80 protein-coding genes (1 of these 80 running past the window's edge) are annotated in these 115343 nt (G+C 47.8%); 37 read left to right on the top strand and 43 right to left on the bottom strand.

Annotated elements, in window-relative coordinates; translation table 11 throughout:
- The 10 genes from HB364_RS30760 to HB364_RS30715 form a co-directional block, all read right to left on the bottom strand.
- Window positions 1-369 carry the 5' portion of an RNA polymerase sigma factor gene (locus tag HB364_RS30760; RefSeq protein WP_167292284.1) on the bottom strand. Its footprint begins 204 nt before the window's first position, so the window shows 369 of its 573 coding nt (coding positions 1-369); it begins with the start codon at window positions 367-369; its stop codon lies beyond the left edge, outside the window.
- Between the two features lie 213 nt (window positions 370-582).
- Window positions 583-3897, bottom strand: coding sequence for a glycosyltransferase family 117 protein (locus HB364_RS30755; protein WP_167292283.1), 3315 nt, complete (start codon window positions 3895-3897; stop codon window positions 583-585).
- A 377-nt stretch (window positions 3898-4274) separates the two neighbouring features.
- Window positions 4275-5090 carry an SAM hydrolase/SAM-dependent halogenase family protein gene (locus HB364_RS30750; RefSeq protein WP_167292282.1) on the bottom strand — a complete coding sequence of 272 codons (816 nt, stop codon included), beginning with the start codon at window positions 5088-5090 and terminating at the stop codon, window positions 4275-4277.
- 51 nt (window positions 5091-5141) lie between these two features.
- Window positions 5142-5546, bottom strand: a complete 405-nt coding sequence (locus HB364_RS30745) for a four helix bundle protein (RefSeq protein WP_167292281.1) — start codon at window positions 5544-5546, stop codon at window positions 5142-5144.
- Window positions 5547-5687: 141 nt separating this feature from the next.
- Window positions 5688-6494: an SDR family oxidoreductase gene (locus HB364_RS30740; protein WP_167292280.1), complete on the bottom strand. Its 807-nt coding sequence runs from the start codon at window positions 6492-6494 to the stop codon at window positions 5688-5690.
- 166 nt (window positions 6495-6660) lie between these two features.
- Window positions 6661-9867 carry an ELWxxDGT repeat protein gene (locus tag HB364_RS30735; RefSeq protein WP_167292279.1) on the bottom strand — a complete coding sequence of 1069 codons (3207 nt, stop codon included), beginning with the start codon at window positions 9865-9867 and terminating at the stop codon, window positions 6661-6663.
- Window positions 9868-9983: 116 nt separating this feature from the next.
- Window positions 9984-10580 (bottom strand): response regulator transcription factor, encoded by a 597-nt coding sequence (locus tag HB364_RS30730; RefSeq protein ID WP_167292278.1) that lies wholly within the window; start codon window positions 10578-10580, stop codon window positions 9984-9986.
- Between the two features lie 13 nt (window positions 10581-10593).
- Complete coding sequence (locus HB364_RS30725; RefSeq protein WP_167292277.1) at window positions 10594-12738, bottom strand: tetratricopeptide repeat protein; 2145 nt, start codon at window positions 12736-12738, stop codon at window positions 10594-10596.
- A 104-nt stretch (window positions 12739-12842) separates the two neighbouring features.
- On the bottom strand, window positions 12843-13532 hold the full coding sequence (locus tag HB364_RS30720) for a hypothetical protein (RefSeq protein ID WP_167292276.1): 690 nt from the start codon (window positions 13530-13532) through the stop codon (window positions 12843-12845).
- Window positions 13533-14116: 584 nt separating this feature from the next.
- Window positions 14117-14953, bottom strand: a complete 837-nt coding sequence (locus HB364_RS30715) for a DUF5995 family protein (protein WP_167292275.1) — start codon at window positions 14951-14953, stop codon at window positions 14117-14119.
- A gap of 133 nt (window positions 14954-15086) precedes the next feature.
- Here HB364_RS30715 and HB364_RS30710 point away from each other — a divergent pair, with 133 nt between their 5' ends.
- The 3 genes from HB364_RS30710 to HB364_RS30700 are packed head-to-tail and all read left to right on the top strand — an operon-like array spanning window position 15087 to window position 17478.
- Window positions 15087-16259, top strand: a complete 1173-nt coding sequence (locus HB364_RS30710) for an AAA family ATPase (protein ID WP_167292274.1) — start codon at window positions 15087-15089, stop codon at window positions 16257-16259.
- A complete protein-coding gene (locus tag HB364_RS30705; RefSeq protein ID WP_167292273.1) occupies window positions 16259-16900 on the top strand; it encodes a hypothetical protein in 642 nt (213 codons plus the stop codon). Before HB364_RS30710 ends, HB364_RS30705 begins: the two co-directional genes overlap by 1 nt.
- Window positions 16897-17478 (top strand): hypothetical protein, encoded by a 582-nt coding sequence (locus HB364_RS30700; RefSeq protein ID WP_167292272.1) that lies wholly within the window; start codon window positions 16897-16899, stop codon window positions 17476-17478. Before HB364_RS30705 ends, HB364_RS30700 begins: the two co-directional genes overlap by 4 nt.
- 136 nt (window positions 17479-17614) lie before the next feature.
- Here the strand turns inward: HB364_RS30700 and HB364_RS30695 are convergent, their stop codons facing one another.
- Both HB364_RS30695 and HB364_RS30690 read right to left on the bottom strand, forming a co-directional pair.
- On the bottom strand, window positions 17615-18808 hold the full coding sequence (locus HB364_RS30695) for a winged helix-turn-helix domain-containing protein (RefSeq protein WP_167292271.1): 1194 nt from the start codon (window positions 18806-18808) through the stop codon (window positions 17615-17617).
- A gap of 59 nt (window positions 18809-18867) precedes the next feature.
- Entirely contained in the window at window positions 18868-22599 is a 3732-nt protein-coding gene (locus HB364_RS30690) for an FG-GAP-like repeat-containing protein (protein WP_167292270.1), read from the bottom strand.
- 316 nt (window positions 22600-22915) lie between these two features.
- On the opposite strand from HB364_RS30690, the gene HB364_RS30685 reads away from it, so the two are divergent.
- From HB364_RS30685 to HB364_RS30675, 3 genes are all read left to right on the top strand, one after another.
- Window positions 22916-23608 (top strand): GNAT family N-acetyltransferase, encoded by a 693-nt coding sequence (locus HB364_RS30685; RefSeq protein ID WP_167292269.1) that lies wholly within the window; start codon window positions 22916-22918, stop codon window positions 23606-23608.
- A 107-nt stretch (window positions 23609-23715) separates the two neighbouring features.
- A complete protein-coding gene (locus HB364_RS30680) occupies window positions 23716-24288 on the top strand; it encodes a dihydrofolate reductase family protein (protein ID WP_167292268.1) in 573 nt (190 codons plus the stop codon).
- Between the two features lie 421 nt (window positions 24289-24709).
- Window positions 24710-25195: a hypothetical protein gene (locus tag HB364_RS30675; RefSeq protein ID WP_167292267.1), complete on the top strand. Its 486-nt coding sequence runs from the start codon at window positions 24710-24712 to the stop codon at window positions 25193-25195.
- A gap of 84 nt (window positions 25196-25279) precedes the next feature.
- Here the strand turns inward: HB364_RS30675 and HB364_RS30670 are convergent, their stop codons facing one another.
- The 6 genes from HB364_RS30670 to HB364_RS30645 form a co-directional block, all read right to left on the bottom strand.
- Window positions 25280-26647: an alpha-L-fucosidase gene (locus HB364_RS30670; RefSeq protein WP_246228667.1), complete on the bottom strand. Its 1368-nt coding sequence runs from the start codon at window positions 26645-26647 to the stop codon at window positions 25280-25282.
- Between the two features lie 135 nt (window positions 26648-26782).
- The gene (locus tag HB364_RS30665) at window positions 26783-27979 is read right to left on the bottom strand and encodes a DUF4998 domain-containing protein (protein ID WP_167292265.1); all 1197 of its coding nucleotides are present in this window, start codon (window positions 27977-27979) and stop codon (window positions 26783-26785) included.
- 98 nt (window positions 27980-28077) lie between these two features.
- Window positions 28078-29250: a DUF5000 domain-containing lipoprotein gene (locus HB364_RS30660; protein WP_167292264.1), complete on the bottom strand. Its 1173-nt coding sequence runs from the start codon at window positions 29248-29250 to the stop codon at window positions 28078-28080.
- Between the two features lie 126 nt (window positions 29251-29376).
- Complete coding sequence (locus HB364_RS30655) at window positions 29377-31263, bottom strand: RagB/SusD family nutrient uptake outer membrane protein (RefSeq protein ID WP_208420158.1); 1887 nt, start codon at window positions 31261-31263, stop codon at window positions 29377-29379.
- Between the two features lie 17 nt (window positions 31264-31280).
- Window positions 31281-34418 (bottom strand): SusC/RagA family TonB-linked outer membrane protein, encoded by a 3138-nt coding sequence (locus tag HB364_RS30650; protein WP_246228666.1) that lies wholly within the window; start codon window positions 34416-34418, stop codon window positions 31281-31283.
- A gap of 32 nt (window positions 34419-34450) precedes the next feature.
- The gene (locus HB364_RS30645; RefSeq protein WP_167292263.1) at window positions 34451-36190 is read right to left on the bottom strand and encodes an alpha-L-fucosidase; all 1740 of its coding nucleotides are present in this window, start codon (window positions 36188-36190) and stop codon (window positions 34451-34453) included.
- 270 nt (window positions 36191-36460) lie between these two features.
- On the opposite strand from HB364_RS30645, the gene HB364_RS30640 reads away from it, so the two are divergent.
- From HB364_RS30640 to HB364_RS30630, 3 genes are all read left to right on the top strand, one after another.
- A complete protein-coding gene (locus HB364_RS30640) occupies window positions 36461-37888 on the top strand; it encodes a sensor histidine kinase (protein WP_167292262.1) in 1428 nt (475 codons plus the stop codon).
- Window positions 37889-37975: 87 nt separating this feature from the next.
- Window positions 37976-38683, top strand: a complete 708-nt coding sequence (locus HB364_RS30635) for a response regulator transcription factor (protein ID WP_167292261.1) — start codon at window positions 37976-37978, stop codon at window positions 38681-38683.
- Between the two features lie 222 nt (window positions 38684-38905).
- Complete coding sequence (locus tag HB364_RS30630) at window positions 38906-39253, top strand: hypothetical protein (protein WP_167292260.1); 348 nt, start codon at window positions 38906-38908, stop codon at window positions 39251-39253.
- A 131-nt stretch (window positions 39254-39384) separates the two neighbouring features.
- Here HB364_RS30630 and HB364_RS30625 read toward each other — a convergent pair whose 3' ends face one another.
- From HB364_RS30625 to HB364_RS30605, 5 genes are all read right to left on the bottom strand, one after another.
- A complete protein-coding gene (locus HB364_RS30625) occupies window positions 39385-40206 on the bottom strand; it encodes a DUF4249 domain-containing protein (protein ID WP_167292259.1) in 822 nt (273 codons plus the stop codon).
- A 17-nt stretch (window positions 40207-40223) separates the two neighbouring features.
- Entirely contained in the window at window positions 40224-42599 is a 2376-nt protein-coding gene (locus tag HB364_RS30620) for a TonB-dependent receptor (RefSeq protein WP_167292258.1), read from the bottom strand.
- Window positions 42600-42744: 145 nt separating this feature from the next.
- Window positions 42745-43437 (bottom strand): LytR/AlgR family response regulator transcription factor, encoded by a 693-nt coding sequence (locus HB364_RS30615; protein WP_167292257.1) that lies wholly within the window; start codon window positions 43435-43437, stop codon window positions 42745-42747.
- On the bottom strand, window positions 43434-44465 hold the full coding sequence (locus HB364_RS30610; RefSeq protein WP_167292256.1) for a sensor histidine kinase: 1032 nt from the start codon (window positions 44463-44465) through the stop codon (window positions 43434-43436). The genes HB364_RS30615 and HB364_RS30610 overlap by 4 nt, the downstream gene beginning before the upstream one ends.
- 160 nt (window positions 44466-44625) lie before the next feature.
- Complete coding sequence (locus tag HB364_RS30605) at window positions 44626-45516, bottom strand: helix-turn-helix domain-containing protein (protein ID WP_167292255.1); 891 nt, start codon at window positions 45514-45516, stop codon at window positions 44626-44628.
- Window positions 45517-45749: 233 nt separating this feature from the next.
- Between HB364_RS30605 and HB364_RS30600 the strand changes: the two genes are divergently transcribed.
- The 7 genes from HB364_RS30600 to HB364_RS30570 all read left to right on the top strand — a co-directional run bounded on the left by HB364_RS30600 (window position 45750) and on the right by HB364_RS30570 (window position 57311).
- Entirely contained in the window at window positions 45750-48926 is a 3177-nt protein-coding gene (locus tag HB364_RS30600; RefSeq protein ID WP_167292254.1) for a SusC/RagA family TonB-linked outer membrane protein, read from the top strand.
- Window positions 48927-49000: 74 nt separating this feature from the next.
- Window positions 49001-50584 (top strand): RagB/SusD family nutrient uptake outer membrane protein, encoded by a 1584-nt coding sequence (locus tag HB364_RS30595; RefSeq protein ID WP_167292253.1) that lies wholly within the window; start codon window positions 49001-49003, stop codon window positions 50582-50584.
- A 26-nt stretch (window positions 50585-50610) separates the two neighbouring features.
- Complete coding sequence (locus HB364_RS30590; RefSeq protein ID WP_167292252.1) at window positions 50611-51633, top strand: IPT/TIG domain-containing protein; 1023 nt, start codon at window positions 50611-50613, stop codon at window positions 51631-51633.
- Entirely contained in the window at window positions 51634-52773 is a 1140-nt protein-coding gene (locus HB364_RS30585) for a glycoside hydrolase family 26 protein (protein ID WP_246228665.1), read from the top strand.
- Window positions 52754-54580 carry a sodium:solute symporter family protein gene (locus tag HB364_RS30580; RefSeq protein ID WP_167292251.1) on the top strand — a complete coding sequence of 609 codons (1827 nt, stop codon included), beginning with the start codon at window positions 52754-52756 and terminating at the stop codon, window positions 54578-54580. Before HB364_RS30585 ends, HB364_RS30580 begins: the two co-directional genes overlap by 20 nt.
- A 110-nt stretch (window positions 54581-54690) precedes the next feature.
- Entirely contained in the window at window positions 54691-55914 is a 1224-nt protein-coding gene (locus tag HB364_RS30575) for a glycoside hydrolase family 130 protein (RefSeq protein ID WP_167292250.1), read from the top strand.
- Between the two features lie 146 nt (window positions 55915-56060).
- Window positions 56061-57311 carry an AGE family epimerase/isomerase gene (locus HB364_RS30570; protein WP_167292249.1) on the top strand — a complete coding sequence of 417 codons (1251 nt, stop codon included), beginning with the start codon at window positions 56061-56063 and terminating at the stop codon, window positions 57309-57311.
- A 20-nt stretch (window positions 57312-57331) separates the two neighbouring features.
- On the opposite strand, the gene HB364_RS30565 is transcribed toward HB364_RS30570, so the two are convergent.
- The 5 genes from HB364_RS30565 to HB364_RS30545 all read right to left on the bottom strand — a co-directional run bounded on the left by HB364_RS30565 (window position 57332) and on the right by HB364_RS30545 (window position 61967).
- On the bottom strand, window positions 57332-57841 hold the full coding sequence (locus HB364_RS30565) for a hypothetical protein (RefSeq protein WP_167292248.1): 510 nt from the start codon (window positions 57839-57841) through the stop codon (window positions 57332-57334).
- Window positions 57842-57931: 90 nt separating this feature from the next.
- Window positions 57932-60376 carry a T9SS type A sorting domain-containing protein gene (locus HB364_RS30560; protein ID WP_167292247.1) on the bottom strand — a complete coding sequence of 815 codons (2445 nt, stop codon included), beginning with the start codon at window positions 60374-60376 and terminating at the stop codon, window positions 57932-57934.
- Between the two features lie 161 nt (window positions 60377-60537).
- On the bottom strand, window positions 60538-60879 hold the full coding sequence (locus tag HB364_RS30555) for a DUF4339 domain-containing protein (RefSeq protein ID WP_167292246.1): 342 nt from the start codon (window positions 60877-60879) through the stop codon (window positions 60538-60540).
- A gap of 326 nt (window positions 60880-61205) precedes the next feature.
- The gene (locus HB364_RS30550; RefSeq protein WP_167292245.1) at window positions 61206-61604 is read right to left on the bottom strand and encodes a hypothetical protein; all 399 of its coding nucleotides are present in this window, start codon (window positions 61602-61604) and stop codon (window positions 61206-61208) included.
- A 3-nt stretch (window positions 61605-61607) separates the two neighbouring features.
- Window positions 61608-61967, bottom strand: a complete 360-nt coding sequence (locus tag HB364_RS30545) for a hypothetical protein (RefSeq protein ID WP_167292244.1) — start codon at window positions 61965-61967, stop codon at window positions 61608-61610.
- 258 nt (window positions 61968-62225) lie between these two features.
- Here HB364_RS30545 and HB364_RS30540 point away from each other — a divergent pair, with 258 nt between their 5' ends.
- Complete coding sequence (locus tag HB364_RS30540) at window positions 62226-62825, top strand: dihydrofolate reductase family protein (protein ID WP_167292243.1); 600 nt, start codon at window positions 62226-62228, stop codon at window positions 62823-62825.
- 35 nt (window positions 62826-62860) lie between these two features.
- Window positions 62861-63832: an NAD(P)H-quinone oxidoreductase gene (locus HB364_RS30535; protein ID WP_167292242.1), complete on the top strand. Its 972-nt coding sequence runs from the start codon at window positions 62861-62863 to the stop codon at window positions 63830-63832.
- Window positions 63833-63894: 62 nt separating this feature from the next.
- On the opposite strand, the gene HB364_RS30530 is transcribed toward HB364_RS30535, so the two are convergent.
- Window positions 63895-64695: a 3-keto-disaccharide hydrolase gene (locus tag HB364_RS30530; protein WP_167292241.1), complete on the bottom strand. Its 801-nt coding sequence runs from the start codon at window positions 64693-64695 to the stop codon at window positions 63895-63897.
- Window positions 64696-64869: 174 nt separating this feature from the next.
- On the opposite strand from HB364_RS30530, the gene HB364_RS30525 reads away from it, so the two are divergent.
- Both HB364_RS30525 and HB364_RS30520 read left to right on the top strand, forming a co-directional pair.
- Window positions 64870-66600: an autotransporter outer membrane beta-barrel domain-containing protein gene (locus tag HB364_RS30525; RefSeq protein ID WP_167292240.1), complete on the top strand. Its 1731-nt coding sequence runs from the start codon at window positions 64870-64872 to the stop codon at window positions 66598-66600.
- 3 nt (window positions 66601-66603) lie between these two features.
- Window positions 66604-67128 carry a T9SS type A sorting domain-containing protein gene (locus HB364_RS30520; RefSeq protein ID WP_167292239.1) on the top strand — a complete coding sequence of 175 codons (525 nt, stop codon included), beginning with the start codon at window positions 66604-66606 and terminating at the stop codon, window positions 67126-67128.
- Here the strand turns inward: HB364_RS30520 and HB364_RS30515 are convergent, their stop codons facing one another.
- The 3 genes from HB364_RS30515 to HB364_RS30505 are packed head-to-tail and all read right to left on the bottom strand — an operon-like array spanning window position 67129 to window position 70419.
- Window positions 67129-67740 (bottom strand): hypothetical protein, encoded by a 612-nt coding sequence (locus tag HB364_RS30515; RefSeq protein ID WP_167292238.1) that lies wholly within the window; start codon window positions 67738-67740, stop codon window positions 67129-67131.
- Between the two features lie 25 nt (window positions 67741-67765).
- Window positions 67766-69952, bottom strand: coding sequence for a xanthine dehydrogenase family protein molybdopterin-binding subunit (locus tag HB364_RS30510; RefSeq protein WP_167292237.1), 2187 nt, complete (start codon window positions 69950-69952; stop codon window positions 67766-67768).
- Window positions 69949-70419 (bottom strand): (2Fe-2S)-binding protein, encoded by a 471-nt coding sequence (locus HB364_RS30505; RefSeq protein WP_167292236.1) that lies wholly within the window; start codon window positions 70417-70419, stop codon window positions 69949-69951. Before HB364_RS30505 ends, HB364_RS30510 begins: the two co-directional genes overlap by 4 nt.
- Before the next feature lie 324 nt (window positions 70420-70743).
- On the opposite strand from HB364_RS30505, the gene HB364_RS30500 reads away from it, so the two are divergent.
- Window positions 70744-71178 carry a DoxX family protein gene (locus HB364_RS30500; protein ID WP_167292235.1) on the top strand — a complete coding sequence of 145 codons (435 nt, stop codon included), beginning with the start codon at window positions 70744-70746 and terminating at the stop codon, window positions 71176-71178.
- Here HB364_RS30500 and HB364_RS30495 read toward each other — a convergent pair.
- Window positions 71118-71699, bottom strand: a complete 582-nt coding sequence (locus HB364_RS30495; protein ID WP_167292234.1) for a hypothetical protein — start codon at window positions 71697-71699, stop codon at window positions 71118-71120. The genes HB364_RS30500 and HB364_RS30495 overlap by 61 nt on opposite strands.
- 259 nt (window positions 71700-71958) lie before the next feature.
- A complete protein-coding gene (locus tag HB364_RS30490) occupies window positions 71959-72309 on the bottom strand; it encodes a hypothetical protein (RefSeq protein ID WP_167292233.1) in 351 nt (116 codons plus the stop codon).
- 263 nt (window positions 72310-72572) lie between these two features.
- Here HB364_RS30490 and HB364_RS30485 point away from each other — a divergent pair, with 263 nt between their 5' ends.
- Window positions 72573-75068: a carboxylesterase family protein gene (locus HB364_RS30485; protein WP_167292232.1), complete on the top strand. Its 2496-nt coding sequence runs from the start codon at window positions 72573-72575 to the stop codon at window positions 75066-75068.
- Between the two features lie 12 nt (window positions 75069-75080).
- Here the strand turns inward: HB364_RS30485 and HB364_RS30480 are convergent, their stop codons facing one another.
- Window positions 75081-76034, bottom strand: coding sequence for an NAD(P)-dependent alcohol dehydrogenase (locus tag HB364_RS30480; protein WP_167292231.1), 954 nt, complete (start codon window positions 76032-76034; stop codon window positions 75081-75083).
- A 122-nt stretch (window positions 76035-76156) separates the two neighbouring features.
- On the opposite strand from HB364_RS30480, the gene HB364_RS30475 reads away from it, so the two are divergent.
- The 4 genes from HB364_RS30475 (at window position 76157) to HB364_RS30460 (ending at window position 81784) form a co-directional block, all read left to right on the top strand.
- Window positions 76157-77596, top strand: coding sequence for an alpha-L-fucosidase (locus tag HB364_RS30475; RefSeq protein ID WP_167292230.1), 1440 nt, complete (start codon window positions 76157-76159; stop codon window positions 77594-77596).
- Between the two features lie 10 nt (window positions 77597-77606).
- The gene (locus HB364_RS30470) at window positions 77607-80249 is read left to right on the top strand and encodes a glycoside hydrolase family 2 protein (protein ID WP_167292229.1); all 2643 of its coding nucleotides are present in this window, start codon (window positions 77607-77609) and stop codon (window positions 80247-80249) included.
- A gap of 5 nt (window positions 80250-80254) precedes the next feature.
- On the top strand, window positions 80255-81301 hold the full coding sequence (locus tag HB364_RS30465; RefSeq protein WP_246228664.1) for a sialidase family protein: 1047 nt from the start codon (window positions 80255-80257) through the stop codon (window positions 81299-81301).
- 96 nt (window positions 81302-81397) lie between these two features.
- Window positions 81398-81784, top strand: coding sequence for a group III truncated hemoglobin (locus tag HB364_RS30460; RefSeq protein ID WP_167292227.1), 387 nt, complete (start codon window positions 81398-81400; stop codon window positions 81782-81784).
- 5 nt (window positions 81785-81789) lie between these two features.
- Here HB364_RS30460 and HB364_RS30455 read toward each other — a convergent pair whose 3' ends face one another.
- The 3 genes from HB364_RS30455 to HB364_RS30445 all read right to left on the bottom strand — a co-directional run bounded on the left by HB364_RS30455 (window position 81790) and on the right by HB364_RS30445 (window position 87709).
- Entirely contained in the window at window positions 81790-83022 is a 1233-nt protein-coding gene (locus tag HB364_RS30455) for a multiheme c-type cytochrome (RefSeq protein ID WP_167292226.1), read from the bottom strand.
- Between the two features lie 81 nt (window positions 83023-83103).
- Entirely contained in the window at window positions 83104-84702 is a 1599-nt protein-coding gene (locus tag HB364_RS30450) for a RagB/SusD family nutrient uptake outer membrane protein (RefSeq protein ID WP_167292225.1), read from the bottom strand.
- A gap of 22 nt (window positions 84703-84724) precedes the next feature.
- Entirely contained in the window at window positions 84725-87709 is a 2985-nt protein-coding gene (locus tag HB364_RS30445) for a SusC/RagA family TonB-linked outer membrane protein (RefSeq protein ID WP_167292224.1), read from the bottom strand.
- Between the two features lie 322 nt (window positions 87710-88031).
- On the opposite strand from HB364_RS30445, the gene HB364_RS30440 reads away from it, so the two are divergent.
- The 10 genes from HB364_RS30440 to HB364_RS30395 all read left to right on the top strand — a co-directional run bounded on the left by HB364_RS30440 (window position 88032) and on the right by HB364_RS30395 (window position 100609).
- The gene (locus tag HB364_RS30440; protein ID WP_167292223.1) at window positions 88032-90401 is read left to right on the top strand and encodes an alpha-L-rhamnosidase-related protein; all 2370 of its coding nucleotides are present in this window, start codon (window positions 88032-88034) and stop codon (window positions 90399-90401) included.
- Window positions 90402-90589: 188 nt separating this feature from the next.
- On the top strand, window positions 90590-93766 hold the full coding sequence (locus tag HB364_RS30435; protein ID WP_167292222.1) for a SusC/RagA family TonB-linked outer membrane protein: 3177 nt from the start codon (window positions 90590-90592) through the stop codon (window positions 93764-93766).
- Window positions 93767-93818: 52 nt separating this feature from the next.
- On the top strand, window positions 93819-95342 hold the full coding sequence (locus tag HB364_RS30430; RefSeq protein ID WP_167292221.1) for a SusD/RagB family nutrient-binding outer membrane lipoprotein: 1524 nt from the start codon (window positions 93819-93821) through the stop codon (window positions 95340-95342).
- A gap of 27 nt (window positions 95343-95369) precedes the next feature.
- Window positions 95370-95900, top strand: a complete 531-nt coding sequence (locus HB364_RS30425) for a hypothetical protein (RefSeq protein WP_167292220.1) — start codon at window positions 95370-95372, stop codon at window positions 95898-95900.
- A gap of 214 nt (window positions 95901-96114) precedes the next feature.
- Window positions 96115-97047 (top strand): hypothetical protein, encoded by a 933-nt coding sequence (locus HB364_RS30420; protein ID WP_246228663.1) that lies wholly within the window; start codon window positions 96115-96117, stop codon window positions 97045-97047.
- On the top strand, window positions 97047-98069 hold the full coding sequence (locus HB364_RS30415) for a sensor histidine kinase (protein WP_167292219.1): 1023 nt from the start codon (window positions 97047-97049) through the stop codon (window positions 98067-98069). The genes HB364_RS30420 and HB364_RS30415 overlap by 1 nt, the downstream gene beginning before the upstream one ends.
- Window position 98070: 1 nt before the next feature.
- Window positions 98071-98844, top strand: a complete 774-nt coding sequence (locus tag HB364_RS30410; protein ID WP_208420157.1) for a LytR/AlgR family response regulator transcription factor — start codon at window positions 98071-98073, stop codon at window positions 98842-98844.
- 117 nt (window positions 98845-98961) lie between these two features.
- The gene (locus tag HB364_RS30405) at window positions 98962-99699 is read left to right on the top strand and encodes a hypothetical protein (RefSeq protein WP_167292218.1); all 738 of its coding nucleotides are present in this window, start codon (window positions 98962-98964) and stop codon (window positions 99697-99699) included.
- Window positions 99700-99739: 40 nt separating this feature from the next.
- Complete coding sequence (locus HB364_RS30400) at window positions 99740-100111, top strand: hypothetical protein (RefSeq protein WP_167292217.1); 372 nt, start codon at window positions 99740-99742, stop codon at window positions 100109-100111.
- 126 nt (window positions 100112-100237) lie between these two features.
- Window positions 100238-100609, top strand: a complete 372-nt coding sequence (locus HB364_RS30395; RefSeq protein WP_167292216.1) for a DUF4890 domain-containing protein — start codon at window positions 100238-100240, stop codon at window positions 100607-100609.
- A gap of 37 nt (window positions 100610-100646) precedes the next feature.
- On the opposite strand, the gene HB364_RS30385 is transcribed toward HB364_RS30395, so the two are convergent.
- The 5 genes from HB364_RS30385 to HB364_RS30365 all read right to left on the bottom strand — a co-directional run bounded on the left by HB364_RS30385 (window position 100647) and on the right by HB364_RS30365 (window position 113856).
- Entirely contained in the window at window positions 100647-102011 is a 1365-nt protein-coding gene (locus HB364_RS30385; protein ID WP_167292215.1) for an IPT/TIG domain-containing protein, read from the bottom strand.
- Between the two features lie 46 nt (window positions 102012-102057).
- On the bottom strand, window positions 102058-102771 hold the full coding sequence (locus tag HB364_RS30380; RefSeq protein WP_167292214.1) for a hypothetical protein: 714 nt from the start codon (window positions 102769-102771) through the stop codon (window positions 102058-102060).
- Between the two features lie 77 nt (window positions 102772-102848).
- Window positions 102849-103487: a response regulator gene (locus HB364_RS30375; RefSeq protein ID WP_167292213.1), complete on the bottom strand. Its 639-nt coding sequence runs from the start codon at window positions 103485-103487 to the stop codon at window positions 102849-102851.
- Between the two features lie 68 nt (window positions 103488-103555).
- Entirely contained in the window at window positions 103556-106993 is a 3438-nt protein-coding gene (locus HB364_RS30370; protein WP_167292212.1) for a sensor histidine kinase, read from the bottom strand.
- A gap of 155 nt (window positions 106994-107148) precedes the next feature.
- Entirely contained in the window at window positions 107149-113856 is a 6708-nt protein-coding gene (locus HB364_RS30365; RefSeq protein WP_167292211.1) for a beta strand repeat-containing protein, read from the bottom strand.
- A gap of 434 nt (window positions 113857-114290) precedes the next feature.
- On the opposite strand from HB364_RS30365, the gene HB364_RS30360 reads away from it, so the two are divergent.
- On the top strand, window positions 114291-115184 hold the full coding sequence (locus tag HB364_RS30360; RefSeq protein WP_208420156.1) for a hypothetical protein: 894 nt from the start codon (window positions 114291-114293) through the stop codon (window positions 115182-115184).
- The last annotated feature ends 159 nt before the right edge of the window (window positions 115185-115343 follow it).

Here is a 115343-nt window from a genome sequence, read left to right as displayed (position 1 = left end):
TTCCCGGTATTCCAGTTGCTGTTGAAGATGAGGTGTCGCTTCGCCGGTGTGCTGATGTATATCGGCCAGGATAGCCTGTGCTTTTAACCGGCGATGATAATAATTGTAGATTTTATGGCGCAGTGCAGTATGCAGATAAGCGGCTACATTACAATGGGTATGCGTGGGTACAGCAGGCGCATGTTCCCAGATCCAGATAAACAGGTCCTGTACTAGGTCATCGGCCAGGTGACGGTCATTCGTTTTCTGAAACGCTGTTTGCAACAGCGACTCCACAAAACGGTAATACAGTTCATCAAATGCGGGCTGATGGCGCTGCTGAACCAGTTGCCATAATTCCTGCTCGCTATAGGCTTTCAGATCCTTCATACCCGTGCATTTGCTGGCGCAAGGTAACATACCTGCGTTAAGCGATTATTAACAGTAGCGGCAACAATGTATCAATATTTTGCCGTTCCCGGCGCACGGACGCTGGGTTTTCTGTAAGCAAACGATTGCACGGAAAGGTGAGTGGTAAAAAGGCAAGTGGCGAGTAGGATGCCCCACTCGCCACTTGCTACTTGTCACTAGCTATTATTAATGCTATGGTGTATCCTTTGGTTTAGGCGCCTGTGAATCGGTGCCAATAATCTGGGGCGGATTTTCCGTACCAGTAGCCGGTTTATCACCACCCTTATACTGCTTTTCCCAATCGGTCAGTTGCATGATCATCTGGTAAGAAGAAAGGATGTCCTGGGCAAACTGTTCCTGCCTGGGTGCAAGGCCATGTCCCCGGTTATTGAGGTAGGCCGCTGCCTGCATCGCCAGTTGTTCGTTCTGCATATCATCGCCCAGCGTACGGTAATACCGCATTTGCTGTTCCAGGTCTCTCTTCATGGAACCATTCACCTTGGCGGCCAGTGTCTGATCGCCGGCTTCATAAGCTGCCAGCAGGAACGACATAGATACCCGGTTATGGAAATTGCCACGGTTGGAGGTCATGCCATAAGGCACATTGCTTTCCAGTACATTATTATCATAACGCTGAAGCACTTTTTTAGCAGAATCCTTTTTATTGAGCTGCGCCAGGTTCAATCCCAGCAGCGCATGTGCCTGACGGATGCTGTTAATATGACGGCGGTTCTCTTCATCGAAATAAACACCACCCAGGTTGGCATTACCATAGGTGAACTTCTCCATCACATTTTTATACATTACCTCAGTGGCCACATTGTTTTGGTTCTCGATGGGCACCAGCCTGTACGACAAGCCTTCCATGCGGGTGTACTTCTCCAGTCCAAGATCAGCCAACTCCTGTGTAGACGTAAAGTAAATAGGACGCTTCCAGTTATTGGCAGCGATCAGCGCCAGCACGGCCAGATCGTTCTTGTCAATGGAATTTTTGTTCAGGTCTATCTTCAGCTCACTCACTATACTGTCATTGGGATTCAGTTGCAGGTTCTTCTTCGCTGCTTCCACATCTACCGGGATCTTGAACTTCTTCACCGGGTACACATTGGGCCTGTCTTCCTCATCGCCTTCCATGGGCGCCATCTTCGCCGGATCTTCACTGGCTATTACATCTTTGAATATTTTATACAAGTCATAATAGTCGGTCTGATTATAGCCGGGGAGCGGATAATAATAGATCCGGTCACGTTTGCCACCCTGGATCTGTTCAGGCGTCAGGATCACATCGGCAGGCGGACTATCATTCAATTTATACCGCAGTTGGTTAATATACCAGTCGGTGCCCAACAGGCTATAATTCACTACGCGCAGGTCCTTGCGTACGCCTTCCACTTCCTGTGTATACCAGAGGGGGTAAGTATCATTATCGCCAAAAGAGATCAGTATGGCATTCTTTTCACAGCTTTCCAGGTAGTCTTTACCCAGGTCGCGGGCCAGTACCTTCTTGCCGCGGTCATGGTCATCCCATTCCTGTGATGCCATCAGTACAGGCACTGCCAGCAACGTAATGCCAAAGGCGGCATAACTGGCCATACTGCCTTTGAGGTATTTGCCCAGGATATCCCTTACCCATAATACCCCCAGACCGATCCAGATGGCAAAGGCATAGAACGATCCCACATAAGCGTAGTCCCGTTCGCGGGGCTGGTAACCAGCCTGGTTAAGGTAAATAACAACGGCAAAACCCGTAAAAAAGAACAGCAACATCGTTACCAGCCAGTCGCGGCGGTTGCGGTATTGGTACACCAGACCGATCAAACCCAGGAAGAAAGGCAGGAAAAACAGTTTATTATTGGCTTTATTCTTGGAGCCGGCAGTTTCCGGTAATTGGTCCGGTGTGCTGTGGCCCATGGCTTTATCTACGAAATTGATACCGCTGTTCCAGTTACCGTCGCGGGGATTGCCAAAGCCTTGCAGGTCATTCTGTTTACCGGCAAAATTCCACATAAAATAACGCCAGTACATCCAGTTAAACTGGTAATTGGTAAAGTAAGCTATTTCTGAAGCCCTGTCAGGATCTTCATCCTGGTCCAGGTGACCGAACACGCGATACGCATTCTCCTGGTTCCTTTCATTATTGGGATCCCACATCCGGGGGAAGAAGTGTGCAGAAGACATACTGCCGTAGTCAATACCGCCATTCTTACCGGCTACTTCATACTTATCCTTTCCTTTTACATAGCGGTCGCCGGTGATCTTGAAATTCTCCTGCGAAGGCTTGTCATTAAAATAAGGACCATACAAAATGGGCCAGTCGCCATACTGCTCACGGCTCAGGTAACCTACCAGGCTCACCGGGTTGTCCACATTATACATATCCACCGATGGGTTGGCAGAAGAACGGACCAGCGTAGTGAAATAAGTAGAATAACCAAGGATCACAAATATAGCCGACCAGATACCGATCCGCAGGAAAGAGGAGATACCTGATCTATAAGCATAACAAAGTCCTATAAGACCGCCCAAACCAAGCAGCAGGAGCACAAAGGAAGCGGCTGACTTAACAAAGGGGAAACAGAACAACAGGATAATGGCAGCTAACCATACGGGAAACAGGGTGAACTTCTTGATCTGCGCCTCGCCAAAACGGAGGCCGATGATCAGTAAGACAGCCAGTAACACGAAATAAGTGCCAAAACCACTGAAGAAAGGCAGGCCAAAATCATTTACAAACAGGATATCGAAGGCGCCGGCGCCTTTGATAGACCACTGGATGATCACCACCTGTACCAGGCCGGTAATCACGCAGCCGAGCATAAAGGCGAAGAAAGTGCCCCAGGGAGTCACCTTATACCGTTTGAAATAGTATACCATCACAATGGCAGGAATCGTCAACAGGTTCAATAAGTGAACGCCGATAGACAAGCCCATCATAAAGAAGATAAATATGATCCAGCGGTCGGCGCGGGAAAACTTATGACCGTCTGTCTGGCTTTCGCGGTCCACCTCATGTTCCCATTTCAGGATGGCCCAGAATACGATGGCCGTGAATAAAGAGGAGAGGGCATACACCTCACCTTCCACAGCGCTGTACCAGAAAGAGTCGGAGAAAGTATAGGCCAGCGCGCCTACCACACCGGCTGCCATCACAGAGAAGGTCTGTTCGCCGCTCAGGGCCTGACCGGCTTTTTGCACCAGTTTGCGGGCAAAGTGGGTAATGCTCCAGAACAGGAATAATATCGTAAAGCCGCTGGCAATAGCATTCATGAAATTCACGCCCCTGGCGGCACTGGCAGGATCATCGCCAAAAAGTACAATAAAGAAACGGCCAAGCAGAACGTACAAAGGGGCTCCGGGGGGGTGGGGTATCTGTAACTTGTAGGCACTGGATACAAACTCACCGCAATCCCAGAAACTACCGGTGGGTTCCATAGTGAGAACGTACACTGTACAAGCAATCAAACAAACCAGCCAACCTACAATGTTATTGACACGGCTAAAATTCATATTGTATTGATTTTATTAAACTTGGCAAATATATAGAGTTTCGGGTTTCGTGTAATGGGTTTCGGGTTCTTTATATTCCCGGTTCAGGCACCATATATAACATTATGTTATTATCAGTTACGACGGCTATTGCCCGGACAATTACGTTCGTTCACATCAAATGGTGGGGAAAGATAAAAAGAAAAACGAAGACTTACGTAGATGCGGACTTAAGTTCCGGGTTCCGGGTTTGGAGTTTCGGGTTCTTTAGGTGTAACTGCGGTACTAATTGCATACACCCAGCCATTCGGGTAGTTTTTTAAAGATTAGCCAGCTAAAGAATATTCAGGGAAATCAAATAGCGGAGCAACCCGAAACTCGAAACTCCAAACCCGGAACTACTCAAAATGGATCCGCACTGTTTGATAAAACAGCCTGTTCTGCATATTCTGCGACTTCTCCGTAAACCCCTGCAGGCCAAACAGCCCGGCGGCATTGCCTTTATTGATGGCTATTTCCAGGTAGCCTGCCGCATTGAACAGGGCCAGTTTTTCACCCTCCGGCACGTCGGCATACGTTTCGCTGATCGTGGAAATCACCTCATTGCGTTTAAATACGATCTTAAAGCTCCTGCCTTTCCGCTGTTCTTCAAACTGGGCATGGGTAATATTCACAACGATATTCTCAAAATTGTCAATAAAAATGATCTGCCCTTCTATCCAGCTTTCACTCAGCAGTGGCCGAAGGTGGTTGGTCTCGGTAAAGGACACATCCGGTATGCCAATGTTGAGGAGACTGGCGCCCGACTGTAATTCCTGTACAGCCTGTCCCATCACCCGGGCGCAGTACAGGGTATTCTTATTGGCTGTTTTCTCCAGTGGCAGCCCGATCACCATTTCCGGCTTGCCTTCCAGGATCATCGTGAGCAGGCCATTGTCGGCGCAAAGGATATATTGTTCCTGGTGATAGGCCAGTAACAACTGTTCCGGCTTCTTTTCAAAGAGGTTTACCAGCAGCAGGTGGAACGTATAAGGCGGGAAATTATTAATGGCATTGCGGCATACATAGGCAGCCTGGGGATAATTGAATGGGGAGAGGGTATGGGAAATATCCACCAGCGTAAAAGCAGGATTGATCTGCAACAACTGGCCTTTCAATGCCCCTACCAGGTAATCCTGACTACCAATATCTGATGTTAGGGTAATTAAGGCCATTCCTTTTGTTTCGTGTTTCGAGTTTTGTGTTTCGGGTTGGCTGATGATCAATCAGGCCTGCCTGTTTTTAAACTTATTGCCTTTGTATGTGCTTTCCTTTAAATAATTAATAAATGCACCTGCTTTTTGGCCTATTTCCTTTGCCTTATTATACAAGGCATCGAAATGTTCCTGAGTAATATATTTCCTGTCCAAAGCCCGGTATAACTGGGACTGCACTTCTCCACAAGAACCTTTGGCTATAGACAAAAAATTGATAAACTCATTTCTACCTCCTCTTTCGAAGCCTTCAGCAATATTGTCCATCACTGAGCCAATAGCTCCATTAATCTGTTCTTTCAGCTTATAATCTTTCAAAAATAGCTCCGAACTATTATATGCCTGAAAAATTTCATTCGCTAATTCCCGGGCTAACTGCCATACTTCCAGGTCTTCAAAACGTGTAATAGTGGCCATAATACTGGATTTAAAATGAATTGCCACTACTCAGCGCCTGTATATATGAAATGAAACTTGAGCCTTTAGATCAGAAGTTACTTTTAGTCAGCCTTTATCAAGGGCGGCAGCAACCCGAAACTCCAAACCCCAAACCCGAAACTATTTCACCAATTCTCCATTCTTGAAGAAAAACTTATGCACCAGCTTATCAGTCCAGGCAGGAAAAAAACGGTTCATAAACACCGTTCTCTTGCCGGTAAAGGTAAGTACCATGGTACGTTTACGCTGTTCAATCGCTTTTACAATATGACGGGCCACTTCCTCGGCCGTCATCATAGCCCCTTCATCCATGGGCGACTCTCCCTGGGGATTACCATCCTTGTTCAGGGCTGCATTGCGGATATTGGAGGTAGTGAAGCCGGGGCATACCCACATTACATTGACACCTGTATTCAGCAGTTCTGTGCGCAGGGCTTCCATCCAGCCCTGTAAGGCAAACTTCGAAGCGGAATAGCCGCTGCGTCCGGGCAATCCCCGGTAACCGGCAATAGAGGAGATGCCTACAATTGTTCCCCGGCGTTCTATGATCGAGTTCAGTGCGTACTTGGTACAGTATACAGCGCCATAAAAGTTAATGTCCATTACCTTCCGGATCACTTCCACATCGGCATCGCGGAATAAAGCCCGCATGCTCACCCCGGCATTATTAACCAGGATATCAATACCGCCGAAAGTTTTGATGGTGGAATCAATAAAGCGACGGCAGTCCTGCTCCTTGCTCAGGTCGCAGGTCATCGTATGCAGCATTACGCTGGTATGTTGCAATTGGAGGGTGTACAGTTTATCATAATTCCGGGCACAGGTAGCCACCTTGGCCCCGGCATCAATAAATGCATTTACAAGAGCCTTGCCTATCCCTTCTGTTCCGCCTGTAACGACAACAACCTTATCTTTAAAAAACGACATATCTATGTATTATAATTGCAAAAATAACAAATGGGTAACGGATTTACGAAATAACCGTTACGCAATTATAATATCATATAGTATGCCTGAAATCCGGAACTATTCCGGCCGCAGGCTGTTCACCGGATTACCGGTGACAGCCTTTATTGCCTGAAAGCTTTTTTTGTTATTTCACAAAACGTACCTGTTGCCGGATAGTGCTTCCCTCAATCATGAAATAATACACGCCGGCCGGCCATGACTGTACATCTATTAACAGGTTGGTACTGCCGGCAGGTAAACGGTCATTTTGCTGTTTCATGATCCGGCCTGCATTGTCGGCGATTTTCCAGCTCACTTGTGCTGCCTTGCTTAAACTGATGAGGATATTGGCCTGTTTCATGACGGGATTGGGATACAGTAATACAGCCGCATTGCTCATTACCGGCAGGGCAATGATCTTTGATAACGTAGAACGGTCATCAATATCCTGTTGCCGGAGGCGGTAATATACAACCGGTGCGCCCAGGGTAATGATATTATGGTCGGTAAAACGGTAATGGTGATCACCTGCTGTATTGGAGGCAGTTACTGTACCTGCTGCACTATAGCGCCTGCCGTCGATGCTTCTTTCAATAATAAACTTTTTAGTGTTTACCTCATTGGTGGTTGTCCAGTTTAATACAGCATCTTCCTGGTCAAGTCGGCCGCTGAATTCCAGCAGGGTGAGGGGGAGGGCCGATGCTGCATTGGCTACCCATAGTTCAAGTCCCGATACGTCATTGGTGGCTACCATAAAGATCTTATTGCCTATCTGCAGGATCTGTTGGGGGTTACTGCCTGCATTGACAGCGATATCCTGTACCATAACTGTTCCTGCCGGCGTGCCATCGCTGCGCCATACTTCTTCACCCTGTATACCATCGTTGGCCTGGAACAATACCTGGTTATCTACCAGGGCCATGGCAACAGTTGTGCTTATGCCATTACCAGCTCCCGGCATTATTTCTTTGACCATCACCGTGCCGGCTTCCGTACCATCTGTTTTCCATAATTCATACCCGTTCGTTGCCGTCTGGGCATTAAAATATAATGTACTACCTGCTACCAACGGTTGAAGCATCGTGGAAGCAAAAGTGCCCGGATTAATATCTTTTACCAGTACCGTGCCGGCATCCGTACCATCACTTTTCCATAGTTCAGCCCCATAAGCGCCTGTATGCGCGGAGAAAAATAAAGTGCCGTTCACATTGATCAGTGTAGCGGGATTACTGCCCCATGCACCGGATTCAATGTCCTTTGCCATCACCGTACCAGCCGCCGAACCATCGCTTTTCCATAGCTCAGTCCCTGCTGCATCTGTATAGGCCGAAAAAAAGAGGGTACCGTTTACTGCAGTGAGATTCATTAAGTTGGAACCGCCCACACCAGGGTAAATATCCTTTACGATGATGGTCCCTGCCGCCGTGCCGTCACTTTTCCATAGTTCACTGCCATAGGCCGGACTTTCGGCCCTGAAAAACAAAGTACCGTTTACATTCACAAAGGAATTAGGCGTACTGTTGCCTGTTCCTGCAACGATATCTTTTACCAGTATGGTGCCACCCTCTGTGCCATCGGTCTTCCACAATTCATAACCATAGGTACTTGTATAGGCTGAAAAATATAAGGTATTATCAATAGCCAGGAAACTTAAGAAAGTGGTACTGCCGCCTGGGGTTATATCCTTTACCAGCACAGTCCCTGTACTGGTGCCATCTGTTTTCCAAAGCTCTGTCCCTGTAATGCCGTCATTGGCTGTAAAATATAAAACACCATTCATGACAGTGAGGTTGCTGACGCCTGCAGAACCCGGTCCGGGGAGAATATTTTTTACAATCATTGTGCCTGCCGTGGTACCATCACTTTTCCATAGTTCAGTACCTTCTGTATCATTATACGCGGTAAAGAACAAAGTACCGTTTAGGTTGGTAAGATTAGATGCGTTGCTGCTATTGGGTGTGCTGCTGATATCTTTTACCAGCACGGTGCCTGCATTGGTACCATCACTCTTCCATAATTCCGCGCCGGTAGTACTTTCCATGGCAGCGAACCAAAGGGTGCCATTATCCTGAAAAATAAACGTGGGGTTTCCATGACCGGTGGTATGGATATCCTTAATCAGGACAGTGCCGGCATCGGTACCGTCGGATTGCCACAACTCATTACCGTTGGTATTATTGTTGGCCCGGAAATACAGCAGGCCATTCATCACCGTAAGGTAAAGAGGATTACCATTACCCGTACCTGCATTAATATCTTTTACCTGTACGGTCCCTGCTGTAGTGCCATTGCTTTTCCAGAGCTCAACTCCGGCAGTGTTGGTGTAGGCAGTGAAAAACAACGTGCCATTTACATTGGTGAAGCTGGAAGGGGTGCTGCTGGTGGTTCCGGTCCTGATATCCTTCACCAGTACCGTGCCTGCCGTAGTACCATCAGATTTCCAGAGTTCCTCGTCGCCACTGGTACCGGATGCAGAAAAGTACAGCACACCGCTGATATAGGTAAAGTTGGCAATGGACGCCCAGGAAGGGCCGGTAATAAAATCTTTTACCATTACCGTACCGGCTGTGGTACCATTACTTTTCCAGAGCTCATATCCATAGTCGGGCGTAGTGGCTGTAAAATAGAGGATGCCGTTGGCATTATATAAACTGGTGGGAAAGCTGCCTGAAGTCCCCGGGTAAATGTCTTTTATCTGTACTGTACCCGCAGCGGTACCATCACTCTTCCACAATTCTGTGCCATAGTCGGCACTGCTGGCGCTCAGGTATAGGGTACCGTTCATGTTGATTATATTAGTAATACTGCCATAGGAACCGGCATGAATATCCTTTATTAATATGGTTCCGGCTTCTGTGCCGTCGGTCTTCCATAATTCTGGTCCATTAACGGGGTCCAGGGCTACAAAATACAAGGCGCCATTCAATTCGGTGAGTTGATTGGGGCTTGAAGCGGCAGGGCCGGGATTAATGTCTTTTACCATCACTGTGCCGGCTTCGGTACCATCTGTTTTCCACAACTCTGTACCAGACTGAGCGGTCGTTGCGATAAAGTAAAGCGTGCTACCTGCTATGGTAAACTTGTCGGGTGAACTGTTGGCCGATCCTCCGTTAATATCTTTTATCATAACAGTACCCGTACCGGTACCATCCGTTTTCCATAATTCAGTGCCGGCTGCGGTAGTGGCCTTGAAAAAGATGGTGCCATTGAAGGCTTTAAATAATAAGGGTGCGCTGCTGGTGTTTGTTTGCTGTCCGGGAAAAATATCTTTTACCAGGGTAAATGGCTGACTACGGGCAATAGAGGCAAATAATAAAAAGCATACACAGAGTAACGGGTAAAGTTTTCTCATATCAATGCAGGAATAGGGGGTGTAAAATGGTCTGCAAGGTATAATGATACTTTAGCCTGTACAATACTCCCAAAGGGTGACAAGCAACTATTCAGGTCCCGATCCCGGTACACATGCTATGATAACTGCAACAGATAAATAAGATGCGGGAAGCTGCTGATATTATTCTTGCTCAGCATCCTGCGCCGGTGTGTTTTTACTGTTTCAATACTGATAAAAAGATTGCGGGCTATCTGTTTAGAGGATAGTCCCTGCGCTACCAGCCCGGCAATTTCTTTTTCCCGGTCAGTAAGTTGTAATGTTTGCCGGCCGGCCACCAATTGACGGGCCTGGTATAATTTGTGGAAGGCCATTTGAACGGCCACCAGCAACTGGGTATCTGTATAGGGCTTTACCACATACATTACCGGTTCTGTACTAAAGGCCGCCTGTAAAGTTTTGGTATCGGAATAAGCGGTCAGGAAAATTACTTCGCAATGGTAAAGCTCTTTAAGCTGCCGGGCCAGGTCAATACCATTGGTGTTTCCCTGTATATTGATATCACATACCACTACACCGGGAGCAGCATCCGTTCCGCTACTGATACGCAGGGCCCTCGCCGCATCTTTGGCAATACCGGTTACCATGTATTCTTCCTCCTCCAATAATTCGGCAATACTGGTCGCGGTTACCAGTTCATCTTCCACTATCAGTATCGTAGCGCTCTCTTTCATCAGGCTGGATTTATTAAGCTCTTATGGTAATCGTATAGGCAGTGCCGGAACTTTGGTCCACGTTCAACTCGCCATTCACCTGTTCCACCAGGGTGAGTACCAGTTTCATGCCAAAAGAAGCAGCAGTATTGATAGCATGCCCATTGGCGCTTCCTGTACCGTTGTCGGAAACCCGTAGTTCCAGCAGGTCTTTTTTCTGTTCCAGTGATATGGCCACCGCCGGTTGGTAAGTATCCTGGAAAGCGTGTTTGAAGGCATTGGTGACCAGTTCATTCACAATGAGGCCAATGGGAATGGCCAGGTCAATATTCATCACCTGCTCAGGTAATTTAACATTAGTCTTTATATGTTGTGCATTATACCCGAAACTGGCGGCCAGTGACAGGGAAAGGTTTTGCAGGTAGTCTGTAATATCCACGGCTGCCAGGTCATTATCCATGTATAGCCGTTGGTGGATCATGGACATGGCATTGATACGGTTACGGCCTTCTTCCATTGCATCTTTGGCTATCCCTTCTTCGAGCCGGTTGCTTTGGAGCGATAGCAGGCCGCTTACCACCTGCAGGTTATTCTTCACCCGGTGGTGCAGTTCGCGCACGAGCGTTTCAATACGGTTATTTTTTTCCGTGAGCAGGGTAGCGGCTTTTTTCTTTTGCACATAGCTGCGGACAGACAGCATCAATACGGCTGCCAACAATACAATTCCGCCACCGAGGAACCAGATCGTTTTATTACGGCCGGCCAGCTCCAGTGATTTAATCTCCTTTTCTTTTTTCTCCAGCGCCAGTGCCGATTCCCGCTTTTCAATCTCATAGTCCGACTGTGCCTTTACCATATTCAGGGCTTCATTTTCATCCAGCAGGGTGTCTTTTTTACTCACGTATTTACTCTGGTAGTTGTAGGCTTCTTCAAGATTACCGGTAGCCTTATAGTGCTCGCTTAGCCGCTTATAAACGCCGGTTTCCAGGTTGCTTCCGTTGTCCTTTACCAGTGCCAGCGCCTGCAATAAATATTCTTCCGCTTCTTTATGCCGTTGTAATTTGGTAAGTGCTGCGCCTATATTATTCAGGGTAGAGGCCACTTCATATTTCGAGTTACCCTTTTTCCGGATGACCAGTGATTGCTGCAGGTATTCCAGCCCGTCTGCATAACGCTTTTCATCTATATAAAAATTACCCAGGTTATTGTATACGAGGCCCAGTCCGGGTTGTTCATTGTTTTCTTTAAACACATCAATGGCCTTTCTGAAATAATATTCTGCCGAATCTGGTTGACGGGCTTGGCTGAAGTTATTACCCAGGTTGTTGTACGTATTGCCAAGGCCCGCTTTGTCGCGTGCGGTGCCGGTCATGGCGATTATCCTGCGCAAGTAGATCAGCGCCATTGCAGGCTGACCGGAAGCCGAATATACATTGGACACATTATTATAGGATTGTATTAGCCCTCTTTCATCTTTTAGTTGCTCTTTTATGCGGATGCTCTCCAGGTGCAATTGGATAGCCTCATCATAGCGGGCCGATTCGTTCAGGGAATTGGCTTTATTCATATAGAGAATTGCCAGGAGCGGGTCCATCTTGTATTTGGTGGCTACTGTGATGCCTTCATCAAAGTATTGCAGGGAGGCTTTAAAATCAGAAAGCCGGCGGGTGATAACGCCCAGTCTGCTGTATACATCACCCGTTTCCCGCTCCATGCCGGCCTCTTTCAGGATCTGCAGGCTTTGGGTGAGCAGGCTTCTTGCCTGTTCAAGTTGGCCAAGCATCTGGATATTCCGGCCCATATTGCTAAAGGCAAGGGCTATTCCCTGTTTATAATCAGCTTTCCGGGCAATGGTAAGTGCGATGGAATCAATACTAAGGGCTGTCCCGTATTTACTCTGGATACTGTACAGGCCCGAAATACGGAGGTAGGCATCAGCCTGACCTTTCTCTTCGCCTGTTTGCTGATAAAGGGCCAGGGCCCGCTGGGCATCGCCCATGGCCTGCAAAACACTCCAGGCTGGAGGGGCCACGCGGCTGCGCAGCATCAGTAGCCGGGCTTTCTCTCTATCGCTGGTGGAATTTTCAATCAGGCGGGTCAGACTGTCTACCCTTGATGATTGGGTATAAGCTACTTGCATAGCCAGCAGCAGGCATAGGGTACTAAACAGATGTTTCATGCGTAACACGTTGGGGGTCAGGGACCGGGAAGATATGATAAAAATCAATGCAGGAACAATAAATCGCTCCCCCGGTATCAAATCTTGCGTTGAAGCAATTTTGTCTACTCCCTACTCACGCTTACCACCGCCATCCCCTTCGTCGTAGGCACATCACTGGCCTTCCCCTTCTCAGCCCCTGCAACGCCCAGGAACAAGATCCATGGCGCCGTAGTAGCCGGCATCGGCACCTCAAAATGGAAGGGCTTCAATTCGTCCTTAAAAGAAACAATGGGCGCCCGCAGGGTCTCTTTTCTGAAGCGGTCCTTCTTAAAGTCAGGGAATACTACGGTAATGCTTAATTGATACCCGTCCAGGAAACCCTGCTTCTTCCATTCCGGGTGCTGTTGTAGTTGAACGGTTACCTGCATCTTTTTCCGCTTCGTATCTGTCTTTATAGAGAATTGATGGTGCAGTATCTTATCCAGTGAATATAGCCGGCTGCATTCCAGCTTTAAAAGTCCCTTCAGACTAAAACCTTTGTCTTCTTTCAATTGTTTTCTGAATACAGCCAATAGGTCAGTCCATAAGCCGCCATCTTTGTGCTCGGTGCGTACCGCATCAAAGATCAGTTTGGCAGGTTTATTGCTGCTTAACAGTTGCTCTTTGCTTTGCTCCAGGTCAGCATTAATAGAAACGGGTGTATAAGTGCCACGCCTGGCCCGCGCATGAGGTTTGTACCGTTTACTGCGGACAATCGTTACATCATAAATAGAGCCCCGCATCTTGATAACAGAAGGTATCAGCTTTGCCATAAGACATAAACTTTTAAAAGTGAACAATAAACAGGGGATCGCTATACCCATATACGAACAGATATGAAACTTAGATTTAATAAAATATTATTTTTTAGCTGTTTTCACACCTCCTTACAGCGTACTTGCAACGACGTTTCAGCGATCTTACAGTGGCCTCATAGCGGACTTACAGCGAGCTTATAGCGGTGTTACAGCGACCTTATAGCGATATAAGTCGTAGGTAACTCCCTCCTAACTCCATACTAACTCCCCATTTCCTCCCCATCAGACGGATAGTAGCTCCCATCCGGCAGCGACCCAAAAGGCAGGTAACAGGCCATATACTTGTACCGTAATGGTAGTGGAATGCGCTGAGATAGCACTAAGACAGTATTCAGGTAGTACTCAGATAGCACTGGGAATGCTCTATACACAGTACTATCTTAGAGCACTCTCAGACCATTCCCTGACCATACTTAGACAATACCCAGAGCATTATCCCTACAGTAAGCTTACCATTCTCTTCCCCGCAGTGTCTCCCCCGGCGCGCAGGCCATTGGGAGTGCGGCGGGGGACGCTGCGGCAAAGGCTGCTGATGGTGTTCAAGCCGGTGATCCGCTGAAGGCTTCCTTATGCTCACTGACAGAAATATACTTCTTCTGGTACTTGTAAAAGGCCTTGATCACCTTTGTGGGATTCTTCCATTCAAACAAGTGGATAATAAACATCGTGATCCTGATCAGGCCCTTAGGCTTGACGAGGGAGAGGCCGAGCTTTTTAATAGTCGTATCGCGGTTAGTCATACAGAGGGGATAAGCGGGTGTATTCACCTTGCCAAAAAGATCGTCGGCAAAGATCCAGGCGCCATCGCGGGCATTGGTAATACTGAACTGGATAAGGATAGATTCATTGGTGGCATGAAAGCCGAAAAGCGAGAGCAGGGGCGACACCCGGTTGAGCTCATTCATCACTTCAAAAACCAGGCTGCCGATGATCGTGTTGATCGTATTGAAATCATTGCGGATGGTGCGTATATCCTGTGTACCTACGGTTTCTACAGCGGCAATACCCAGGTCGAAATTAATATGGGCATTCATGCCCAGCAATAAATGCTGTAATACGAGGGTGGTGCGTTTACGGGTAGCATCAAAAGCTGCTTGCCAGGAGCCGGAGGTTTTTTCTTGATTGCGGAGCTGTTGTACGGCGGCCAGGTAGCGGTTGGCAAAAATAACGTCCAGCTTTTCCATACGCGGACCATTCTCAAACTCGCCATTGGCGATCCCTTCTTTCACCCGCACGGTCACCTTATGGTACAGGGCGGCAAAATAGCCGATGCGGTCTTTCTGCTCCATGCATTCCTCAATAAGCGCTTCCAGTTGCTGGATCACTTCATCAATCGTCTGCGCCTGCGCTACAGGCCCTTTCTTTTCCAATGGCATAAGCTGCAGTAATGGTTATCCGGCTAAAATAAGTAAATTAGGCACTCAAACAGGCGGTTTCGGGTAAATAGCGCCCAAAAGCTGGTTAAGTCAAAAACACCTATTTTTGACCAATACGCAATAAAAACTATTCGTGATACAGGAAGTAAGTATAAAGAATTTTAAGTCAGTTCAGGATTTAACCCTTCCATTAAGCAGGTTCAATGTATTCATAGGGTCCAATGGTTCCGGGAAATCAAATATCCTGGAAGCGATTGCTTTTGGGGCTGCCGCAGCGGCTAATAAACTGGATAATGAGTTTTTGGGGTCAAGAGGTATCAGGACTTCAGAGGCGAGGTTGATGAAAAGTGCATTTAAGAAACAGGCATTTTTAAATGATATCGAATTAACTTTTATAACATCTGAACTTGACGTTTTGCTGAAAATTGAAGAAGAGGAGAAGCCTTTTTTGCGGTGGGTCAAAAAGGAGCCAGATTCTCTCTCGAAGGCTTTATCCGATTTAGCACAGTCAATAAGAAATAAAGAACATAAAGCTATTGACGACTCAAAATTACTACATGCTAAGTTTAAGGAAATAATGCATGACGTAATAGTGGATAAATCCGATAAATTCGATGATTTCCTTTCTGCCCTGTACTGGAGCATAATAGAAGGAGAAGATGTATCTGATTTCATTATTTATAGCCCCGAAATTACAGCATTAAGAAAGTTCGAAGAGGAAAGCCAGATCAAGCCATTGGGTATTAAAGGAGAAGGCCTTTTCCATGTTCTTCAAATATTCAATGAGAGTTATGGTGAAGAAACCCTTAACGAACTAAAAGAACTCCTGCACATCATAGAATGGTTTGATGATTTTGAAGCCATCAATGACCAGGTTTCCGGCAGGAAAAGCCTTGTTGTAAAAGATAGATATATCCCCGATGTCTCTTTGAATCAAAGCAACGTGAATGAAGGTTTTTTGTTCCTGTTGTTTTATGTTTCTTTAATTATTAGTAAAGAAACTCCCGCCTTCTTTGCGATCGACAACATTGAAGCGTCTTTCCATCCGCGCTTGTGCGAAGAACTTACCCGCCAGTTAGTGGAATTATGCAAAAAGCACAACAAGCAGGTGATTATAACCACACATAACCCTGCGGTATTGGACGGCCTTAACTTAGATGATCCTGAACAAGCTCTTTTTGTTATCCGGAGAAATGCCGATGGGGAAACCATCGCCGATAAAATAGATCAACAGCCTAAAAATGTGAGACTATCAGAAGCGTGGGAGAGGGGATACATAGGCGGTCAACCTGAAACAATAGCCTAATGCGATTTGCCATAGCCGGAGAAGGACTTACAGACTTCGCCATATTGAAAAACCTGCTCATTGGGTTTACCAATGAAAAAAATCTACCTGTAAGAAGACTGCTTCCCGAATTAAATGAGCCCTTCGGATGGAGTAATTTATTCGATCAGTTATCAAAAGACAGGTTCAGAGGCAGCTTTGAATTAAATGACTATATAATAGTCCAAATTGATTCCGGTACCTGCGAAGATTGGAAAGAAGGGTTAAAACATATTGGTGACGACGAAAGCCTGGTCGAAGGATTTGTAAATCAGATAATCCAGGTCTTAATAAAGAGAATAGGGGAGGAGTTTTACACTAAAAACAAACAGAAGATCATTTTTGCCGTTGCAGTACATGACATTGAGTGTTGGGTTTTGCCATTTATTTCAGAGAAGGCTTCCGATCAATCTAAAATGGTTAATTGCTTCAGGTCTGCAGAAAATATTGCCAACAAAAAAGGATTCTCCCTCAATCAAAAGAACTACCGGGAAGGAAAGTATTATGACGACCTCTCCAAAGGAATGACTAAACAAAAAGACCTGCTGAAATTATATAAATTGAACCCCAGTCTTAGAATCTTTGTAGATAAACTCATCCAGGTTTTTCCCGATAAACCATGAAGCCGCTCCCAAAAACATTCCTCCGCTTACTGAAAATCGGGCTTATTAGCGCCATCATTATTTACGTCGGCGTATTCCTGTACCTAAGATTCGGTTGGCGACAGTTCTATTCCAAACAAGAGGTGGATGGCATCATTGCTACAATCAGCAACGCGCCTGCATTTCCGGAGGAGTTTTATAGCTTATATGACAAGGCTTATGATAACAGGCAGGAAAGAATAACCACCAGATACTGGACACGCTTCCTGACTGATTATCCCATGCGCGACAATCCCCAGTGGGCCGCTGCCAACCGCATGGAGTATAAAGGCGACCGGTACCAATTAGGCCCCTTGACATTGGCTTTTAAGATCAATGCTACTGTACCGCCGGAAAAATGTTTCGATTACCTCATGGCCGAAGACTTCAAAGGGTACTGCAAAACGTTTAGGTTAAAAGATTCCATAGTAAATCTTAAGGAGCCGGATAAAATAATCAGTTTTATCATAGCCCACGAGAATCCCTGGTTTTATTATTCACACGCTTCTCAATTCAAAAGAGAAAAAGACTCCCTGACATTGATACTCTCAGGGAGATGACTTCCCCCTTCTTTGTCATTTCGAACCCGCCACACGCTCTTGCCTTATCAACAAGCAAAACGGGTGAGAAATCCCGCATAGAGGGACAAGTACTGCTGTCGAAGCAAAGGCAACTGATGATATTATACTATACTTGTCAGAAACCATCCCTGATAGCCTTAAGATACTGCTTGTTATTTGACTTCTTAATGATAATATCCCGGCACTGGTTGAATTTTACAAATGTTTGAATGGCATCAATGATCTTGTCGATCATGGGCTTGCTTAGCTTCAGCGGCTCGAAGTGCAGATTGTGGATGGTTAATACCTGTTGTTTTCGATCGGTCTTTGAATCCATCCGGGCGACAAAAGTATCACCCACCAATACTGGTAAGGAGAAGTATCCGTATTTCCGCTTAGCCTCGGGCACAAAACATTCTATCTGGTAGTCGAAATCAAAAAAATCCCTTAACCGATGTCTGAAGACATTCAATACATCGAATGGAGAAAGAATAAACGCATCATCAGACAACTGGATCTTTTTGTTTTTATAAGCGGGCAACATGTAGAGCGGGGAGGTTTTAAGACCTTCAATCACAACGGGGCAAACTTCACCCTCCGCTACGAGTTTTTCCAACTCCGTTTTTACTAAATGACCCTTCACGCGACGGGCACGCCAGGCCATCTCCTTTACATAAGCGATACCCAGGGATTGCAATGAACGCCGGATAATATACCTGGCAAACGCTTCTGGTGTTGGCTTCGCTGTATCAATATCATCCGGGATAATATTCATAGGCAGGTCATATACTTTCTGGAAATCTTTGCCTCTCGTCACCATCAGTCTTCCGTCCAGGTACAATCGCTCAAGCGCTATCTTAGATGGTCGCCAGTCCCACCAGCCTGAACTGGCCTCCAGGCGATCATTTTCAAAATCCTTTACCGTCAGTGGCCCTTCGCGCGCAATCCTGTCCAGTACCCTGTTCATAAGATTGATCTCGGCCTGTGTCAGGGGCTTTCTGTTGGATAAAAAGCCCTCCTTTACGGACAGTGAAAAGTGGAAGTCGTGCATGGGAATATATCCCGCATCGGAGGTAAAGAATTCAAAGATCCTTCCATCCGCCTGTAGTTCGTTCAGCCATTCCAATTTATAGTCAGGTACGCGCGATGCAATAGCATGGTGATGTGCACGCTCAACGACATAATTGGCATCGATCTGAACAAAACCAAGATGGTCGATGAGTTTGTATACCGCCTCGCGGCCCTTTCCAAAGGGCGCCCGTTGAGACAGCCCTGCCGCGTGGAGGATGATCTTTCTGGCTTGTGCTTTGGTGAGAATTAATGGCTTCATATAGGTAAGGTAAAATTAAAAGTTCTTCCTCACCGAAACAAAAGCCCTGCTAACTTCCCTCACCGCTCCAACACCACAACATTCTTCGTAATAATCTTCCCGCCCGTTCTGATGATCAGGTTATAATGCCCCGCCGCCAATCCCTGCGTCCCCATCCTGATCAACCCATTACTGGCCGCGTAATGCTGCTGCTTCACGACCCGCCCATGGCCATCTGTCAGTTGAGCGGTTAGGGCGCCGGTAGCCGCCGGCAACTGTATCGTCAATGCCTGACCTGCCCGCACCGGATTAGGATAAATAACCCAGGAGCGTGTTTCCTCAAATACCAGCACCACCGCCCTGGTATGTTTTTGATGAACGCCATCATCCACCACCAGCCGGAAATAATTCTTGCCCCACAATGGCTGCTCATCCCGCCATTGGTAATACGTGACACCCGGTTTAGCGGCTGTTGTATGCAGGGGAATATAATGACGGCCATCGGCACTGCGCTCCAGCGTATACTGCACACCAGCTTCATAGGAAGCTACCGTCCATTTTAACAATACTTCCCGGCCTTGCTTCACACCGGTAAACGTGAGGATGTCCAGCGGCAACAGGATGCCTGCCGACCGGCCAATGCCCAGCGGATACCGCCAGGGGCCATACCGCTGCCCGGTAAGTGCCGTAACAGGATCATATTCCACGCGCGCCCGCAGCAAGGTGGCCTTGCCGGTTTTAGACACCTCATTCTTTAATTCGGTGCCGGTTAATCCCAGGTTGGTGAAAGTAGCTTGTCGTCCGCTATAGCTGGTACTATTCGTAACAGGTACACCACTGAAGGCATTACCCACAGCGCGTGTTTCCCATACCAGCCTGCCTTTTTGCCTGCCCTGGGGCGATTGCACAAACAATCCTGCCCCTATATTAGGCTCTGTTATATTCAGCGCACTTAAAGGCGTAGTAAGATTGGCATTGTACAACCGCAGGTTATTACGCTGGCCGCCATATTGGTTACCATAATACAAATACACCCGGCCAATGGTATTGTATAACAAATTACCTATCAGTATATCCGAAAATCCATCGGCATTCACATCACCGGCGGTGACGGCAGCAGAACCAAAAGAACCGCTATACTGATCAATGTTGCCATCAATACTGTCCGGCACAGCTTCCAGACCGGTAGGCGAACCTTTAAACAACAATACAATCCCTCTGGTATCAAATTGCTCATCTGTCACCAGCACATCTGCATAACCATCGCTGTTCACATCACCGGCGCTGGCAACTGTATGGCCCAGGTGCGTATTCGACGGATCGTTGCCAATTAAGGTATCGGATGGGGTAGCGCTGATGCCGGAACCTGATCCCAGGTAAATAAAGGCCCTGCCGATACCCGAACCATTGTTATACTCCGGTGCATTCACCAGTACATCCGTATAGCCATCCCCATTAATATCACCGGCGCCGGCCACCACGCTGCCAAAGAAAGCATAGTCCTGGTTGGCATTATCAAGGATGGCAGCCGGCGTGGCCGACAATCCCGTGCCCGATCCCAAAAACACATAAGCCCTTCCCTCAAGGGTATTGCTGCCATCGTTGGAATAAGGAGCGCCAATCACAACATCCCCATAGCCATCGCCATTTACATCGCCCGCGCTGGCTACAGAGCGGCCAAAGCCGGCCTTATCTGTTTCATTAACGCCCTGCAGTATAAGATTGGGCGTGGGCGGTAAGCCACTTGCAGCGCCATAATACACCAACACCTTTCCCGTATCAACTGTAACAATATCATTATAAGCACTCACCAGTACATCGTCATAGCCATCTCCGTTCACATCGCCCGCACCGGCAATGGCATAGCCCAGGTAGTAATTGGGCAGTCCCGTAGAGATCGTATCAGGCGTATTGACCAATCCGGCTGCCGAACCATAATACACAAATACGCCTCCTTCCGTGTCATTATACCGGGGAGCACCTATCATCACATCGGCATAGCCATCGCCATTCACATCCCCGGCGCCCGCTACCGCCCAGCCCAGTTTGCAGTTGGGATTATTCACATCCAGCGTTACATCCGGTACCGGTGGCAAACCACTGGCCGATCCATAATACACATAAGCCCTGCCTTCATAATTCGTCATGCCTTTGATGAAATTGGGATCACCGATCACCACATCCGAATAACCGTCGCCATTAATATCGCCGGCATATTGAACAGACCTGCCAAAGCCGATCACCGTATTACCCGGACTATCGAAGGTAACAGCAGGCGGCTCGTCAATGCTATCGGGGGCACCATGATACATATAGGCCCTGCCGGCATTTGTACTGTCGCCAGCGTCGTATGCCGGCTCTCCCATAACAATATCGGCATAGCCGTCACCATTCACATCACCGGCTCCGGCCAATACCGGCACAGGCACATGGGCCGCTGTATCGATTACGTCAAAAAGGGTATCTGTCAAACCCGCTGCAGCGCCATGGTACAACAATAGCCGGCTGGCATGGGCATGGGTATTTGTATCGGCGCCGGCCACCGCAATATCTGCAAAGCCATCCCCATTCACATCACCGGCATGGCCTATAGGACCACCCAGGGCCAGACCCGGCCGACCGGTACTGTCCAGGATAACCGGACTTGCCGGAAGTCCCGTAGCCGAACCATAATAGATCAGCAGGCGGGCAATAGTATGCGTGGGATTATTGAAAGGATCGTCATAATAAAAAGGCTGGCTCAGCACCAGATCTGTATAGCCATCGCCATCCAGGTCGCCGCCACCAGCCATTGACTGACTGAAGCCTGTAGCTGCTATGGGTTGTGCATTGGTAAATAGATTGGCATAGGTAGTAGTAAGCCCGGTATCGGAACCGTGGTAGATAAACACAGCGCCATCGGCATTCGGTGCATAAACATGGTAGTTGGGCGCACTGACCGCAATATCCGAATAGCCATCCCCATTCACATCGCCTGCACCTGCCACCAGTTTGCCAAACATGCTTAAATACTGATCACCCTCTACATAATCGCTTGCCTGCAAACCGGCAGGTGATCCGTAATACACGAATACCCGACCCCTGGACCCATTGGGAAAACCAATTGTATAGCCATACTCTGAAGCACCCACGATTACATCTGAATAACCGTCGCCATTGATATCTCCTGCGCCTGCTACGGATATACCATAAAAAGCAAAAGGCATATCGCCTTTCAGGATCGTATCTGCCGTGGCAGGAATGCCGGTGGCTGAGCCATAATACACCAGGGCATGGCCAATGGCTAGTTCATAACCATCATCGCTGGCAAAAGGGGCCCCTATGATGATATCGGCATAACCATCGCCATTGATATCACCCGCGCCGGATACGGCCGATCCGAAATGTTCATGCCCGTCAGTATTGCTGTGATAAGATAAACTAAGGCTGGGAATAACCGGCAGACCGGAAGGGGTACCATAATACACATACGCACGGCCCTCTTCGGCATACAGGCTATCATACAATGGCGCGCCAATAATTACATCAGAATACCCATCACCATTTACATCACCTGCCCCGGCCACGGAAGCGCCGAAGGTCGCTTCAGCCCGCCCGGGACCTTCCAGCACACTATCGGAAGCCAGGTACACGGGCAACGGGTTATAGGTGCTTACTGTCTCGCTACGCTGCTCCTGCCGGATATGGGCTAAGGCAGCAGTATACCAGTCGTTTGGCGGTGATTGGCGGTGATAAGTAGCAACAGAGGTGGTGAAGGGCTGATACACGATTGCGATCAGCAATGAGTACATAGCAGGCAGTAGTATGCGCATGGCATAAGGTTTAAGGTCATTAAAAGCGGGGCGGGTAAAGAATCAGCTATTGGAAGTAGTTAGCCAGGGGTAGATAGCAGGATAAATGGAGACTGTAAACAATAGGGAGGGTAGTAGACTGATAGATAGTATATGCAATATAATACTTTACATAATACCCCGCAATACTACTTACAGGGTATCCAGCCCCAGAGGGGCTTCCGCTTTGTAGAAAGAAACATTACAAATGTATTTTGCCCCATAGGGGCTACCCTTTCCCTTGAATCCATACAATCCTCCCAATCCCGGTTCAGACAATTTTGAATAATATTGCACCATGAGCCATGATCCATTTGCAAAGCTGGACAATCCTGCCTGGTGGGCGCTCACCGGCGTACAGCAATCCTTTGCTATTGGCACAAAGCGTGTGAAACGCTACCAACGTGGCATCCTGCCTTTTGCTGCTTATGATCCGGCAGCTAAAGAAAGCATAATTGCATTGGATGAGTTCCTGGAAGCAGGAGAGGTCTTTTTCCTGATAGGAGAGTTACCATCTTTACCGGCTCACTGGACTTTACTCAAAGAGCTGCCCTGTGCGCAAATGATCAACCAGGCGGCTGTCTCCCCTCCGGATGGTGAAGTGTCCATAGCCCGCCTGACAGAAGTACACAGTAATGATATGTATAATCTCATTCAGAAAGTACAGCCCGGCTATTACGAGCACAATACCCGCCGCCTGGGCAGCTACTATGGTATATGGCAGCAGGACAAGCTGGTAGCTATTGCCGGTGAACGCATGCGGCTGGAAGAACTTACGGAGATCAGCGCCATCTGCACCGATCCGGAATATACCGGCCGCAAATACGCCCAACACCTCATCGCGCATCTCTGCAATACCAACCTCGACCAGGGCAATATTCCCTTCCTGCATGTACTGGAAACCAACCAGCGCGCCATCGGTCTCTATGAATACATGGGCTTCACCAAAAGAAGGACCATCAGCTTCTGGCAACTGAAAAAGACGGTGTAATAAAATTGGTTAAACTAATTGCCGCAATCAACCTCTTTAAAGTCGTACTGACACCCCCTCCCGGAAGTATTTCCTGGCTAATTTGCAGGCTATAAAAAAATATAGCCATGAAAAAGATTGTATGGTTCATGCACGTATCACTGGACGGCTTTGTGGCCGGACCAAATGATGAAATAGATTGGGTCAAGGTAGATGAGGAAATATTCGACTATGCAGGAAACCGTACCGATGAAGCAGATACCGCTTTGTACGGACGGAAAACCTTTGAGCTGATGGAGGGGTACTGGCCAACTGCTGCCGATCAGCCTAATGCCACCAAACATGATATTAAACATGCTACCTGGTACAAAAAAGTGCGCAAAGTGGTAGTGTCTACAACAATGAAAGGGCAAAACCTGCCCAATACCACCATCATCAGTGAGAACATAGAGGAGGAGATAGGCAAACTTAAACAGGGAAGCGGGAAAGAGATCGTCATCTTTGGCAGCCCTTCCATTGGCCAGTTGCTATCGGCAGCCAACCTGGTAGATGACTACTGGTTGTTTGTGAATCCCATCTTGCTGGGAAACGGTATGCCCTTATTCAAAGGGGGAAAAGACCGGAAAAACCTGAAACTGGTAACTTCCCACGCTTTCACTTCCGGCGTCATCTGCCTCCATTATGAAAAAAGCCAGGCATAAGTAATGACAGCAACAAAGAAAAACCTGCGGACAAGTGGAAGTAAAAAGGGAGAAAATAAGACGGAAGTCAGGACCAGCAATGGTTATGCGTAGAATTACGTAAGGTATAGGCAATAAAAAAGGGCCAGCATAAAAATACAGCCCCGTTTTAAAATCCAATATCCTATGAAAAACCGAGACAAAAATAAGGGAATAATGCATTCTACCAATACCCCCTTCGTGGTATTTTAAAATAAAAGGTTAAAAATAATGTAACCGGTAGGGAAGACCTCCGTACGCGGCTACTTATAAGAGTAAGTTTGCATATAATATCTTCTTAATTTCTTCTGCATTGACAGCATGCCGGTTCGGATGATTACTTTATAATCTTGCCAATTAAGTGTATATTCATATATAGGATTTTTAATTCCTTCCCAACCCCATGACCACTTACACCACAGGAAGGAAAAGCTATTGGCCGCATATACTGAAGCAATGGAGTATTGCCGCCGGTATCTTTTTCATCATTATTTTGTATGACCAGCTTTTTGGTAATGATTTTATCAATATTTCAGACACTTTTTATTGGGCCGGAGCTCTTTTGCTGGTAACCCAATATGTTGACCTGATCAGCAGAAAAAGGATCTATAAAATAGTGATTGATGAAACTTCCAAAACCATCACCCAGTATTACCGCAGTCCTATGTCAGGTGAAGGAGAAAAGATCCATTCACTTGATAAGGCGCAGCTTTATGTAAAAAGCAAAGTATCTGCTGCCGGCGGCGGAATAACCACTCAATCGCTGGAGTTGTACAAAAGCCTGCGTTTGGTGCTTGCATTAGACCCCAAAAAAGATGGCTTTTCCCCTGACACCTTACAGGAAATACGACTGGAACTGGAACGCCTGCTCGTCTCTGTAACAGGATAGTATCCGCAAACAACAAAAAAGCAGGCCGCTAAGCCTGCTTTAATATCCTGTGAATCCTTTCAATCCTATAAATCGTGGTTCAGACTATTTTTCATTAAATACACCAAACTCTGCAATCTGTGGAGGGGCATCAAAAGCATCGATCAGGATCCTTACGCGCTCCCCGGTAACGGGTTGAAAGCGGTGTACCTTAATCTTGCCGGTATTTTCGCCCGCAACGATCGGCTTCCAGGCGCCATCCGCATAATATTCCAGCCTGTACTTCTTAATGCGCGGTCTTCTTCCTGCCTCTGCAATAACAATAGCAGAAAATGGCCGGCTGTATTTAAAATCCACTTCGAACCAGGGTTGTTTTACCGTGGCATTGGATATCCAGGGCTTGCCAAAATCGTCGTCCGTGGCAAAATCCATGATCCACATATCATCACTCCAACTGGAATTGGTAGCCTGGTGTTTCGCCATATTGTGGGCAATAATAGGCGCATCAGCAGCAGGCAGCTTTTGTGTAGGCCCCTGGTGTTTCCACAGCTTGCCGATCTCCTTCAAAGCAGCTACCGCATTCTCGTCAATCAGTCCGTCGCGGTTGGGCGCTACATTCAAAATGAAATTGCAATAGGCATTATTGAAAGGGATAATATTATCGTTTACCAGTTTCGCCGGCTCTTTCACCGGTCTGGAAGGGAAAGATGTTTTCCAGAACCAGTTATCATTAATGGGCAGGCACGACAAGGCAGCCAGCTTATTGCTTTCTTTGGAAATATGCTGGCCCGCACCCTGTTCGTAGGATTTAATATCTGTATAATACAGTGCCTCGGCAGGATACTTGGCGGCGTTCAGGTCCATCACCAGGCAATTGGGCTGGATGGATTTGATCAGGGTATACATTTCCCCGAACGGAATATCATCATAGGAGATCCTTGACCAGGGAGCATCCCACCCGTCAATGATCAGCGCACTGATCTCTCCGTAATTCGTCAGCAGCTCTGTAAGCTGGGCTTTCACCATGTCAATATGCTTTTGGGTGATCTGTCCCGGACGCAACTTATGATGTGTGTCGAGGATAGAATAATACAACATCACCTTCAGCCCGTTGGCCCGGAAAGCATTCACATACTCTTTCACCACGTCTTTCTTAAAAGGGCTGTTCATTACATTATAATCAGTCGTCTTCGTATCCCAGATGGCAAAACCGCTGTGGTGCTTAGTGGTCAGACAGCCATAAGTCATATTGGCGGCCTTCGCTGCTTTGGCCCATTGGTTACAATCCAGTTTCGTGGGATTGAAAATGGCAGGGGAGGCTTCGGGATCGGCCCAGTCCTGGTCCATATACGTCGGAATATTAAAATGGATAAACATGCCGAAGCGGAGATCAACAAAAGCCTGTTGCAGGGCCGCCAGGTCCTTACCAGGTGATGGTTTGGCCGGCTGCCCTTTTACCAGGTTTGGCAACATAGTGGTACAGATAAACAGATACAGTAACGCAAGTCTTCTTGTTCTTGTGTGGCGCATAGTGTCTTTGTTAGGAATGATGAAGTTATTTATTATTTATAGGTTTATTAAAATGGAGGTCGAAACCGGTTTCGGACTTTACGGATTATACCAGAAAGAGATCTCGCTCATATGGCTGTCGGGATCATGATCAATCGTTTCCAGCACCCGGATACGGATATAGCGCACTTTGGGAATACCGGGCAGCAGGTCTACCTTATAAGGCGCCGTACCATTGTCGGGCCTGTTAATCTCCTGCAGTAATGTCCAGCCTTTGGCGATGGATTCATTTTTCCAGCCGGGATCACTGCCGGGAAGGGTAGTGGCGGCATTCGTGATATCAGCAATGCCCCATACTTCAAACTTTGTAGGGTTATGATAAGGATTGCTATTCACCCGGCCGATATTCTCAAACTTCGTAAGGTCATACAAAGCGCCCAGGTCAATCGTAAAATGATGGGGTATGCCTTCGCCGCCGGTATGGTAGATCTGGGGGTAATCAGCGCCCTTGCCATCCCAGATCCAGCTCAGGTTGGTGCCCCAGGCGTTTCCGGCCACATCATTGGGCAGGTCTACCTTTGTCCACGCAGCTTTAGGTACCGGCACGTTCTTGACTGAAATCGAATCTTTATTATTGACCGTAAACGTGTCTATCGCTTTGGCCGAGGGTTTATAGGCCGATTGGTACCAGATCTTCGTGCCCACCTTCCAGGGAATGATCGTGCTGAAAGTAGTGGCGTCAATCAGCAGGGTCTGGTCAATGCCGGCTTCGTCGGTATACCAGAGTTGGGTGCCCACATTTACCGTATCAGCAGTGCCCCAGTTAATCGTCAGCAGCTTGCTATCGCCGGAATAATTCACACTCAACAGCGCCCGGTTCAGCAGTGTGCTCTGGTATTTCGGGCCATACACCCGGCCGGTTACATAGGCAGGTACCGATTTGTTGCCTTCTTTATCATACGTAAATACGCTGAACGTATAAGAAGTCTCCTGCAGCTTATCTATAATAATGCTGACGGTATCTACACCTTGCTGACGGTTGACAGCAACACTGGCAGAATCATGGCCATTGTTCCAGAACACGGTGACCCTGGTGATCGTAGGGTCTGACACCAATAGCCAGGAAAGCTTGATCCTGTTATTGCCTGGATAAGTAGTAATGGCCTCCGCCATACCAGGATATACCTTTGGCTGCTCCGGCAGGTACTTTTTCCATTCATCCTGCTTCTTGCACGACGCCCATACAAGAGCGCTCGTCATTCCCAGCAGGACTATCATCAATTTGATATGTTTCATATACTGATAAGTTGAAAGTATTGGTTAATAAATCCCACTCGCTACGATTTCCCCGCAGTGTCTCCCGCAGGGGACGCTGCGGTCCCTCGTTGCCTCTTCTAAGGTTGCCCCCATATTGACACCTCTGCAATATTGGTAGCTGAATTCGTAAAAGTTTCCAGCACCTTGACGCGGATATACCGCACCGGCTGTTTGTCAAGTGGTATCGTCAGTTCTTCTCCTTTCACGGCCGCTGCAATATCATCCTGTGTTACCTGGCCAAGGGGCAATCCGGAAGGCTTCACCACCTCATGTGCCATCAGCTTCGTCCAGTTATTCCAGCCGCCATCGGGGTCGGGATTATTGGCGCCCCAGATCTCAAACTTCTTCGGGTTATTGGCATTATAGATCCAGTCCTGTGCAGGCGTTTGCCGTTGCCATACCGTCATGCGGCTCAGCTTTACGGTGATGCCCATATCGAACGTGAACCACTGGGGGAAGGGCTTTGTTTGCGTATGGAACATATCCCAGAAACCGGTATAAGAGCCATTCCACAAATTCTCCATGGGAAGGCCCCAGTCATCGCCAATATCAGTAGGCAATTGCACCTTTCTGAACAGGGCTTTGTCAAGCGGCTTTTCATACAAAGGCTTATAAATGCCGGTTAATGTATCGGAGATATTGCCAAATCTGTCCCGCACAAAAAAGGAGAATTGCCGGGCGGAGCTGTCAAACCCGCGCATGGTATAAGTGCCGGCCGGTAAAGTAGTGTAATGCACGTGCGCCTGTTCCATCGTGCCCTTGTCATTGGCGGCAAGGGTATAAATAGCCACATCGGCTTTGGCATCATTCGTATAAGCAATGCGCAGCCCGCCAAAGTCGGCCGTGACAGAGAGGCTTGTAAACACCGCTACCACCGGTGGGGTGAGTGGCTTCACCTTGACCGTTACCGGCGAAGACACCTGCTCACTTCTGGTTACTACAAACAACTTCACTTCATGTTCCAGTGTATCGCCAAAGCCATCCACGGTCAACTGGTTGGTATAATAGGAGGCCTTTACTTCCCTTTTTACGCCGGGCTGGTGTTCGTATTCGGCCTTCACATACAGGATCGTATTGTCGTGTGGCAATGAATAAGTGATCTCAGCCGCGCCGGGCAGGTTCTTTACGGCCGTGCTGGTGAGCGGATCGGGCACTTTCCCTGCTGCATACAGGGATGCGTGTTCCTCTTTTTTGCAGGCGCTCATGATGATGAGCGGCGTTATTATAGATAATATATAGAATCGTTTCATGTTTTCGTTTTATATATTGAGTAAGTGAAAGCAAGTGGTAAGTGGCGAGTAGCGAGTGAGCTGATTAGTTGGCAAGCCGCAGCAAAAGCCCCACTGGCCACTTACCATTTACCACTCGCCGCTCTTCTACCAACCTGGATTCTGCACTAATTTGGGATTAACAAGAATATCACTGCTGCGAATTGGCCACAGGTAATCCCTTACCTGGAAAGTCTGGCTCCACAAAGGCCTGGTACGGTAGTAACCGGCCGGACCCGCCTGTGCAATATCCCAGCCCAGGATCACTTTATTTTGCTCTTCAATAGCACGTTTCCAGCGGCGCAGGTCCCAGAAGCGGCTGGCCTCAAAACTCATTTCAATCAGCCTTTCCTGTTGTATAATGGCCCTTAATCCATCTTGTGTAGTGTATTTGGAAGGATTTTTGGAATACAGGCTCCAGGATTCCTCTACGCTCTTTAATCCGGCTCTTGCCCGCACCAGGTTCAGGTACGTATACACAGCAGGATTGGCAGTGCCTTCTGCTTCATTCAGCGCCTCGGCATACAGCAGGTACAGGTCGGCCAGGCGGAACAAGGGGAAGGGGTAGTCTTCTGTAGAAGTGCTCTGTCCTTCATTGATCACAAACTTCCAGCTAACCGTTTTCTTCGTGAAATAGCCGGTTACAGAATAACCAAATACATTCTTTTGTGATTGGTTCTGCCCCCAGCGGGCCTGTATATTCCAGGTGCCGTTCTGCATAAACCATTTGGCGCCGTCAAAAGCCACATCAGCATAAAAGCGGGGCTCCCGGTCAAAATTCAGTATGGCCGTTTCATAACCCAATTGCATCCTTTCCGCTTCTGCGGCAGATACCGTGCGCAGTGTATAGCGGTTAGCATAATCGTACTCCTTGTCTTCTTCGATCGGTACGCCATTCTTTGAATAAAACTGCTCCACGGTCTTGATCGTGGGCGCCATTTGTCCCAACGGGTCCTGGTTGCCGATGCGGGAAGGGTCCAGCTTCGGACAGGCCAGGCGTTGCATATATTTATCGGTGCGACTATTGGAAGAACCCCAGATCAGTTCTTCATTCCATTTTTCACACACACTGTTGCGGATGCTCATTTCAATCTTCAGGGCATCGGTAAGATTGGCCAGGTGGTCGTCAAACTTATAGAGTGTAATACCCGCTGCATGACAAGCGTCGATAGCGGCTTTGCAGGCTGCTGCTGCCCTGACCCATTTTTGTTTATCGTACGTGGTATTAAGGAGGGGCGTGCCATCGTGGTTCTTAAAACCGGTATAATCGGCATTGCCATTGAACAATGGACTGGCCGCTGTCACCAGCAGGCGTGCTTTCACCGATAAGGCAATGGGTGCCGTTACGCGGCCCAGCTCTGTAGTCCTTGCCTGGATCACCGGGGGGAGTAACTTAGCAGCGGAGTCCAGCAGGTTGGCGATATAGTTCACAGCAGAATCCACCGGCACCCGGGCAATCTTGGCTGCTTCGGCGCTTACATCAGTGGGCAGGTTCTTATCAACAATATGGATGGGGCCATACATCTTTAAGAGATACCAGTGGTAATACGCTTTTAGAAAAATAACTTCTCCGATCCACCGTGTTTTCATATAAGGCTCCAGGTCTACCACCTTATCTACATTCTCCAGGAAAATATTACAGTCCCGTATACCTGCATACAGGGAAGTCCAGGTACTCATCATCGGGCTGCCGGCTGTTTGCAGGCCCATTGCGATTTGCATGGGCGCAGGATCAATCGTGCTGAAACTTAGGTCCTGCCATATCTCATCACCGGCGCCAAACCCGGGATTGCCGCTATACTGGCCTTCATTGGGCAGATAGGAGTAACAGGTATACAGGTATTTTTCTGCTTCTGTGCGAATGCTGAAAGCATTGTCAATAGTGGGCACATTATCCGGTACCACATCTATGAACTTCTCACAGGAGCTGAGCCCCATCATACCTGCCAGGAACAGGACCGGCAGGTATGATGACTTTTTATAATTGTGTTGCATGCTGTAGTAATAAAAAATTAAAAACTGAGGTTCACACCAATATTATAGACCCTTTGTACCGGGTAGGCCAGGCCATTGCTGCCCATCTCCGGGTCCCACAGCTTAAAGCTGCTGATCACAAACAGGTTGTTGCCATTCAGGTAAAAACGGGCATTGGACAGTTTGAACTTCTTCAATAAGGCTTTGGGTAAAGTATAACCCAGCTCTACCGATTTCAGGCGCAGGAAAGCGCCGTTGCGCATCCACCAGGTAGAGGTCCAGCTATTATTCAGGATCGTTCTGTCACTCAACCTGGGCCAGAAGGCATACACATCCCGGTTGCTTTCCGACCAGTGGTCCTCAGCGATGATATTCAGCAGCCCGCTTTCAAATCCACTATTCTTTTTGAAGGGCTGTATAGCATCATTATTGATAAAAATGGAGCTGCGGGCCGATCCCTGTACAAAAGCGCTGACGTCAAAACTCTTATAGCCAAAAGAAAAACCGCCCCCATACACGATCTCCGGCGTTTCAGGATAACCGATGGGTACCTGGTCGCCATTGCCATCAATAATATTATTACCATCCAGGTCGAGGTACTTAATATCGCCGCCGCTCACCATGCCAAAATCCTGCAGGGGAGAGTTCTTCACTTCATAATCATCTATAAACAGCCGCTCAGCGATCAGCCCCCAGCGCTGGGAAAGCGAATAACCCACCTTACTGCTCCAGGGTGTGGGGTAAATGGGTTCTTCATTCACCAGCAGTTTGCTCGCTGCATACGTGAAATTGCCGCGCAATTGCAGCCACATCCCATTGTTGAATGATTTATTATAATCCATCTGCAGGTCGATGCCCTTGCCTTCTGCTTCCCCTACATTCGCCTGTATAGGCGCGCTCAGCCCCATAGAGACGGGTATATAGGCACGGCTCATCAGGATATTCTTCCGGTGCTCACGATATACATCCACGGTAAGATTAATGCCGTTCCTCAATTGTACATCCAGCCCAATATTCGTTTTATAGGCCTTCTCCCAGGTGATGGACGTATTGGCATAGCGTTCCACCGTAACACCATTTAGCGAGGTGCCAAAGTTTTCGCCAAATACAGCTCCTTTATTGGGGTCATTCATCGCTACCTGCGACAGGTAAAAGAAGCGGTCATTGGCGCTGCCGATCTGGTCATTGCCCACCAGGCCATAGGTGCCACGCAGTTTCAGGAGCGTGATCACATCCGAGAGACGGTCAAAGAACTTTTCATTGTGTACATTCCAGGCCAGTCCGCCGGAAGGGAAAAAGCCCAGCCGGTTGTTTTTGGAGAAGCGCTCAGAACCATTATAACCGAAATTGAATTCAGCCAGGTACCGGTTATCGTATCCATACGTAAACCTGCCGGATACACCCTGGTTACGGTAGGGCAGGGAGCTCTGCAGATCGCCCACGGTAGAATTAGCCGTCAGGTAATTCCGCATCGTGGTGATCAGCATGCCCGATACATCATGATCGCCGAAGCTATGGGTATAATTCACCGCTGCTTCGAGATACGAAACCGTGTTCAGTATCTTGGCGCCCGGTACATAACCCAGGTATTCTGTACCATTCGTATTAATAGGAGAGAGGACCGGGTCTTTGCCATCAGGCGAATAGGATAATGAATAATAAAACGGGGAATAAGCCCTGGTAAGGCTGAAAGAAGCATAGCGTTGCGTAAATGTCATCAACCGCGCCGAAAGACCAGGCGTAATAAAATTCAGGTTCTGCCGCAGGTCCAGTTGGGCAGTCATGGTGGAAGTATTGGATTGCTCATAGCCCGATACCATACTGGCATAAGGATTATTATACCGGGCGCCATTGGCATCGAGGGCGCTGCCAAACAAGGGATGGTTCAGCCGCGGCAGGAAAGAGGAAGGGTACAGGGCCGGGAACATCACCGGGTTGCTCTTCAACGCCTGGTCAAAAATATTGCCGCCGCCACCTACCGGACCATTATAATCATCAAACTGTCCGGATACACGGATATTGGCCACCGTGGTGGGCGCCACATTGATCGTAACGTTCGACCTGATCTGGTAGCTGCGCAGCTTAATATTGCTGTTGAAATTATTCAGCCCGTTCTCTTTCAGTACGCCATTGTCTACATTATACGTACCGGAAACATAATACTGGGCGATCTTGCCGCCGCCACTCATATTCAGGTTATACCGCTGGTTATTTGTATAATCCTTGATCAGCATCTTCAGCCAGTTATTATTGGGATACAACAAAGGATCGGCGCCGGCGGCTGTCAGCGCGATTTTCTCCTGCGAGTACAGGGGCGCTCTTAACGGGTACCGGGTAACCAGGGCCTCATTGGCCAGCTTCATATACGTGATATTATCCGCAAACCGGAAATTCTTCGTATTGCTCGATGTGGAGTTTTCAGCACGGAGGCTAAACTTTGTCTTTCCTTCTGTCCCTGTTTTCGTGGTCACCAGGATCACGCCATTGGCGCCGCGGGCGCCGTACAGCGAAGAAGCGGTAGCATCTTTCAATACAGAAAACCCGGCAATATCATCCGGCTGCAGGCGCGCCAGGTCATTGGCGGTGGATTCCATATTATCAATCAGGATCAGCGGGTCTACCTTACCGGCGCCAAACGTGGTAACGCCCCGTATGAAAAAGCTGGCATTGTCCTTGCCCGGCTCGCCACTGCGCTGGTAGGCAATAATGCCGGATATCTTACCGGCAAGCATCGTTGTCAGGTTGCTCGTAGGTCCTTTCAGCTCTTTGGGGTTGATCGTAGTTACGGCGCTCACTATGCTTTTCTTCTTTTGGGTGCCATAAGCTACCACCGCCACTTCTTCCATTGCTTTCTCACCCGCTTTCAATACCACATTGATCACAGGCTCTCCTTTCACCTCCACCTCCTGGGCAGTAAAACCAACAAAAGAAAATACCAGCGTGCCGTTGGAAGGCACTTTAATAAAATAATTGCCTTTCACATCTGTGCGGGTGGCCACTTTTGGGTCCGACTTCAAGGCGATCGTCACGCCTTCCAGCACAGCCGTGTCGGAGCGTACGGTTCCTTTTACAACGATCTCGCTCGTTTGAGCAAAGGAACCTGCCGCAGCCGCGAGCAATAAGCATAACAAAAGGATGGGTTTGGTCCTTTTGAATACGTAGCAGTACATGTTCATAGCAGTCTTTAGTTTTGATGTATGGAGAATTGTTATATCAACCTGATCTGTCTTAAATTAATCGCGTTCCATCCCTGTTGGTCCGGGCGGATAGCGATTGTATACCTGCCTGCCTTGTCAATCGTGATCTTGCCCAGCGTTACTGCTGTGTAATGGTTATAATCTCCTGTGCTGTTCAGGGTTATTTCCAATGTTTGTGTACCCACCTGTACACTGAACCTGCTGGAGCTGGCCGGCGTGCCCGCAACAGCAGTGAGCGTATATGTGCCGGGTTTATTGATCACTACTTCCCAGGAAACCCAGGAACGGGCGCTGGTCCAGTAACCAATATTGCGGGCTTCCCAATCGCCTTCCGTCATAGCGCTGGCTTCCCCTTTTTCATTATGGATATGCGCCATCTCAGCGCCCAGGAGCAGGGAGCCATTGCTCTGTTGTTGAATGGAAAAAGGTTGAATGGTTAAGGGTGCTTGTGTTTTCAGTTCTATTACCGAGGCCACGGGGTCGGGTGGAGTGGTGGGTACCTTAATAACAAGTCCTTCTTCACTGGTCTGCACGGCCAGTGCACGGCGGTTAGACAAAAGCCTGGCCGATTGTATGGTGCTGGTTAAACCCGGTACCAGTAATTGGCCATCTTTCGGCCAGGCAAATACATGCAGGTAGATGGTGGTGGTCTTACCTTCTACCCGTTTGGTGGCGCGTCCCCAGGGTAATAATTTGAACGGACTGGCAGTGGTGCCATAAATAGCTTCGCCATTTACCTTAGTCCATTGGCCGATCGCTTTTAGTCTTTCCACAATTGGAGCAGGGAATTCGCCTGCTGCATCGGGACCTACATTCAGCAGGTAATTGCCGCCTTTGGAAGCAATATCCACCAGGTTGCGGATGAGGGTAGCGGAGCTCTTCCAGTTATGGTCATTTGTTTTAAAGCCCCAGGTATCATTCATCGTCATGCAGGTTTCCCAATCGCGCCCTTCTATACCGGTGGCAGGAATATATTGTTCGGGGGTGGAGATGTCTCCTTTGTAATGGCCGCCCAGCCGGTCGTTGGTGATAATGCCCGGTTGCAGCGACAGCAAGCTGTCCAGCCTGGCAGCCCGCTCGTTGTTCATATCGGTAGGCACGTCCCACCACAGCTCTACCACATCGCCATACTGTGTTAATAGCTCACGCACCTGTGGCACGGCTACCTGGTCAATATACCTATCCATGCTGCCTTCCTGGGTCTTGTCCCAATGGCCGCGGGCTGCAGCACCTCCGGGATTATACCAGTCATTGGCCTGGGAATAATAAAAGCCCAGCTTCATGCCTTGTTTGCGGCAGACTTCCACCAGTGGTTTCAGCAGGTCCTTACCATATGGGGAGGCTTTTACTACATTCCAGTCGCTGGCTTTCGAGTTGAACAGGGCAAAGCCGTCGTGGTGTTTGGCTGTAATCACAATGTATTTCATGCCGGCCTCCCTGGCCATACGCACCCAGGCTTCCGGGTTGTACTTCGTGGGATTGAATTGTTGGGCATATTGCTCATAATCACTGCGGGGAATGCTGGCGTCATGCATGATCCATTCCCCCAATCCGCCGATGGCTTTGTCTTTATACGTACCGGCCGGAACAGCATATACGCCCCAATGAATGAACATGCCGAGCCTTGCTTTACGCCACCAGTCCATTTTGGATGCAACAGGGGCATTCGTTGTCGTCTGACCTTGTAAGGATTGTAAAAAGACGGGTAACAGGATCAATGAGACAAATGTCTTACGGATAATATGCTGCATATATCAGGTTTAGAAATAATAACCAAACACCGGTGGCGACTAACAGGCCCACTCGCCATTTACCACTTGCCACTCGCTTGTGAATAAAATTAACAGGGAATTAATCCCGCGCTTGTCAACGGAAGTCAAACGAATTGTTAACGGATATTAAATGATCAGCATTCTCAGCCGGATACATATTATCTTTAATGCTTTTCAAATGAAGTACACCATAAACTTCCCCGCAGTGTCTCCCGCAGGGGACGCTGCGGAAGCAGGAAACCATAATTAATGAAGTACACCATCACTGCTCATAAGATTATTGCTGTGCTGAGCTTTCTCATCCTCTCAGCCGTTCAGTTCTTCCTGGTGTACAATACCTATGAACTCAAGAACAAGCAATACTATATCCAGGAAAAAGAGCTCATCAAAAAAGAATACAGCACCAGTGTGCAATCCGACCTCATCTTCCCGGGTGGCGCGAAGATCCTGGATACCGCCATCTACAATAACCTCAATAAAATGGAACAGCTATACCGTTCTGATGAACGGGCGTTCAATGCCTTTACACAATACCTGCTCGATAGTACAGTCCGTGTACTGCGCCGGGCAGAGAACATGGATAGCCTGCTGGCCTACACCCGGAAAAAACATGCTATACGTACAGAATTGGCGTATGGATTGTGCATAGACATATTGGAAGTGAGTTTCGGCAAGCGGCAATTCATTTCTATTTATAATAAAGAACAACGCTATCCCCGCATTGGCGACTCGCTGCAGCGCCCATCCGGTTTATGGCTGGGTGGAGACTTGAAGCATGTCAATGAGAACAACAAAATTGTCACCGTTTCAGTAGGTGGTGTGGCCGACCGTACCTACCGCATCGCCTATAGCTTTTATGTAGATACCAAACACCGTAAAATAGCCATCCTGCAACGCATGATGCCTACCTTCGCCTTATCACTCTTTTCTATCCTCGTTGTCGTACTGATCTTCTTCATCACCCTGCGCAACTGGATACGGCAGAAGAAGCTCTCAGAAATGAAGTCGGATTTCATCAATAGCATCACCCATGAATTCCATACACCCCTGGCGGCCATCATTGTGGCCAACAAAACCCTGCAGAATGATAAAGTGAACGTAAGCCGGGAAACGGTGCAACCGCTGACGGAGGTCATAGAGCGGCAGTCGGACAGATTGAAAAAACTCATTACCCAGGTGCTGGACATTACCAGCATGAGCCAGCTCACCCTCAAGAAGGAAACACGATCATTGCATCACTTGCTGGATGAAATATTGCTGGATTATAAACTCAAGCTCAATGGCGTGCCGGTCGTGCTGACCCTGGAGAAGAATGCAGTGAGGGATGAGGTATCGCTCGATCCGTTCTGGTTCACTACCATACTATTGAACATCTTCGACAATGCCATCAAATACAACCGGCAGGAGTCAAAGGAAATAACGGTTGCCACGGTGAACGACAAAAAGAATATACTGGTACGTATTGCCGACAATGGCATCGGCATGACGGCAGCAACACAGCGGCACCTGTTTGACAAATTCTACAGGGATACGCAACTATTGAATGGGGAGATAAAAGGATTGGGATTGGGCTTATATTACGTGAAGCAGGCCATTGAAGCGCATCACTGGCAAATAGACATCGAAAGCCGGGAAGGAGCGGGGAGTATATTCACCATTACAATACCGCTGACCTGAAAACGGCGAGTGGTAAATAGCAAGTGGCTAGTGGTTTGAGCCCACTCGCTACTCGCCACTTACCACTGGCTTTTTAATGATCCAAACATGAAATCTAAAATCTTACTCGTAGAGGATGAAATTGACTTAGGTAATGTCGTCAAACAATACCTTGAGATCATGGACTTTACCGTAGACTGGAGCCGGGATGGCAAAACCGCACTGGAACAATTTCGCGCCAATCCCGGTAAATATGATATCCTGCTCCTCGATGTGTCTATGCCAGAGATGGATGGCTTCGACCTGGCCAACAGGATCATGAAAATAGACCAGCACACTCCCTTCCTGTTCTTAACAGCCCGCAATGAACGGGCCGACCGCTTATATGGATTGAAGATCGGGGCAGATGATTACATTGCCAAGCCATTTGATATTGATGAACTGGTTTTGCGCATCCGGAACATCATTAAACGCAATAGCGGTCACCAGGAAACAGTCAACCGTGCCCTCATTGAACGTGGCGATGTAAAGTTTTACAAAGACTCCCTCAAATTAATAATCGGCAACCAGCGGGAAATAGAACTGACGCCCCGGGAGTCTGAGTTGCTGGAATTCCTCTTCAATAATGAGAACAAGATTCTAAAGCGGGAAGAAATACTCACCCGGTTATGGGGCGAGAATGATTACTTCCTCGGCCGCAGCCTCGATGTATTCATCTCCCGCCTCCGGAAATACCTCAGTAAATCAAACTACATCAGCATCAGCAATGTATACGGTGTAGGCTTTGTATTCAACGTACAAACCGGCAAATCGTAAGAACGAGGCGACAAGGCATAGAGGCATAAAGGCAATAAGGAGCCTCCTTTACCCCATTCCGGGGATTTATCTATACAATTCTATCCACCTCCGGGCACCTGCGCACTCAATATCAGCGCCGGCGGGGAGACCTCCCGCAGATATCTGATGGCACAGCTTTTGAAAACATACCAACAGCAAGTGGCCGGAGATGATTGGCCACTCGCCTCAAAAATAAACACCATGAACAGACCAGATCAAATGACATCTTTGATGCAGGTGATGGAAAAATTACGACTGGACAAGAAAGACAATGAGTTCCGCTGGACTCCCGAAGGTTTTTCAGCCGGAAGGGGGAAGACATACCAGCCGGAAGACCTGAAGATCATTAAAACATTCCGTTTTGAAGGAGAATCCAATCCCGATGATTCATCTGTACTGTACCTTATCGAAGCCAAGGATGGGCTGATTGGCTATACCCTCGATTCCTATGGTGCTGCGAGTAGTCATGATGATGAAGAGGGTTATGACAATTTCCTGCGAAAGATCCATGTGGAAAATCGCGATGATCAGTTGATTTTCGAACTCTGATGAAAACTTACATAGGAATAATTGAGATGGAAACACCTCAATAGGTCAGGCCCCCGCCCAGCGGGGGCTTTTTTATATTTCAGGATGAATCACCCACTTCCTGTAGTGCCAGGACATAGCTTTATAGTGAATTATTTTATTGTATAATCCCTGGTAGCTACTTCAGACAGTCTGAAATACCCGTAAGCAAAATTTTTGCTATTTGTCTGGTTTACGATATTGCCACGAACGGCTGTGGGCGTTGTTGCAAAGGGGCTGCCGTCATTGCCGGATGCGTTGAGCAGCTTTCTGAAATAATCATAATACCTTCCTGATATTCCATACAGTTTTATATTCACCAGGTCTCCGGAGGTTAAATCTTTGTGGGAATAATACACCGGTGTTAGTCCGCCCTGGCTGTTCTCATCCTCTTCAACAGCGTATTGAGGAAAAGCTATATGCGGAATTTTGTTGCTGTAGAGATAGTAATTTGCCTGTGATGCGTCGTCCTGGTAATAGTAGGTGATCTCCACTTCGTCTCCTGCCATTCCTCCGGTATTGTTTTGTTCTATGTTGTCCCCGATCTCCGGTACAGCCATCAGTGTTTCGGTAGCGGTGTAGGTTTCGCCGTTCAAAGAAATGGTCAACGTATAGGTTTCTCCTGTTACCGGCTGAAAATTACTACACCTATATTCGCCGGTGCCGGGATTCTCTACAAAATCAAAAGCGGTGTTTGCCGAATTGGTTACCACAACACTGGCGCCTGAAACTGCCGGAAATTCATCATTGTAATACGCCGTAGTAGTCGAGAGTTTTATTTTTTGCTCGTTGCCCGAAGTATTTTTTACCCAATCAATAGATGCATCTATCACTAGTTTTGGCGCTGCAGTATCCAGCTCTACTTTGATAACTTTTTCACACGAAATCACTAAAAAGCAGCTTGCCATGATCAAATAGTTCTTCAATATTCTCATCGTATAATCTTTAGAAGTTAGAATTTAAAATTGTAGGTTACGCCTGGAATGATGCCGAATATGGACATTCTTCTGGCTTCACTTTTGCCTGTTTCTGTATTTTGTCCGAAGTTGAGTGCCGCGGCGTTTCCCCTGTTGTAAATATTGTAAATGCTGAAAACCCATTCACTTTTCCATCTCTTTTGTTTATCAGGTCTTGGTGTATAGGTTGCGGATACATCCAGGTGGTGATATGCCGGTAGAGAGTTCTCATTTCTTGTTCCGTAGTTGGCAATCGTAACTCCCTGGTATTGATATTTTCCAATGGGAAACGTCGCTGCCTTACCCGTTTGATAAGTGAAAATTCCACCGAAACTCCATTTCTTAGTAAGCTGATAAGCTGCTGTTAGCGATAGATTATGCGTTTTATCATAATTGGCACGGTACCATTCTCCATTATTAATTCCAGGTTCGTTTGCATTTCTCCCCGGTGTTCTTTGTTCTGCCCGGGAAAGGGTGTAAGAAAGCCAGCCCGTTAGTTTGCCGGTATTTTTTCTGGCTAAAATCTCCAAACCATAAGCCCGCGCTTCGCCGTTTAGCATTACTCTTTCTATGGCTTTGTGTGCAATGAGTTCTGCACCGTCAATATAATCTGCCTTGTTTTTTATTTTTTTGTAGAAGGTTTCTACCTCCAGTGAATATTTGCCGCCCTTAAAATTTTGAAAATAACCCAACGCCACCTGGTCCAGGATCTGCGGTTTTAAATATTGATCGCTGGGCGCCCAGATATCAAGCGGAGAAACAGATGCGGTGTTGGAAATTAAATGGATGTATTGGCTCATCCGGTTATAACTTGCCTTTACGGACTGATTGCTGTTAAAAGAATATACGGCTGCAAAACGAGGTTCTATATTTCCGAAGCTTGCAATTCTTTTGTTCTTTCCGTAGCTGATGGCCCCCGTTGGCGCTCCTTCTTCATAAATCTGTAGTTCCGGATTGAAAACTACGGCTTGGTTATTGGCATAAGTACTTACAACTTCCTGCCCCAACCTTTGAAAGTAACTGTACCGGAGTCCGTAGTTAAAAGAGAGTTTTTCAGAAAGCTTTTGTTCGGCACTGATGTACAATGCGTTTTCGAAGGCATATTTTTTGGCAATCTGATCCGGATTGACGGGCGAATTTTTGTCAAAAGGATTGATGGTCCCGGGATTGAACTGGTAGTAAATGGAATTGAGCCCGTAGCTCAAATTCAGTTTGTTTGACAGGTAATGCTTGAAGTCGTATTTGAAATTGTAGTTTTTGATATCCGACTTCCAGTCAATGCCTGCGAATTTTATCTGTAATCCATAATTGTAATCGCTGTAAATGAATGATGCGTTGGAAAACAATTTATCGGAAAATATATGGTTCCACCTTAGGTTAAAAAGCGCATTGCCATAATCGTTCATCAGGGCGTTGTTGAAATTCATATTATCCTTTCCAAAATACCCTGATAAATAAAGGCTGTTTCTATCGTTCAACTTATAATTCAGTTTTGCGTTCAAATCATAGAAATAGGCAGAATTAGGCTCGTTGGCCATTTTCAGGAAAAGATGTGCGTAGGAAGCTCTTCCGGCAACCACAAATGAGCTTTTCTCTTTCACAATCGGACCTTCGGCCAACAATCTGCTGGACACTGCTCCTATTCCGCCGTTTAAGCGGAACTCTTTATTGTTTCCTTCCTTTTGATAAATATCCAGCACCGAAGAAATACGTCCGCCAAAATTTGCCGGAATGCCTCCTTTATACAATTTCAGGTCTTTGATGACATCGGAATTAAAAACGGAGAAGAACCCGAACAAATGTGAGGTATTATACACCACTGCCTCATCTAGCAATACAAGGTTCCCGTCAACTGAACCACCTCTTACATTAAATCCGGACGATCCTTCCTGGGCATTGGTGACGCCCGGAAGCTGCAGAATAGACTTCAATACATCGACTTCGCCCATCACTGCAGGCATTTTTTTGATGGTTGCGATAGATAATTTAACGGTGCTCATCTCAGGTTTATGGATGTTGACTCTGTTACTATTTGCTGTAACTGTCACTTCTCCCAATGTTTTACCACTTTCATTCATTACAAAGTCTTTTTTGGTGTTTTGGGTTAATGAAATTTGTTCTTCCACATTGTCAAAACCCGTATGACTAACGACCAGGGTATACTCTCCTTTGGGTAACGTAATAGAGTAGAATCCATACGAATTGGTAATAACGCCTGCCCTCATGTTGTCTTTAACATACACAGAAGCGCCAATTACGGTTTCGCCATTTTTCTTATCTCTTATTGTTCCGCTTATGGTGAATTTCTGCTGTGCCAGTAGCATTGTGCTGAATAAAATGAGGAGGTTGGTTATTGCTATTTTCTTATACATAAGGTAAATTAGAATGAGCCACAAATGTGCAATCAGGGAAAGTGTCAAAAAAAAATCTGAGAAGAAGGGAAAGAATTAAGCGAAGAATGAACATGTCCCATCCACTCAAGATAGCTATCGGGACATTACCAAGGGAGCAGGTGTCTTAAGAAGAATAGCGGTTGAAAAAATCATCCGTGTAGGTTCTTCCAATGGGAAACGATGCGTCTCCAATGAAAATTGTTGTTCCTCTCACGGCCTCTATTTTGTTGAATGGCAAAATAAAACTTCGATGCACACGGATGAAATCAGCGGAAGGCAATTTCTCCATCATGTCTTTCATGGGCATCCGTGCCACAATAGCTTTGCGGTCTTTGATATGAATTTTGAGATAATCAGCTAATCCCTCGATGTATAGAATATCGGCTAAGGGGATTTTTACCAAACTGAAATCGGCACGAATAAATATGTATTTATCTGCACTTAGGCCTTTTTTATTGATGTGCTCAAAGTATTCCAGCGCTTTGGTAATGGCTTGTGTAAAGCGTTTCTGATTGATGGGTTTCAGTAAGTAGTCAATAGCGTTTAACTCGTAACTAACGACCGCGTATTCGCTGAAAGCGGTGGTAAAAATCACCATTGTGTTTTGCTGCAATGACTTTACTAAATTAATTCCTGTCATGGAAGGCATTTGTATGTCGCAGAAAATTAAGTCGACAGGAAATTTCCGTAAATGCTTTAAGGCTTCGTTGGGTTGAGTGAATGTTTTTTGCAGATTGACACTTCCACTTTTGTTGCATAACGATTGGATCACTGTAAGTGCTAAGGGCTCATCGTCTATGGCAATGGCATTTATCATTGTAGGTTGATATGTAAAGAAACAGAAAATTCCTTTTCGGTTTCATTAATAACCAGCAAATGTTTTGAAGGATAAATTAAATTCAGCCGATGGTTTGTGTTTATAATTCCCAACCCGCTTCTTTCAGAGATCTCTCTCTGAATATTCACTTTATTATTTAGTACTCTTAACTGAAATTCTGACTTGTTCACTGTCATTTCAATTTTGATATGACTCTTTTGTTCGGAATTTACTCCATGTTTAAAAGCATTTTCAATAAAAGGAATTAACAGCATAGGAGCAATTTGAAAATCAGGGATATTTTCCAGGCTATAATATTCAAGTTTCACACTTCTGTCTAAGCGTATCTTTTGCAATTCAATGAAATTGTTGATATGGTTGACTTCATCTTCCAGTAAAACAAAGTCCTGTAGTGTGTCTTTCATGGTGTAGCGCATCATCTCCGAAAGTTTGTCAACCATGTCTGCTGCCTTTGGTGCGGTGTCAATAGCAGTAGCGTAAATGTTGTTCAATGTATTAAACAGGAAATGAGGGTTGATTTGTGATTTGAGAGAAGCAATTTGTGCCGAAAGCTTTTCGCTTTCGGTTTGCTTCAGCCTGTTGTAAGCTGCCCATAGAATAGATGATGCAATAGATAAGAGCCACAACAAAAGGGCATTGATGATGATTACGGGAATGATTTTTTCAATAGCCGGATTTGTCCTGCCTAATGTTTCAGGGTTGAAATCGGAAAAGATAAATATGACCCCTGAAAGTAAAAGTACGGATGCTATTGCCAGCAACAGAGACGAAAAATAGAGCCAGTATTTTTTTGTAAGCAGAAACTTAGGAATAAGAAAAAAGTAATTGAAGTAAAAAATTATTAACAATACGCTGCTTAAAACAAAACAGAGTAAAAGATATTTTGTGTCAGATGCAGGGTCTAACGAATTGAAAACCTGGTCGGTTGTAACATAAGGAATGACCAGCAGCAACACCCAGACCAAGGCATGCATAGCAATTGTGAACGGCTTAAGTTTCATTTCCATAATTACTTTAGGGATAACCCGCAAACCAAAGGTAGGCTTCTGTCTTTCGATTCAAAAAAATTGAGAAAAAGGGCGCCAGTTTGTAGAAGAATGAACGCACCCCTGCATTAGGGATTGAAGCAAAAGTAAATCGAAGCAAACGTGTATTCAACTCGTTGCCTTAAATAAAAATCCTCCTCCCCGAAAAACTCTCCCTGAACTCCCGGGGCGTACAGCTCTTTTTCTTCCGGAAAATGCGGTTGAAATTGGAGATGTTATTAAAGCCGCAATGATAGGCAATCTCGGCTACTGATTGGGTCGTATCGATCAGCATGCGGGAGGCATGTCCCAGCCTGATCTCTGTCAGGCTGTCAATAAATGTATTGCCTGTGCGCTGTTTGAAAAAACGGCTGAAAGCTACTTCCGACATATTGGCCAGTTTTGATACCTCGCCCAGGGCAATGGGCTTATCAAAATTCTGGTTCATATACTCAAACGTCTTCTCAATACGCCGGCTGTTATAACTGAATGGTTCAGTCGTATTAAACGAAGAGTCGGAGAGGATGCGCATATTGCGGGAAGTGGAAAGGTCGTGCAGGATAGACATCAGTTCCAGCACTGAATCAAAGCCATGCTTGCGGTTCAGTTCAATAATACGTGGCGCTACCTGCTGGGCGGTATCTTTGGAAAACAAAATGCCCCGTACTGATTTCTCAAACATCGTACGGATAAAATTCAGTTGATTGCGCCGGAGGAACTTATCATCAAACAGGTCCTTGTGGAATTGTATCGTGATCTCCCGGATCTCCTTGTCCTTGCATTTATGCGTAAACCAGGCATGTTGCAGATTGGGCCCTACCAGCACCAGCTCAATATCATCTATCTCTTCTATATGATCGCCGATCATGCGTTGTGCCTGCTTTGCGTTCTCGATAAAATTCAGCTCAAACTCCTCGTGATAATGCAGGGGGAAATCAAACTCCGTTTTTACCCGGGAAAACAGGGTGAAACAGTCGCTCTGCGTAAGGGGAGTGATCTCCCGCAGGATATCATTCTTTACTGCTTTGCTCATATAGCGGTGAGTATATATTGGTGATACATCAAATTTATACAAAGAATTGTAAATAAAGTATCATTTATTAAGATTGTTTTAATATTCACTGAAATGCAATACAGTAGCGTGTATTAGTTGATTAAGAGCTTTGTTGTGATACTTGTTTGCTATAAAAAATATTGAAAATGGATAAAAAAGTACTTGTCATATATTCATTGTGAAAATACATTTGGGTCAAATTTACTTGCTGTATGAGAAAAAAAGTATTCACCCGGATACTGCTATGTCTACTACTATGCATATCCACCTTCTCCTTCTCCTTTGCACAACAAAAAACAATTACCGGCATCATCTCCGACCAGCATGGCGCGCCGCTCGTGAATGCCACGGTACGGGTAAAAGGGGACAAGATCTCCGCCACTACAGATGGTAATGGCGCTTTTAAAATGAACGTTCCTGCCAACGCCAAAACACTGGTGGTTACCTATGTGGGCATGAACCCGCAGGAAATCTCCATCGAGGGTAAGACCAATGTACTGGCCACCCTCAACGTGGCCGATTCAAAGCTCAATGAAGTAGTGGTCATTGGTTACGGAACTGCCAAACGCGCCAATGTAACCTCTTCCATCTCTTCTGTTACAGAACGTGACCTGAAAAACATACCAGTGGCCGGCGCCGACCAGGCCATCCAGGGTAAGGTAGCAGGGGTGACCGTATCCAGCAACGGCGGACAACCGGGTGGTGGCGTATCCGTACGGGTACGCGGTATTACCAGTGTGAACGGGAACGATCCCCTTTATGTGGTTGATGGCGTACCCATGAGTGGTACTATCAACAGTCTTGAACAGAACGTGCTGGGTGGGGGCTCGGGCCAGATAGGACAGAGTGTGCTGGCCAGCCTGAACCCCAACGATATCGCATCCATCGACATTCTGAAAGATGCTTCTGCGCAAGCCATCTATGGTTCCAGGGCTGCCAATGGCGTAGTGTTGATCAATACAAAACGTGGTAAAACCGGCGAAGGGAAGATTAATTACGATGTTTATTACGGCTGGCAATCCGTACCCAAAAAATTGTCCATCATGAACCTGCGGGAATTTGCCCGCTACAGTAATTCCCTCGTCAATGAAGTGAGGGCTGCCGGTGATGGACTGGATAGTATTGGTGAGTTTAAGAACCCCGACCTGCTGGGCGAAGGCACCGACTGGCAGGATGCCATGTATCGTACCGGCCTCATGCAGAACCACCAGCTTTCTTTCTCCGGTGGGCAGGGAAAGACCAACTACTATTTTTCCGGCAACTATTTTAAACAGGATGGTATTATCATCGGTTCTGCCTTTGACCGTTATGCACTGCGCTTTAATCTCGATCAGCAGGTAAAAACCTGGCTGCGCGCCGGCGTAAGCGCCAACCTCTCCAGGAGCAACCAGAAAATAGCCCTTACTGATGGTTTTGATGCGGTGACCAGCGTAGTGCTCTACAACAGCCCCGCAGCGTTCGTGCGCAACTTCGATGGTTCCTATGCCACCACGGCCACCATTGGTGGTAATACCTTTGGGAATTCACGCAATCCTGTTGCATTGGCTGAATTACGGGACGTAAGGACCATTCAGTCCAAAGCATACGGAAGCCTTTATGCCGACCTTACCATCCTGAAAGGACTTACGCTCCGCAATGAAGTCAACTATGATTTCAACCTCAGCAGCAGCAAAGCCTACCAGCCTTTTATACAGAACGAGGCTACCAAAGAGATCATCCTGAGCCCCAGCCACCTCCGCGAAGAAAGAGGCAACAGCTATTACTGGGCCCTGAAAAGCTATCTCACTTACAATACCGGCTTTGGCAGGCACCAGGTCAATGCCACAGCAGGCCATGAAGCGCAATACTCTAAATGGGATAACATACAGGCTTACCGCACCAACCTTACCTTAAACCTGCCATCGCTTGCTGCCGGCGCCGGTGGTAATGGTTCCGGAGAACAGATCGGCGCGGGAACAGGCGAGTGGAGCATGGAGTCTTACTTCGCCCGGTTGAATTATACCTACGATGAAAAATATGCCCTCAGCGCTTCTATACGCCGGGATGCTTCTTCTGCTTTCGGTGAGAACAACCGCGTAGGTTACTTCCCCGCTGCCTCCATATCCTGGACGGCCAGCAATGAATCATTCCTGCAGGATGTCAAATGGCTTAACTACCTCAAACTGCGTGTAGGGGCTGGCGCTGTAGGCAACCAGAACGTAGCTGCCAACTCCTATACGACCAATATCCGCCTGCTCACGGAAGGCCCCTTCGGTCCCGGTGGTATTCCCCGCAACGTGGGCAACCCCGACCTCGGCTGGGAATCTGTGATCACCTATAATGCCGGTGTGGATGCCACTTTATTCAACAGGCGGGTTGACCTCACTGTTGACGTGTACCGCAAGGTCACTACCGACATGTTGCTGGCTACCCAACTGGGCGACTTCTCCGGCCTGGGTGAACAAACCAACCCCAACAACTGGAATGATATCTGGACACCCATTGCCAATGACGGTGAAATGGTCAATACCGGTATTGATATATCCTTAACTACCTATAATATCCAGACCAAAGACCTGAACTGGAAAACCACCGTCACTTTCAGCCATTACAAAAATATCCTCAACCGCCTCAATACACCCGATGCAGCCATTACAGGCCGCGTTAAAACAGACTATTCCGGTAATGATCCGGTAGTAACCCTTACCAAACAAGGATTGCCCGTGGGCGCTTTCTATGGTTATGTGACCAATGGTTTATTCAGGACCATGGACCAACTGAACAATGGCACCAACTGGGGACTGCCTGTAGGCATGAAAACATACTGGCTGGGTGATGTAATGTACAAAGACCTTGATGGCAACAAGATCATTGACGACAAAGACGTGGAGTTCATCGGCAACCCCAATCCCAAATTCACGGTTGGGTTTAACAACACCCTAAGCTATAAGAATTTTGACCTGAACGTATTCCTTTATGGAAGTGTGGGTGCTAAAATATACAACATCGTTCGCCGCCACACCGAGTCACTGACCAACCCCTGGAACAACCAGAGCACTGATGTGCTGAACAGGTATACGGCCGACAACACCAATGGCGTACTGCCCAGGTACAACCCCTGGCACAATAACAACTTCCGGGTGTCCGACCGTTTTGTGGAAAATGGTTCTTTCCTGCGGATACAAACCCTGTCGCTGGGCTATAACCTGCCGAAAAACCTCATTGGCAAGGCCAGGATTGCCAGTGCCCGGTTGTATGTATCAGCCCAGAACGTTTACACCTTTACCGGCTATTCCGGTTATGATCCCGACCTGGGTTCGCTCAACAACAATGTTACCCGCATGAACATTGATGACGGGCACTATCCCAATCCCAGGACCATCACCATCGGTGCAAACATTGAATTCTAACGCCATGGTTCGTGTCCGCAATGGTTCGTGTCCTCACGAACCATAACATTAAATCGTTAATAAAGCTAATTATTATGACATCAAAACTCATCATATCATTACTCGCAGCCGGTTGCATCGTCACCTCCTGCAAAAAATCATTCCTGGACCATCCTTCCCAAACGAGTCCAACCCTCGACAACTACTATAACAATGCCGATGAGGTCAACGGCGCTACAGGCATCCTGTACAATTCTGTATGGGGCGATTGGTTTGACAAAGCCTTTATTGATGTGGGCGATGTTATGGGCGGTACCCTGTACACCCGCGACGATAACTACAAGACCTTTTACAACTTCAACGTACAAAGTACCGACGGGTTGGTAGGCGCTACCTGGAAATCCTGTTATAAGGCTGCCGGTAATGCTGCTGTACTGGTAAAGACCTTTGAACAGAAGGCTGCCAAAGCAGGGGAGGCCGCCTACCTTACCCAGGGCATCGCAGAAGCAAGGTTCATCCGGGGATTTGCCTATTTCTACATTGCCCGCGCTTTCGGTGATGCGCCGATTGTGGAAGACCCCGTTTCACTCACCGCGCCCGGTAAATATGCAGTGCCCCGCTATTTCCAGAAAGATGTATTACGTTTTGCACTGGAAGACCTCCAGTTTGCAGAAGCCAACCTGCCTGCTGAACCTTATCAGCCGGGCCGTGTAACCAAATATTCCGCCAAAGGGCTCATGGCTAAATTGTACCTCTACAACAAAGAATATGACAATGCCAAAGCAAAGGCGAAAGAAGTAATGGACTATGCTACGTCTTCCGGGACAATAGGATTGATGGACGATTACCAGTACATGTTCTCCACTTCCAAAGCCAATAACAACAAAGAGTCACTGTTCGCCCTTCAATGGCAGGCTTCCATGAGCTGGAACGGAGGTAACCCTTACCAGCAATACCTGGGACCGCAACCCTTGCTGAAACCCAAACCCACCACTGCCGATGGTTATTCAGCCTGTGTGCCTTCCATAGATATGCTGGACCCTGCTACCGGTTACGCAACCGGCGATAAAAGGCGCGACTGGTCGGTTATGCAGCATGGATTTACAAAAGCAGCGTGGATCAATGAAAACTTTCCCACCGGCTTTATGTATGATACCACCACTGCCCAAACCAATGATTTCAAAATAAAAACGCCCACCCGCTCCAATGTACAGAAATACATTGTAGGTCCTAAAAGGGCCGATGAGCCGGTGAATGGTCCGCATACCAGCATGTGCACCTACATACTGCGTTATGCCGATGTATTGCTCATTTATGCGGAAGCCGTCATGGGCAGTGGTACTTCTACCTCCGATGCTACAGCGCTGGCAGCTTTCAATGCCGTACATACCCGGGCTCAGTTGCCTGCTGTAACCAGCCTTACAAAAGACGAGCTGCTGCATGAACGGAAAGTGGAATTTGCTTTTGAAGGCGATTACTGGTTCGATATACAACGCCAGGGTTTTGAAAAAGCAAAAGACATGATATCCAAACAGGAGAGAGGCAATTACAACGACAACGGCACCATCAACAGCCTGAAAGTGGTATTGAGTTCCGCCGGCCAGTTGTTTCTGCCCGTTCCCCAGTCAGAAACGGTTGAGAACCCCAAGCTGAAAGAGCCGGCTATTGCCTATTATTAATAACGATTGTTTTAAACTCATATAATATGAAATCTATTTTCCTGACCATACCCCGGACCATCCTGCTGCTGGCAGTCAGCGCACTGGTCATGGTCTCCTGCGATAAAGATGCCGAAAGTGATGCACACGCCAATCCCAAAGCCGATAAGCTGGACCCCGGCATTGGTTCCGGTGGCACCGTGCTCACGCTCACCGGCAGCGACCTGGCGCAAATGCGTTCTATCATATTTGACAAGGGCAATATTCCTGCTCCTTTCAACCCCACTTTCAATACTGCTTCCGCCATTATCTTCCGGGTACCCGATACGGCCAGCGGAGGCGATCAGAATATCATTCTCACCAATGTGGATGGTAAGCGGCTTTCTGTTCCTATCAACGTCGTGGCAGTGCCTATCGCATCCAGTGTATTTCCGGTCGACTTCAGTGAAGGATCTACGATTACACTTACGGGCAGGAATTTTGAAACTACCGCCAAAGTAGTATTAAGCGGCACTACTACCGAAGCCACCATTGTTTCCAAATCCCTCAAACAACTGGTCATTACCATGCCGGCCACTACTTTGCCAACCACCAAGCTGGATATTACCAACGTATCAGGCACCATGACCACTACCCAGGTGCTCACCAATATTGACCAGGCTTATGCTGTCTTTAAAGATGCATTACATGCCGATTGGGAAGACTGGTCCTGGAGCCTTACCAACTCGCCCTATACCAGCGACAAGATTTCCGGTACAGCCTCGCTGCAGGCGGCATACGGCGGCGCCTGGGGCGGCATGCAGTTACATGCCAAAGTAAAAGCTGCGCTGGCCCCTTATAAATATGTTACCTTCTGGATCAAGGGCGCTGATGTAGAAAAGAAAATGAAGTTTAACTTTAATTGGACCAATGACCAGACGCTTACGATACCGCCCAATGTTTGGACCTACTATAAGATTGATCTTGGCATATTCAAAAATGCGGGCGTAGCTGAGCTGGAAACCTTCGTCATGCAGATCCATGATGATCCCAAAACATTGTATTTTGATAACATACTCCTGGTTAAATAAATGAAGAAAATTACCGGATGGATAACAGGGATATGGCTGGCAGCCGGCGCTATGGCGCAGGATCATCCTGCCGATCCCCAGGCCACCAAAGAAACGGTGAACCTGTACCACAACCTCAAAAAGCTAGTGAACAGTGGTGTCATGTTTGGTCACCAGGACGACCTGGCCTATGGGGTAGGATGGAAATATGTAGCCGGCAAAAGTGATGTAAAAGAGGCGGCAGGCGATTATCCGGCTGTCTATGGATGGGACCTTGGTGGCCTGGAACTGGATAATCCCAACAACCTCGATGGCATCCCTTTTAAGAAAATGCGCCAGTACATCAAAGAAGGATATGAACGTGGCGGCGTCATCACCATTAGCTGGCATGCGCGCAGTCCGCTGGGCGCAGCAAAAGGCGCCTGGGATACTACCCATGGAACCGTGGCTTCCATATTGCCCGGTGGCGATCACCATCTTTTATATAAAGAGTGGCTCGATAAAGTAGCGGCTTTTTTACTGTCGCTCAAAGGAAGTAAAGGAGAGCTCATCCCGGTACTCTTTCGCCCTTATCATGAATTAACGGGCAACTGGTTCTGGTGGTGCCGCAATGCCTGTACGCCCTTTGAGTTCAAGACCCTCTGGCGTTTTACCATCTATTACCTCCAGCAGGAAAAGAAAGTGCACAACCTGCTGTACGTATACAATACCGCCGGTGATGTTAAAACCAAAGAGGAATTCCTGGAGCGTTATCCCGACGATGATATGGTGGATATGGTAAGCTTTGATGCTTACCAATACGAAGACCCACGCACCAACGATTGGTTTGTAAAGAATACCTCCAGGGTGTTGGGCTTACTGGTTGAAATAGCACAGGAAAAGAACAAACTGTCTGCTTTTGCCGAGACCGGCTATGAAGCCATTCCCTATGCCAACTGGTGGACAGAAACCTTACTCAAAGCCATTGGCGATCATAAAATATCCTATGTGCTGGTATGGCGCAACCATGGTTTTGCCGAATGGAATAAGAAATGGCATTACTATGCTCCATATAAAGGACAAACCTCTGAAGCGGATTTTATCAGGTTTTATCAACTGGACAGGACATTATTTGAAAAAGATGTAGCGGCAAAAAAGCTCTATGAAACTCACACTGATTGACATTAGTATCATCGTAGCGTACCTGGCCACCATGGTCATCATAGGCTGGGTACTTAGAAAAAAGGCCCGTACCAACAAGGAAAACTACCTTATGGGCGGTAAAAAGCTGCCCTGGTACATGCTGGGTTTAAGTGATGCCTCTGATATGTTCGATATCAGCGGCACCATGTGGATGGTAGCGCTCTGTTTTGTGTATGGTATGAAAAGCCTGTGGATACCCTGGCTATGGCCGGTATTCAACCAGGTATTCATGATGATGTTCTTATCCAAGTGGCTGCGCCGCTCCAATGCCACCACCGGCGCTGAGTGGCTGGCTACCCGGTTTGGCAGCAGTGGAAAAGGCGTGCGGGGATCACACAATATCGTAGTAGCCTTTGCCCTGCTCAGTTGCTTTGGTTTCCTGGCCTATGGCTTTGTGGGCCTCGGTAAGTTCATTGAAATCTTTGTTCCCTGGGAACTGGTGAGAGACTACGTCCCTTTTGCGATATCCCGGGAGTTTGTGCCGCATTTCTATGGCATCATCTTTACGCTCTTTGCCATGTTCTATTCCATCCTCGGTGGTATGCACAGCATCGTGCTGGGCGATGTGATCAAATATTGCGTCATGACAGTGGCCTGTATTTCCATTGCTGTCATTGCCATGATCAACCTGCACGGTAAATCACTCAATGTGCCGGCCGGCTGGGAAAATCCCTTCTTTAGCTGGAGGCTGGACCTCGATTGGAACAACATTGTGCCCGCTGCCAATAAAAAGATCACGGATGATGGCTATGGTCTTTTTGGGATCTTCTTCATGATGATGCTCTTCAAAGGCGTATTGGCCAGCCTGGCCGGGCCGGCTCCCAACTATGATATGCAGAAAATATTGTCTACCCGTTCTCCCCGCGAAGCATCTAAAATGAGCGGCTTTGTATCCATTGTTCTGCTGCCCATCCGCTATTCCATGATCATTGGGTTAACGGTACTGGCATTACTCTACTATCATCAACTGGACCTGGGCGATACTGCTGCAGGTACCGACTTTGAAAAAGTACTCCCTGCTACCATCAATGCCTTTCTGCCGGTGGGCATTCTCGGCCTGGTATTAACAGGTTTGCTGGGCGCTTTCATGGGTACCTTCTCCGGCACGCTCAATGCCGCCCAGGCTTACATCGTCAACGATATCTACCTGAAATATGTGGATCCCCATGCCCCCAACAAGCGGGTCATTTCCATGAACTACCTGGTGGGTCTCATTGTAGTGATCATCGGTATTGTATTGGGCTTCTTCACGAAGAATGTGAACAGCATCCTGAACTGGATCGTAGGCGGATTATATGGCGGTTACATCGCGGCCAACATGCTCAAATGGTATTGGTGGCGCTTCAATGCCCGCGGCTTTTTCTGGGGTATGACCAGCGGTATCGTGGCGGCACTGATCTTTCCCAAACTGGTGGGCGGGCTCGACCTGTATTACTGGCCCTGGCTCTTTGTGATCTCCCTGGCCGGCTGTATCGTGGGTACCTATACGGCCCCGGCTACTGATATGGCCATATTGAAAAACTTTTACCGTACTGTAAAGCCCTGGGGATTCTGGCAGCCGGTGCATGCCCTTGTAGTAGCAGACGACCTCTCTTTTATACCCAACCGCCGGTTTAAGCTGGATATGTTCAATGTGGCGCTGGGCATCATCGCGCAATGTTGCCTTACCCTGTTGCCCATGTACATCGTCCTATGGCTCAAACTGCCGCTGCTGATAACTGCAGGCATACTATTGATTATTGTACTTATTCTAAAGAGGACCTGGTGGGATAAGCTGGAAGATTAGCTAGTGGTAAATGGCTAGTAGCTAGTGGGCTCACTCGCCACTAGCCATTTACTACTAGCCAGTACTTTAATATTAATAAGATCATCTTGACTATTCAAACAACACACACAATGTATAAAGTATTTGTGCAAAGATTAGAGCAACTGGAAAATAACTATGAACAATTAATCCGTGTTCCCAATGAGGCGATGGAAACATCCAATGGCGTGTACCACCGTTACAGGAATGCAGTGCTTACACACCAGCATACCCCTTTATTCTGGCGGTACGATCTTAATTATGATACCAATCCTTACCTCATGGAGCGCTTTGGCATCAATGCCGTATTCAACGCCGGCGCTATCAAATGGAAGGGAAAATACATCGTCATCGCAAGGGTAGAGGGAGTAGACAGGAAATCATTCTTCGCCGTGGCCGAAAGTGAGAACGGGATTGACAACTTCCGCTTTTGGGACCATCCCATCATGATGCCTGAAACGGACGTGCCCGATACCAATATCTATGACATGCGGGTGGTACAGCACGAAGATGGCTGGGTCTATGGCCTCTTCTGTACTGAAAGAAGGGACCCCAAAGCGCCGGAGGCCGATCAGTCGGCCGCTATTGCCCAATGTGGCATTGCCCGTACAAAGGACCTCATCAACTGGGAACGCCTGCCCGATCTGAAAACGCCTTCCCCCCAGCAGCGCAATGTAGTGCTGCATCCGGAATGGGTAAATGGGCAATATGCTTTTTACACCCGCCCGCAGGATGGCTTCATCAATGCCGGCACCGGCGGAGGTATCGGCTTTGGCCTCAGTAAAACCATTGAACAGGCCGAAATAGCAGAAGAGATCGTTATTGACCGGAAAATATACCATACCGTTTATGAGGCCAAGAACGGCCTGGGTCCCGAACCCCTCAAAACCAAACATGGCTGGCTGCACCTGGCGCATGGAGTGCGACATACCGCTGCCGGCCTGCGCTACGTGCTTTACCTGTTCATGACCGACCTGCAGGACATTACCAAAGTCATCTACAAACCCGCCGGTTATTTTATGGCGCCGGAAGGGGAAGAAAGGGTGGGAGATGTGTCCAACGTGCTCTTTTGCAACGGATGGATTGCTGATGAGGATGGCACTGTATTCATCTATTATGCCTCTTCCGATACCCGGTTACATGTAGCTACTTCCACTGTCGCCCGGCTTACCGACTACGTCATGCATACCCCCGCCGATGGATGGCGTTCCGCCACTGCTGCCGGCAACCTCCTGCACATCATTGAAGGGAACCAACCCTATTTGGATCAGCAGGCAGATGGCGTAACGCTGGAACCCGGGAAAAAACAGTCATAATAGGAGTCATTGATAATCAATAGGTATTGGGACATGGCGTAAGGAGCCTATAGGAAGGAACTGATGTAAATCAAATTCTACACCCCGGGGTCTATCTCTCCGTAGATGTACCTCGTTCTTTTCTCTTTCATTACTTATATTTACGCATGACAACCCCTGTTATACAGGATGAACCTGTACGTCATCAGTTACAGTCATTCCGCAGCCAGATCGCACATGAGTTCAGTTCTATATTATCCTGGTGGATGAATCACGCCATTGATGAGCAATATGGCGGTTTCTATGGCAGCATTGATCACCACAATACCGTTGATATCCTGGCGCCCAAAGGCAGCGTATTGAATAGCCGCATATTATGGACCTTTTCCGCAGCTTATAACTTTACCGGCCATCAGCCATACCTTAAAATGGCTACCCGGGCCTATGAATACATCGTTACTCATTTGCTCGACGATACCATGGGCGGCATTTACTGGACAGTAGATCATGCCGGCCACCCCTTCGACACCAAAAAGCAGGTATATGCACAGGCTTTTGCCCTCTATGCTTTTGCGGAATACTATAAGGCTACCCGGCAGGAACCGGTAAAAGAACGGGCCATTGAACTATATACCCTCATAGAGCGGTTCAGTTACGATAAAGAACAGGAAGGATATTATGAAGCCTTCACCCGTGAATGGGGGCCGCTCAGCGACCTGCGTTTAAGCGCCAAAGACGCCAACGAGAAGAAATCCATGAACACGCACCTGCATGTACTGGAAGCCTATACCAATCTCCACCGCATCTGGCCCGATGAAGGCCTGCGCAGGCAGATCACCCGGCTCATCAACAACTTCCTCGATCATATCGTACACCCTATTACCTATCATCAAGCCTTATTCTTTGATGAGCACTGGCATACCCGCAGCTCCATCGTTTCTTTCGGGCACGATGTGGAAGCATCCTGGCTGCTGACGGAAGCAGCGCATATGATCTCAGATGGGGAACTCATCATCCGCGTGAAGAAAGTGGCGCTGCAAATGGCTTATGCGGCTGCCCGGGGATTGGATTATGATGGCGGCATGTGGTACGAGCAGGACAGCTCTACTAACCTTTGGGTAAAGGAAAAACACTGGTGGCCGCAGGCCGAAGCCCTGGTGGGTTTCTTTCACGCCTGGCAGGTGAGTGGGGATAATACATTCCTGCAGCATACCCTGAACAACTGGGAATTCATCAGGGAAAACATCATTGATACCACATTGGGCGAGTGGCGCTGGGGCGTACTCAACGAAGCCTCCGGTACCGAAAAAACCATCATGTCATGGGAAGATAAAGCCGGCCTGTGGAAATGTCCTTACCACAACGGCCGTGCTTGCATTGAACTCATGAAACGCATTGATGGGATCGTGAAAATGTGAGCAGTGAGTGGTCAGACAACTCACAATCTTACCAAATGCTTCGCCCACGCCGCAGGCACCTGTTCCTTACTCAATACCTGCAGGGAAGGCGGATTGGCAGGAGCACCCGTAGTAGCGCTATTGCTTTTCGTTAACGTTTCTTCCATAAAGTCTTTATCCAGTTTATACATGGCGCCGGTAGCCGGGTCTACAATAAGCATTCCAATGAGGCCGCCAATCAATATATTGCCAAAATACCAGCCATTGATCTTACACTCCAGTGTTACTTTTTTGGTTTCATAACCATCCAGTTTGTACTCGATCGTATACGACTCTTTGCTGAAAAAACCGGCGCCCGATTTCAGCTTCATCGTGGCAGGTGTATTACCGGAATATACCTCAGCACCTTTTTTATTGGTAACAGAAATATGGGCACCGGTAGGAATTGAATGGAACGTTACCGGCCAGTTGCTTTTACTTACAATCGAAGCACATCCGGAAAGGGTAACAATAGCAATGGCAATGGAAAGCGGGGTAATAAGGGTTTTCATGTATGTTTGTTAGTTAGGGGTTATATGCCCTAATATACAAAAGGCTCCCGTATTGGGAGCCTTTATATCATAACATAATCTGTTAAAATTCTACTGCTTTACCACCTGCTGTCTGTGCTTCACCGTTGGGCCGGTAAGCTCCAGGGTATAATTACCTTTGGGCAGACTATTCAGGTCGCTGATATTATACGTGTTGCCACCAGCGCCGCCGCGCGTAGTATATTGCTTCACGATACGGCCGGCCTGGTCATACAGGCGTATTTGCAATGTTTCTTCTTTATCCAGTTGATAAAACACATTGATATTGCCGGCAAACGGGTTAGGTCCTGCCTTCACTGCAAACTTCTCCAGGTCAGTTCTGAGGATCAGTATCTTACTGTAAGTAGGTCTTCCATCAAGGTCTACCTGTTTCAGGCGATAATAATTCACCGTGGCCAGCGCTGTTTCATCCGTAAAATCATACTGGTTATTCCAGCCGCCTTTTCCATTCACCCGGCCAATCACCGTATAATTGCCGCCGGTAGTGCTCTTCTCTATTTCAAAATGGCTGTTATTCTGCTCTTCAGTGGTAGTCCAGGTGAGGTAGGACTTGCCATCCTGTATCCGGCCTTTAAAGGACGTAAGGTGAACGGGAAGGTTTACAGTTGCCATCACACCGCCAAACTCCGAAGTGCTGCCCGCGCCGGTAGCATTCAGGTAAGCCACGGCTGTAATGCGTGTGCCGGCAGTTACTGCAGCAGGTAAGGAGCTCAGGGCAATCGTAAAACTAAACCGGTCTTCCGTGCGGGTGCCACCGGTGCCGGTGCCTTCTACGTTATCATCATAGGTGTTCTGGGTGGCATCGCCATCGGCAATACCTCCTAAAGTGGTGCCTTCCTGTGCACGGAACAAATACACCTGTCCCTGTCCAAAACTTTTGGTAAAGCTGCCGGGCAGCGGATTGGGATTGGGAGCCGCATCGGCAATAAAGAATTCCACCACACTGCCGGGGCGCGTAAATCCTTCTACCACCAGGTTGCTGCCATCTATCCGCACAGAAGAGATCACCGGTGCATTCAGCAGGTCATTGGCGCCTGCATCTCCATCGCCGTCATCATTCACCGTAACACCGCTGAGCTCAGTAACACCTGTAATACCTCCTACCAGGTCAATACCCAACCCGTCATTATTATAAATAGCATTACCAGCAAACTTATTACCGGTGCTGGTAGTACCAGCCGCAGGTGTCAGTACCTGTATGCCGTTGCTGTTGTTATTAACAATCGTATTGTTGGATACAATGTTGTTGTCAATATTAAAACCGCTGAACCCTGCTATCAGTTCAATACCATTGGTGCCATTGCCCCGGTCGGGCGTCAGGCTGGCATCGGTACCAATAATATTTCCCTGGATAGTATTATTGTCGGAGGATATTTCAAACCCAAAAAAGCTGGCGGTCTCAATCCGGATGCCTGCCTGTGTGTTCGAGCCAATAACATTCCCTTCCAGTGCATCGCTGGTGCCATTGGCATCAGTACCAATGCGGTTACTGGCTGTATTGAGCAGGTAAACACCGTAAGCGCCATTGCCCGTTGCGGCATTGGCAGCATCCAGACCGATGGTGTTGCCGGCGACAACATTATTAATAGATTCTCCGGCCAGCAAAATACCGTTCCTTCCATTGCCGCCGATAAGATTACTTTCCACAGCATCCGATACATTATCTCCATTGGTGCCAATCACCACATTACTGCTGATCACCGTTACCACAATGCCGTCGCGGGCATTGCCCAGGTCACCGGTACCATTCTTATTCAGACCGATAATATTCCCGGCAATTACCGAATTCGTACACAGCCAGAGTGCCACGCCATCGCCATTATTGCCGGAGAGGCTGGTGCTGTTCACGATCAGGTTGCCTTCATTGGCATCATTAACGCCATCGCCATTAACACCTACTACAATATTATTGGAAGCTGTAAAAGAAGCTGTCACATTCACATCAACGCCGCCGCCTACATTGCCCAGCGGGGTAGCGCCATGGGTAATGGCCAGGCCGGTACTGTCGGTTCCTATATAATTGCCCCATACATGCAAATTGTCTACATCGGAAGGAAGCGCCTGGATACCATAACCCGGCGCACTGTAAATAGCCAGGCCGGCAATCGTTACATTATCGGCGCCGGCCGCAATGGTAAATGCATTGTTAGTCCCTCCTACACCTGCCGCATTAATATTTACGCGTATGACACGGGTAGCGATAGGCCCCTGTACAGAACCTGCCTGGGAATAGCCGTTAATGAAAACCGCTTCCGCAATAGTGGGCAGGGCAACTGTCAGGTCAATCGTACAGGGCTGGTCAGCCGGTAAGGCAAATTCAATAACATCAGCCCCGGGCGTAGTATTGGCCTGGTCAATGGCCCATGCCAGTGAACCTACAGTCCCAACATTGCTGCTGGTATTTGTAACGGTAAAAATGGCGCTGAAAGCTGGTAATGTAGCAAAGGAAAAAAACACAGGGATAGCAAACCTGGTCAGCTTGTAGAATTTAAGCATAGATTGATTTTTGTGGTTCGGAGATAGGTTCCGCAGGGGAGATGGATTTAGGCAGATAGGATAACTTGGTAGGATATATTCAGGGCACTAATATAGAAACCTTCTTCCAATATTCATAACTATTTTACTTCATATATATGATTTTTCCCATTCCGGGACATTTACCACCGGCTCATCACTACCATCGCCAGGATGAGCAGGAACAATACAATCAGGCTGGCAAGGAATACCACCTGGTTGTGGAACCGGGTATTGATCTTTGAAGAAGCCCGGGGTGGCAGGGGAGAGGGAGCCGCTCCGTTACCGGTATTGGAAACTATAAAGGGAGGAGGACAGGCGGGCGGCAATATTCCCTGTAGCTCTTCTACCGATCCGGCCAGTTTCCATTCATTCAGTCCTTCATACCATACAGGGGTATCGCGGAGCAGGTGCTGGTGTTTCAGTTCGGCAAAGCTGAATGGCCCGTATTGGCGGGCGCCATTGTACAGGTAATACTTTTTCATCGATATGGGTTAGGTATAAGGTTGGCGAAGGCTGCTGCTGCTTCGCTTATGTACAAACGAGAGCATGGTTGAAACTATTATAATCCCGGGGGCCTGATTGTCGTAGAATGTCGCCAGAACGGCGCTTTTTGATGTGGGTCAATTGTTCCTGACCGATAGTTGTTTCCGATCATTGATCTAAAACAAAAAGACCGCCGGAAATCATCCGGACGGTCTCGCTTGTGAGGAAAGGCGCGTAGAAAAATGTAAGCTAATCCATACAGGTAAACCATTACTTTCTTAATCGACTCAAACGTCCTCGTTGCCTTTATGTCTCTCTGCCTTTCTTACGCGTTAGGAACCGGAAAATTAGCTGCCGCAGCCAGCCGGGCTTTTTCCTTCGAGATTCTCCGGCCACGGAAAAAGAGGTACAGGTTAAAGAACAGGCTGATGCCAAGGTAAATACAATACCCACCGATCTTGGCGCTCAGCACTTCCAGCATACTGCGGGTGGCTTCCAGATCATGGGATATTTCCATCACCCAGAAAGCAAAGCCCAGGTTCAGCAGGTAAAAGCCGGTTTCAAACAGTTTATTCGTAGCAGTGGCGATCTCTGTCTTCCCGCTGAAAATATCCAGCATAAACACCTTACTGTTTTTGAACAGGGTATGGGCCACATACCAGGTAAGAATAATCACTACGGGCAGATAGATCAGATAAGCCATAAAATTGTAGGAGGTATTCATATACTATATTTTGGAGTTAAGGAAATGTTGATTGCGTTTGCTGATTAAATAGATCGCGGCCATATTGCAGAAATGGACCACGGCCAGCGTCAGCATAATCTTACCCGTCATCATCACGATGCTCAATACCAGGTCTTTCCAGGTGAGGATCGTATCCCAGGTGCTTAGCATCACGGTGGCATAACCCAGGTTTAGCAGGTAATAACCGGTGAGTAGTATGCGGTTAATAAAGTCCGTAAGCTGTACATCATGGTGCAGCAACTCCAGGATAAACACACGGCCATTGCGGTAGAAAATAAAACCCACCCGTACAGTAATAAGATAAGTGATAAACAGGTAGAGGATGTAGGCGATGGTGTTCATACCAGTTGTATTTTGATGGTTGGTATAAGAACGTTTGCTGAGTCAAAGATACTATACTATTCCAAACTTTCAAATATTTCTGAAAGTTTATTTTATTATATACGACCTGGTGCAAGTATGCAACCGGGTTCCTGTGCGTTAGCGTACTTGTGCCGGCCTTTCCTGCCGCAAACGGCCCCTTTAAATGTCGCATTGACACCAGCAGGCCCAACTGCCAACCCGCTACTTTTGATAACAATAGTGTAAACACCACAAGCCATGAAAAAACTCAAACTGCAAATACAAATATCCGTTGATGGTTATATAGCCGACTCGCAGGGAAGAACGGATTGGATGATCTGGAACTGGGGGCCAACCTGGACCTGGGATGATCCGTTACAAAAGTATTTCATCGACCTGCATGCTACTATTGATACCGTACTGCCCAGCAGGAAAATGGCAGCAGAAGGTTTTATTGACCATTGGGCCAGGGTGGCATCCAATCCCGGTGATCCGCAATATCCTTTTGCCAAAGCCATCACAGCAGCCCATAAGGTAGTATTTACCAAAACGCTCAGCCAATCGGTATGGGAAAATACCAGCCTGGCCAAAGGCAACCTGGCAGAAGAGATCAATACACTAAAAAAACAGGACGGCAAGGATATGATCGTATATGGCGGCGCCAGCTTTGTATCCTCCCTTATTGCGGCAGGACTTATTGACGAGTTCCATTTATTTGTGAATCCTGTAGCGCTGGGCAGCGGATTGTCGATCTTTAAAGACCCTGGTTATAAACGGGACCTCACTTTGGTTGCCTCCCAATCTTATGACTGTGGCATGGCAGTACTTACCTATGTGCCGGCAAAAGGAAAGCAATAAACACGCATCTTTGTTGCTTTTATACAAGCAACAATATGAAAGCAGTTGTGATCACGCAGCCGGGCGGACCGGAAGTATTACAGGTACAGGAATATGCTACCCCCTCGCCCGCACCCGATGAAGTGTTGATAGCCGTGAAGGCCGCCGGTCTTAACCGGGCCGATCTTTCGCAACGTGAGGGCAACTATCCCGCGCCTCCGGGCGCGCCGGCTGATATTCCCGGTATGGAAGTAGCTGGGATCATCATCCAATGCGGTGATGCTGTTACCCTATGGAAGCCGGGCGACAACGTGTGCGCTCTCATTGCCGGAGGTGGTTATGCAGAAATGGCAACGGTACAGGAAGGCCAATGCCTGCCCATTCCTGCAGGATTCAGTTTTGCCGAAGCGGCCAGTCTGCCGGAAACCATCTTTACTGTATGGTCCAATCTTTTTCAAAGGGCCAGGTTGCAACAAGGGGAAAAACTATTGGTGCATGGCGGTAGTAGTGGTATTGGCATTACAGCTATTCAACTGGGCAGGGCCTTTGGGGTACAGGTTTTTGTTACAGTGGGTTCAGACGAAAAAGGCAAAGCCTGCCTGGAGCTGGGGGCTAAGAAATATGTCAACTACAAAACGCAGGATTTTGAACAGGAACTGGCCACTACAGGAATAAATGTTATACTGGACATGGTAGGCGGCGATTACCTCGATAAGAACCTTAACATACTAAGTCCCGAAGGCAGACTGGTATACATCAATGCCGTGGAAGGGAATGAAGTGCAATTGAACCTATTCAAACTCATGCGCAAACGCCTTACAGTTACCGGCAGCACCTTGCGTAACCGGGAATACAGTTACAAAAAAGCGCTTGCCCTCGATATCCATCAACAGGTATGGCCTTTAATAGAAGCGGGGCAATACAAGCCTGTTATTTATAAAACCTTTTCTTTTGAAGAAGCGGCCGAAGCCCACCGGCTCATGCAAAGCAGCAGGCATATCGGCAAAATAATACTGGTCAATGAATAGCTTCCCCGCAGGGTCTATTTAATTTTCTCCGCGGGGTCTCCTGAAAGGGTCCCTGCGGACTATTACTTTTTCAGCGCCGAAAGATCCTTCAACTGTATCCGCCGGAAGTCTACCGGCTGACCTTCACTTTGCAGTGCTATAAACCCGCTGCTCAACAATTTGCCGTCTTGCTTAATGGCCGGGTCATAACGGTTCACAACGGGCCCACCTATTTGCGGTTTGGAATATTGCATCACCGTATCGCCATTAATAATATGGGTGATCAGGGAATCTCCCAGTACGATCAGTTCGGCCCGTACCCACTGATCGCCATCATACGTTTTGGAAGTAGAGTTAATGCAATGCCGGTCATCCAGCTTGCCCTGGTATACAATATGGGTGCCGGGAGAGCACATATTGCCCGTTGTTCTTGGTTTGCCATCACCCAGTCCGCCCAGGAACTGCATTTCCACAGAGATGGGCCAGTCCTGCTCTTTGGACATGGTACGCGGGTCCTGTGAATGGTACATCACACCGCTGTTGCGTAAAGTATAGGAGGGGGCGCCACGCTGCAGTTGACCCACAAACCGGTATTCCAGCTTCAGGTGATAATAAGAAAAAGGTGTTTTATAATACAGGTGGCCAAACTGGTCATTGAAGTCGCCATACTGATCATAACTTACCCGGATCATACTGTCTTCCACCCGGAAAGTATTACCAAAGTTCACCCCTACGTCATGGTGCTGGATCTTCACAAACCAATCATTAATATCCTTACCATTAAACAGGTTGATCCATCCGTCGTTGGTGGAAGTATGCCTGGCAGTGCTGCAACCTGCGCACGCAATCGTTGTAATAAGGGCAATAAAAAGGAATGGCTTCATATAACTTGTAAAGTTGGATGCTAAAGATAAGCCTGCCGCTATTCAATTCAAAGATTCATTTATCCCGGTTCAGACATTCACATACAAACTCCTGCAGTTCACATACAAACCGCCCCCTGCGGTCCCATGGCAGTATAGCTTTGCAGTATCTCCCTCATACCGAAACACTCCTGTATGAAGCAACTGCTGTTAAGCTTTTTGATTATGCTCGTCTGCCATTCCCTGCAGGCGCAAGCTCCCCGCAAATTCAACTACCAGGCTGTGGTCAGGAATACCAATGGCGCCATTATAGCCAGCCGCAACGTAAGCCTGCGCTTTAGTATCCGTGATGGCGCAGCTACAGGGACTGTGTTGTACAGCGAACGGCACAACACCACCACCAGTTCTTTTGGACTGGTAAACCTGCAGATAGGGGGAGGAACAGTCGTCTCCGGCGTATTTGCCGACGTTGCCTGGGGTACAGGCGCCAAATTCCTGCAGGTGGAAGTAGACATCAACGGGGGCAGCAGCTATACACCCCTGGCCACCATGGAACTGATTGCAGTACCCTATGCCTTGCAGGCTGAGAAAGCCGGCAGTTTCACCGGATCACTCACAGGTGACATAAGCGGCGCACAAAATGCTACCGTTATTGGCGCCAATACGATCACCACTAATAAAATTGCAGACGGCGCTGTGGCAACCCCCAAGCTACCTGACCATGTAATCACTACAGCGAAAGTGGGAGACGGAGTGATCACCACGCCGAAACTCACTGATGCAGCAGTGAATTCGGCGAAACTGGCCGATAATGCAGTGGTCACCGCAAAGATTGCCGACAATGCGGTTACAGCCACTAAGATACCCGCGGCACAGGTAGTGAAAAGTTTCAATGGTCTAAAAGATGAGGTAACACTGGCTGCTACTGGTGGAACCACGCTTGATGTAACAGACAACACCATTACCATCACCGGTAATGGCGATATTGCCGCAGTCAATGCAGGTGCCGGGTTAGTGGGTGGAGGCGCTGACGGTGCGGTGACCCTCAGTGCAGCCTTTGGTGGCAATGGAATACAGAATACCCTTTCCCGTAGTGATCACAACCACGTGGGGCAAACCTGGACAGCCGCCAGTGGCAGAGCACTTATCCTATATGCCAATGACGCCAACAGTATCGGCCTCAATGCCTACAGCTATGGCACAGGATACAGTGCGGCTGCGGTAGGCGGACAGGTATTATCCACCACCGGGCAGTCAGTAGGTGTTTTTGGCTCCACCGGTTCCAATGACCAATATGCAGCTGGCGTATTTGGGCAGGCCACAAGATCGGGCAACGCCAAAGCTGTATGGGGATATGCGCTTGGCGCTAACACCTTTGCTATTTATGGGGAAGGTGCTGGTACAGGATCTTATGCCGGTTATTTCCAGGGCAGGGTGCATGTAAATGGTACGCTGTCCAAGGCTGCCGGTAGTTTTAAAATTGATCACCCGCTCGATCCGCAGAACAAATACCTCTCCCATTCCTTCGTGGAATCGCCCGATATGATGAACATCTACAACGGTAATGTAGTATTGGATAGCAGGGGGGAGGCCACCATTACTTTACCCGGTTACTTTGAAGCGCTCAACATGGATTTCCGTTACCAGCTTACAGCTATCGGCAAACCTTCGCCCAATATCTATATAGCGCAGGAAATAACAGGCAACAAATTCCGTGTAGCGGGTGGCGCGCCCAATGGTAAAATATCCTGGATGGTCACCGGCATCCGTCATGATGCCTATGCCAGGGAGCACCGCATACCGGTAGAAGAGCTGAAGCCGGAAGCAGAGCGGGGTACGCTACTCAATGATGTGCGCAAAGGGAAATTACCAGGTACAGCCAACAGAGAGCGTGGCGTAGCGCCGGAAGAATCTGTAAAACAATAACCATTGACCAGCTATTGCACTATGGTAAATAAGCGTTTTTTCAGCAGTAGTTTGCTTTACCTGCTCGCCCTATTGTTATTAGCCACTCACGGACAAGCGCAACAGGCAAAACAGGTGACAATTGCCAGTGCAGGCAGCAGTGCTGTTGTAAATGGCTATGCTATTGAAAGTACTGTAGGGGAGACGGTGATCGCTACTGCAGGTATCAATCCCATTTGTACGCAGGGCTTGCACCAGCCGAATGCAATACAGATTGATCTGGGTACTGGCAATGGTTTTGCGCTGGTGTATCCCAATCCGGTACAAACGACCTTATACATAAAATTATACCTTGAAGAGACGACGTCGGTCTTGCTTACCTTGTATACAGCCACCGGCCAGCAGGTGCTGGCACGTTCCAGGGAATTGATGCCGGGCTATCACCATGAATCTATTCCGGTAACCGGCCTCAAGCCTGGCATCTATATGCTCATCATCCGCAATCCCGTCTCCGGCCGCAAACTCACCGTAAAAGTGTTGAAACAATAATCAATCCGGCACTGCTGCACCCTTTGCCACCCACGTCTTAAACTGTTTTACAAACTCCGCATGTTTTAAAGGCGGTCGGTTACGGCCATCGCCGGGATTCCAGCCCCATAATACAAGGGTGTCTTTTGATACGTGGTCAATTAGCTGCTGCAGGGTCTTATGGCCGTTTTGATTGGGGTCTTTCAATTGCAGGGCCAACTCCTTCGGGGATCTGCCTTCAAATACCATCGGCATATCAGCCGGCGGCAGGTGCCAGTTGGGATTGCCGGGCGGCATATTAAGTCCTGGCGTATTACCGCTTTGATGGCAGTTGGCGCATTTCATGGCGTACAATCCCTTGCCATCATGCCCGCGGGTAACATCCATCGTATGCACGTGGCTGTCATCGCCCTGTAAGGGTGCATCACCTTTCGGATGACAGTTCATGCACCGCGGGCTCATCAGCACCTTATATACAGCAAGGAAGGCTTCTTTGGAGGCCGCTTCATCCTTCGTTGCCTCAATGCCTTTATGCCTTGTTGCCTTCTTTCCCGGTTGAATACTAACAGCCGCCAGTGATAAGCTGGCCACTATACATAGCGTGTATAAAATAAACCTTTTAGTTTGTTTCATGTCCTGTCATTTACTGATGAAAATCTCATGCATTGCCCTGCAGATCGCCAGCCTGTAACGGCAGACTGCGTATCCGCTTACCGGTAGCCGAAAAAATGGCATTCACGATGGCCGGTGCTATGGGAGGTACGCCAGGTTCGCCGGCGCCGCCCATCTTTTCTGTACTGGGAACAATGTGAACACTGATGGCCGGTGTTTCCTGCATACGCAGCATGCGGTAGTCGTGAAAATTCCGCTGTTGCACACGTCCTTTCTCCAATGTGATCTCACCATATAGGACCGCTGTGAGACCGAATATAATACCGCTTTCCATCTGGGCCGCTACACCATCCGGGTTCACCGCCAGTCCGCAATCTATCGCGCAGGTGACGCGATGCACCCGTAGCGTTCCTTTATCAAGAGAAATTTCAGCTACCTGCGCCACGAAACTGCCAAAAGATTCATGTACCGCCACACCCCTGAAATGCCCGGCAGGTAACGAAGTGCCCCAGCCGGATTTTTCTGCCACCAGGTTAAGGGCGGCCAGGTGACGCGGATGTGTCTTCAACAATGACCGGCGGAATTCCACAGGGTCCTTCGCGGCAGCATGCGCCAGTTCATCAATCATCGTTTCCATCACAAAGGCAGTATGGGTATGCCCTACAGAACGCCACCACAATACCGGTATTTTGCTTTTGGGAGAGTGCAGCTCAATAAGGCGATCGGGAATAGCGGCCATATAAGGCGAATCATGGACGCCTTCCACAGAAGTCTCATCTATACCATTTTTGATACCTGCTTCAAACATAGTGCCGGTCATGATAGACTGGCCTACTATACTGTGTTGCCAGGCTGTGGGCATCTTATCAGCCCCCAATCCTATACGCACGAGGTGCATAAAGGCAGGCCGGTAATAACCGCCGCGGATATCATCTTCCCGCGTCCACACCGTTTTAACTGGTTTGCCGCTGGCTTTGGCTACTTCCACGGCTTCTGCTACAAAATCAGAGGTCGCCGTAGCGCGTCGTCCAAAGCCGCCACCCAGGAATACCGTGTTCACGGCTACCTGTTCGGGTTGAAAGCCCAATATCTTTGCCGCGTTGGCCTGATCAAGGCCGGGCAGTTGGGTGCCGGTCCATATCTCGCACTTATTACCCGTGATCTTTACGGTACAGTTCAACGGCTCCATAGGCGCATGCGCCAGGTAGGGCAATGTATATTCTGCATCAATAGTACTGGTTGCTTTGGGTAAAGCCGCTGCCACATCACCCGCCTGCGCCGCAACAGCTCCTTTCGTGGCGGCCAGCTTCCGGTAATCATCCCATAACTTTTTACTGTCAATAGCCAGTACCGGGTCAATATCCCATTCTACTTTCAGTACATCACGTCCGCGTTTGGCTGCCCAGAAATGATCGGCGATCACGGCTACACCCGATGGCACCTTCACTACCTGCTTTACGCCGGGAATGGCTTTTGTTTTGGTGGCATCAAAAGACTTCACCTTACCGCCAAATACCGGTGGGCGTGCTACCAGGGCAGTAAGCAGGCCGGGGAATTGTATATCCATCCCAAACTTTGCCTGCCCATTGATCTTTTCGCCCGTGTCCAGCCTTTTCCTTCCTTTACCGATATACTTCCATTCACTGGCTGGCTTTAGCGTTACATTAGCCGGTGGTGGTAGCTTGGCGGCTGCATCGGCTACTTCTCCATAACTCACTTTTTTATCACCGGCTATCACAAATCCATCGGCGGTACTGCATGCTTCCGGTGCAATGCCCCACTGTTGTGCCGCGGCAGCTACCAGTAAAGTGCGCGCCGTAGCGCCTGCCTGGCGATAACGGTCAAACTCTGACCAGGTAGAGGAGGACCCGCCCGTAATTTGCAGACCATACACTGTGTGAACATAAGGTTGCCCGGGTGGCGCATGTTCTACCTTGATCTTATTCCAGTCACAATCCAGTTCATCAGCGATCAGCATGGGCAGGGTTGTCCATACGCCTTGTCCCATTTCCACATGCGCCAGCATAATATGTATGGTATTATCTTTTCCGATGCCCAGGTAGGCATTGGGAGCAAAGGCAACGGCGCTGCCATCTGCACCCGCTGCCGGGGCATCAAAAATGCCCATGCGTTTGGCGCCTGCTGGCACCACAAAAGGGATCAGTAATCCTCCGGCAAAAACGCTGGTTGTTTGTAAAAACTTCCGGCGGCTCATGGCAGGTGTAGTGCTCATTGTTTACCTCCTTCTTTTTGTAATTGAGCGGCCCGGTGAATAGCTTTACGTACCCGCGGATAAGTACCGCAACGGCAGATATTACCACTCATAGCCTTGTCAATATCTTCATCCGTAGGATCAGGCTTCTCGCGCAGCAATACTGCTGCCGACATAAGCTGGCCGCTCTGGCAATAGCCGCACTGTAATACATCTTCTTCCAGCCAGGCCCGTTGCAGGGGATGGCTCAAATTGGAAGAGAGTCCTTCAATAGTAGTTACCTGTTGGTTGGCAGCCCGCGAAACCGGCGTTACACAGGAGCGTACTGCTTCCCCGTTCAGGTGAACAGTACAGGCGCCGCATTGCGCCATGCCGCAACCAAACTTTGTTCCCGTGAGTCCCAGCATATCACGCAATACCCATAGCAAGGGCATTTGCGGACTTGCCTCAACGGAATAGCTTTTACTGTTGACTTGTAGTTTTATCATGATGGTTCGATGTATGAATAATAGAATACCTTTCCTTCAGACTTAAAGGATGTAAGGTTATGGCTAACTAAATAACATGGACGGATAGAACGATGGGAGAAATGCCTGGTAAAGGTACAGTGATTATAAAATGACACGATTGCAAAAATCAAAGCAAAACTTAAAGAATTCAAAGTTTTATGTGGTAAGTGGGTATAGGAATTGTGGATTATTTTTCGTACATAAGTAAAGCAACAGTCATCGAAGCAAATGCCCACTCGCCGCTATTACCAAATAGCGTAACTTTATACCAGTTCTTTCTCCGATCACCTAAATCATTGCTATATGAATCTTCTGCAACGCATTGAACATTGGGGTGATACACATCATCCGAAATGGATAGACCTCATACGGGTTGTTTTTGGCATTTTTCTGTGCTATAAAGGAATTGATTTTCTTTCCCACATGAGCCTGGAGTTGGATAGATTGGCCAACGCAATACCAAGTCCCTCTTTTGCATTACTGGTAATTGGTCACTATGTTGTATTTGCACACATGCTGGGTGGCTTTTTGCTGGCGATAGGCCTGGCCACACGGCTCGCCTGTCTTATACAGATACCTATACTGCTGGGCGCTATCATCTTTGTCAATTCATCTGATGGGTTATGGACACCCTATTCCGAATTGGCCCTTTCCATCCTCGTATTGCTTTTGCTTATTTACTTCTTAATTGTCGGCAATGGCCGCTGGTCGTTTGATAACATGGTGAAGGATAAGTAAAATATAATATTAGCTACATTGGTTGTGCCGCATTGAGCTCCTGAAGCTGAATCCGGCATTTCCGGTTGCTCTTCTTCTATCCATTGCTGCATATTGGGTGGTAGTTCCCATACCGGCCACTCGGTTCTATAACCCAGCCGGGTCAGTTCTATATGCACTGCCTGCTGTATTGCTTCTTTTGCACAGCCTTGATCCTGGTGCAATAACTTTACACCAACACCTACCAACTTGCGGAACAGGTCGTGGCAACGCCAGTCTTCTGTGAGCGCATTATAAATGGGAGTTACACACTTAGCAGCTAATGCCAGTATGCCAGCGTTCTGCATGGTGCGTTGAAAGCGTTTATCTTTTTTGACCCGTTTGCCGGTGAGGGAGCTTTTGGTGCGGATAAAATAACGGCCATGCACTTTATAGCAGGTAATAGGACCTATAGTAGCTTCCACTTCAGTGGCCGCTATATAATTGGCCCTAAAAACCTGAAGGTCAGGTGATAGGTCAATATGTGCATACTTCTTTTTCATGTACGGAACTGAAATTAAGCTATCCGAAGCAGTCGGCAACATTTCGTTTAACGCTTGTTCGACCACACTAGTGCCAAATGTTCAACAAAGCTGTCAGAACCATGATTTAGAGGATTTGCAGGACCTTACGTGCCGCCTTTCCTTCGACTATGCTTCGAGGCAAAAGCGCACTTACTAAGGGTTGGCTCCCGCAGAAAGCGAAGATGGTACGAAGCAATGGCGAGGCAGAGGCTAACATGATTGGACGGTGAGAACTTCCTCACTTTTGAGCCGGTGTAGTGGCTGTTTCTTGCAATGCCTGCTCAGACGCCATCCAACGGGTAAGTTTATACCTGGGCAACAGGGCATCTGTTTTCTTCTTCACCCATTTGGAAATAAGCTCAAAAACAATAAATCCGATCAGGATTGAAATAGACCATTCCATCAGACTGAAAGTCTGTTTATCAACCACTGTTTTGCGGGCGGCAAGTCCCCAGAGATTTTTAATACTGCGGGTAGTAAAATAATGGGATACCAGGCGGGCAGAAGCCATGCCAATAACAAAGCCGATAAAGTTGCCGATAAAATGATTGTACAGGTATTCAATAAACTGTTTACTGATGTTTTTCATAGATGCGCGATTTGAATGCTCCAAAATAGCGCGTAAATCCTGAAAATACCAGTAAACAAATCATTATTTCTTATCAATTATTCCTGTACAAAGTATTACCTTTAATTTATCCTATCCCCGGTCGTCCCTGAGCAATCAAACTTCCGGGTTTCGTTTTTTATGAAGCTTTCTCTACCTCCATTCTCTCAATAATCAATAATTTTACTCCATCAGAAACGATTTAGCTCAGGCCTGGCCCGGGTTGTACCTATCACTCCTGCATTATGAAGCGAATAGTAGTAACGTACGTCATCCTGTGTTGCCTCCTGGCATCACTGCCTGTTTTTTCGCAGGAAGTCTACTTCAAACAAGGCCTCATCGCCAACCTGCCCAGCCGCTATGGCCGGGAAGCCGTATACAGTGATGAACTGGCCTATCGCCTTTATACCGGCACCTTAAAAACACCGGTAGCCGGTGATACCATTGGCAGGAATGAAAGAGGGCAGGCCATTGTATGGCAACCCGTTGAGGCCGACAGTATTAATCGCCTCCGCCTGCGTAGTGGCGCCGGAAGGGGCGGAGCGCCCGCAGGTCCCGGTGTTACACCCGGTGCTATCCGGGGCGGACTGGGTGCCGGTGGCAGCTATATCTACCTTACTTATACTTCGCCCAAAGCACAGACAGCCTTGCTCAACATCAAGGGCAACAGTGGCGTATTTGTAAATGGAGAACAACATACAGGCGATCCTTATAGCATAGGTTTCTTATATATTCCCATCCAACTCAAAAAGGGGCTCAATGAGTTTTATGTACGGGGAGCTTCGGCCGTAGCCAGTCTCCTCTTCCCGGAAAAGCCGGTAACGTTGAATACAGAAGACCTTACGTTGCCCTTTGTGGTGCCAGGTCTGCAGGCAGGTGTTTTACAAGGAGCAGTAGTAGTGCTGAATACCAGTACGAAAGAGTTGAAAAATTTACTCATTAAAGCCACTTTGCAAGGCAAGCAGGTTTCTATTGGCGTGCCCGCCATTCCTGCCATGTCATCCCGCAAGATCCCTTTCAGCTTTGATGGCAGCAGCATTAACGCCAAAGGCAAATATGAATGCACCCTTACCATACTGGATAAAGGGAAAACACTGGATGAAAAGAAAATCAATATTGAAGCCGTAATGCCGGCCGAACAATACAACAGCACATTTACCAGCGCTATTGATGGCAGCCTGCAATACTATTCCGTTACCCCACAGTCTGCTCCCCACACCAGCAACAGCGCTTTATTCTTATCCGTACACGGCGCCGGCGTAGAAGCCATCGGCCAGGCCAGGGCCTACAAGCCCAAAGACTGGGGTACGCTCGTGGCAGCCACCAACCGCAGACCACGCGGCTTTAACTGGGAAGACTGGGGACGCCTGGATGCGATGGAAGTATTGAACATTGCCAAGACAACCTTCAAACCCAATCCGCACAACATTTACCTCACCGGTCACTCCATGGGTGGTCACGGCACCTGGTTCCTCGGTGCAACCTATCCCGATCAGTGGGCCGCTATTGCACCCTGTGCCGGCTATCCCACTATGAAGGGGTATGGATCGGCCGACGGACTGATACCCGACAGCAGCAGCAATCCGTTGGAACAACTCCTGCTGCGTGCCGGCAATCAGAGCGATGTACCCAAACTGGCCACCAATTACAAGGCGCATGGCGTGTATATCTTTCATGGTGATGATGACAGAACGGTATCTGTCAACTACGCCCGGCAGATGCGCAAGCTACTGGGTGATTTTCATGCCGATCTTAGCTATTACGAATACCCCGGCGGTAGTCACTGGTTTGGCGACCACAGTGTAGACTGGAAACCCTTGTTCGATTTCTTTCAGTGGCATCACCGCCTGCCCGACAGCAGTGTCAACACCATTGACTTCAGTACAGCCAGTCCGGGTATTTCTGCCTCTTTCCGCTGGGCTACGATCCTGCAGCAAATGCATCCCCTGCAATACAGCCGTATGCAGCTTCGCAGGGATAGAGCCGCCGGCAGCATCAGTGGCACTACCAATAACATTCGCCTGCTGAAATTTCACCTTAGTGACTTCCCATCCGGCGCTGCACTCAAAGTGACCCTCGATGGAGGCAATCCTATCAGTTATACCACCCAAAGCAATAAAGACAGCTTATTGTTATTGAAAGAAGGCACGCAATGGGTAATCTCTCAACAACCCGATGCCCGGCAGAAAGGCCCGCATCGCTACGGCACCTTTAAGGAGGCTTTTAATCACAACATGATACTGGTATATGGTACCACTGGCAATAAAGAAGAGAACACCTGGAGCCGGAGCAAAGCCCTCTTTGATGCGGAGACCTGGTACTATCGTGGCAATGGGGCTGTAGATATAGTAGCTGATAAAGAATATACGCCTGAAAAGTATAAAGACCGCGGCGTCATCCTCTATGGTAATAAAACCACCAACAGCGTCTGGAACTTATTATTAAATGATTGTCCCATACAGGTGGAGCGCAACAAAATAACAGCAGGCAACAAAACATTGACCGGCGATCAACTGGGCGCTTACATCGTATGGCCCATTCAATATTCTTCTATTGCTTCGGTAGCGGCCGTAACCGGCAGTGGTATCAAAGGCATGCAGGCGGCATCTGCCAATCAATACTATGCAGGCGCCAGTGGCTTCCCCGATTTCATGATCTTTGAACTGGACATGCTGCACAGCGGCGCCGGAGCCCTGAAGATGGCCGGTTTTTATGATCATAACTGGCAATTAAAGGAGTAAGCGTAGTTTAATTTATATGATCACCACATTCCCCCTTTTTTGACCCGTTTCAACATATTGATAAGCTTCAACAATTTGGTCTAAAGTGTAATGCCTGTCAATAACCGGCTTGTATTTTTTGGCCTCTACCAGTTCTTTTAAAAAGATAACATCTTTTTGCCTGATTGCCGGAATGGGGAATAATACTTTTTTACCTCCCAGCAGTGGGGTAATAAGTGCCAGGAAAATATTCTGAGACATGTAGCCAAGTTCAGTAGACATATAAATACCGCCTTTCTTCAGGAGTGGTTTGCATTTGCCAAATGAACTTTTGCCTACAGCATCAAACACCACGTCAAATAATTGATTGATCTTTGTGAAGTCTTGTTTGGTATAATCAATTACTTCATCAGCCCCCAGTGATTTTACCAGTTGTATATTGGAAGTATTGCAAACGGCAACAACTTCTGCTCCCAGGTACTTTACAAGTTGCACCGCCGCCGATCCGATAGCTCCCGTTGCTCCATTAATTAAGATCTTTTGTCCGCTCTTTATTTTCGCAGCTTTTATATCGCACCAGGCATAACATGCACCTTCTGTGATTGGAGCAGCTTCCTGGTAGGTGATGCCGTATGGTATTGTTGTTAATGCACCATCCTCCGCCATCACCATATACTCAGCATGTGCCCCGAATTTGACGTTAAACCCAAATACCTTGTCGCCCGGTTTCAATGATTGTACGTCTTTGCCAATAGCTGCAATCTCCCCGGCAAATTCGCTCCCCAATATTTTCTTTTTAGGTCCGGACAATCCACTGAAGAGCCTGTTGATGAACAATTCGGCACTTCGAAAAGCACAGTCAGTACGGTTTACTGTTGTAGCATGAACCTTTATAAGCACTTCATTGTCTTTGGGCACAGGCTTTTCTACCTCTTCCAATTGAACGACTTCTGGTGGGCCATATTTTCTGTAAACCGCTGCTACCATGTAATGATCTTTTAGACATCTAACCTGATTAGTCGTTAAAAGAACAAATCCTTACAACTTTTATCAAATTTTATTTAACTCCTTTATTAAACAATATCTTTGATGTTCAATAATTATTTGTAATGCGTATTTGTTTATACTTTCTGTTACTGATGGTATTATTTATTGATACCGCTATCGCCCAACAAGGCGTTCATCCCCAATCTGCTACCTATGAATGGCCCACCGATACATTGGTGCGGGCTAAACTGGACAAGTGGCAGGACCAGAAATTTGGTATGATCATCCACTGGGGATTGTATGCCGTGCCGGGTATCCTGGAGTCCTGGACGATCTGTTCGGAGGATTGGATTGACCGTGACAGCAATATGGCGTATGATGATTACAAGAAATGGTATTGGGGACTAAAGAAAGATTTCAACCCCGTTAACTTTAATCCGGAGCAGTGGGCTGCCGCCGGCAAAGCAGCCGGTATGCGTTACCTGGTATTTACCACCAAGCACCATGACGGCTTTTGTATGTTCGATACCAAACAAACCGACTTCAAAATATCCAATGGACCTTTTGCCAATAACCCCAGAGCTGATGTGGCAAAGTATGTCTTTGATGCTTTCCGCAAAGAGGGATATATGATCGGCGCTTACTTCTCCAAGCCCGACTGGCATACAGAATACTACTGGTGGCCCAAATACGCCACGGCCAACCGCAACAACAACTATGACATCCACAAATATCCCTGGCGCTGGAATAAGTACAAAGAGTTTACCTATAATCAGATCAGTGAACTGATGAACAACTATGGCGCTATGGACATCCTGTGGCTGGATGGCGGCTGGGTACGTCCGCGGGAAACCGTCAATGCCGAAGTACTTTCCTGGGGGGCGCCTATTCCTGAATGGAGCCAGGATATTGATATGCCCAAAATAGCCGCCATGGCCCGGCGCAGTCAGCCCGGATTATTGATGGTAGACCGTACCGTACATGGTCCTTATGAAAATTATCAAACGCCTGAACAACGCATTCCGGATAAACAATTGCCCAATCCCTGGGAAAGCTGTATGACGCTGGCCAACAACTGGGGCTTTGTACCCAATGATCAATTCAAATCACCTGCCAAGGTCATTCATGCACTCATTGAAATTGTAGCCAAAGGGGGTAGTCTACTGTTGGGTATTGGCCCCCAAGCAGATGGCACCTTGCCAACCGAAGCAACAGAACGGCTGGCGGCTATTGGCCAATGGATGAACGTGAACGGCGCAGCCATCTACAATACCCGTACCATTGCCAACTACCAGCAGGGGAATATCTTCTTTACCCGCAGTAAAGATGCCGGCACCGTTTATGCATTGGCCCGTATAAAAGAAGGCGAAGCTTTGCCCGCTGTAATAGAATGGAAAGGTAACCTGCCTAAAAAAGGCACAAAGATAAAATTGCTGCAAACCGGGCAAACCCTAAAATGGGTAAGTGAAGGAGAATCGGTAAAAGTAACACTCCCTGCTGCTTTACTGAAAACCAAAGAAACCTATCCGGCTTTGGCCTTTGCCTTTACACCGGCGCAGTAAATAATCAATCATGTTCTCATACCGCTTTCAATTACTCCTGTTATGCGTCTTAAGCATGCATGTCACAGCCCAGAATCGCTATGAACTGAACACCGGCTGGCAATATGCTCCGGTAACCTCAGTTAAAGAAACAGGTACTGAGCTATCTGCAACTTCCTACACGTTAACAGGATGGAAACCGGCCATCGTGCCGGGCACGGTACTTACGACCATGCTGCACCACAAGCAGGTGCCCGATCCCTTCTTTGGCATGAACAATGAGCAGATTCCGGACATCTACAACACAGGCCGTGAGTACTATACCTGGTGGTTCGTGAAGGATTTTAAGGAAGCATACCCTACAGGCGCACAGCAGGTATCGTTACAGTTCCGCGGTGTAAACTATGGCTGCGATGTATTCCTCAATGGCCATAAGCTCAACGAGGTGACCCATAAAAGCATGTTCCTGCGTCAGTCATACAACATCACCCGCTACCTTAATAAAAACGGTAACAACCGGCTGGCTGTAATTGTCTATCCGCCCGATCCGGTAGGTAACCCCAATGGCGGGCAGGGTGGCGATGGCCGCATTGCCAAAAACGTGTCGCACCAGTATGTAGCAGGGTGGGACTGGATACAACCCATCCGCGACCGCAATACCGGTATATGGGACAAAGTATACATTGAAAAGACCGGCAGTGTCAACCTGAAAAATCCACATATCATAACATTGGTACCAGGCATCAGGAAGCCGGATGGCCTACAGCAACCGGCCACTATAAAGATGACAGCCGAATTGGAGAATACTGCCAACAAGGCTGTGCAGGGTGTACTGCAATATAAACTGAATGGACAAATAATTACGAAGCCTGTTACGTTGCCCGCCAACAGTACTACTACTGTTGTTTTGCCCAATGCAATACTTAAAAATCCACGGCTGTGGTGGCCGGCAGGTTATGGCAGGCAGGAGTTGTACACTACCGAAATGCAATTCCTCCAAAATGGAAAAGCTACCGACAAAGAATCATTGACCTTTGGAGTGCGTGAAATAAAACGTGCCTGGAATACAACTACCCTAAGCAGTCAGTTCCATGTCAACGGGCAAAAGATCTTTATCAAAGGCGGCAACTGGATCATTTCCGATGCGATGCTGCGCTTTACCGATGAGCGGTATGATGCGGAAGTACGCTATCACCGGGATATGAACCTTAACCTTATCCGTATCTGGGGAGGCGCCTTGTTGGAACGGCCGGAGTTTTATAAAGCCTGTGATAAATACGGTATGCTGGTATTTCAGGACTTCTGGATGTCGGGCGATTGTAATGGCCGCTGGGTAGATCCTAAAAAAGCAGAAGATCAGCAAACAAGGCGCAAATACCCCGATGACCATGATCTCTTCCTCCGTTCGGTAGCAGATGGCATCAAACTCATTCGCAACCATCCTTCCCTCGCTATCTGGTGCGGCGGTAATGAAATAACACCGCCGGATGATATACTGGCTGCCATGCGGGATTCCCTCTTGCCCCAACTGGATGGCACGCGGATATTCTTTGATTACTCCAATTCCGACAGCATGTCTATGAACATACTGAAAGGAGGTGGCGATGGCCCTTATGAAATACAGCCTACCGATACCTTCTGGAAATTCCGTACCTATCCTTTTAATTCAGAAGTAGGTTCAGTAGGTACGGGTGATTATGAATCGCTGAAGCGCTTCATACCATTGGAGAATATGGCTTCCCCTGTATATACGCCTCCTGCTGCCGGTGAAATACGAGGGAAGGAACAGGCAGACTCTGTATGGGAATACCACAAATACATTGGCTATAAAGATTACATCAACCGATACGGTCCTGTAAAAGATGTACAGGACTGGACCCGAAAAGCGCAACTCATCAACTACGATCAGTACCGCGCATTAATGGAGGGCTTCAGCGCCCACATGTGGGATTGGTATACTGGTGTCATCATCTGGAAAACACAGAATCCCTGGACAGCCATGCGCGGGCAGATGTATGATTATTACCTCGATCCCAATGCCTGTCTCTATGGCCTGCGCACCGGTGGCAGAAGCATGCATGTAATGTACAACCCGGTGCAGGGAACGGTAATGACGGTCAACCACCGGGATAAACCGGTTACCAATGGCTACATTCACATAGAGGCCCTGGATATGAATGGTAAACGCCTGTGGCAGGGAGGTAAATTGGTTACACTGGATGCTGCTGCGGTCAATACATTCATGAACATCAAAGATACCGTTGATAAACTGCGCGCAGCAAAAGGTATCTTTCTGTCCATAACACTCAGCACCACTGCTAAAACCACTCTCAGTCATAACATTTATTGGCTGCCCAATGCCAATGGGCAATATACCGGCCTGAACGAGCTGAAACCAACATCCCTGGCTGCTGAAACAAAAGTAGAAGCACCGGGCAGAATGACCATAGAACTAATCAATGATAGTGATCAGATAGCCTTCTTTAACCGCCTGTCATTACTGCATCCGCAAACAAAAGAACGTATCCTGCCTGCTTTCTACAGTGATAACTACATTACGGTGCTGCCCCATGCGAGAAAGGCCGTATCTGTCGAATGGAACGACAAATTACTGACTCCGCTGGTAAGTGTGGAAGGATGGAATGTGACTGAAAAAATATACCCTTTTAAATGATCTGGATGAATGTAAGGAATATAGGGTGCCTGTTATTGCTGGCTGCGTCTGTTTCAGCAGCAGCCCAACAAACAACAAATATCAAAGCTGTATTGGTATCTTCTGCTGTGATCATGAAGCAACCTCCTGTTGCTGCCTGTCATGCATCCTCGCTGGTGGAACTGTCCGGCAACCGGTTAATGGCTGCCTTCTTTGGCGGCCCATATGAGTCCAGTCCGCAGGTAACTATCTGGCTGACTACCTTTCAAAAAGGCGCCTGGTCAGCGCCACAGCAAATAGCCGATGGCATTATCAATGATACCCTGCGTTATGCCTGCTGGAATCCCGTACTATTCCGTACCAGGGAAGGCCGTCTCTTCCTGTTCTATAAAGTAGGTAAGTCGCCCCGCGACTGGTGGGGTATGATGAAATATTCCGACAATGAAGGAAAGGATTGGTCTGCAGCAGAAAAATTACCCGAGGGTTTCTTAGGCCCTATCAAAAATAAACCCATCCAGTTAAAAGATGGTTCGCTCCTGCATCCTTCCAGTACCGAAAGCGCCGACGAAAAACAATGGCATATTCACCTCGAAAAGTCGGACAGTAAAGGACAGAACTGGAAGCATATCTCCATCAACTGCGATACCTTTGGCGTGATACAACCCAGTATCCTCACCTATAAAAACAACCGGTTACAGCTCCTGTGCAGAAGCCGGCAGAACCATATTGTGCAAACCTGGTCGTCAGATAATGGCAATACCTGGAGCCCGCTTGGCAAGCTCGCGTTGCCCAATCCCAATTCAGGTTCCGATGCGGTGACCTTGCGTAATGGCCTGCAAGTATTGGTATACAATCCGCTGCAGAAAGGTAAGGAGTGGTGGAATGGCAGGAACAAACTGGTAGTAGCCGTTTCTATCGATGGTATACATTGGAAAGATATATACACACTGGAAGACGCGACCTCCGGTGAATACAGTTACCCGGCCATCATCCAAACCAAAGACGGAGGGGTGCATATTTCCTACACCATGGACCGGAAGAACATCAAGCATGTGGTGTTAAGGATGTTGTAATACATTGGAAACGCTACATTGTTTTGTCATTTCGAACGCAGCGAAGCGGAGTGAGAAATCTGTTAGCGAAGCAAAGGAAACACTTAAATGTACTGTATGAAAGACATTGAAACCCGGGAAGATATTGAACGATTGGTCAATGAATTCTATAAGAAAGTAATACCGGATCGCCTCATCGGGCATTTCTTTACACGCGTGGTCCACTTCTCCTGGGAGGAACATATACCCATCATGATCTCCTTCTGGGAATCGGTACTACTGGGTGGACAGGCTTATAAAGGCAATCCCATGGTAAAGCATATTGAACTGGATGCTTTATATCCTCTCGATCCATTGCATTTCGACAGGTGGCTATACCTTTGGCAGGAAACAGTAAGACAACTTTTTGCCGGCGACAAAGCCAATGAAGCAGTTAACCGCGCCCATTCCATCGCCCAGATCATAAAGACTAAAATTGCCGCACATAAAGGCAAACAATCATAGCTTCTTTACTTATTATCTCGAATAAACTGCAGAGTCGCCTCAGGATAAACCTTAATCAAGTGCGTCCTTACCAAATTAGGATCAGCCTCAGCCTTGTCTTCCTTCTTCATCGTAATAGCCCGCGAAGGCAGTGCCGGCATGTGGCAATCAATACAATTACTGGTAATAGCGTTGGCAGGTAGCTGCTTGTCAAAACTGTGCGCAATACTGCTATGACAGCTCATGCAACGCTGCGAAAATACAGCCATGTTCTCCCTTTCGGATACATGCGTATTATGACAGGAAGTACACGTAAGTACATTGCTTTTGATAAAACATTCACTGCCGCTGAGCAACTGGTACTGATTACCGTGCACATCCAGTTGGCTCACATTGCCGCCGGTAATGATGGGAGAGGAGAAATATTGGGCCAGTGAATCACCGGGCTTAAAATAAAAAATGGAATTCCGGCTAGTATGGCCACCCGAATGGCATTGGGCACAAAGATCTGCCTGTTGCTGCCTCGACAACTTCTTATAGATCGCTATATGCTGCGCCTGCTTTTCCTGCGGGTGGGTGGTATGAAAATCGACATGTGCTGCTGCCGGGCCATGACAGCGTTCACAGTCCATGCCATAAATCACCTTTGTTTTATCAAAATAATCTACCAGGCGGTTACCTTCCTCCTGTGTGCCTTTGCGTTCAATATAAGAGCCATGGCATTCAAAGCAGCCAATATTAATGAGCCGGTCAAACCGTACTTTGTCTGCCGGATAACTGGGGCTGTTTACCCAATTGCGTGCCCATACGGAATAAGAAATGGGCAACTGGAAAACATTATCATCATACCAGTACAAATACGTTTGCGCTTTCCTGCCAGATCCCATCACCACCCCAAAAGGAATGGCCTGCTTCTCCACCTCATCCATATAGGCTACCTGGAACAGGCCATTGCTTCTTTGTTCCATTACCACTTTTACATTAGGCCGGTAGTGAAAGCTATTTTTCCCCGGCTCAAAACTTCCTTTAATAGTAGCAGGGGAAGGGCTGGCGGAAGTATGACGGTGGGCAGTAGCAAGATAGCTGTCATGAATATCCTGATGGCAGTTTGCGCAGGCCGCTGAACCAATATAGCCTGCGCCCCGCATATCAGCCGCTGCTACGGTTTTCTGCTCAGGTACACTCAGGCATTGGGAAAGAGTAACGATCACCAGGATGATAATAACGATTATGCCAGCGCTATGTTTATACTGCTTCATTGTATAATGATAAAAAGAAATCACAAAACCCCTTGTAAAAACAAGGGGTTTAACAAAAACTAACTGCTATATGACGATTGCTTACTTATAATCATCATTCTGTTTCAGGTTGGGGTTCTTATCAATTTCCACCTGGGGAATAGGGAACAATATACGGGTCTTGCCATCCAGTTTGGGCCGGTGGTTAAACCATATCTTGCGGCTATATACACCAAAGCGGATCAGTTGTGTGCGGCGTTGTCCTTCAGCAGCAAATTCCCAGCCCAGTTCATCCAGCATCCGGCCATAAGGAATATCGGCACCACCCTGCAGGTCAGCAATAGAACCATCTCTATTCTGCCATCCATACTGATAGGAACTGCCCATTTGCAGTTGGGCGCCGGTTACAGTAGCTTTAGCCGGATTGGTAGATGCAAATGCACGCGTCCGTACTTCGGTTACAATCACCGCAGCTTCATCAGCCTTACCGTTACGAAGCAATGCTTCAGCCTTCATCATCTTAACTCCGGCCAGCCTGAATACTGGATAATCCACACTTAAGCCGTTACGGGCGCCGACCTTGATCTCATACTTGCCGATGCGGTAGCCATCAAAAAATCCATTACTCTCAAGACCGGCCACCGCTTTCGTATAGGTAAGTACCAACTGGCCATTGCTGGTATTATATTGCGGCCCTTGCAGCCAGGTGTCTTTTAGGCGGGTATCATCCGGGTCGTACGTATCAATAAATTGTGGCACAGCACAATTACCACCCCATGGCTGCGACAGCATTTGCAGGGCAGGACCATGTGCGGTAGCCAGCGTTTTCATGTGAATAGAGTTTTGCGTGGCAAAGATCTCATCGAAAGGCACGGCAAATATCAGTTCTTTGGAAGTGTTGTTATTGGTAAGGAAATTGGTTTTAAAGTTAGTTTCCAGCACATAGGGGCCCTTGGTCAGGATCTCATTGCATTGTTCAATGCATTTTTCCCACTGTTGTGTACCGGTATACACTTCGGCATTCAGGTACACATTGGCTAGGGTAGCCCGCGCAGCCCATTTATTCATCCGGCCATAAGTTGAATTGTCAGCCTTTTCGCTCAGCAGGGGAATAGTCTCCAGCAGTTCCTTTTCCACAAAATCATACACCTGCTTGCGGGTGCTTTGCTTGGGCAGTGATGCATCTTTAAAGTCAACTACCAGCGGTACATTGCCATGGTTATCCAGCAGCATTGAGTAATAAAATGCCCGGGCTGCTCTCAACTCTGCAACAAGGGCTTCCTTTCCGGTGGTAACGGGGATGGAACCATCTTCGATCTGGGAAAGGATCCTGTTGGTGTTATTAACGCCCTTGTAATTTTCATTCCAGGAATTACGGGGCTGCCATTCTGTAGGCGTCCATTCATGCCGGTGCATACGTTGGTAAGTACCGCCGTCAACCCAGCCATTTGGGCGCTCCGGGGTGACAATAATATCGGCCGGTTCTTCCTGCAGGTCAAAATTTCCCTGCCATCCCACCATGACCGTGCGCAGGGGCGTATAAGCCGTACCCATAATGGCCGGTATATCTTTTTCTGTAGGTTTAAAAGATGTTTCCAAAACCTGGTCATATACCTCTTCATCCAGCCTGGTGCAGGATCCCAGCATAATCGTGATACCCAGCGACAGATATATTGTGGACAGAATTTGTTGCTTTTTCATATAGTGAGTTATAATGCTTTGATTAGAAATTCATATTTACGCCCAGTGTAAAAGTGCGCATCGTGGGATACTTGTCTCTTGAATCATTACCGGCATCAGGTCCCAGGCGGTTTACTTCAGGATCAATACCCTTATAACCGGTGAGCACAGCAAGGTTCAGGGCAGAAGCATATACCCGCAGGCTCCTGATATACTTATTGCCATTGGTGCTGAAATTATAACCCAGTGTTACGTTGTCAACCTTCCAGTGATCGCCATCTTCTACATAGTGTGATACAAAAGCTAAGGGAGAAGTCAGCCTTGCTTTGCCATACACCTTATCAAGTGCACTTTCCAGCATATTATACTCCTTTACAGTAGGGTTCTCATAATACATGCGTTGGAAATTCAGGATCTGGTAGCCAAACTGTCCGCGCATATTAACCGCCAGGTCGGCCCGCTTATAGCGGAATGTCAGGTTCAGGCCGGCGGTGTGTTTGGGAACGCCATTGCCCAGTATTTTACGGTCGTCAATTGTGGCTTGACCGATTGGTTTGGGTTTACCATCCTTGTCTTCAATGATCCACTTGCCATTCTGATCAACATCAATCGTTTTATAACCAAAGAAATTGCCGAGGGGCTGACCTACCTGTGCACGGTGGGTGATTACCTGGATGGGTTCGCCGGTATGGCCTGCATCAAAATAATCGTTGGCCAGTTTGAAGCGGGGATCTGAGGAAATAGATACCAGGGTGTTCTTATTATAAGCCCAGGTAATATTGCTGCGGAAATCGAAATCCTTTGTCCTGATCACATCAACATTCAGCAAAATTTCCACGCCACGGTTCTTCATTTCACCCGCATTGGCAATAGTAGTACCGTTCAAATTAGGAGGCACTGGTACCGGGAAGCTATACAACATATCCTTCGTATGGCGTTGGTAGAAATCTACACTACCGCTGATACGGTTATTCCAGATCGCAAAGTCAAATCCCACATTATACTCGGTTTTCTTTTCCCAGCGCAGATCTGGATTGGGATTACGCACAGGTTCTATAGGCTGTATCCACTGGCCGTTATACAGGAAACGGTTGTTGCTATAGTTCATGCTGATCAGTGACAGGTAGGGATCTGTGGGAGCCGTACCTGTTACACCAAAGCCGGCCCTGAACTTCAGGTCGTTGATAAAGTCAACATTGGCCATAAAGGATTCCTTGCTGATCCGCCAGCCTGCTGAAACAGCCGGGAAATAACCCCATTTATGATTAGCCCCGAATTTGGACGAACCTTCATAACGCATGCTCGCCATTAACATGTACTTATCATCAAACACATAATTTAAACGGCCAAAGAAACCGATCAGCTTATGGTTATTTTTAAAGCTGGTGATGGTTACCGTATTATTTGCCAATAGCAAGGCATCGCCCGATTGCAACCTGTTGTAAGTATACAGGTCAGTGGGGAAATTGGAATTGCTGGCCCCAAAGCCTTCAGCAGTCACATCCTGGTAGCTGTAGCCGCCCAGCAAGGTGATCCTGTGCAAGTTGAACTGGCGGGTGTAATCGGTGGTAAATTCCATCAGATTATCGCGCAGATAATCGTCGCTCCTCGAAGCATAACCGGTTCTCCTTTCAGAAGCCTTGTGGCTATTATTCTCGGCATAGCCAAAGAGTTGAGTTCGCTTCACAGAAGACAGCAGCAACTTCAGGTTCAGGTTGCGGATAGGCGTGAAGATTATGTTGGCATTATAACGCATTTCATTAACGACCGATTCCCCGCTCACCTCTTCAATAGGCCGCAGCGGGTTGTCATAATTGTAGCCGCCGGGATCCTCTTTCCAATTACCGAGGTAGTTATAAACGCTGTCAGTTGGGTTACGGATAATTGCCTGGCGATAGATATAAGCGTAATTGGGCGCATCGAAATACTTTCGGTTACGGCCGATCACATTCAGGTTGATCTTTAACTTGCCATCAAACATAGAGTGATTGATATCTGCACGGCCGGTCAATTGTTCATTCTCCGATCTTAAGAAAAAACCCTGCCATCTCCGTACGTTCAGGGATGCCACATAATTGGTTTGCGCATTGCCGCCCTGCACGGTTATATTGTGTGAATGACTCACGGGGTTGCGGCTAATCAGGTCCAGCCAGTCAGTGGAAGTGCCTTTATCGTAATTGGCAGGAAATACACCTTCCTGGATACCCCGGCGGTAACCGGCGGCATCGAGAAAATCCATCTTACGGGCAATCGTCTGGATATTCGCCTGGCCTTCATAAGCAATAGTAGCAGCACGACTGCCCTTTTTACGGGTAGTGATCAATACCACACCATTGGTGCCGCGGGTACCATAAATAGCAGCAGCAGATCCATCTTTCAATACATCTATAGATTCGATATCTTCAGGCGCTACCGTATTGAGCGCACCCGGAATACCGTCAATCAGCACCAGTGGCTGGGTAGAAGACATGATCGTACTGCTTCCCCGTAAAGAGATCTGTGTAGTTGCATTGGGGTCGCCGCTCGCTGTCACCACAGCTACACCTGCTACCTTACCCTGGATCAACTGGCCTGCATCACGTGCAAACCCCTTGGTAAAATCTTCCGACTTCACGCTGGCAACAGCACTCGTTACCTCACCTTTCTTTTGTTTGCCATAACCTACTACCACCACCTCATCGAGGCTGGCAGAGCGTAATTGCAGTGTTACGCTGACGGAGGTTTGATTACCCACTTTAATTTCCTGCGGAGCAAATCCGGTACCGGAGATCACCAGGATGCTTTCTGCATCGGGCACCTCAATCGTAAAAGCCCCCTTGGCGTCTGTAGAGGTACCGCGTTGCGAATCCTTTACCTGCACCGAAATACCCGGCAACGGGTCTCCTTTGGCGTCTTTAACAACGCCCGAAATAGTAATAGCTACTGTGGCTTTTTTGTGAAAGGGGAGGTCCGTAGCAAAAGCGCTTAGCGTAGCAGGCGTAAAGCATAGGCAGGATACGATGCCTGCGCCCGCAATGAGCTTGATCATAAGCAATTTGATTTTTTGTTAGAGTTTGTATACAATCGTTCACGTAAATAAGAGACGTTCTGCTGTTTTTTGTTTTTACCGGTACGGTTTAAGTAAAAAGAGTCCGGATAAGATATATGGCAATAAAGATCCCCGCCGTATTCACAGCGTTGTTATGAATGCATTGATAAAGGATATAACGAAAGTATCACGATAGTTTAAAACTTCGTTTATGGCATTTAACCGGGTCTTGTCAGATATTAACAATAACTGTTAACAAGACAATTATTAACTGCTTTGATTACCCTAACTTAGGGGATTATCTTTTTAAGACTCTATTACAATGAGGTCATCCGTTCTGCTGCTGCCATTATGTCTGTTGTTATGGACTGCTGTCCATGCCCAACAGCCTCCTGTTAATCCTGCTTTATTAAAAGGCCACTGGCCCGCCAGTTGGATCACCTGTCCAGGTGCGCCTTTGCGCAGCTATGGCGTCTACCATTTCAGAAAAACATTTACGCTGGCGCAACAACCCGCACAGTTCGTTGTGCACGTAACGGCCGACAACCGGTACCGCCTCTTTGTAAATGGTACGCCTGTATGCAATGGCCCGGCACGGGGCGATCTGTACAACTGGTATTTTGAAACCATTGATATAGCGCCTTACCTGAAAGCTGGCGTCAACAGCATTGCCGCCCTGGTATGGAATATGGGAGAGGAGGCAGCCGTGGCGCAGATATCTAACCAGACAGCCTTTCTTTTACAAGGGAATACTGATAATGAAAAGCTGGCGAATACAGACGGCGCCTGGAAAGTAATGGAGAACAAAGCCTACCATCCCTGCTCCCTCAACAATGGCGCCCGCCTGCGTTCCTATATGGTGATAGGGCCCGGCGACAGTGTACAGGCTGCCTTATATCCCTGGCAATGGGAGCAGACAGGATACAACGATCAGCAATGGCTGTCCGCCCGGAAACTGACTTCGCCGGTACCGGTAGGTTATGGTACTGACAACCTATGGACACTGGCGCCCCGGAACATTCCCCTGATGGAAGAAACATTGCAGCGTATCACTGCTGTTCGCCGGAGCAATGACATCCAGGTGCCAGACGCTTTTTTGCAGGGCAGGCAGGCATTGACCATCCCCGCCAATACAACGGTGAGCATCTTGTTGGATCAAACCTTTAATACGGTCGCTTATCCTGAACTAACAGCCAGCCGGGGCAAGGGAGCTGTTATTAAACTCACCTATGCAGAAGCATTGTTTAATAAGAACGGGAAAGGAAACCGCAATGACATTGAAGGCAAGCAGATAGCCGGCAACTATGATGTGTTTGGACCAGATGGTGGCAGTAAAAGACTGTTCCGGCCGTTGTGGCTGCGCACTTATCGTTATCTCCAACTGGACATTACCACAAAAGAAGAACCGCTGATCATTGATGATCTGTATGGTATGTATACAGGCTATCCTTTTGTTCAAAAAGCCGCCTTTACCAGTAATGATGCTTCCCTGCAGGACATTTGGAACGTTGGCTGGCGCACAGCACGCCTCTGTGCCGGTGAAACCTACTATGACTGTCCTTACTACGAACAGTTACAATACGAAGGCGATACCCGTATCCAAGCACTCATATCACTGTATGTTACAGGCGACGACCGGCTCATGCGCAAAGCCCTGCTTGATTTTTACTATTCCCGCGTACCGGAAGGATTAACACAGGGCAGGTATCCCAGTAACCGCCTGCAGGTAATACCACCTTTTTCCCTCTATTGGGTATCCATGATCTACGATTACTTCATTCATCACCGGGATGAAAGATTTGTACAACAATTCCTCACAGCAGCAGAAGGGGTATTGAACTGGTATGAACAGCACATTGATACTACCCGCCACATGCTGGGGCCTATGAAGTGGTGGAACTTTACCGATTGGAACCATGCCTTTCCCAATGGGGTGCCCGATGGTGCTACCGACGGCAATTCTGCTGTAATAACCTTGCAATATGTGTACACGCTGCAACAGGCAGCAACACTCTTTAGCTACTTTAACAAACAACCGCAGGCCGCCCGTTACAGGAAGATAGCGGCCGACCTAAGCAAAGGAACTTACCAGGCATGTTTCGATGCCGGTAAAAGTGTAATGGCCAATACACCTGCCCGCAACACGTTTAGCCAGCATGCCAGTATCCTGGGGGTGCTTACCGGTACTGTTCCTGCACCGCAGCGGCAGGCCGTCATGCAGAAAGTGCTGTATGATACTTCCCTCAGCCAGGCTACCTTTTATTATCGTTTTTACCTTACCCTTGCCCTAAAGAAAGCGGAGATGGGATATTTATACTATTCGCAGCTTACTCCCTGGCGCGATATGCTAAGGAATGGCCTCACCACTTTCGCAGAAAATCCCGATCCCACGCGTTCAGATTGCCATGCCTGGAGCGCCAGTCCCAATTATGATTTCCTTGCTACCATTTGTGGCATTACACCCGCCTCACCCGGCTTCAGAAAAGTGCAGATAAAACCACACCTTGGTGAACTGCAAAAGGCAGCCGGCAGGATGCCCCATCCGGACGGAGAGATACAGGTAACATTAGAAAGGATCGGTACACAAGGCATCCATGCCGAAATAATACTGCCTGCTGCCCTAACCGGTTCTTTTACCTGGAATGGCAAATCAATACCGCTCAAAGGTGGCAGGCAAACAATCAAATTATGAGCCGGCAATATTAAGATAATGGCATACGTCTTGTCATATTAATATTTATTTCGTATGTCTATAACTGTTCCTAACTCCAAAAGTGTATTTGATACATCATTCCTGCTTCTTCATCCGATTGTGTAATCAGGTTTGCTTTTTTAGTTGTCTTTTGCATGTCATTTATCTTTTAACCAAAGCAAATGTCCATGACAAAAGTTCTATCACTGCTCCCCATGCTGCTTATGTATGGTATACTGGCGGCAGCCCAGGTACCTGCTTCCGGTGGAGCACAAACTAAAACCGTTACCGGTACGGTAACCGATGAAAAAAGCATCCCTATTCCCTTCGCCTCCGTTGTTATCCAAGGTACATCAAGAGGCACTACCACCAACGAAAAGGGCATCTTCAGTCTTGAAGTACAGCCCGGCGCAGTACTCATCATTTCTGCTACGGGTAGTAACAACCAAACCGTTACTGTTGGTACTGCCAGCACTTATGCCATTATCTTAAAAAAGACAGGCAACCTTGATGAAGTAGTAGTAACTGCCCTCGGCATCCGCCGTAAACCACGTGAACTGGGTTTCTCTACTGCTACCATTAAAGCCGAACAAATCACAGCTGCCAATAACCCCAACCTGGCCAATGCCTTAACCGGTAAGGTGGCCGGTCTTGTAGTGACCAATGTAAACAGTAGTGTACAGGCCAATACAAGGGTGGTATTGCGTGGCAACCGTTCTATCACCGGTAATAATCAGGCGCTGGTTGTACTGGATGGCGTACCTGTACCCAGTACTACACTGGATTACCTCAATCCTAATGATGTGGAGAGTGTAAATACACTGAAGGGAGGTCAGGCTGCTACGCTATACGGATCCGATGGGGTGAATGGCGCTATCGTTATTACCACCAAAAGAGGCCGCAACGGGCGTAATACCGTAACCGTCACTTCTTCTGCCAATCTTGAACAGGTAAGTTTCATGCCCAAATTTCAGAATAGGTTTGGTAGCGGTTCAGGCTATAGCTATACACCTGAACTGAATTATAGAGCTTATGAAAATCAATCTTATGGTGATGAATTTAATGGTTCCAGAAGACCGCTGGGCCGTGTTACAGAAGATGGGGATACGCTGATGGTTCCTTACAGTGCCCTGCCCAATGAAAAAAAGAAAGTATGGGATGTAGGCAGTGTGATCCAGAATGATATCGCTCTTTCCGGTGGTGATGAAAAAAGCTCTTTTTATCTCTCTTTCCAGGATGCCATCACCTCGGGCGTAGTGCCCGGTGATACCAGGCGCAGGGACGCCTTCCGGTTCAATAGTAGCCGTACAGTGGGCAAAGTAAAGGCAGGTTTTCAGGCTACCTATGCGCAGGACAAGGTTGACAGGACCAACTCAGATTTTTATTGGCTTGTTATCAATGCAGCCGCGCATGTTCCTTTAACACAACTGCGTGATTGGAAAAATAACAAGTTTGCCAGTCCTAATGGCTATTATAACGATTATTATAACAATCCCTGGTTTGAACTGGATAACAAGCGCCGTACCGGGATCTCCAAAAGCTTCAATGGTAGTTTTGATCTTCAATACGCGCCTGTAGACTGGTTCAATGCTACTTACCGGTTAGGCCTGATCAGTTCAACTGCAGAAGAGAAATTCACCACAGGCCGGTTTATTTATTCAGACTGGGCAAAACATAGCGCCTACGTTCCTGAACCCTGGACCAATGATTATGATGGCATAGACCGTGCCAGCGCAGATGTCCTGGGCGGTGTAACCGACAGGACCGCTACTACCAACAGGGTCAACTCTGACCTGCTGGTAACTTTTAGAAAGGACTTTAAAAATATTACCACCACATTGGTATTGGGGAACAACATTCAACAGCGTACTTCCAACGCTTTGCAGGCAGCTTCCGGTTCCATTGTGATTCCCGATCTGTATAATATCTCCAACAGGACAGGCGAACTGGCCGGCGATCAGCTCTATACTAAACAAAGAAAGTATGGCTTTTACGGAGACCTCACCGTGGGGATTAATGATTACTTATTCCTTCACGGAGCAGCAAGACGCGATGGTACTTCCCTCTTCTATAAAGAAGGACGCAGCGCTTCTAATTATCAGTACATGTACTATGGGGCAGATGTATCTTTTATTGCCACTGATGCCATTCCTGCGCTTAAGACCGGTGTATTGGACTACCTGAAAATAAGAGGCGGTTTTAACAGGAATGCCAACGATAATATTGATCCTTATTCTCTTGACCTGGTATACAACCTTGGAGCTGGTTTTCCTTACGGTTCTTTACCCGGTACTACTGTTGACAATACCTTCCCCTCACCAGATCTGAAGCCCGAGTTTGTAAAGTCATTCGAGGGTGGGGTAGAAGTATCATTACTGAATAGCCGTATAGGATTGGATTTCACCTATTATTACCAGATATCTGAAGGACAGATCATTGATGTGGATATGTCGGCCGCTACCGGTTACCGTCGTGCCCGCATCAATGCAGGCCGTTTGGACAACAAGGGTTTCGAAGCCGAACTTAAATTGCAACTGGTTAAGTCCAAAAACCTTAACTGGGACCTGAATATCAACTATGGATTCAATAATAATATAGTAAAATCCTTGTATGGCGATATGAATGCCTTATCACTGGGCAATAATTTTTCCGAATCAAATACTATCACTGCTTCCATGTTTGCACAGAAGGGAAGTCCGTATCCCTTATTAAAGACCACTTACTTCGTGCGGGACAGTCTGGGCAGGATAATTATAAACCCAGCTACTGGTTATCCTTCCCGTGCCACCGATCAATTGGCTGCAGGACGCACCATTCCCAAACATACGCTGGGCATTACCACCAGGCTCACCTGGAAGAACCTGGCCTTCTCCTCTACGATGGAATACAGGGGTGATTATTATATTTTTCACGGCCTCGGCTCCAACATGACCTTTACCGGTGTAGCGGCTGTAACGGCTCAATATGGACGTGAAAACTTCGTTATCCCTAATTCTTCCTATGCTGATGGCAGTGGTAAATATGTAGCCAATACCAGCATTCCAGTAAGTGATGGACATTGGTTTTTCTGGGATCAGTTATTCAGGTATGCCGGTGAAAACTATGTAACAAAAGGAGACTTCTGGAAATTGCGGGAGGTTACTTTAACCTATACTTTGCCAGCCCGCATAACCAGTAAAATGAAATTCCTGAAAGGTGCTTCTTTCAGCCTTATTGGCCGCAACCTGTTGATGATATTGCCCAAAGATAATCTTTATACTGATCCTGAATTTGCCAATACAACAGGTAACTCAATTGGTATCAATACTACCCTGAACACACCGCCGGTGCGTTCTTACGGAGCTACGCTGTCACTCACTTTCTAAACGGCGCAAGTATAAAACGAACCGGTATTGTATTAAAAGAAACAAATCTGACATGAAACTATATAAATGTTTAAGTGCGCTGGCTTTAGCTGCGGGTATAGCCGGTGCAGGATGTAAGAAGTTCATTGATGTGAACAACAACCCTAATTTGGCTACAGCAACCAACCCCACATTGGTTTTTACCAATGCACTGAATGTATATGCCGCCTCTTTGGCCGGTGGGGGTAATGTCTTGGGTAATTACTGGGGTGGCTATTGGGCGCATTCCACCAGTTTTGCATCGGGCACGCCGGAGAAAACGTACAGCTTTACCAATGGCGACTTTAATTATTGGGCCGGCATATTGGATAATATTAATGACCTGCAACTGGTGATCAATACAGCCGATGCAAAAGAACAATCTTATCTGAAAGGACCGGCCAAAGTGATAAAAGCACTCCGCTATCAGGAATTGACCGACGTGTATGGTAATGTTCCTTATACGGATGCGCTAAAAGGGATTGCTGTTTTTCAACCTAAGTATGATAAGGCGCAGGATGTTTATGACTCCTTGATCGTATTGCTTGATCAAGCTGTTGCAGACCTGAAAGCGAATCCCTTTCCCGGCGCATTTCAGGCCGGTATTTATTCCATCGGTAGTGGGCACGAAGCTGCTGACTGGATCAAATTTGCCAATACGGTAAAATTGCGGATCCTGATGCGGCAAAGTCTGGCCCGGGAAAATTATGTAAAAACAGAAATACAGAAGATCCTTACGGAAGGCAGTGGTTTCATTGGTGCAGGGGATGATGTATTATCACAACCTGGCTATACCAAAACGGTCGGCAAGCTGAATCCGTTCTATGCTGCTGCGGGATATGACCAGAATGATGCTGAAGTAGGTGGACACCAGGCATTCCGTATCAGTGAATACCTGATCGATACACTAAAGGCTACCAATGATACCATACGACTGAAGTACATTGCTGATGTAACGCCTGCCAGCAGGCCGGCCACTGCTCCTGCTTTTTACCAGGGTAGTGTGGATGATTATATTGGCGTGCCATTCGGTGGTGAGGGAGCCGATTACCTGTCTGCTAACTCCTCACCCGTGGGGCCAGGCAGAATAATAAAAGGCGTAGCCGCAGCGCCACAGGTTATTTTTACGGCGGCAGAAAGCTTATTCCTGCAGGCAGAAGCAGCACAGCGGCTTGGTATTGCCGGTCTGGGTGATGCGAAAACTTTCTATGAACAAGGCATCCGGGAATCCTTCCGCCTGCTGAATGCACCGGCTGATGCAGCCAATGATCTTATTGCAGAAAGTGCCAGCTTTAACACTGCTCCCGATAAGACCAATGCAATTGTGTACCAGAAGTGGGTGGCGCTGGCCAACTTCAACGGAATGGAAGCCTGGGCCGAATTCCGCAGGAATGATTTTCCGGCTGTTCCACTCTCTGTTAACGGAGGCCGCACGGTAAACACCAGGCCCGTAAGGTTGCATTACCCGCTGGATGAAGTAAATACCAATAAAACGAATGTTGATGCTCAGGGTAAAATAGATGTCTTCACCAGCCGGTTATTCTGGGACATACGGTGATAATTACTAAAAGTCAAAAAAAGTATTATGAAATTCAATAGTTATTTGCGCATTATATACATCGTGGTGGCTGCTTTTTCTCTTACCGGTTGCCTCAAGGAACATAATGGTTTTTCCAATACTGTACAAAATGAGCAACCAGCCAACGTGGTAGAGCTTTTGCGTATCAACCAGCGACTGGCTTCGCCAACCGCTGCAACAGCCGTACCGCTTGCCGCTAATCCGGTGGAAGAAAATATCCTGTTGGGCTATGTAAGGTTTGGGTCTTTAACCTTACCCACCTCTCCCGTAAAAATAAAGCTCAAACTGAATAATGCGGCCTTGCCGGCTGCTTTAACGCCATTGCCAGCCACTGCTTATACATTCATTACACCGTTAGATAATATCACCATCGAACCCGGCAAACGTATGGCAGAGATCAGGATCGTCATCAAAAAGAACCTGCTTACAAGCGCAGTTAATTATGGTTTACGTTTTGAAATAGAGGATACCGGCGGTGACGGCAACCTGCCCCATTCCCTGGCCAGGGTATACATGGTTTCTGTCAAAGTTCCTTAATAACGTTTACAGAACTCCTATGAAATAAGAGGGTCGTTTTTCTCATGTGCAAAGTGTTTTTTGCTGCGGGGGGCCAGTCATGGCCCCCCTAAGTTTTTTATATACCTGCAATAACATGCATTACGATACGTTGTAATGTCCGGATTTTACTATTTCTGCGAGGCTTTAAACCTTTACTCCAATATCCTGTCTGATAATACCAAATACACCTTATATGAAAATGACCCATTGTATTCCTGGCCTGCTGATCACCCTCAGTATGAATGCGTTATCGTCTCAAGCCCAGGATCAGTCTCAATCCGACTCTACAGGATTGCCCGGAGACAACTTCAGTCTACAGGGCGCCCTCAGCCTGTTTAAAAAAGCCGGCTCCCCCGAAGAATTTGAAAAACTACTCAATACAGAATCACAACAGGTCAATAACCTCGACCTCAACGAAGATGGTAATATTGATTACATACGCGTGATCAATAAGAAAGAGAATGATGTGCAGATCTTCGTATTACAGGCCCTCGTATCAGATAAAGAAAGCCAGGATATTGCCGTGATCGAACTGGAAAAGACCGGCAAGGACAATGCCGTTGTACAAATAACCGGCGATGAAGATATTTTTGGTGAAGAGGTCATCATAGAACCATCAGAAGAAGACAATGCTTTTAACGTAACAGGATCATCCATTGCCCGTGGCCCCAACATGGAATATGATGGAGCGGAACAAACTGCTGGTGTTGTGGTAAATGTTTGGGCATGGCCTTGTGTACGCTTTGTATATGCACCGGCTTACCGGGTATACGTTTCTCCCTGGAGCTGGTATGCACGTCCCACCTGGTGGCGCCCCTGGAGGCCGCTTGCCTGGCATGCTTACCGTCCCATCCGGTATCGTTACCGTCCTCATTACGTAGTGGTGCATACACATCGTGTTGCCTATGCACCCCGCTTATATCGTCCCACGCGGGTTACTTCTGTAACAGTCACTACCCGTCATAAAACTACTGTTACGCATTACAGGACTTCCCGTACCACCCGGACGGTTACTGCTACACATGGCAATAAGCAATACCGCGCCACCCGGAAAACGACCACTGTAGAAGGACCACGCGGCAATAAAGTGAGCAGGACCCGCACATCGGTAAGAAAAAGAGGGTAATGGAACTTCCGGTGAACAGAAAAGTAAAGCTGTATAGTGCCTTGTTCATTACGGCTGTTGTAAGTTTACCCCGGCTGTTGGCCATGAACAGGGGCGGCGTGCTGGCAAAACTGACGCCCTTTAACCCCTATCAATGGATCTTGCAGGTATCTATCAGCTTTGGATTTTGTTGGCTGCTCTTTTATCTGAATAGTAACAGATTACAAGATTTTAATAAACCCTGGCAGTTCAGAAAACATGGAGGTATCCTGTTATACAACCTTTTGGTGACCTTTGCATGTGCCTTGACTGCCGGGGTTTTTAGTCATTTACTGTTTCATCGTACGGGCGTTTACCGGCTGGATGGCTATATGTTCCGTCTCCTGTCTATTGCTTTTCTGATAGCCGTTGAATTGAAAATACTGGCTTCGGTATACCAGGTACAATTACGTGACCGCGAGAACGACTCACTGCGCCATGCCAATACCATGATGGAACTGGCTTTATTGAAAACGCAGCTTAATCCACATTTCTTCTTTAATGCACTGAGCAGTTTATCCGGCGTAGTACGGGAAGACCCTGGCAAAGCGCAACAATACATCGCTCACCTTTCCAGAATATTCCGTTATTCATTCAGTAAATCAAAGCAAAGCCTGGTAAACCTGGAGGAAGAACTAAATGAAATACACGCTTATGGTGAATTGATGAAAATGCGGCATGAAGAAGGTTTCAGCATCAATATCCAGGTGCTGCGTGAATATTATGCAGCGCAATTACCGCATATGTCATTACAACCCTTGGTAGAAAATGCATTGAAGCACAACCTTGCTGCCAGGGCCCGGCCACTTTTGTTGGAGGTAAGTGTGGAAAACAACCGGCTGGTAGTTAAAAACAACCTTCAATTAAAACCTTTTCCTGAGCCAGGCGCAGGCATAGGACTGAGCAACCTCAATGACCGGTTTAAAATACTGATGGGACAGGAATTGGAGGTAAGCAGTACGGGTACAGCCTTCCTCGTCAGGCTTCCATTGAAACTCCTGTAATATGATACGCCTTGTAATAATAGAAGATGAGCCGGTTACTGCCCGCAACCTGTACCACAACATCCGCGAAGCAGAAGAGGATACTACGCTGGTCACTACCCTCGATAGTGTACAGCAATCTGTAGCATGGCTTACTGCCCATCCGCAGGATTATGACCTTCTCTTCATGGATATACGGCTTGTGGATGGCTTGTCATTCAACATCTTTGACCAGGTTACCATTAACAGCCCCATCATATTTGTTACAGCCTATGATGATTATGCCTTACAGGCTTTTAAAACCAATGGCATTGATTATATTCTGAAACCTTTTGACAAGCCAGAACTGGAAAGGGCCTTACTTAAATTCAAAACACTGCGGGGTAATGCAGGCTGCCGGGAATCTGACCCCCCCCTGCCGGAAATCACTGCCCAGCTCAAACATGCCTATAACAACTTCAGGCAATTCTTCCTGGTACAGGTAAGGGATAAACTCATCCCGGTGGCCGTCAAAGACATTGCCTGGTTTTATACCATCAACGAAACCTCCTGGGCCTATACATTTGATAAGCGGAAACTGATGATGGATTTCACATTGGAACAATTGCAGCAACAGCTACATCCACATGATTTTTTCCGGGCTAACCGACAATTCATCATTCAGCGGAAAGCGATTGCCGAAGTGGAATTCTACTTTAATGGCCGGCTTTTGCTGAAGGCCGATCCTCCCACAGAAGAAAATATTCTCATAAGCAAAGCCCGCGTGCCAGCATTCAAGGCCTGGATGAATACATAATAACAGATAGTTCACCCTCAAATTTGACAGCTTCACCGGTAAAGCCTAAACCCGGCGCAATAGAAACCTTCCAAGAAGCATTAATACTAAAAATGCTTACTTAAAACTCAACAACTCATGAAATCAACATCATCCGCTTCAATGAAGATCCGTACCGTAGCAGCCATTACCGTTTTGGCGTTATCAACAGGTTTGCTGTTTGCCTCCTGTAAAAAGGACAGCGAAGACAAAGATGAGATCACAGACGAGGAAGTGGCAGAGGCTGTCACCCAATCCGTTTCCGCTTCCAGTGGTGGTATGGTGGTGCAAACAGAGTCTACTGCAAAAATGGCCGGCACTACCTCCTTTACCTGCGGACAAACAAAAGATACCACCATAGTGGGTCAAAGCGTATCAGGCGCCGCCATCTCTTACAATTACTCGCTGAACTTTAACCGTACACTTACTTGTTCCAATGGCATCCCATCCCTGTTCCAGTTCAACTTTACCGGCAGTTGCAACTATTCAGCACCCCGCATGTCCAGTGCAGATAACAGTACAGCCCAGTTTTCTGTAACGGGCCTGGAACCCACCAGCGCCAGTTATATTTTCAATGCAAGCTATGTGCGCAATGGCACCCAGCAATCCAAAGTACGCTTCCAGCGCTCATTCAGCAGTACCATTACCATTACGGCTGCCAACATTACAGTTGATAAAGCCACACAGAAAATAGTGTCTGGTACAGCTACAGTGGAGTTCGTAGGGAATGGTTCAGGCGGCTACAGCGTTAACCGGGGTGGCACCCTTACCTTCCTGGGCAATAACAAAGCTACCCTGGCCTTGAAGAACGGAAGCTCCTACAACATTCAATGGTAATTAACCAGGTTGTATAAAACAGAAAAAAAGTAACACAAGTATGAAAAAGTTATTCGCATCATTGATCATTATGGGCTGTGCAGCATTTGCCACTGTACAGGCGCAGAGCACAGAGAAAGGAGAAATGGCAAAACGTATGACTGATTCAATGACCGTTAACCTGGGACTGACTGAAGACCAGGTACCCAAAGTATTGGCCATTAACCAGGAGTTTACCAGTCAGGCTGCCAGCGCCAAAAGTGAAGGCGGTGGAAAGATCAGTAAACTCAAAAAACTGAAGGCCGCAGATGAACGCCGGGATAAAGCATTGAAGGATGTATTGACAGCAGAACAATTTAAAGACTACAAAGCAAAGAAGAAAGAGAACAGGGCAGAGGCGAAAGAGAAATTTAAAGACCTGAAAAAAGGGTAAGGCCTACAAAAGAGCAGGGTTTAGGGGTAGAAGCCGCAGCTGGGTAGCTGCGGCTTTCCGCATTAAACCTTTCAGGCCAAAAGAAGTCAAACCTGCCGGGGAATGGTACTTCTTAAAAAATACATCATGAAAAAGCTATTGACCTTAGTGATCATTATGGGTTGTGCAGCTTTCTCTGCCGTACAGGCACAGGATGCGCAAAGAGGAATGATGGCAAAGCGCATGACCGATTCAATGACCGTGCAACTGGGCCTTACCGGAGAACAGGTATCTAAAGTGCTGGCTATTAATGAAGCATTTGCCGGGAAAGCCACTGAGATCAGGAATGAGGGTGGCAGTAAACCGGACAGGCTCAAGAAACTAAAAGCTGCCAATGGTGATCGCAACAAGGCATTGAAGGCTGTACTTACCGAAGAGCAGTTCAAAACCTATAAAGCCAACAGGAAAGAGAACCATGCCAAAGTCAAAGAACGGTACAAGCAATTAAAAGAAGGATAAACTACCGGGCTCTCTTGCAGCCCGGCAAGTTCCCCGTTTACTCCAGCGTGATCTTACGGATGCGGTGGTTATTGGTATCTGCCACATAAATATTCCCATCTTTATCCACAGCGATGCCGCCAGACATATTGAATTTTGCCGAAGCACCAGGGCCATCGGTATAGCCCAACGTACTGCCCGCAAGGGTGGTTACCTGGCCGCCCGGTGTGATCATACGCACCTTCTGGTTACCACCATCCGCTATAATTACATTGCCGGCAGCATCCACGCAAAGGTTATAGACCAGGCCAATCTGGGCAGTATTGATGGGGCCATCTACATATCCGCCAGTGGATTCTATAAGGGTTTTGATCATCACTTTGGTAACAGGGATGCCTGTAGCCGTGTCATCATCCACCAACACACCACCAATAACGGTCTCAAAAGTCAACTTCCTGATGCCATTACTATATCCATCAGCAATATAAGCCGGCCCGCCATTAGGTCCCACGGCAATGCCGGTAGGATATGCAAACCCCGCAGCAGCACCTGCGCCATCAGCAGCCCCTTCATATTTACCAGCCAGTGTAGTTACCTGCCCATTCCTGATCTTACGGATCCTGTGATTGGCCTCGTCAACAACAAAGATCGACCCGTATCTGCTCACACATACATCATAAGGATGATAGAACCTTGCCTCTGTTACCGTGCTGTCTCCGAAGCCTACCTGTCCGCTGCCGGCAATCGTAGTTACCGTACCGCCCAGGGTAACCTTTCGAATCCTGTGATTGGTCTCATCGGCCACATAAATACCGCCGTTGCCTATGCCTAAACCTCGGGGCATGCTGAATTTGGCAGCGCCCCCCACGCCATCCACATACCCAAGCGTACTCCCCGCCAGCGTAGTTACCACGCCGGCCGGCGTGATCTTACGGATACGCTGGTTGAGCCGATCAGCTACATATACATTCCCATCATCATCCACGCACACATCAGAAGGAGAATCAAATTTGGCCGCTGCTCCTGTACCGTCTGCAAATCCCTGGGTGCTGCCGGCAAGGGTGGTAACGGTGGCGCCAAAGGTATAGGTGAATACCGGTCCAGTGGCCGCTTTGCCATTCACCGTTACTGTTACCGGCCCGGTGCTGGCGCCCTTGGGTACGGTTACTACCAGTTTATCATTGCCGGCGGTAGTTACAGTAGCTGTTTTATCATTGAACTTAACGGTATTATTTCCGGCAGTAGCAGAAAAATGATGGCCGTGAATGGTCACCACAGTTCCTTGTGGCCCTTTATCAGGCGTAATAGAATTAATAACAGGGGCCTGGTCAGCCCCCCCTTCATTATCATTGACTTTTTTGCAGGCTGTTGCCAGTAATACAATACACCATAACAGGAAGCTTCGATAGAGAATGCTTTTCATAACTAAATATTTTACCGGGTGAAAATTGGTGATATAAGTGAGGCTGTTAATAATAAATGATGTCATTTAATAAGGCGCCGTTTGAACTAATGCGTTTAATAATCCTCCCCTGGGAATCGTATTCATAACCATGGCTAACGACGGTGGTGGTATTGCCCGACTTATAAGTTTCTTTTTTTACAGGATGACTGTTGCCCTTCCCTAAAAAAGCAAGGCCATTGTTTTCATTCTCAAGCGTGGATTTTTTATCCGGGTAATATTCATAAATATAGGTATCGCCATTGCTGCTTTTTGTGCTGTCAAGATTGCCGGCATAGCGATAATAGGTAGTGGTACTGGTGGAGCTTCCCGCTACGATCGTACTCTTAAAAAGATAGCCGTTATTGTATTGATAGGTAGCTGTAGTAATTGAGCCATTGGCAGCCCAGGATTTACGGGAGGTGGCAAGACCCGATGCATCCAGTGTAATAATAGAGCTGTCTACCAGTGAGCCGTTACTATTATATTGGGTCCAGGTGATCATATTGCCGGCATAAGCAAGTTTTAAATACTGCTTTCCCTCTACTTTCTCCAATATTATTCTTCCTTTATTGTCGTATTCCAGCTCAAAATGGCTGGTAGCAGGTCCAACGGTGTGAGTGGCAGATTTGACGAGTATTACACCCGGGCCAGCGTTCTTATTATCATTACTTTTTTTGCAAGCTGTTGCCGGTAGCAGGATACTCCATAGCAACAGGTTCCGGTAGATGATGCTTTTCATAACTAAGTGTTTTTACCGGATGCAAAGTTTGGGATTGATCAAAAGCAAGACAATACCGCAATGATGTGAAGGAGGGGCTACACTAATTTTTCATTGATCGCCTTACTCACTGCTTCTATCTGTGAGCGTACGTGGAGCTTGTCGTAAATGCGTTTAATATGGGTGCGTACGGTATCGAGGCTGATACACAGGTCGGCGGCAATCAGCTTGAAGCTATTGCCTTTCGAGAGGGATTGCAGTATTTCCTTTTCGCGGTTGGTAAGTTGATAATCGTTGGCGGCAGGAGTGGTGGCGGGTTGCAGCATATTAGTGATCACCATCCGCGCAATGGTAGGACTCATGGGTGCTCCGCCATGCAATACCTCCTGGATGGAATGCACCAGTTTGTCCGAAACATACTTCTTAAGCAGGTAACCATTGGCCCCTGCGCACAGGGCTTCATACACATGCGTGTTGTCGTCAAAGACCGTAAGCATAATGATCTGTACTTCCTGGTTGAACGTACGGATCTGCTTTACGGCCTTAATACCATTGATCTCTGGCATGTCAATGTCCATCAGGATCACCTGGGGCTGTAATGTCTTCACCTGCTTTTCCACGGCTGTGCAACCCGCAAAAGCTCCCACAACGAGGTATTCCTCTGTAAGTGTCAGCAGGTTGCTGAGGCTTTCCCGCAGGCTGGCATTGTCCTCGTAAATAAGTATGTTAACAGCCATCTACAGTGATCATTATGGTAAAAAGACATTGCAACTTACATTGTTTTTTCCTTTTCTGTATACCCCAATCATGTGACCGGCAACTGCAGCATCACGGTAGTGCCTGCGCCCTGTATGGATTCAATGGTCAATTGGGCCTGCAGTTCGGCAGCCCGGCTGTGCATATTCTTAATACCATTGCCTGAATAGACCTTAACCGTATCAAACCCTTTTCCGTTATCGGTGATCAGGAGGCGCATATAGCCATTTTGACAGCATAGTGTGACAGTTACTTCAGTGGCCTCACTGTATTTGACAGTATTATTAATGGCCTCTTTGTAAATGAGGTAAATATCCTTCCGTTGTTCCAGGTTGAGCTTTATACTATTCAGTTGCTCATCTTCGGTAAAATAATAATTCATGCGGGCCGGCTCCAGCATTTCGGCAGTGAATTCTTTGAGCTTGATAATGATCCTTTCAAAAGTATCATTGGCGGGGTTGATGGCCCATACAATATCGCTCATACTTTCCATCATGCGGGTGGAATGGTCTTTAATACGCTGCAGGTGATGCTGCATAGCCGCCTGCTGCGTCGTTTGCTGCATGGCCAGCTTACTGATGATATTGATACTGGTAAGTGTAGATCCCATTTCATCATGCAGGTCGCGGGCAATTTTACTGCGCAGCTTTTCCTCGGCCAGGTATTTGGATAGTTTGGTAGCGCAGGTATCTGCTATCTTTAACAACAATCGCAGGTGCCTTTTGGTATAAAAATTCCTGCGTGGATGCTCCGAATCAATCACGCCAAAAAGCTTGCCCTCCACCATAATGGGCACCGTGATCTCCGACAGTCTGCGCCTGTCATCCACAATATACCGTTCATCTTTAAGGGTATTGTTCACGATCTCTGCTTTGCCGGTTTGCGCCACAGCGCCTACAATGCCGCTGCCCAGGGGAATCTCAAGCGGATTGTATATTTCGCGCCGCACGGGGTTCTTAGGCCCCCAGGCGGCTTTTTGCACCAGCAACCTGCGCGGCTCATCATACTCATAAATTACACAATCTTCAAATTGAAGCTGTGCTATACAGTTCCTGGCTACATCCCAGAATATATCCTCTGCGGTATTTTGACCATACAGTGAGGTAGCAAAATAATTCAATACTTTCTCTGCCCTGATCTTTTCCCGTAGTGACTGAATCCAGCGGTACAATAAAATGAGGGCGGCGGTGATGGCCAGTAGCCGGAACCACCACGTACTCCAGAATGGCGGACGAATAACAAAAGAGAATGGCCTACTTGTTTCAAACCATTTTTCCCCGCCCATACTGGCCGCCACGGTAAAAGTATAGGAGCCGGGTGACAGGGAGCTGAAGCGTACCGTATTATTGTTACCATTATGCACCCAGTTATTGTCCAGCCCCTTCAGCCTGTAGCGGTATTGCACCCTGCCCGTATTGGAGAAATAAGGCGCTACAAAATCAATGTCCACGGAATTTTGAAAATAGTTAAGCTTCGGCGTTCCGGCATATTGGATATAGCTGGAATCATCGTTATTAACGCTTACACCTGTGATGGTAACCTGTAGTGAATCTTCGGCAGCCCGTACCGTTTCAGGATTAAAATAATTAATACCATTAAAGCCGCCGAGGAACAGGATACCCTGCCTGCTATAGTAAGCGCTGTTCTGGTAAAAGTGATTGCCCTGGATATTGTCAAACTGGTCAAAGTATTCTACTTTTTTCGACTGCAGGTTATACCGGTACAAACCATCATCAGTGGCCAGCCACAAGCGGCCGGCGTGGTCCTTATAAATACTATGAATGGCTATATTGTCAAAATAAGGATTGATCTTTTCAAGTCTTGCTTTGTCATCTGCTTGTTGTACCCGGTACAGCCCTTTGGCGCCCAGAATGTACTCGTTGTTTGTTAACTGATACATACACCTGGCAACACCAGCGAAGCCTTCCTTCACGGAGAACCGGAAGGCGAGATTGGAATCAAGGCAATGCACTCCTTTACCTGTGCCGATCCATACCTGCTGCCGGCTGTCCTGGTAGCAAAAATTAAGGTTCTCTTTTTCACCCGGAAAGTGAAGTGGAGCAATAGTATAATCTTTCCCGTTCAGCAGGTAACCACCATCCCGCGCTGCCACTACATGATGGCCATTGTGCAGGGTATAGATCTGGTCAATAAAATCCTCCTCCAGCTTACGGCGCAGGGAATCGCCTGCCGGTCCGGCAGGGAAGGCTGGTCTTCTATACTTGCCGGAGGATGGTTCATACAGCCAGATACCGCGATTGGTTTGGCCAATGATCACATACCGGCCATCATACACAAGGCCGCGAATGGAAGGGTGGTTCATTCTGTCGGTAGCGCCTGCCACGGGGAAAATGGGCTGGATCGTTCCCCGTTGTATATCGAAATAGGCAATGCCATTGATGGTGGCCAGCCACAGGTTCTCCTTTTCATCGGCAGCAAATCCTCTTATATGATTGCTAAACAACTTTGCCGGATCGGTTTCCCAGTTGCGTATCAGGCCAATACCCTGTTGTACCGGGTTAAAAGAGAGCAGGCTGAAATCACTGCAACCCCATACCTGGCGGTCGCTATCGAGGTAAAGATCTACCAGCCCTTCCTGGTTGGAAAGCGGTTGGCCCTTATAGAATAACCTGCGTATTACGTATTGGCCGGTATTGCTGTTGTATTCAAGCAATCCTTTGGTAGTAGCCAGTAAATGCCGGTTGGTATCCAGGTTGATCACATCATTGATCGCCAGGAAATCATCTGTAATAGGGGAGAGGTATTGCCTGATATTTACCGGCTCTGTCTTTTGGCTGGAGAAATCGTACAGGAAGGATTGGTTCTTCCAGTCGGTCACCAATGCCTGCTGCTCGTTCAGTGCGTTAACAGAATACAGTTCACTCACTGGCAGGGAGTCACATTGGCTGGTAGCTGTATTGTTGCGATAGATGTATGTGGCCGAAGCGTAAAAAACAAAATGGTTATAAGTACTTAAGGCGTATTGCCTGGTATTGAAGGGATATGACCCTGGAAAAGGTGTTTTCAATTGGCTGAACTTTCCAGCCTGTGCGTCATACGCGTACAGACCACGGGCAGTGAGTAGCCATACCGGCCGGCCGGGCAGTTGGAACATAACGCCCAACTGAAGCCTGGCAACAGTGTCTACTTCTATTTCTTTAAACCCGGTATGATCATCCTTGAATAGATAGAGCTTATCTGGTGAGGAAACCCACACCTGGTTTTCCCGGTCGCATAGGATGGAATTATGCCTTTCTCCAAAAAAGAATTCCCTGATGCGTTTACCATCAAAGCGCTTCACCCTATTGTGGTACATCAGCCATACAAAACCATGTTGGTCTTTCGTCATCCGTCGCAGGCCCACTGTACGGATGCCAAAACTTTCATCAAACAGGCGTATATGATAGTCAGGCAACTGGGCGTCAGCAGCAATAATACATAGCATGAGCACCCAAAAGCTCAATATATAGGGTAGCTTTGCGTTCAAGGTGAATGGTTGTGCCCTGTAAATGTACAATTTTAAGCATCCTGCAGCAATGGGCAATACCCTGATAGGGTGATACGAAAAAGCCGCGGACCTTATGGCCCGCGGCTCTATACTAAAACGCTTACTCTCCGAAGGAGTCCTGCGGACCGGCTATTTTACTGTTTTACAAACCTGGCCACCTGCCTGTTGCCGTATTCATCTATATACTGCATGAAATAGGCTCCGCGGGGATACCGGGCCAGACTGATCTCAACCACATTGCTGCCGGTATTAAGCCGCATGGATTGTTTATGGATCACTCTTCCCACAGCATCTACAATAAGCATATTGGCAGGATAAGCCTTTTCGGCCCGTATCAGGGCAGTTACCCTGTTTTGCACGGGATTGGTAATATACACCAGGCCACTGCGCAATTGTTCGCCCATAGTTACTTTAACCATTCTTGAATAAGAATACCGTCCGTTGATATCCACTTGTTTAATCCTATACCAGGCTTCTGTGTAAGGCACATTTTTGTGCACAAAAGTATAGTGCTGTTCAAACAGGGAGTTGTTGGCGCCCGGCACACGTCCCACTTCAACGAAATCTATTCCATTGACCGATACTTCTACTGCAAAATATTCATTATTGGTTTCATTGGCGGTTGACCACCTGATTTCATTATCCCTGCCATTATTCTTGCCACTGATGTTTAACCAGGTAACGGGAAGCGCCAGAAAGGAAGACACGGCAAAAGGAGAGAAGCTGGTGAATCCTCCCCGTGTTACAGTATAAGGATCTGTTCCGGTTGCTGCAATATCGCCGGGGCCATAATCCCAATTGCCGCCGGTATAATGTGCCAGGCGACTCATGCCTCTCGCAAAACCGGGCAGTTCCAGTATACCCGGCCATTGCAGGGTAATGGTGGCCACTGAACCTCCCGCTACGCTTTCATTGATCAGCCAGGTAGCATCTACGGCGCCGGAGGTAGCAGCAGGGCCTGTATCGCCATCAAAATAAGCATTGTCAAGTACCCGGACAGAAATATTGTCAGTAACCGAACCGGCAGTAAGCGCTACCGTAGCAGGAATATATTGCAGGGAAGTTCCCACCGGGAAAGCCTTGCTGCCACCATTGGTAACGGGTTGTGCCAGCGTACCTGCCCCTTCTGCAACAATATAACTGGTAGCAGTAGCGCCGGTGATGGCACCTGTGGTACCCATGGTTAAGTTATTGCTGGAGAGCCATAACTTACCAGTCGTAAAGTTGAGCGTATTATTAACTGTAACATTGCCTGCCAGCAAGGCCGGTCCGGTAGCTTTATTAATAGTAAGATTGCTAAAAGGTCCGGTAGAAAAAATAGACTGCGAATCAACACCATTCAACTGGATAGTAGTACTGGTATTGGTAAAGGTGCCACTGGTCATATTCCAGTCGCCGCCCAGCAGGTGGGTGAAGCTGCCACCGGTGAAAGTACCATTGCTGAGGTTGAAATCATTCAACATAGTAAGCGCTGCTCCGGGTGTTTTGGTGCCAACTGTCGAAACAGTGAGATTACCATAAGTAACATTCGTGGCAATGCTTTGCGTAGTGCCTGCATAATCAACCGTACTCAGGGTATCCAGCGAGTAAGTATCAAAAACAGGCAACGTATTGGTGCCGCCGATCTTCAGTACAGCGCTGTCTTCAATATCCAGTTCTCCTCCATCCGTTGCATCCTGTGTGAGCGTAAAGCTGCCCGCATCGAGAATACCTTCCGTAAGGCGCAGGATAGTAAGGGTGGTAATATTACGCGCCAGGGTAACAGGAACGTTGTACCCTTTATTAATGGTAAGATGCGCAATCGTTGATGGATTGGTGGTGCCGCCAATGGTGCCCGCAATATTGCCTGTCATGGCCAACCCACCCACCGTAGCATCAAATACGCCATTATTGGTAAAATCATGGTCAACCTGGAAATCGGTATTGGCTGTGGCATTACCTGTTACGGTGAAATTGTAAAAATGGGTGCCTGGGCTGCCTGTTATCTGGCCTGCTGCTGAAGTCATGGTGAAGGTGGAGGTGCCGCCATTCAGGGTGCCATTGCTCTCTATATCGCCTGCTACTGTATAGGAGTGACTGCCTGCATTAAAAGTAGCATCACTGTGCACGATAAAATCGCCGCCTATATTCCAGCCTGTTGGCGGAGTAACACCGGCCGTGCTTTCAATATCTACATGAGTCAATGTAGTGGGAGTCCCTGTGAAAGTAATAGGCGCGGAACCATCGAGAATGAGCGTGCCGGTGCTGGAAAAGGACGGACCAAAATTCACCGTTACAGGAGTTGAAGGATCAAACCACAACGTACCTGTGCTGGTTACTGTACCGTTGTTGGTAAAATTGCCTTTGATAGTATGGGTTAGTGTGCCACCGTTAAAAGTAGCGCCACTGCCAATAGTAAAGCTTACCAGCACCAGCCAGTTCACGCTGGGATTTACACCGGCTGTATTGTTGACATTAAGATTGGCATAAGTAGGCGAACTGGTGGAATTCAATACAGGCGATACATTGCCATTGAAATTGATCACGCCGGACGAGTTGGAGACGAGGGCATTGATGAAGCGGATGGTTTGCACCGTAGTACCGGTGAAAGTAGTAACACCGGTACTGGTAAGGCTGCCACTGTTGGTCAGGTCTCCATTCACGGTGGCATTGCCCGAACCGGCTGCGTACGATCCGGTGCTGGTAACATTCAGTAAATCATTATAAACAATATCACTGTTGTTAACCGTATAACTGCCATATACCGTGATCCTGTTAAAAGTGGTATTGCCGCTGATGGTTTTAGCAGCGCCATTGAGTAGCAGGGTGCTGGTAGCCGGAACAAAACTGCCATTGTTTACCCAATTGCCGCCCAAGCCTACACTGTATGATCCTCCCGCATTAAAAGTAGCGCCACTGTTAATGGTAAGGTCGCCATTGATGGTGGCGGGACCAGCCAGCAGCTTTGCATTGGTGCCTCCGTTACTAAAAGTAAGATTACCATAAGTAATACCTGCTACTGTTTGGTCCGCAGTTCCATTATAATTCACCGTACTGGTGGCAGCCAGGCTGTAGATGCCATAATTAGCAGGAAAATTGGTAGCGCCGCCCATCAGCAGGGTAGCACCTGATGCGATCGTAAACGTACCACCGGCAGTGCTGCGGGAAGCGGTAAAACTCCCTATGTCCAATGTGCCGGCATTAACGCTGAGATCATTATTGATAACCACATTACCGGTTAATGAAGCAGTACCGGAGCTTTTATTGATCACCAGGTTATTGAAAGTAGTGGCATCTATTGTCTGCGCACCGGCGCCATTCAACACCACCGTTCCGTTGCCGGGTGTAAAAGTGCCGCTATGGGTCCAGTTACCGCCTACTGTAATGGTAACATTTTCACTGGTGATACTGGTACCTGCACTGGTACTTATATTGCCGGCAATAGTAGCATTGACCGGCAGTTTAAGGGCGCCGCCCTGTAAGGCAAGATCACCGGATAGCGGAATAGAGGCACTGGCAGAAGCAATACCGCTGCTTTTATTGATGCTAAGATTATGATAGCTTACGCCGGCTACAATTTGCGCGTTGGAGCCATTATAGACGACTGTTCCGGTACCTGGTGTGAAAGTGCCACTCACATAATTAAAATTATTGCCTGTTGACAAGGTGCCTGCTCCCGAAAATACAATATTGGCCCCACCCGATTGGGTGATGGACCCCGTTACACCCACGGTACCTGTACCAATAGCAAGATTGATTGCATGACCTGCAGTGCCATCACTCAAAGTCAGATCGCCATTTACTGTGATAGTTTGTGCACCTGCATTGATCGTATGGGTGGCATTACCGCTCCAGCTTCCCTGTATATTACCGGCTGTAGTAAGTGAACCGCCTGCATTGAGGGAAAGTGTAGCTGCCTGGGTGCTGCCAAAGAGGATACTTTTTGCATTGGCTGCAGTGGTAATGGCAGGCTGATTGGTAAAGGCGGCTGTGCCGATCTCTACAATATCATTGGCCGTAGGCACTGCGCCCGGACTACCCTGTACGGCGGTCCAGTTGCCGGCCGTATTCCAGTCGGTGCTCAGCGCACCTGTCCACCGGGTCACATTCGGTGCATCTGATAAGGTCCACCGGGTAGTAATATTGCCAAGGCCGCTTAATTCCACATAATTGGAGGCCGCGCTGTTGGTTGTTTTGCCAGCATTGGCCCAGGCGGCGCCTGTGTAATTCCACAAGGGCATGGTGGCTTCTGCATTGCCATTCAGTTCATCATCTTCATAATGCAGGCGCAGCACAGCCGTATACGTGCCCGATGGGATAGATATATTGTATTGCCGGTTGATGGCGCCACCAAAAGGAAAATCGTCAATACCTCCTTTGGTAACCGATACCGTAACGCTGGAAACCGCTACGCCGATGGAAGAAAAGGTAATAGTATTGGAAGGGCTCTCAAAAGCATAAGCGGTGCTGGTAGCAAATGCATGCGTACGCTGGATATTGCCCAGGATAATGCCATTGCCGGTGCGGGTGGTAGTAATGGTCACTGTATTACTGCCTGTATTTAAAAGGCCACTCGTCATATTAATAGTGCCTGCACTTACATTGTTCTGCAGGCTTACCACAGTTACTGCGGCAGCCTTATTAATAGTGAGTGTGTTGAAAGTAGTAGCTCCCGCAATCGCAGAAGGAAGGCTGCCGGCGAAGGTGAGGGTGCCTATACCGGGAGTAAAGCTACCCTGGTTAACCCAATCACCATTCACCGTATGGGTGAAATTGCCCCCACTGAAAGTAGTGCTGGCAGCAATGGTAATATGTCCGTTAGTAGTAATGGCGCCACTGGCAGCTTTTGTATTGCCATTGGAGATGGTGAGATGGTGATAAGTGCCGCTATTAACTGTTTGTGCTCCGGTGCCGTTAAAGTTCACCGTATTGGGAGAGGTGCTGGTTACGTCCAGGGTACCCGCCATAACAGTATATACGTTCGCAATACCCAGTACAGCATTGGTGGATAATCGCAGGGAAGTGCCGTTCAGGGTTACATCAAACAGGTTGGCAGTACCGTTGAGGGAAGAAGTGCCGGTAAAAGTGGCCGTGCCTGCAGTAGCGGTCAGGCTGCCGCTTATATCCAGCACCGATGCAACAGAAAAGCTGACGGCCGTAGTGACAGTACCTGTAATGGTGAGGCCGTAGAAAGATTTTGTGGCGCCACCACTGATGGTTTTGGACGAGCCACTCATAGTAAGAATGCCGGCTGTTTGACTAAAACTACCGGCACTAACCGCCAGGTTGCCTGTTAATAGTAATGAGTTGGCGGTGCTTATAGTACCGGTAACCGACAGATTATCGAAAGTAATGCCTGTACCGCTAATGGTTTTGGCAGTACCGCTGAAGGCAATGGTGCCACCGCTCTGATGGGTAAAAATGCCCGGACCGGTTGTGCTGAAGTTGCCTGCAATACTAAGCGCGGCAGAACCGGCCGCCGTAATATTAGAAGCGGCAAAAGAAATATTATTAAAATTATTGACGCCTGTGCCACTGAGTTGGGTTCCGGCTCCATTAAAAGTAACCGTACTGGTACTGCCGGTAAACGTACCATTATTGATCCAGTTACCGGTTATGATATGTGAAAAACTGCTGGCATTAAAAGTAGTGGAAGCTCCCAGTGTTACATTGCCACTGATGGTCAATGCGGCAGCAGCAGTGAAGGACACCGAAGTACCTGAACCAATCGTGGCTGTAAGGTTGCCGGCAATGGTAAAAGGCGTAGCGGGGAAGGTCTTGGTAGCTGCGCCGGCCGAACTGCTAAGCGTAAGATTCCCGTAAGTATTAGCTGCTACTGTTTGTGCCGCACCTGCATATTCTACCGTGCTGGTAAGGGTTAGTGTGCGGGTGGCATAGTTGGTGGGGAACGTATTGGCGCCCCCGATCTTTAGGGTAGCGCCATTCGAGACTGTAAAAGTGCCACCCGTTACTGATGTACCGCGGTTGGCAGTAAACGTACTAAGGTCCAGCGTGCCTGCCGCCACATAAATATTACCTACTGTGCTTGACGATGAGGCCAGCGTATTCAGGTTACCGGCCGGTGTTTTAATACCGCTTCCGCTGATGCGCAATGTACCATAAGTAAGTGTATTGAGTACCGTTTGATTACCGTCGGCTGCATATTCTACCGTGCTGCCGGCATTCAGGGTAGTGGTGCCCGATACCGTATAGTTGCTGGCAAAAGTAGACGCGTATACTTTTAGGATAGCATTGGCATCAACTGTTAAAGCCCCGGCCGTGACCAGGTTTGTAGGACTTTCGCCAGGATGCAGCGTCCCCTTTACCCGAAGTAAACTGTTCGTACCGGTTACATTTACAGCCCTGGCTAAGGTAACCGTACTGCCCGCATTTACTGTGAGCTTCCGAAAGGTAGTGGTAACAGCGCCACCAATTGTTTGTGCACTACCTGCCATGGCAACTGTAGCGCTGCCGCTGGTAGCGGAATAACTGCCATTGTTGGTCCAGTTGCCTGTAAGTGAAATGGTAGTACCGCCCTGGGAAATCGTGCCATTGCCGGTAATGGTAATATCGCCCGACACCGTTAGGGCCTTACTTAGTGTTAAGGTAGACGCTTTTGTTCCACCCAAGGTCAGCGATTTGGCAGTGGCCGATCTCGATATGAGCGGCTGAAAAGAGCCCGTGAAATTGGCATCCCCGACAATAGCGTCCTTGGTGGAGCTGGGAACACCGTTGGTCCAGTTAGCCGATTCACGCCAGGAAGTACTGACAGTTCCTTTCCAACTGGTGGTTTGTGCGTGGAGGGATAACGAAAAAAACTGCAGGAGGATAATTACCCCAGATAAGGAGTAGAGACGGATCATAGTACATGATTTTAATTGATAATGGTTTTTCCGGTATGGTTGGGGGAATAAAAAATCGTTTGACTATTGTATATAGTCAACAAGGCACAACAGTTACCGTACAGCATAGCTGTATAGGCTTAACCTGACGGTGCTACTGGCTACCAATCAAAAAAGGAAATGTTTAGGGGGTATTTGTCTTTTGCAGAACCTTGGTGCAAAAGACAGAGGTTCATTTACTGCTGGTAACGTAAATGTAAATAAATTCATGCTACTAAGTACTACCACTTAGTGATTTTTTTGACAGCAGTGTTTAAAATTGTACGAATGTGTATTACTATACACAATATGTATCCGCAATCTTCCTGATTAAGGTAATATCGGCAAAAACGAGGTGAAGCGGTATTTAGCCCAAATCATTGATAACACGGATATTTATGCCTCTTACATACAATATGAAATTAGCATTCCACCCCCTATTACTGCTTTGCTTCCTTGGCGCCGCCGTTTCCGTTACTGCACAACAGGCACGCGAACCCCTGGTAAAAGACTATGAGCAGGCCATGATAACGCCGCCGCCGGCATCGCTATCGCTGGACACCTTTTATAAGAAGTATGCCGATGCCTTTGGCATTCCCATTGTTTCCTCTCCCAAAGTGCCCAATGCCGCCCTGTTGATGGCGCGTGACATTGTGAATTGTATGCTTACCAAAAGGCCCGACATCCGTGCCGAACTGGTACGCCGTAAAGCCCGCGTGCTGGTCATGGCAGAAACAGAAATGGAAACAGACCTCCCGGAACGCAGCAATTGGAAAAAGCCCACACGCGATGACAGGCGGCTGACTCCTGGTGAGCGGGAAAACTATGACAAGCCCGGCGGCATTGCCAGCATGACCGACCGCGAGTACTGGAACAAACGGGCCAGGGGCATGGGTGGCACCGTTACCTCCTGCGCAGAAGAAAACCTGCTGGGTTATCCCGGCACCCGGTATTATGGAGAGAACATCCTGGTACATGAGTTCAGTCACAACATCATGGGCGCTCTGCGCAATGCAGACTCTGCTTTGTTTGCCGAGATCGCCCCGGCCTATGAAGCCGCAAAAGCCAAAGGATTGTACAAAGGACAATATGCCATTAATACCGTAGCCGAATATTGGGCCGAAGGCAGCCAGTGGTGGTTCTGGAGCAACTATGAATTCTATGACGGGAACATCCGCGTACAATCGCCGGAAGACCTCAAAAGCTATGATCCCACTTTATACAGCATACTGGAACGCGTGTACGCTACCCACCATATTCCAGCCGATGTATACCATGGCCGCAACATAAAACCCGCTCCCCGCCGCTGACGAACCGCTAACCTATACAATAATGAGAAATGAGGCCGTCTCAAAAGAATGAGACGGTCTTTTTTCATTTTAGGACGATATATGGTGTGTAATAGAAGGAAGCTCCTGGAAGAATAAAATTCTGGGGGAATAACTAAGGATGGAAGTTTTTTGAAGCAG

Origin of the sequence: Paraflavitalea devenefica (assembly GCF_011759375.1) — a bacterium.
Lineage (GTDB): Bacteria > Bacteroidota > Bacteroidia > Chitinophagales > Chitinophagaceae > Paraflavitalea > Paraflavitalea devenefica.
This window is presented reverse-complemented; position numbering and strand designations above follow the sequence as displayed.

Bases quoted from the DNA above. Each gene is read 5' to 3' on its own strand.
- HB364_RS30715 (WP_167292275.1), bottom strand. From the start codon at position 14,953: ATGCCATTGGAAAAGAAAGGGCCTGTAGCGCAGGCGCAGACGATTGAT.
- HB364_RS30640 (WP_167292262.1), top strand. From the start codon at position 36,461: ATGAAGTACACCATCACTGCTCATAAGATTATTGCTGTGCTGAGCTTT.
- HB364_RS30540 (WP_167292243.1), top strand. From the start codon at position 62,226: ATGAAAAAACTCAAACTGCAAATACAAATATCCGTTGATGGTTATATA.
- HB364_RS30505 (WP_167292236.1), bottom strand. From the start codon at position 70,419: ATGATAAAACTACAAGTCAACAGTAAAAGCTATTCCGTTGAGGCAAGT.
- HB364_RS30395 (WP_167292216.1), top strand. From the start codon at position 100,238: ATGAAAAAGCTATTGACCTTAGTGATCATTATGGGTTGTGCAGCTTTC.
- HB364_RS30700 (WP_167292272.1), top strand. From the start codon at position 16,897: ATGAAGCCGCTCCCAAAAACATTCCTCCGCTTACTGAAAATCGGGCTT.
- HB364_RS30460 (WP_167292227.1), top strand. From the start codon at position 81,398: ATGAAAGACATTGAAACCCGGGAAGATATTGAACGATTGGTCAATGAA.
- HB364_RS30645 (WP_167292263.1), bottom strand. From the start codon at position 36,190: ATGCAGCATATTATCCGTAAGACATTTGTCTCATTGATCCTGTTACCC.
- HB364_RS30500 (WP_167292235.1), top strand. From the start codon at position 70,744: ATGAATCTTCTGCAACGCATTGAACATTGGGGTGATACACATCATCCG.
- HB364_RS30485 (WP_167292232.1), top strand. From the start codon at position 72,573: ATGAAGCGAATAGTAGTAACGTACGTCATCCTGTGTTGCCTCCTGGCA.
- HB364_RS30735 (WP_167292279.1), bottom strand. From the start codon at position 9,867: ATGAGAAAACTTTACCCGTTACTCTGTGTATGCTTTTTATTATTTGCC.
- HB364_RS30580 (WP_167292251.1), top strand. From the start codon at position 52,754: ATGAAACTCACACTGATTGACATTAGTATCATCGTAGCGTACCTGGCC.
- HB364_RS30575 (WP_167292250.1), top strand. From the start codon at position 54,691: ATGTATAAAGTATTTGTGCAAAGATTAGAGCAACTGGAAAATAACTAT.
- HB364_RS30730 (WP_167292278.1), bottom strand. From the start codon at position 10,580: ATGAAAGAGAGCGCTACGATACTGATAGTGGAAGATGAACTGGTAACC.
- HB364_RS30525 (WP_167292240.1), top strand. From the start codon at position 64,870: ATGAAGCAACTGCTGTTAAGCTTTTTGATTATGCTCGTCTGCCATTCC.
- HB364_RS30655 (WP_208420158.1), bottom strand. From the start codon at position 31,263: ATGCAACACAATTATAAAAAGTCATCATACCTGCCGGTCCTGTTCCTG.
- HB364_RS30360 (WP_208420156.1), top strand. From the start codon at position 114,291: ATGAAATTAGCATTCCACCCCCTATTACTGCTTTGCTTCCTTGGCGCC.
- HB364_RS30750 (WP_167292282.1), bottom strand. From the start codon at position 5,090: ATGGCCTTAATTACCCTAACATCAGATATTGGTAGTCAGGATTACCTG.
- HB364_RS30675 (WP_167292267.1), top strand. From the start codon at position 24,710: ATGACCACTTACACCACAGGAAGGAAAAGCTATTGGCCGCATATACTG.
- HB364_RS30570 (WP_167292249.1), top strand. From the start codon at position 56,061: ATGACAACCCCTGTTATACAGGATGAACCTGTACGTCATCAGTTACAG.
- HB364_RS30670 (WP_246228667.1), bottom strand. From the start codon at position 26,647: ATGTTGCCAAACCTGGTAAAAGGGCAGCCGGCCAAACCATCACCTGGT.
- HB364_RS30470 (WP_167292229.1), top strand. From the start codon at position 77,607: ATGTTCTCATACCGCTTTCAATTACTCCTGTTATGCGTCTTAAGCATG.
- HB364_RS30740 (WP_167292280.1), bottom strand. From the start codon at position 6,494: ATGTCGTTTTTTAAAGATAAGGTTGTTGTCGTTACAGGCGGAACAGAA.
- HB364_RS30465 (WP_246228664.1), top strand. From the start codon at position 80,255: ATGAATGTAAGGAATATAGGGTGCCTGTTATTGCTGGCTGCGTCTGTT.
- HB364_RS30665 (WP_167292265.1), bottom strand. From the start codon at position 27,979: ATGAAACATATCAAATTGATGATAGTCCTGCTGGGAATGACGAGCGCT.
- HB364_RS30635 (WP_167292261.1), top strand. From the start codon at position 37,976: ATGAAATCTAAAATCTTACTCGTAGAGGATGAAATTGACTTAGGTAAT.
- HB364_RS30455 (WP_167292226.1), bottom strand. From the start codon at position 83,022: ATGAAGCAGTATAAACATAGCGCTGGCATAATCGTTATTATCATCCTG.
- HB364_RS30550 (WP_167292245.1), bottom strand. From the start codon at position 61,604: ATGAATACCTCCTACAATTTTATGGCTTATCTGATCTATCTGCCCGTA.
- HB364_RS30440 (WP_167292223.1), top strand. From the start codon at position 88,032: ATGAGGTCATCCGTTCTGCTGCTGCCATTATGTCTGTTGTTATGGACT.
- HB364_RS30555 (WP_167292246.1), bottom strand. From the start codon at position 60,879: ATGAAAAAGTATTACCTGTACAATGGCGCCCGCCAATACGGGCCATTC.
- HB364_RS30685 (WP_167292269.1), top strand. From the start codon at position 22,916: ATGAGCCATGATCCATTTGCAAAGCTGGACAATCCTGCCTGGTGGGCG.
- HB364_RS30680 (WP_167292268.1), top strand. From the start codon at position 23,716: ATGAAAAAGATTGTATGGTTCATGCACGTATCACTGGACGGCTTTGTG.
- HB364_RS30600 (WP_167292254.1), top strand. From the start codon at position 45,750: ATGAGAAAAAAAGTATTCACCCGGATACTGCTATGTCTACTACTATGC.
- HB364_RS30610 (WP_167292256.1), bottom strand. From the start codon at position 44,465: ATGGAAATGAAACTTAAGCCGTTCACAATTGCTATGCATGCCTTGGTC.
- HB364_RS30365 (WP_167292211.1), bottom strand. From the start codon at position 113,856: ATGATCCGTCTCTACTCCTTATCTGGGGTAATTATCCTCCTGCAGTTT.
- HB364_RS30585 (WP_246228665.1), top strand. From the start codon at position 51,634: ATGAAGAAAATTACCGGATGGATAACAGGGATATGGCTGGCAGCCGGC.
- HB364_RS30420 (WP_246228663.1), top strand. From the start codon at position 96,115: ATGAAAATGACCCATTGTATTCCTGGCCTGCTGATCACCCTCAGTATG.
- HB364_RS30400 (WP_167292217.1), top strand. From the start codon at position 99,740: ATGAAAAAGTTATTCGCATCATTGATCATTATGGGCTGTGCAGCATTT.
- HB364_RS30745 (WP_167292281.1), bottom strand. From the start codon at position 5,546: ATGGCCACTATTACACGTTTTGAAGACCTGGAAGTATGGCAGTTAGCC.
- HB364_RS30450 (WP_167292225.1), bottom strand. From the start codon at position 84,702: ATGAAAAAGCAACAAATTCTGTCCACAATATATCTGTCGCTGGGTATC.
- HB364_RS30385 (WP_167292215.1), bottom strand. From the start codon at position 102,011: ATGAAAAGCATTCTCTATCGAAGCTTCCTGTTATGGTGTATTGTATTA.
- HB364_RS30530 (WP_167292241.1), bottom strand. From the start codon at position 64,695: ATGAAGCCATTCCTTTTTATTGCCCTTATTACAACGATTGCGTGCGCA.
- HB364_RS30720 (WP_167292276.1), bottom strand. From the start codon at position 13,532: ATGGCAAAGCTGATACCTTCTGTTATCAAGATGCGGGGCTCTATTTAT.
- HB364_RS30430 (WP_167292221.1), top strand. From the start codon at position 93,819: ATGAAACTATATAAATGTTTAAGTGCGCTGGCTTTAGCTGCGGGTATA.
- HB364_RS30495 (WP_167292234.1), bottom strand. From the start codon at position 71,699: ATGAAAAAGAAGTATGCACATATTGACCTATCACCTGACCTTCAGGTT.
- HB364_RS30630 (WP_167292260.1), top strand. From the start codon at position 38,906: ATGAACAGACCAGATCAAATGACATCTTTGATGCAGGTGATGGAAAAA.
- HB364_RS30705 (WP_167292273.1), top strand. From the start codon at position 16,259: ATGCGATTTGCCATAGCCGGAGAAGGACTTACAGACTTCGCCATATTG.
- HB364_RS30615 (WP_167292257.1), bottom strand. From the start codon at position 43,437: ATGATAAATGCCATTGCCATAGACGATGAGCCCTTAGCACTTACAGTG.
- HB364_RS30690 (WP_167292270.1), bottom strand. From the start codon at position 22,599: ATGCGCATACTACTGCCTGCTATGTACTCATTGCTGATCGCAATCGTG.
- HB364_RS30515 (WP_167292238.1), bottom strand. From the start codon at position 67,740: ATGAAACAAACTAAAAGGTTTATTTTATACACGCTATGTATAGTGGCC.
- HB364_RS30375 (WP_167292213.1), bottom strand. From the start codon at position 103,487: ATGGCTGTTAACATACTTATTTACGAGGACAATGCCAGCCTGCGGGAA.
- HB364_RS30435 (WP_167292222.1), top strand. From the start codon at position 90,590: ATGACAAAAGTTCTATCACTGCTCCCCATGCTGCTTATGTATGGTATA.
- HB364_RS30415 (WP_167292219.1), top strand. From the start codon at position 97,047: ATGGAACTTCCGGTGAACAGAAAAGTAAAGCTGTATAGTGCCTTGTTC.
- HB364_RS30755 (WP_167292283.1), bottom strand. From the start codon at position 3,897: ATGAATTTTAGCCGTGTCAATAACATTGTAGGTTGGCTGGTTTGTTTG.
- HB364_RS30475 (WP_167292230.1), top strand. From the start codon at position 76,157: ATGCGTATTTGTTTATACTTTCTGTTACTGATGGTATTATTTATTGAT.
- HB364_RS30725 (WP_167292277.1), bottom strand. From the start codon at position 12,738: ATGAAACATCTGTTTAGTACCCTATGCCTGCTGCTGGCTATGCAAGTA.
- HB364_RS30605 (WP_167292255.1), bottom strand. From the start codon at position 45,516: ATGAGCAAAGCAGTAAAGAATGATATCCTGCGGGAGATCACTCCCCTT.
- HB364_RS30565 (WP_167292248.1), bottom strand. From the start codon at position 57,841: ATGAAAACCCTTATTACCCCGCTTTCCATTGCCATTGCTATTGTTACC.
- HB364_RS30560 (WP_167292247.1), bottom strand. From the start codon at position 60,376: ATGCTTAAATTCTACAAGCTGACCAGGTTTGCTATCCCTGTGTTTTTT.
- HB364_RS30620 (WP_167292258.1), bottom strand. From the start codon at position 42,599: ATGTATAAGAAAATAGCAATAACCAACCTCCTCATTTTATTCAGCACA.
- HB364_RS30380 (WP_167292214.1), bottom strand. From the start codon at position 102,771: ATGAAAAGCATCATCTACCGGAACCTGTTGCTATGGAGTATCCTGCTA.
- HB364_RS30410 (WP_208420157.1), top strand. From the start codon at position 98,071: ATGATACGCCTTGTAATAATAGAAGATGAGCCGGTTACTGCCCGCAAC.
- HB364_RS30510 (WP_167292237.1), bottom strand. From the start codon at position 69,952: ATGAGCACTACACCTGCCATGAGCCGCCGGAAGTTTTTACAAACAACC.
- HB364_RS30490 (WP_167292233.1), bottom strand. From the start codon at position 72,309: ATGAAAAACATCAGTAAACAGTTTATTGAATACCTGTACAATCATTTT.
- HB364_RS30650 (WP_246228666.1), bottom strand. From the start codon at position 34,418: ATGAACATGTACTGCTACGTATTCAAAAGGACCAAACCCATCCTTTTG.
- HB364_RS30535 (WP_167292242.1), top strand. From the start codon at position 62,861: ATGAAAGCAGTTGTGATCACGCAGCCGGGCGGACCGGAAGTATTACAG.
- HB364_RS30480 (WP_167292231.1), bottom strand. From the start codon at position 76,034: ATGGTAGCAGCGGTTTACAGAAAATATGGCCCACCAGAAGTCGTTCAA.
- HB364_RS30595 (WP_167292253.1), top strand. From the start codon at position 49,001: ATGACATCAAAACTCATCATATCATTACTCGCAGCCGGTTGCATCGTC.
- HB364_RS30425 (WP_167292220.1), top strand. From the start codon at position 95,370: ATGAAATTCAATAGTTATTTGCGCATTATATACATCGTGGTGGCTGCT.
- HB364_RS30695 (WP_167292271.1), bottom strand. From the start codon at position 18,808: ATGAAGCCATTAATTCTCACCAAAGCACAAGCCAGAAAGATCATCCTC.
- HB364_RS30590 (WP_167292252.1), top strand. From the start codon at position 50,611: ATGAAATCTATTTTCCTGACCATACCCCGGACCATCCTGCTGCTGGCA.
- HB364_RS30445 (WP_167292224.1), bottom strand. From the start codon at position 87,709: ATGATCAAGCTCATTGCGGGCGCAGGCATCGTATCCTGCCTATGCTTT.
- HB364_RS30625 (WP_167292259.1), bottom strand. From the start codon at position 40,206: ATGAGAATATTGAAGAACTATTTGATCATGGCAAGCTGCTTTTTAGTG.
- HB364_RS30660 (WP_167292264.1), bottom strand. From the start codon at position 29,250: ATGAAACGATTCTATATATTATCTATAATAACGCCGCTCATCATCATG.
- HB364_RS30405 (WP_167292218.1), top strand. From the start codon at position 98,962: ATGAAATCAACATCATCCGCTTCAATGAAGATCCGTACCGTAGCAGCC.
- HB364_RS30545 (WP_167292244.1), bottom strand. From the start codon at position 61,967: ATGAACACCATCGCCTACATCCTCTACCTGTTTATCACTTATCTTATT.